70 protein-coding genes and 4 tRNA genes are annotated in these 84,143 nt (G+C 69.4%); 17 read left to right on the top strand and 57 right to left on the bottom strand.

What is annotated here, in order from left to right; all coding sequences use genetic code 11:
* The 11 genes from QFW81_RS16945 to QFW81_RS16895 form a co-directional block, all read right to left on the bottom strand.
* Positions 1-959, bottom strand: a 959-nt coding sequence (locus QFW81_RS16945) for a BatD family protein (protein WP_280580395.1), incomplete at its 3' end; no start/stop codon positions are given.
* A complete protein-coding gene (locus tag QFW81_RS16940) occupies positions 956-2,719 on the bottom strand; it encodes a VWA domain-containing protein (protein WP_280580394.1) in 1,764 nt (587 codons plus the stop codon). The genes QFW81_RS16945 and QFW81_RS16940, both read right to left, overlap by 4 nt.
* The gene (locus QFW81_RS16935; protein WP_280580393.1) at positions 2,716-3,768 is read right to left on the bottom strand and encodes a vWA domain-containing protein; all 1,053 of its coding nucleotides are present in this window, start codon (positions 3,766-3,768) and stop codon (positions 2,716-2,718) included. The genes QFW81_RS16940 and QFW81_RS16935 overlap by 4 nt, the downstream gene beginning before the upstream one ends.
* Positions 3,765-4,223, bottom strand: a complete 459-nt coding sequence (locus QFW81_RS16930) for a DUF4381 family protein (protein ID WP_280580392.1) — start codon at positions 4,221-4,223, stop codon at positions 3,765-3,767. Before QFW81_RS16930 ends, QFW81_RS16935 begins: the two co-directional genes overlap by 4 nt.
* Positions 4,220-5,143 (bottom strand): DUF58 domain-containing protein, encoded by a 924-nt coding sequence (locus tag QFW81_RS16925; protein WP_280580391.1) that lies wholly within the window; start codon positions 5,141-5,143, stop codon positions 4,220-4,222. The genes QFW81_RS16930 and QFW81_RS16925 overlap by 4 nt, the downstream gene beginning before the upstream one ends.
* 67 nt (positions 5,144-5,210) lie before the next feature.
* A complete protein-coding gene (locus QFW81_RS16920) occupies positions 5,211-6,224 on the bottom strand; it encodes an AAA family ATPase (RefSeq protein ID WP_280580390.1) in 1,014 nt (337 codons plus the stop codon).
* Positions 6,225-6,354: 130 nt separating this feature from the next.
* Complete coding sequence (locus QFW81_RS16915; RefSeq protein WP_280580389.1) at positions 6,355-8,232, bottom strand: type IV pilus secretin PilQ; 1,878 nt, start codon at positions 8,230-8,232, stop codon at positions 6,355-6,357.
* A 17-nt stretch (positions 8,233-8,249) separates the two neighbouring features.
* On the bottom strand, positions 8,250-8,780 hold the full coding sequence (locus QFW81_RS16910) for a pilus assembly protein PilP (RefSeq protein ID WP_425604061.1): 531 nt from the start codon (positions 8,778-8,780) through the stop codon (positions 8,250-8,252).
* A gap of 10 nt (positions 8,781-8,790) precedes the next feature.
* Positions 8,791-9,465 (bottom strand): type IV pilus inner membrane component PilO, encoded by a 675-nt coding sequence (locus QFW81_RS16905; RefSeq protein WP_280580388.1) that lies wholly within the window; start codon positions 9,463-9,465, stop codon positions 8,791-8,793.
* On the bottom strand, positions 9,462-10,193 hold the full coding sequence (locus QFW81_RS16900; protein ID WP_280580387.1) for a PilN domain-containing protein: 732 nt from the start codon (positions 10,191-10,193) through the stop codon (positions 9,462-9,464). The genes QFW81_RS16905 and QFW81_RS16900 overlap by 4 nt, the downstream gene beginning before the upstream one ends.
* Complete coding sequence (locus QFW81_RS16895; RefSeq protein ID WP_280580556.1) at positions 10,193-11,251, bottom strand: pilus assembly protein PilM; 1,059 nt, start codon at positions 11,249-11,251, stop codon at positions 10,193-10,195. Before QFW81_RS16895 ends, QFW81_RS16900 begins: the two co-directional genes overlap by 1 nt.
* A gap of 252 nt (positions 11,252-11,503) precedes the next feature.
* Here QFW81_RS16895 and QFW81_RS16890 point away from each other — a divergent pair, with 252 nt between their 5' ends.
* Both QFW81_RS16890 and QFW81_RS16885 read left to right on the top strand, forming a co-directional pair.
* Entirely contained in the window at positions 11,504-14,059 is a 2,556-nt protein-coding gene (locus QFW81_RS16890; protein WP_280580386.1) for a penicillin-binding protein 1A, read from the top strand.
* A 211-nt stretch (positions 14,060-14,270) separates the two neighbouring features.
* Positions 14,271-14,924 (top strand): hypothetical protein, encoded by a 654-nt coding sequence (locus QFW81_RS16885; protein ID WP_280580385.1) that lies wholly within the window; start codon positions 14,271-14,273, stop codon positions 14,922-14,924.
* Positions 14,925-15,008: 84 nt separating this feature from the next.
* Here QFW81_RS16885 and QFW81_RS16880 read toward each other — a convergent pair whose 3' ends face one another.
* Positions 15,009-16,292 carry a citrate synthase gene (locus tag QFW81_RS16880; RefSeq protein WP_280580384.1) on the bottom strand — a complete coding sequence of 428 codons (1,284 nt, stop codon included), beginning with the start codon at positions 16,290-16,292 and terminating at the stop codon, positions 15,009-15,011.
* A 250-nt stretch (positions 16,293-16,542) separates the two neighbouring features.
* A tRNA-Phe gene (locus tag QFW81_RS16875) sits at positions 16,543-16,618 on the bottom strand.
* A 206-nt stretch (positions 16,619-16,824) separates the two neighbouring features.
* Here QFW81_RS16875 and QFW81_RS16870 point away from each other — a divergent pair.
* From QFW81_RS16870 to QFW81_RS16845, 6 genes are all read left to right on the top strand, one after another.
* Complete coding sequence (locus tag QFW81_RS16870; protein ID WP_280580383.1) at positions 16,825-17,316, top strand: LEA type 2 family protein; 492 nt, start codon at positions 16,825-16,827, stop codon at positions 17,314-17,316.
* Between the two features lie 37 nt (positions 17,317-17,353).
* Complete coding sequence (locus QFW81_RS16865) at positions 17,354-19,144, top strand: acyl-CoA dehydrogenase C-terminal domain-containing protein (RefSeq protein ID WP_280580382.1); 1,791 nt, start codon at positions 17,354-17,356, stop codon at positions 19,142-19,144.
* Between the two features lie 217 nt (positions 19,145-19,361).
* Positions 19,362-19,991, top strand: coding sequence for an HNH endonuclease (locus tag QFW81_RS16860; protein ID WP_280580381.1), 630 nt, complete (start codon positions 19,362-19,364; stop codon positions 19,989-19,991).
* A gap of 76 nt (positions 19,992-20,067) precedes the next feature.
* A complete protein-coding gene (locus QFW81_RS16855; RefSeq protein ID WP_280580380.1) occupies positions 20,068-21,186 on the top strand; it encodes a hypothetical protein in 1,119 nt (372 codons plus the stop codon).
* Between the two features lie 50 nt (positions 21,187-21,236).
* Entirely contained in the window at positions 21,237-23,147 is a 1,911-nt protein-coding gene (gene dxs, locus QFW81_RS16850; RefSeq protein ID WP_280580379.1) for a 1-deoxy-D-xylulose-5-phosphate synthase, read from the top strand.
* Between the two features lie 107 nt (positions 23,148-23,254).
* Entirely contained in the window at positions 23,255-23,557 is a 303-nt protein-coding gene (locus QFW81_RS16845) for a GGDEF domain-containing protein (RefSeq protein ID WP_280580378.1), read from the top strand.
* A 7-nt stretch (positions 23,558-23,564) separates the two neighbouring features.
* Here QFW81_RS16845 and QFW81_RS16840 read toward each other — a convergent pair whose 3' ends face one another.
* The 22 genes from QFW81_RS16840 to thrS form a co-directional block, all read right to left on the bottom strand.
* Complete coding sequence (locus QFW81_RS16840) at positions 23,565-24,452, bottom strand: TraB/GumN family protein (protein WP_280580377.1); 888 nt, start codon at positions 24,450-24,452, stop codon at positions 23,565-23,567.
* A 290-nt stretch (positions 24,453-24,742) separates the two neighbouring features.
* Positions 24,743-25,228, bottom strand: coding sequence for a cupin domain-containing protein (locus QFW81_RS16835; protein ID WP_280580376.1), 486 nt, complete (start codon positions 25,226-25,228; stop codon positions 24,743-24,745).
* Positions 25,229-25,302: 74 nt separating this feature from the next.
* Positions 25,303-26,076, bottom strand: a complete 774-nt coding sequence (locus QFW81_RS16830; RefSeq protein WP_280580555.1) for a WecB/TagA/CpsF family glycosyltransferase — start codon at positions 26,074-26,076, stop codon at positions 25,303-25,305.
* Complete coding sequence (locus QFW81_RS16825; RefSeq protein ID WP_280580375.1) at positions 26,069-26,905, bottom strand: polysaccharide pyruvyl transferase family protein; 837 nt, start codon at positions 26,903-26,905, stop codon at positions 26,069-26,071. Before QFW81_RS16825 ends, QFW81_RS16830 begins: the two co-directional genes overlap by 8 nt.
* 29 nt (positions 26,906-26,934) lie before the next feature.
* Complete coding sequence (locus QFW81_RS16820) at positions 26,935-28,146, bottom strand: GumK N-terminal domain-containing glycosyltransferase (RefSeq protein ID WP_280580374.1); 1,212 nt, start codon at positions 28,144-28,146, stop codon at positions 26,935-26,937.
* Entirely contained in the window at positions 28,143-29,633 is a 1,491-nt protein-coding gene (locus tag QFW81_RS16815) for a lipopolysaccharide biosynthesis protein (protein WP_280580373.1), read from the bottom strand. The genes QFW81_RS16820 and QFW81_RS16815 overlap by 4 nt, the downstream gene beginning before the upstream one ends.
* Positions 29,630-30,655, bottom strand: coding sequence for a glycosyltransferase (locus QFW81_RS16810; protein ID WP_280580372.1), 1,026 nt, complete (start codon positions 30,653-30,655; stop codon positions 29,630-29,632). The genes QFW81_RS16815 and QFW81_RS16810 overlap by 4 nt, the downstream gene beginning before the upstream one ends.
* Entirely contained in the window at positions 30,652-31,791 is a 1,140-nt protein-coding gene (locus QFW81_RS16805; RefSeq protein WP_280580371.1) for a glycosyltransferase family 4 protein, read from the bottom strand. The genes QFW81_RS16810 and QFW81_RS16805 overlap by 4 nt, the downstream gene beginning before the upstream one ends.
* A complete protein-coding gene (locus tag QFW81_RS16800) occupies positions 31,788-32,846 on the bottom strand; it encodes an acyltransferase family protein (RefSeq protein ID WP_280580370.1) in 1,059 nt (352 codons plus the stop codon). The genes QFW81_RS16805 and QFW81_RS16800 overlap by 4 nt, the downstream gene beginning before the upstream one ends.
* Positions 32,843-34,135, bottom strand: coding sequence for a polysaccharide biosynthesis protein GumE (locus tag QFW81_RS16795; protein ID WP_280580369.1), 1,293 nt, complete (start codon positions 34,133-34,135; stop codon positions 32,843-32,845). Before QFW81_RS16795 ends, QFW81_RS16800 begins: the two co-directional genes overlap by 4 nt.
* A complete protein-coding gene (locus QFW81_RS16790; protein ID WP_280580368.1) occupies positions 34,135-35,592 on the bottom strand; it encodes an undecaprenyl-phosphate glucose phosphotransferase in 1,458 nt (485 codons plus the stop codon). Before QFW81_RS16790 ends, QFW81_RS16795 begins: the two co-directional genes overlap by 1 nt.
* 244 nt (positions 35,593-35,836) lie before the next feature.
* Entirely contained in the window at positions 35,837-37,219 is a 1,383-nt protein-coding gene (locus tag QFW81_RS16785; protein WP_280580367.1) for a GumC family protein, read from the bottom strand.
* Positions 37,216-37,824: a polysaccharide biosynthesis/export family protein gene (locus tag QFW81_RS16780; protein WP_280580554.1), complete on the bottom strand. Its 609-nt coding sequence runs from the start codon at positions 37,822-37,824 to the stop codon at positions 37,216-37,218. Before QFW81_RS16780 ends, QFW81_RS16785 begins: the two co-directional genes overlap by 4 nt.
* A 442-nt stretch (positions 37,825-38,266) precedes the next feature.
* Positions 38,267-38,343: transfer RNA gene (locus tag QFW81_RS16775), tRNA-Pro, on the bottom strand.
* A 78-nt stretch (positions 38,344-38,421) separates the two neighbouring features.
* Positions 38,422-38,778: a MerR family transcriptional regulator gene (locus QFW81_RS16770; RefSeq protein ID WP_146388068.1), complete on the bottom strand. Its 357-nt coding sequence runs from the start codon at positions 38,776-38,778 to the stop codon at positions 38,422-38,424.
* On the bottom strand, positions 38,771-39,073 hold the full coding sequence (locus QFW81_RS16765) for an integration host factor subunit alpha (RefSeq protein ID WP_280580366.1): 303 nt from the start codon (positions 39,071-39,073) through the stop codon (positions 38,771-38,773). Before QFW81_RS16765 ends, QFW81_RS16770 begins: the two co-directional genes overlap by 8 nt.
* Positions 39,074-39,092: 19 nt before the next feature.
* Positions 39,093-41,480, bottom strand: a complete 2,388-nt coding sequence (gene pheT / locus QFW81_RS16760) for a phenylalanine--tRNA ligase subunit beta (RefSeq protein WP_280580365.1) — start codon at positions 41,478-41,480, stop codon at positions 39,093-39,095.
* 120 nt (positions 41,481-41,600) lie between these two features.
* A complete protein-coding gene (gene pheS, locus QFW81_RS16755; RefSeq protein ID WP_280580364.1) occupies positions 41,601-42,626 on the bottom strand; it encodes a phenylalanine--tRNA ligase subunit alpha in 1,026 nt (341 codons plus the stop codon).
* A 255-nt stretch (positions 42,627-42,881) separates the two neighbouring features.
* Entirely contained in the window at positions 42,882-43,241 is a 360-nt protein-coding gene (gene rplT / locus QFW81_RS16750) for a 50S ribosomal protein L20 (protein ID WP_280580363.1), read from the bottom strand.
* A 13-nt stretch (positions 43,242-43,254) separates the two neighbouring features.
* Positions 43,255-43,458 carry a 50S ribosomal protein L35 gene (gene rpmI, locus QFW81_RS16745; protein WP_100322122.1) on the bottom strand — a complete coding sequence of 68 codons (204 nt, stop codon included), beginning with the start codon at positions 43,456-43,458 and terminating at the stop codon, positions 43,255-43,257.
* A gap of 741 nt (positions 43,459-44,199) precedes the next feature.
* Positions 44,200-44,721 (bottom strand): translation initiation factor IF-3, encoded by a 522-nt coding sequence (gene infC / locus QFW81_RS16740; protein ID WP_280580553.1) that lies wholly within the window; start codon positions 44,719-44,721, stop codon positions 44,200-44,202.
* Between the two features lie 94 nt (positions 44,722-44,815).
* Positions 44,816-46,720, bottom strand: coding sequence for a threonine--tRNA ligase (gene thrS / locus QFW81_RS16735; protein ID WP_280580362.1), 1,905 nt, complete (start codon positions 46,718-46,720; stop codon positions 44,816-44,818).
* A gap of 355 nt (positions 46,721-47,075) precedes the next feature.
* On the opposite strand from thrS, the gene QFW81_RS16730 reads away from it, so the two are divergent.
* Entirely contained in the window at positions 47,076-48,113 is a 1,038-nt protein-coding gene (locus QFW81_RS16730; RefSeq protein WP_280580361.1) for a LacI family DNA-binding transcriptional regulator, read from the top strand.
* A 103-nt stretch (positions 48,114-48,216) separates the two neighbouring features.
* Here the strand turns inward: QFW81_RS16730 and QFW81_RS16725 are convergent, their stop codons facing one another.
* Both QFW81_RS16725 and QFW81_RS16720 read right to left on the bottom strand, forming a co-directional pair.
* Complete coding sequence (locus tag QFW81_RS16725; RefSeq protein WP_280580552.1) at positions 48,217-49,923, bottom strand: alpha-amylase family glycosyl hydrolase; 1,707 nt, start codon at positions 49,921-49,923, stop codon at positions 48,217-48,219.
* A gap of 5 nt (positions 49,924-49,928) precedes the next feature.
* Positions 49,929-51,437 (bottom strand): MFS transporter, encoded by a 1,509-nt coding sequence (locus QFW81_RS16720; RefSeq protein WP_280580360.1) that lies wholly within the window; start codon positions 51,435-51,437, stop codon positions 49,929-49,931.
* A gap of 275 nt (positions 51,438-51,712) precedes the next feature.
* Here QFW81_RS16720 and QFW81_RS16715 point away from each other — a divergent pair, with 275 nt between their 5' ends.
* Positions 51,713-53,371 carry an alpha-glucosidase family protein gene (locus tag QFW81_RS16715; protein ID WP_280580359.1) on the top strand — a complete coding sequence of 553 codons (1,659 nt, stop codon included), beginning with the start codon at positions 51,713-51,715 and terminating at the stop codon, positions 53,369-53,371.
* A 133-nt stretch (positions 53,372-53,504) separates the two neighbouring features.
* Positions 53,505-56,267: a TonB-dependent receptor gene (locus QFW81_RS16710; RefSeq protein WP_280580358.1), complete on the top strand. Its 2,763-nt coding sequence runs from the start codon at positions 53,505-53,507 to the stop codon at positions 56,265-56,267.
* 432 nt (positions 56,268-56,699) lie between these two features.
* Here QFW81_RS16710 and QFW81_RS16705 read toward each other — a convergent pair.
* A tRNA-Val gene (locus QFW81_RS16705) sits at positions 56,700-56,774 on the bottom strand.
* Positions 56,775-56,918: 144 nt separating this feature from the next.
* The gene (gene uvrB / locus QFW81_RS16700) at positions 56,919-58,952 is read right to left on the bottom strand and encodes an excinuclease ABC subunit UvrB (protein WP_280580357.1); all 2,034 of its coding nucleotides are present in this window, start codon (positions 58,950-58,952) and stop codon (positions 56,919-56,921) included.
* 151 nt (positions 58,953-59,103) lie between these two features.
* On the opposite strand from uvrB, the gene QFW81_RS16695 reads away from it, so the two are divergent.
* Together QFW81_RS16695 and QFW81_RS16690 are read left to right on the top strand one after the other, a co-directional pair.
* Positions 59,104-59,634, top strand: coding sequence for a GspH/FimT family pseudopilin (locus tag QFW81_RS16695; protein WP_280580356.1), 531 nt, complete (start codon positions 59,104-59,106; stop codon positions 59,632-59,634).
* A 97-nt stretch (positions 59,635-59,731) separates the two neighbouring features.
* Positions 59,732-59,808, top strand: a tRNA-Asn gene (locus QFW81_RS16690).
* A gap of 66 nt (positions 59,809-59,874) precedes the next feature.
* On the opposite strand, the gene QFW81_RS16685 is transcribed toward QFW81_RS16690, so the two are convergent.
* From QFW81_RS16685 to QFW81_RS16660, 6 genes are read right to left on the bottom strand one after another with little or no spacing between them, the layout of a single operon-like run.
* Positions 59,875-60,285: a type IV pilin protein gene (locus QFW81_RS16685; protein ID WP_280580355.1), complete on the bottom strand. Its 411-nt coding sequence runs from the start codon at positions 60,283-60,285 to the stop codon at positions 59,875-59,877.
* A 5-nt stretch (positions 60,286-60,290) separates the two neighbouring features.
* Complete coding sequence (locus QFW81_RS16680) at positions 60,291-63,608, bottom strand: pilus assembly protein (RefSeq protein WP_280580354.1); 3,318 nt, start codon at positions 63,606-63,608, stop codon at positions 60,291-60,293.
* Positions 63,609-63,611: 3 nt separating this feature from the next.
* A complete protein-coding gene (locus QFW81_RS16675) occupies positions 63,612-64,154 on the bottom strand; it encodes a pilus assembly PilX family protein (protein ID WP_280580353.1) in 543 nt (180 codons plus the stop codon).
* Complete coding sequence (locus tag QFW81_RS16670; protein WP_280580352.1) at positions 64,151-65,023, bottom strand: PilW family protein; 873 nt, start codon at positions 65,021-65,023, stop codon at positions 64,151-64,153. The genes QFW81_RS16675 and QFW81_RS16670 overlap by 4 nt, the downstream gene beginning before the upstream one ends.
* Positions 65,020-65,514, bottom strand: coding sequence for a type IV pilus modification PilV family protein (locus QFW81_RS16665; protein WP_280580351.1), 495 nt, complete (start codon positions 65,512-65,514; stop codon positions 65,020-65,022). The genes QFW81_RS16670 and QFW81_RS16665 overlap by 4 nt, the downstream gene beginning before the upstream one ends.
* Positions 65,511-66,068, bottom strand: a complete 558-nt coding sequence (locus QFW81_RS16660) for a GspH/FimT family pseudopilin (protein ID WP_280580350.1) — start codon at positions 66,066-66,068, stop codon at positions 65,511-65,513. The genes QFW81_RS16665 and QFW81_RS16660 overlap by 4 nt, the downstream gene beginning before the upstream one ends.
* Before the next feature lie 159 nt (positions 66,069-66,227).
* Between QFW81_RS16660 and QFW81_RS16655 the strand changes: the two genes are divergently transcribed.
* On the top strand, positions 66,228-67,256 hold the full coding sequence (locus tag QFW81_RS16655) for a sensor histidine kinase (protein ID WP_280580349.1): 1,029 nt from the start codon (positions 66,228-66,230) through the stop codon (positions 67,254-67,256).
* Positions 67,257-67,271: 15 nt separating this feature from the next.
* Here the strand turns inward: QFW81_RS16655 and ppnN are convergent, their stop codons facing one another.
* The 5 genes from ppnN to grxD all read right to left on the bottom strand — a co-directional run bounded on the left by ppnN (position 67,272) and on the right by grxD (position 73,822).
* Positions 67,272-68,663 (bottom strand): nucleotide 5'-monophosphate nucleosidase PpnN, encoded by a 1,392-nt coding sequence (gene ppnN / locus QFW81_RS16650; RefSeq protein WP_280580348.1) that lies wholly within the window; start codon positions 68,661-68,663, stop codon positions 67,272-67,274.
* Positions 68,664-68,763: 100 nt separating this feature from the next.
* Positions 68,764-71,937, bottom strand: a complete 3,174-nt coding sequence (locus QFW81_RS16645) for a TonB-dependent receptor (protein WP_280580347.1) — start codon at positions 71,935-71,937, stop codon at positions 68,764-68,766.
* A gap of 246 nt (positions 71,938-72,183) precedes the next feature.
* Positions 72,184-72,780 (bottom strand): YhgN family NAAT transporter, encoded by a 597-nt coding sequence (locus QFW81_RS16640; RefSeq protein WP_280580346.1) that lies wholly within the window; start codon positions 72,778-72,780, stop codon positions 72,184-72,186.
* Positions 72,777-73,505, bottom strand: a complete 729-nt coding sequence (locus tag QFW81_RS16635; RefSeq protein WP_280580345.1) for an SDR family NAD(P)-dependent oxidoreductase — start codon at positions 73,503-73,505, stop codon at positions 72,777-72,779. Before QFW81_RS16635 ends, QFW81_RS16640 begins: the two co-directional genes overlap by 4 nt.
* Positions 73,502-73,822, bottom strand: coding sequence for a Grx4 family monothiol glutaredoxin (grxD, locus tag QFW81_RS16630; RefSeq protein WP_280580344.1), 321 nt, complete (start codon positions 73,820-73,822; stop codon positions 73,502-73,504). The genes QFW81_RS16635 and grxD overlap by 4 nt, the downstream gene beginning before the upstream one ends.
* Positions 73,823-73,917: 95 nt before the next feature.
* On the opposite strand from grxD, the gene QFW81_RS16625 reads away from it, so the two are divergent.
* A complete protein-coding gene (locus QFW81_RS16625; RefSeq protein ID WP_280580343.1) occupies positions 73,918-74,526 on the top strand; it encodes a Fe-Mn family superoxide dismutase in 609 nt (202 codons plus the stop codon).
* A 43-nt stretch (positions 74,527-74,569) separates the two neighbouring features.
* On the opposite strand, the gene QFW81_RS16620 is transcribed toward QFW81_RS16625, so the two are convergent.
* Together QFW81_RS16620 and purE are read right to left on the bottom strand one after the other, a co-directional pair.
* Positions 74,570-75,712: a 5-(carboxyamino)imidazole ribonucleotide synthase gene (locus tag QFW81_RS16620; RefSeq protein WP_280580551.1), complete on the bottom strand. Its 1,143-nt coding sequence runs from the start codon at positions 75,710-75,712 to the stop codon at positions 74,570-74,572.
* Positions 75,713-75,720: 8 nt separating this feature from the next.
* Positions 75,721-76,224 (bottom strand): 5-(carboxyamino)imidazole ribonucleotide mutase, encoded by a 504-nt coding sequence (purE, locus tag QFW81_RS16615; protein ID WP_280580342.1) that lies wholly within the window; start codon positions 76,222-76,224, stop codon positions 75,721-75,723.
* Between the two features lie 56 nt (positions 76,225-76,280).
* Between purE and QFW81_RS16610 the strand changes: the two genes are divergently transcribed.
* Complete coding sequence (locus tag QFW81_RS16610) at positions 76,281-76,565, top strand: Trm112 family protein (protein WP_280580341.1); 285 nt, start codon at positions 76,281-76,283, stop codon at positions 76,563-76,565.
* A 76-nt stretch (positions 76,566-76,641) separates the two neighbouring features.
* Positions 76,642-77,526 (top strand): carboxylating nicotinate-nucleotide diphosphorylase, encoded by an 885-nt coding sequence (gene nadC, locus QFW81_RS16605; protein ID WP_280580340.1) that lies wholly within the window; start codon positions 76,642-76,644, stop codon positions 77,524-77,526.
* A 149-nt stretch (positions 77,527-77,675) separates the two neighbouring features.
* On the opposite strand, the gene QFW81_RS16600 is transcribed toward nadC, so the two are convergent.
* The 5 genes from QFW81_RS16600 to QFW81_RS16580 form a co-directional block, all read right to left on the bottom strand.
* Positions 77,676-77,924 (bottom strand): type B 50S ribosomal protein L31, encoded by a 249-nt coding sequence (locus QFW81_RS16600; RefSeq protein WP_280580339.1) that lies wholly within the window; start codon positions 77,922-77,924, stop codon positions 77,676-77,678.
* 73 nt (positions 77,925-77,997) lie between these two features.
* Complete coding sequence (locus tag QFW81_RS16595; protein ID WP_280580338.1) at positions 77,998-78,936, bottom strand: nucleoside hydrolase; 939 nt, start codon at positions 78,934-78,936, stop codon at positions 77,998-78,000.
* Positions 78,937-79,089: 153 nt separating this feature from the next.
* On the bottom strand, positions 79,090-81,189 hold the full coding sequence (gene recG / locus QFW81_RS16590; RefSeq protein WP_280580337.1) for an ATP-dependent DNA helicase RecG: 2,100 nt from the start codon (positions 81,187-81,189) through the stop codon (positions 79,090-79,092).
* A gap of 40 nt (positions 81,190-81,229) precedes the next feature.
* On the bottom strand, positions 81,230-81,613 hold the full coding sequence (locus QFW81_RS16585; RefSeq protein WP_280580336.1) for a RidA family protein: 384 nt from the start codon (positions 81,611-81,613) through the stop codon (positions 81,230-81,232).
* Between the two features lie 221 nt (positions 81,614-81,834).
* The gene (locus QFW81_RS16580; protein ID WP_280580335.1) at positions 81,835-84,006 is read right to left on the bottom strand and encodes a RelA/SpoT family protein; all 2,172 of its coding nucleotides are present in this window, start codon (positions 84,004-84,006) and stop codon (positions 81,835-81,837) included.
* Positions 84,007-84,143 lie beyond the last annotated feature (137 nt).

Here is an 84,143-nt window from a genome sequence, read left to right as displayed (position 1 = left end):
TCCACCTGCGGCGGTTCGGGGAACACCTGCGCGCCGTCGATCGCCGGCAGCACCATGTCGGGCAGCTGGCTGGCCGACGCGCCGTCGGCGACGAGTTCGACGTCGATGGTCGCCGCCTCGCCGACGCGCAACGATTGCGGCGTGGCCAGGTAGCGCAGCTCCAGCCCGTGCAGCGGCAGCCATGGCTGCGGCGCGGCATCGGGCGCGGCGCGCACCTGCAGGATCTGCGGCGGGCCGTTGGCCTGCAGGGCGCGGCGGCCGTCGCCGAACATGTCGTCGAAAAAGCCGCCCACTCCCGTGCCCTCGAAACGCGCACCGGGGATGGTCAGCGTGCCGCTGCGCTCGGGCACGACGACGAAGCGCCGCTCGACCACGGTGTAGCGGCGGCCGGCGAGTTCACGGCTGTACTGCAGGTCGCTGCCGACGCGCTGCAGCGCCGCGCCCTCGGGCGCCGGCTGGTCGAGCTGGCCCGAGACCAGCGGCGTGGCGTAGTACAGGCGCAAGGTGTAGCCCACCGACTGCTGGACCCAGGGCGAGCGGGTGTCGGCCTCGCTCTCGATGAAGACCGGCCGGCCGGCGCGCGCGGGCGCGGTGGACGCCGGCACCACGGTGAGCGCGAGCGGCGCGGTCGACTCGTTGCCCACGCGCAACTCCGGGACGGTCACCACGCCTTCGCGTCGCGGCTGCAGCGCGACCGCGAACAGCACCCGCGGGCGCGAACGGCCGTTGACCCGTTCGGTGCCGCGGCTGCTGCTGTGGCCGCTGAGCACGAAGTCGGGCACCAGTTCCGCGAATCCCGGCATCCGCGCGCCGGCCTGGTCGGTCTCGATGTTGAGCGTGGTGGTCTCGCCCACCCCGATCCGGTCGCGGTCCAGCCACGCGCGCGTGGCGGCCTGCGCCGGCGCGATCGCGCTGCATGCGAGCAGCCCGGCGAAGAGCATCCGTGCGATGCGGGTCATGGCGCACTCCTGTTGCCGGTGCGGCGTTCGTGTTCGAGGCGGAAGCGCGCGCGCAGCAGGCCGCCGGGATCGTCGGGCACGCGCCGCAGCCAGGCTTCGCCGGCCTGGCGGCGTTCGCGCTCGGCTTCGGTTTCGGCGCGCTCCGGGTCGCCGGGAGTCGCGTCCCCGTTTTCGGCCGCGTCCTGCCCGGCGTCCAGCGCCTGTTGCATGCGCTGGCGTTGCGCCGCGTCGGCCTGGTCCTGCGCCTGCGCATCGACCGGAGCGTCCGGTGCGCGCGGGGTTTCGCGCCGCGGCGCGCCGGCATCGTCCTGCGGCCGGGATGCCGGCGGAGGGGTTCCCGACTCGCCCGGCTCGCCTTCGGACTGCGCCGGTTGTGCGTTCTCGCCGCCCGACGCATCGTCGCCGGACTGCTCGTCGCCCGCCTCCGGGTCCTGCCGCGCCGCCCCCGGGCCGGACGGCGGATCGCGCTCCAGCGCGGCCTGCACCACGGCACGGTTGGCGATCGCGTCTTCCATTCCCGGCTGCTGCCGCAGCGCCTCGTCGTATGCGGCGATCGCCTGCTCCAGGCGCCCGGCACGCGCGAGCGCATTGCCGCGGTTGTACGCGGCCTCGGCACCGGGAAGCGCACGCCACGTGCGCTCGGCTTCGTCGAGCCGACCGGCGCGGTAGGCCTCCAGCCCAGCGCGCATGCGCGCATGTTCGACCTGGTCGGCGCGGCTCCAGGCGGTGCCGTCGACCGGTTCGGCGGCGTGGAGGCCGGGGATGGGCAGCAGCATGCACAGGGCGAGCACGGCCAGACCCGAACCCCGGCGGAAGGCGAACAGTCCGAGCAGCAGCAGCGGCACCAGCAGCCAGTAGCCGTCGTCGCGCCACGTGCGCGTGGCGGCGGTCGCACGCGATTGCGTTGTCGTCGACGAAGTCGTGGACGCGCCGGACAGCTCGAGTCCGGCCGCTCCGGCCGAGAGCGTGGCGTATGCGCCTCCACCGGCCTCGGCGACGCGCTGCAGCGAGGCGGCATCCAGGCGCGAGGGCCGCAGGCTGCCGTCGCGCGCGCGGTAGCTGGCACCGGCGGGCCGGCCCAGCCCGAGCACCGAGACCCGAATTCCCGCCGCGCTCGCACGCGCGGCCGCCGCCTCCGCGGACGCGTCTGCAGCATGCGTCATCAGCAGGATGTCGCCGCTGCGGTGGCCGGCCTGGACGAGCAGCGCCATCGCGGCATGGATCGCGCGCTCCGGCCGATGCCCGTCCACCGGCATGACGTCCGGGGCCAGCGCATCGATGAAGATCGCCACGTTCGCCGCGTCGTCGGTGAGCGGCGTCACCGTGTAGGCATCGTCCGAGAATGCGACCAGGCCGACGTCGCCGTCGCGCGACTGCAGGAACGTGTCCAGCCATGCGCGCGCCTGCAGCAGGCGCGAAGGCGGCAGATCGGGCGCCAGCATGGCGTCGGACAGGTCGAACGCGACCACCAGCGCGCGCGCGCCCTGCCGCAGCGGTGCCTCGCCCTGTCGCCAGCTGGGCCCGGACAGGGCCAGCACCGCGAGCGTGACCGCCAGCAGGCGCAGCGCGATGCCGCCGACACCACGCCGCGCGACCCCGGCTTCGACCAGATGGGGCAACAGGTGCGGATCCACATGCGCGCGCCAGATCCCGGCCCGCCGCCGCTGCGCCAGCCACCACGCGGCCAGCAGCGGCAGCGCGAGCAGCGCCCACAGCCACTGCGGACGCAGGAAATGCAGGGAGGCGAAGACGTCAGTCATGCCGCGGGCTCCGCCGCATCGTCCATCCCGCGGCTGCGCCCACCAAGGCGTCGCGGTCGCGAGGTCGCCAGCAGGCCGAGCAGGAGCGCGGCCGCCAGCGGCCACGGGTAGCGCTCGATCGCCGGGCGCACCGCCTCGCCCGGGCGCATCACCGGCTCCAGCCGGTCGATCTCGGCGTAGATGCCCGCGAGCTGATCCGCATCGCGGGCGCGGAATGCGCGCCCGCCCGTCGCGGCGGCGATGCGCTGCAGCGCGGCCTCGTCGATCTCGGCGGCATTGGGCGGCAGCTGCAGCCCGAACATGCCCAGCGCGTCGCCATCACCGCCGAACGCGACCGTGTGGATGCGCACGCCATGTTCGCGGGCGAGTTCGGCCGCCTTGTCCGGATCCAGCTGGCCCGAGGTGTTGACGCCGTCGGTCAGCAGCACCAGCACGCGCTGGCCACCGTCCTGTGCGCGCAGGCGCTTGACCGCCAGCCCGATCGCATCGCCGATCGCGGTCTCGCGCCCGGCGAGCCCGACCACGCTGTCGAGCAGTTGCGCACGCACGCTGTCCCGGTCCAGGGTCAGCGGGGCCAGCGCATAGGCCCGCTGGCCGAACACGATCAGGCCCACCCGGTCGCCCTCGCGCCGGTCCAGGAAATCGGCCAGCACCGCCTTGGCGGCGGTCAGTCGATCGACCACGCGGCCGCCCACGCGCATGTCCTCCTCGCCCATGCTGCCCGACAGGTCGACCGCCAGCATCAGATCGCGACCGGAGGCCGGCGGCTGCACGACTTCGCCTGGCGACTGCGGGCGCGCCGCGGCCACGCACAGCAGCGTCCACGCCAGCCAGGCCAGCCACGGCATGCCGCGCACGCCGCGTGTCGGCCCGGCGTGCGTGAATCCCTGCAGGCGCGAGCCCCAGGGCGCACGGAGGGCGGGCTGGGTGTCGCGCACGGGCGGCAGCCACCGGCGCGCGAGCCAGGGCAGCGGAATCGCCAGCAGCCACCATGGCCAGGCGAACAGGTCACCCAGCGCGGCCAGCCCACTGGCGGACGGCAGGTTCACGGGCGACGCGTCGTCCACTCGACGAAGCGTGCGCGGGCGAGCACGCGCAGGGCGTCGACAGCCGACGCGTCCACCTCGGCGCGATAGGGTCCCTCCCGCAGCAGCGCACCGGGACCGTCGGCGAAGCCGCCGCCGGGCAGGCCGCGGTCGAGCAGACGCAGCCAGTCGTCGCCGGACAGTGTCCCGGCTCCCGGCTCGATCCGCTTCGCCGCGCGACGCAGCAGGACCGAGATCGCGGCCACCTGCTGCGCCGGCGTGCCTGCCTGTGCGAGCGTCTCGTCGAACATGCGCGCGGCCAGGCGCCGCTGCCGCGCCCGCCACTCGCGCCAGGCGAACCAGCCGCCCAGAAGCAGCAGCACCACCGCCGCCAGACACCACCAGCCCGGCGCCGGCGGCCACCATGGCGGGGCCAACGGCTCGTGCACGTCACGCAGCGGCAGTTCGACCGGACTCACGCGCGCCACGCCCCCGCACCGGCGGAGGACGGCAGCCAGGCGTGGCTGGGCGCGTCCGCGGCCAGCACGTCCGCACGCACGCCGCGGGCACGCAGTGCCGCGACGGCGGCCGCGACCGCACCGGGAAACGCCGCTTGCCAGCGCTGGCGCTGGCGCGGGTCCCCGAGGTCCGGCTCCACCCGCTGGCCATCCACCAGGAACGGAAGCCGCGCCGTGGGCGGATCGCGTTCGAGCCGATCCTCGACCAGCAGCACCGTCACCTCGTGGTGCTGGGACAGGGCCGCCCAGGCCGCAGGCGGCACCTCCGCGATGCTGCCGGCATCGGCCAGCACGTACAGCCGCGAGCCCGGTCGCAGCAGCCGCCGCGCATGCTCCAGCGCCACCGCGAGTCCGGCATCGTCCGCAGGCGGCGCCGCGTACCAGCGCACCAGCGCATCGAGCACCCGCAGGACGCCACGCATGCCGCCGGCCGGCGGCACCAGCGGCTCGCGAGTGCTGCCGCGCAGCGCCGCGACCCGGTCGCCATCGCGCAGCGCGGCCCAGGCGGCCACCGCGCCCGCGCGCGCGGCCTGCACCGACTTGAAGCGCACCCGGGTGCCGAAGTACAGCGACGGTGCGGTGTCGGCGACCAGCAGGGTCAGGCGCTGGCGCTCGGCCTGGAACAGCTTGGTGTGCATGCGTCCGCTGCGCGCGGTCAGCCGCCAGTCGATGTGGCGCGCATCGTCGCCTTGGGTGTAGCCGCGCGACTCGGCGTATTCCATGCCGCGTCCACGCAGCGGCGATGGCGCCGGCCCGCTGGTACCGTGCCGGGCGCGGCGCGGCGGCCGGCGACCGAACGCCACGCCGCGCAGCGCGATCAGTTCGGCGAGCGTCGGCACGACCCCGTGGTCGACGCCTGCAGGCGCCGATCCCGCGATCACGGGCGGTCCGGAGTGCGGGGCGTTCAACGCCACTTCGACACGTGCCCGTGCGCGCCCATCGCCGCGCTCACGGCAGCGGCACCTTCGCCAGCAGTTCAGCGACCAGGCGCTCGCCATCCCAGCCTTCGGCCGTGGCCTCGTAGCCGGGCAGCACGCGGTGGCGCAGAACGTCGGGCGCCACCGCGCGCACGTCGTCGGGAGTGACGAAGTCGCGGCCGGCCAGCCAGGCATGGGCGCGCGCGCAGCGCTCGAGCGCGATCGATCCGCGCGGGCTGGCGCCCCAGGCGATCCGCCTTGCCAAGGCCGCGTCGTAGCGCGACGCATCGCGCGAGGCCAGCACAATCTCCACCAGGTAGCGCTCCACCGCCGGCGCCAGGTGCAGATCGAGTACCGCGGCGCGGGCGGCGAACACATCGGCCTGCGGCATCCGGTGGACGGCGCGCGGGGTCGGCTGCAGGCCGTCGCGCGCCCGCTCGCGCGCTAGGCGCAGGATCTCGGTCTCGGTGTCGGCCTGCGGGTAGCCGATGCGCAGGTGCATCAGGAAGCGATCCAGTTGCGCCTCGGGCAGCGGGAAGGTGCCTTCCTGCTCGATCGGGTTCTGGGTCGCCATCACCAGGAACAGCGGCGGCAGTGGATAGGTCCGGCGGCCGACCGTGACCTGGCGCTCGCCCATGGCCTCCAGCAGGGCCGACTGCACCTTGGCCGGCGCGCGGTTGATCTCGTCGGCCAGCAGCAGCGGATGGAAGATCGGGCCGGGCACGAACTCGAAGCGCGCGTCCTGCGGCCGCCAGATCTCTGTGCCGGTGAGATCGGCGGGCAGCAGGTCCGGCGTGAACTGCACGCGGGAGAAGTCGGCATCGATCCGCGCCGCCAGCGCGCGGATGGCGCTGGTCTTCGCCAGCCCCGGCGCGCCCTCGACCAGCAGGTGGCCATCGGCCAGCAGCGCCACCAGCAGGCGTTCGACCAGGGCGGCCTGGCCCACGATCTCGGCCGCGAGGTCGTCGCGGAGCGCGGCAAAAGCCGCATGCAGGCGGGGAATCTCGTCGCGAAAAGTGTCCATGGCGCCCAGGTTGCGGAACATCAGCCCGCATTGGACCAGACTCGCGCCCGCGGGTTCAGTGCCGGAGGGCACCCGGCCGGGTTCGGCTCCACGGGCTCCCGAACGCGAACGGGGCCCGAAGGCCCCGTTTGCGCACCATGGATGCCGTCGCTCAGCGCTGGGCGACGCGCAAGACCTTCGGAGTCACGAAGATCAGCAGTTCGCCCTTTTCGTTGCTGCGCCCGCGACTCTTGAAAAGGTTGCCGAGGAAGGGCAGATCGCCGAGGAAGGGCACCTTCCTCAGATCACTGCGATCGCGGAACTCGTAGACGCCACCGATCGACACCGTCTGCCCATCTTCCACGAGCACCGCGGTGGTGATTTCCCGCTTGTTGATCTGGGGGACCTCACCAACACCCGTGTCGATGAAGTCGTTGATCTCGTCCTTCTTCAGTTCCATCGCAAGGAAGACGCGGCCATCGTTGGTGATGGTGGGCGTCACCTTGAGCTCAAGCAACACATCCTTGAATTCGACGGTGGGGATGTTGCCCGACTGACCACCCGTGACCGTGAGGTAACCCACCTCCTGACCCTGCCGGATGATGGCTTCACGCTGGTTGCTGGTCACGATCCGGGGGTTGGACACGATCTCGCCACGTCCCTCCTCCTGCAGCGCCGACAATTCGACTGCCCAGTCGATCGAATTGCCGAGAATCGTGAACGCAAGGGAGCCGGCGCCGGTACCAACGGGATTGCTGAAGTTCAGTCCAGGCGCGACCTGGCCAGCCCCATTGAGTTCTCCACCCCAGGAAGCGCGGTCCTTCGAGCCCGAGACGCCGAACTTGGCGCCAAGGTCGCGCGCGAAGCTCTCGGTCGCAATCACGATCCGCGCCTCGATCACCACCTGATCGACCGGCTTGTCGAGCATGGTCACCAGGCGCTTGATCTCGGACACGCGCTGGGGAATGTCGATGACCAGCAGGGTGTTGGTGCGGCGATCGAAACTCAGGCTGCCGCGCCGGGACAGAAAGCCGCGGCTCTCCTGGCCCTGGCCACCGCCGCCCTGGCTGCCACCACCCATGCTGTTCTTGCTTTCCTCGGTCAGCAGCTTGGCGATGTCCTCGGCGTTGCCGTAGCTGATCGGCACGTACTCGGTGACCATCTCGGCACGTTCCTCGAGTTCGAGGCGCGCGTCTTCCTTGGCCTTCTCGAAGCTCGCGATTTCGACCTGCGGCGCCACCCACACCACGTTGCCGCTGCGGCGCTTGTCGAGCTGCCGGGCCTGCAGCACGATGTCCAGCGCCTGGTCCCAGGGCACGTTGATCAGGCGCAGCGTCACGTTGCCCTGCACGGTGTCGCTGGCGACGATGTTGAGGTTGGATTCCTCGGCGATCAGCTGCAGGACGGTGCGCACCGGCACGTCCTGGAAGTTGAACGTCACCGGACGACCGCTGTAGGCGCGGGTCGCCGACGCCTGTGCCGACGAGGTGACCGCCGACGGGCTGCTGGCACCGATGGCGCGATCGGCCGACGCACCGGCACGCGGCACGATCTCGACCACGTAGTCGCGACCGCTCTGGTACGCCATCGATTCGAAGTTGCCTTCCGCGCTCAGCACCAGCTGCGCGCCCTCGCCGCCCTGCCTCGCGTCGATACGCTGGACGGGGGTGGCGAAATCGGTGACGTTGAGCGGCCGCTGCAGCGCGACCGGCAGCGAGGCATTGCCGATGTTGACGATGACGCTGGAGCCCTGCGTGCGCAGGTCGGGATTGGCGCCGTCGCCATCGAAGCGCACGATCAGCTTGCCGGCGCCGCCATCCCCGCGCTTGAAGTCGACCGCCGAGACCGCGACGACGCCTGGCGTCTGCTTGGCCGGATCGGCGGAGGCGACCTGCGCGACCGCGACCAGCGCGGGCACGTGTCCCTGCAGGTTCGGGGCACCCGCAGCGGCGGAGGCCGAGAGCAGGCCCGCGACGAGTCCGATCGCAAGCGCCTGGACCGGGAAGGCCCGCCGGGTCGGCTGCGGATTACGCACTTTGGTGACGGTCATCTTTGACTTCCCCTGGATCAATTGTCTTCGAGCGCAACCGAAGCCGGCCGTTCCAGCCAGCCGCCAGCGCCATCGGGCACGAGTTCGACGAGATCGATTCTATCTTCCTGCACATTGGTCACCCGGCCATCGTTCTGGCCCAGGTAGGCGCCGGGTGCCACGCGGTAGGTCACCTTGTCGGGCGCCATCACCAGCGCCACCATCCCCGGCCCGGTGTGCAGCGTGCCCACCATGTCCAGGCTGTCGAGCGGGAACTGTTCGAGCGTCTGCTTGCGGCGGTTTGAATCCGGACGCGGACCGGTGCCGGATCCGTCGTCGCTGAAGACCGCGCTGAAGGGATCGCGCAGATCCTGCGCGGCGTACTCGAAGGTCTCGAACTGCTGCATCACCGGCAGCGGGTCGAGCGGCGGCGCCGGACGCGCCTTCACGTTGGCGACCCATTCCTCGAGGTTGGGCGCATCACCCGGCGTGCTGGTGATCCCGCGCACGCAGCCCGCGAGCATCAGCGCCAGCGCACAGACGGCGATCGTCCCGGTCTTGTTCGACATCATGCGCATGTCAGCGAGCCCCCCCGGCAGCCGCAGCCGCGGCCTGTTCCTGAGCGGCGGCCTCGTCCTCGTCCAGGTAGCGGTAGGTCTTGACCGTACCGGCGAGCTCGAGGCTCGAATTCGGTCCGATTGCCGCAGGCGCGTCCCCACCGGAGCCGCGCGGGCGCAGTGAGATGTCGTGCATGGTCATGATGACCACCCGCGGCAGCGACGCCACGCCGCTGACGAAGGCGCCGAACTGGTGGTAGGTCCCCACCATCCTCAGCTCGATCGGCTTCTCGGCGTAGAACTCCTTGGGTGCTTCCGGGCCGGGCTTGAACAGCTCGTTGTTGATGCCCGTCGCCAGCGCGGTCTGCGAGATGTCGTTGATCAGCGCGGGCATCTCGGTCCGGCTCGGCAGCTGGCGCAGCATCTGCTGCAGCTGCTGCTCCATCTGCGCGAGCTGCTGCTTGAGCGGCTCGAGGTTGGCGGCACGGCCCTGCTTCTTCTCGAAGTCCTCGCGCAGTTCGGTCTCGCGGCGCTCGAGTCCTTCGAGCTCGGTGCCCTTCGGACGCGTGACCAGATACCACAGCAGGCCGAAAATGAGCAGGGCGAGCAGCACGCAGAAGCCGATCTTGTACTCGCGCGGCCAGCTGCCCATGTTGTTGACGTCGAGCTCGCGCAGCGACACTTTCTTCTTGCTCACTGTGCACCTCCTTCGACAGGCGCGGACGTCGCCGCAGGCTCGGCTGCGGGTTCGGCCGCGGGCTCTGCGGCGGGCGCATCGGCAGGTGCTGCGGCCGGCGTGGCCGGATCGACAGGCGCGGCGGGTTCGGCGTTGACCGGCGGCACCGGATCGGGAATGCCGTCGCCGTCCTCGTCCTTCGGCGCGTTGGGGTTGGCCAGCTGGACCGACAGGATGAAGGCGTACGGCAGACCGGCCACCCCGTCGCGCGCCTCGATGATCGACAGATCCGGCTTGGTCATCCAGCCCGAACCCTCGAGGTTGCGCATGTAGGTGCTGACCCGCGAATTCGACTGCGAGCGCCCCTCGAGCGTCAGCTTCTCGCCCTCCTGCTTGATCGCGGTCAGGATCACGCCGTCGGGGATGGTGCGCACCAGCGAGTCGAACAGGTGCACCATCTGCGACCGGTTGGCCTGCAGCTGCTCGATCACTTCCTTGCGCGCCAGCAGCCTGGCCCGCTGCCGGTCGAGCTCGTCGATCTCCACGATCTTGGTGTCGACCTCGGCGATCTGCTGCTCCAGGTAGGCATTGCGCTCCTGCTGCCCGGAGATCTGCGCGTTGTAGTACATGTTGAAGGCGAACCACAGCACCAGGCCGGCCAGCGCGGCCAGGCCGAGCATGACGCCGAACTCCTTCTGGCGCTGCTTGCGGCGCTCCGCGCGCCACGGAAGTAGGTTGATCCGGGCCATCAGTCGAAGCTCCTCAGGGCCAGGCCGCAGGCGATCATCAGGGCCGGCGCGTCCTGGGCGAGCGCATGCGCCTGCACCCGCGAACCGAGCGTCATCTGCGCCAGCGGATTGGCGATGACCGTCTGCACGCCGAGCTGCTCCTCGACCATTTCGGCAATGCCCGGGATCGACGCACAGCCGCCGGCCAGCACGATCTGGTCGACCCGGTTGAACTCGCTGCCGGCGTAGAAGAACTGCAGCAGGCGGCTGATCTGCTGGACCAACGCCTCCTTGAACGGCTCCAGCACCTCGATCTCGTAACTTTCGGGCAGGCCGCCCTGGCGCTTGGCCAGGCCCGCCTCCTCGTAGCTCAGGCCGTAGCGGCGCATCACCTCGTCGGTGAGCTGCTTGCCTCCGAACACCTGCTCGCGCGCATACAGGCTGCGGCCGTTGCGCAGGATGTTGAGCGTGGTCATGGTCGCGCCGACGTCGACCATCGCCACGATGCCGTCGCGCGGGATGTTGAGCGTGCCCGCCAGCAGGCCGAACGCGTTCTCGATCGCGAACGCCTCCACGTCCACCACCTTCGCCGTCAGCCCGCCGAGTTCGAGCGCCGAGGCGCGCATCTCGACGTTCTCCGAACGCGAGGCCGCCAGCAGCACCTGGACCATCTCGGTGTTGCCGGGCATGGCGCCCAGCACCTCGAAGTCGAGGTTCACTTCCTCGATCGGATAGGGGATGTAGTTGACCGCCTCCAGCTCGACCTGCGACTCCATGTCGTCGTCGTCCAGATCGGCCGGCATCGGGATGATCTTGGTGATCACCGCCGAACCCGAGACCGCGGCGGCCGCGAACTTGGCCTTGGTGCCGGACCGTGACACCGCGCGCCGGATCGCCTCGCCCACCGCCTCGACCTCGACGATGTTCTTCTCGACCACCGCATTGGGCGGCAGCGGCTCGACGGCGTAGTGCTCGACCCGATAGCGGTCCCCGGAGCGCGACAGCTGCAGCAGCTTGACCGCGGTCGAGCTTATGTCGACGCCGACGAGCGGCGCTTGACTTTTTGTGATCAGCCCCACGTTTTTCCCCTTTGTCACGGGCGCTTACGTGCGCAACGTGCCCCGGAGCATTAAATAACGGACTTTTCATCCGGTGGCAACTATCGATTTGCGAGAGCGTGCCGGATTGCCCGGCTCGCGGCAGTTCCTGCCCCTGCGCGACACCCCCACGCAAGGTCCGTGCCGCCGCGCCACAACTGTCCCTGACCCATGCGCCGCGGACCCGGCCCGGCCGGTCGTCGGCCGCGGCGGTCCCTCTATACTTGCGCGCCTATGTCCAGCCCCGACCCCCGGCCGCCCCGGAAGAAGTCCCGCCCGTTCCTCCGCTTCCTGCGTTGGGTCCTGCTGATCTGCGTGGTGCTCGGCCTCGCCGGTGCCGCGGTGGGCGGCTTCATCTACTACACGGTCTCGTCCCGCCTTCCCGATGTGCAGAGCCTGCGCAACGTCGAGATGCAGGAACCGATGTACGTGTACTCGCGCGACGGCAAGCTGATCGCCCTGTTCGGCGAGATGCGGCGCTATCCGGTGGAGATCGACGAGGTGCCGGAGCGGCTCAAGCAGGCGTTCCTGGCGACCGAGGACGCGCGCTTCTACGAGCATGGCGGCGTCGACTATCGCGGCGTGGCGCGCGCGGTGTGGCTGCTGGCCAAGACCCGCGGCCAGGAACGCGTGCCCGGCGGATCGACCATCACCCAGCAGGTGGCGCGCCAGTTCTACCTCAGCACCGAATACAGCTTCACCCGCAAGTTCGCCGAGATGCTGCTGGCCCGGAAGATGGAGCGGCAGCTGAGCAAGGACGAGATCTTCGAGCTCTATCTCAACAAGAGCTTCTTCGGCAACCGCGCCTACGGCATCGCCGCGGCCGCGGAGTTCTATTACGGCAAGACGCTCGACCAGCTGGACCTGGACGAAATGGCGTCGCTGGCGGCGATCCCGAAGTTCCCGTCCAGCGGCAACCCGCTCAGCAACCCCGAGCGTGCGCGCGAGCGACGCGACGACTACGTGCTGGCGCGCATGCGCGAGCTCGGCTTCATCGGCGAGGACGAATACCGCCAGGCGCGCGCGGTGCCGATGCATGCCAAGCCGCACGAGCGGCCAGTGGAGGCGTATGCGCCCTACGTGGCGGAAATGGTGCGCCTGGAGATGGAGGCGCGCTTCGGCGGCGACGTGTTGACCAAGGGCTACCACGTCACCACCACGATCGACCCGGTGATGCAGGCCGCGGCCGACCAGGCGGTGCGCGATGGCCTGGCCGTCTACGACCATCGCCACGGCTGGACCGGCAAGCCCGAACAGACCTTCGAACTGGCCGCGGACGAGGATCCCGCTGCGATCGCCGCCCGGCTGCGCGGCATCCCGGCGCAGGGCGGACTGCTGCCGGCGATCGTACGCTCGACCGCCGACCGCAGCGCCGAGGTCGTGCTCGCCGACGCCACCCTCGTGACCCTTGACGCGGCCAGCAGCCGCTGGACCGGCAAGTCCCCGGCCGCGCTGCTCGAACGCGGGCAGCTGGTGCGGGTCAAGCGGATCGAGACGCCGGCCAAGGCGCCCGCCGGTGCGGCCGAAGGTGAGCCGCTCCCGCCGCCCACCGTCAGCTGGCAGCTCGACCAGCTGCCGCGCGGCCAGGCCACGCTGGTGTCGCTGGAACCGGACACCGGCGCGCTGCGCGCACTGGTCGGCGGCTTCAGCTACGCCGGCAACAAGTTCAACCGCACCACCCAGGCGAGGCGCCAACCCGGCTCCAGCTTCAAGCCCTTCATCTATGCCGCCGCGTTCGAGCGCGGGTTCAACCCGGCCTCGATCGTGCTCGATGCACCGGTCGTGTTCCGAATGCGCCGCGGCCAGGACTGGCGGCCGCAGAACGACGACGGCCGCTTCGCCGGCCCGATGCGCCTGCGCGAGGCGCTGGTGCGTTCGCGCAACCTGGTCTCGGTGCGGCTGCTCGATGCGATCGGCGTGGACTACGCGCGCCGCTACATCAGCCACTTCGGGTTCGAGGAGTCGGAACTGCCGCCGAACCTGTCGATCTCGCTCGGCACGCCGTCGCTCACGCCGCTGTCGGTGGCGCGCGGCTACGCGGTGTTCGCGAACGGCGGCTTCCGCATCACGCCCTGGTTCATCGACGAGGTGCGCGACCGCAACGGCGAACTGGTGTTCAAGGAGAACCCGCCGACCGCATGCCGCGGCTGTGCCGCCGGCAGCCGCGCGGTGCAGGTGGCGCGCGCCAACGTCGTGGACGGCTTCGACCTGGGACCGGCGCGACCGGTCACCGCCAGGCCCACGCCGGAGGACGGCGAGGCGTCGGAAGCGCCCGCCGCCGAACTCCCCGAAGACGCGATCCTCGCGCCGCGCGCGATCGACGAACGCGTCGCCTACCAGCTGGTGTCGATGATGCGCGACGTGGTCCAGCGCGGCACCGGGACGGCGGCTCGGGTTCTCGAGCGCGAGGATGTCGGCGGCAAGACCGGCTCCACCAACGACCACCGCGACGCCTGGTTCTCCGGTTTCGGCGGCAACCTGGTGACCTCCGTCTGGGTGGGGCGCGACGACAACCGCTCTCTCGGCTACCGCGAATACGGTGGACGCGCGGCGCTGCCGATCTGGATCGACTTCATGCGCGTCGCGCTGAAGGACGTACCGATCGCCGCGAACGAGCCGCCCGAAGGCATGGTGCAGGTCGCGGTCACGGCGGGCGGCCAGCTCATGCCCACGACCTCCGGCGGCGGAATCGTGGAGTACGTGAAGGCCGAGGATCTCGAACGAATGGAAGCGGTCAACGAGTTCCAGTTCGACGACATGCCGGCCGAGGAAGCGTTCGACATCTTCTGAGCCAGACCTGCGAGCGCCGGAGTCGACCACAGCCCCGGCTTCATCCCGGCGCACCGGAGTTCGCGTGACCCGGGATCGCGCGGACTCTGCGTTGGGCGCTGCGCAGGTGGTGGCCGGGGTCCTGATCCTGCGCTGACCGCCGACAGGCGCCACGTTGACCTGCCCGACCCATCGGGTACAGTCGCAGCGACGCCGTTCCGGGGGGATCGTGATGCACCGCGCCCGACAGCACGCGCAAACGCGCACCCGCGAACGTCGCCACCGGCTGGCCCACGAGGCCGCGAGGCTGATGGCCGAAGGCGGCATCCGCGATTTCCAGCAGGCCAAGCGCAAGGCGGCCGAGCGGCTGGGCATCCACGACGATGCCTCGCTGCCCCGCAATCGCGAGATCGAGGACGCGCTGCGCGAATACCAGCGCCTGTTCGTCGGCGATCGCCACGCACGCGAGCTCCGCACCCGTCGCGAGGCGGCGCTGCGCGCCCTCGAGTTCTTCTCCCGCTTCGACCCGCGCCTGGTCGGCCCGGTGCTGGACGGCACCGCGGATGCGCGCACTCCGGTGTCGCTCCAGCTCTATAGCGACGACGCCGACGCGGTGGCGCGGTTCCTCGAAGAGTCCGGCATTCCTGCGGAGCCGCGCAGCCGCCGGCTGCGGCTCGACCGCCTGCGCGAAGCCGAATTCCCGGTCTGGCTGTTCGCCGCCGAGGACCTGGCCTTCGAACTCACCGTCCTGCCGGACGTCGCACTGCGCCAGGCGCCGCTGTCGGGCGTGGACGAAAAGCCGATGCGGCGCGCATCCGCCACGCAGCTGCGTCAGCTGCTCGTGGACGAGGACATCGCAGGCTACGTGGCGGACGCCGCGCGCTGAGCGCAGCGCCACCCGTCCTGCGACGCCCCGGATACGCGAACGCCCCGCAGGGCGGGGCGTTCTGCGGCCAGCGGCGGAGTGCGCTCAGCGCTTGCCGAGGGGCACGTAGTCGCGCACGTCGCTGCCGGTGTAGATCTGGCGCGGGCGGCCGATCTTGGCTTCGGGGTCGACCTGCTGCTCCAGCCAGTGCGCCACCCAGCCCGCGGTGCGGCCGATGGCGAACATCACCGTGAACATCTCGGTCGGAATCTTCAGCGCCTTGTAGATGATGCCGCTGTAGAAGTCGACGTTCGGATACAGCTTGCGCTGGATGAAGTAGTCGTCCTTCAGCGCGGCCTCTTCCAGGCGCATCGCCACTTCCAGCAGCGGGTCGTCCACGCCCAGCTCGCCCAGCACCTTGTGGGTCATCTCGCGGATGATCTTGGCGCGCGGGTCGAAATTCTTGTAGACGCGGTGGCCGAAGCCCATCAGGCGGAAGCCCGACTCCTTGTCCTTGGCCTTGGCGATCGCCGAGTCGACGTTCTTCGGATCGCCGATCTCCTCGAGCATCTTCAGCACCGCCTCGTTGGCGCCGCCGTGCGCGGGACCCCAGAGCGCGGTGATACCGGCGGCGATGCAGGCATACGGATTGGCGCCGGTCGAGCCCACCAGTCGCACGGTCGAGGTCGAGGCGTTCTGCTCGTGGTCGGCGTGCAGGATGAACAGCAGGTCCAGCGCCTTGGCCACCACCGGGTTGAGTTCCAGCGGCTCGCTGGGGACCTCGAACATCATGTGCAAGAAGCGGTCGACGTATTCCAGGTTGTTGCGTGGGTAGCGGATCGGCCAGCCGATCGAATAGCGATAGGCGGCCGCGGCCAGCGTCGGCACCTTGGCCAGCAGGCGGATCGCGGCCTGGCGCCGCTGCGCCGGGTCCTCGAGATCGAGCGTGTCGTGGTAGAACGCCGACAGCGAGGCCACCGTCCCGGCGAGCATCGCCATCGGATGCGCGTCGTAATGGAAGCCGTGCAGGAAGTTCTTCAGCGACTCGTGCATCATCGTGTGATGCGTCACCTCGTGCTCGAACTTCGCGAACTCGGCCTTGTCCGGGAGTTCGCCGTTCATCAGCAGGTACGCCACTTCCAGGAAGCTGGAATGCTCGGCGAGCTGCTCGATCGGGTAGCCGCGGTAGAGCAGCACGCCCTGCTCGCCGTCGATGTAGGTGATCGCGGACTTGCAGCTGGCGGTGGCGGTGAATCCCGAGTCGTAGGTGAAGAGCCCGGTCTCCCTGGTGAGCCGCGACACGTCGACGCAGTCGTTGCCGAGCGTGGGCTTCAGGACGGGCAGATCGACGGACTTGCCGCCGGCGTTCAACACGACATGGTCTGACACGGATGACTCCTCGTTTCGGGCGTACGGACGGGCCCGCAGGCCCGGCGCAGGCGGCGTGGACGCTGCCGCAACGCAGCAATTATCGCATAGGCGGTTCGGGCGCCGGCTGGGACTTTGGTCTGGCCGCAACGGCGCAACGCGGACCCGGAACACCGCCAGGCAGGCACCGGACGGGCATCTTCGGCATGAGGTGATGGCGGGCAGCAGGCGCAGGATCGCGTCTGGCCCCACGTGCGCAGGAACTGCGACGTGGTGGCCGGGGAGGGAATCGAACCCCCGACACGGGGATTTTCAATCCCCTGCTCTACCAACTGAGCTACCCGGCCGGTGCGCAGCGGCGCTGGGCCGTGCGAGCCCGCCATGATACGGACGCGCACGATGCGCGGCAAGCAAGGGGCTGCAGCCCGGGAGCAGCGGATGCGGCGTCGTTCCGGCGAGGCTCCGTCACCCGCCGGATCGTGGCGCTGCGCTCGGCCGGCACCACCGTACGTCGTAGTATCCTGCGGCGATGCTGACGATGCGTGGAGTCGAGATGAAGCGTGGATGGCGGATTCCGGCAGTGCTGCCGGCGATCGTGCTGCTGGCCTTCCTGGCCGGCTGCTCCACCGGCGGGATTCCACGGCGGGTGTCCGAACCCGCCGCGAGCCTGCAGCAGCTCACCGTGCAGGCCGACGGCCGCTGGTCGATCGAACTGCGCCTGCAGAACTACAGCAGCATTCCGATGCGGTTCGAGCGCGTGTCGCTTGCGCTTCGGGTCGGCGAGGAAGCCGCCGGCACGCTGGTCGCGCAGCCGGACCTGACCATCGGCCCGGAATCGGCGGACGTGGTGACCGTCGCCTTCGACCCGTCGGCGAACGCGCGCCTGCTGCTCGCCGGCCGGCTGGCGGATGGCGGCGGCATCGCCTACCGCCTCGAGGGCACGATCGACGCCGCACCTGCCGACCGCGGCAAGGTGCGCGACTACGAGATCGAGCGCGACAGCCGGCTGAGTCCGGTGCCGGGCCTGCCCGGCGTCCTGCGCTGAGCCCACCCCACCCGACGTTTCCCGCCGGCGAGCGCCCATGAGCCGATATTCCGCACCGCTGCGCGACATCCGCTTCGCGCTCTTCGACCTGCTCGACGTCGCGTCCGCCTTCCGCCGGCTCGGCTTCGACGATGCCAGCCGCGATACGGTCGACGCCGTCCTCGACGAATCCGCCCGCTTCTGCGGCACGATCCTCGCTCCGCTGAACCGTATCGGCGACGAACACGGCGTGCGCTTCGATCCGTCCGACGGCAGCGTGACCACCGCTCCCGGTTTCCGCGACGCCTACACCCAGTTCGCGCAGGGCGGCTGGGGCGGGCTGGCCGCTCCGGCGGAATACGGCGGCATGGGCCTGCCGCACGTGCTGGGCATGCCGCTGGAAGAGATGATCGACGCGGCCAACCTGGCCTGGGGCAACTTCCCGCTGCTCTCGCACGGCGCGGCGAGCGCGCTGCTGCATCACGGCGAGGAGTGGCAGCGCGAGGTGTTCCTCACCCGGCTGGTGTCGGGCGAATGGACCGGCACCATGTGCCTGACCGAACCGCATTGCGGCACCGACCTCGGACTGCTGAAGACCCGCGCCGAGCCGAACGACGACGGTACCCATTCGATCACCGGCACCAAGATCTTCATCACCGCCGGCGAGCACGACCTCACCCCCAACATCGTGCACCTGGTGCTTGCACGGTTGCCGGATGCGCCCGCGGGCAGCAAGGGCATCTCGCTGTTCATCGTGCCGAAGTTCCAGGTGGCGCGCGACGGCACCCAGGGCGCGCGCAACGCGCTGCGCTGCGGCGCGGTGGAGCACAAGATGGGCATCCATGCCTCGGCGACCTGCGTGATGAACTTCGATGGCGCCCAGGGCTGGCTGATCGGCCAGCCGCACAAGGGCCTGGCGGCGATGTTCACCATGATGAATACCGCGCGCATCGGCGTCGGCATGCAGGGGCTGGGACTGTCCGAGCGTGCGTACCAGAATGCGCTGCGCTATTCGCGCGAGCGGCTGCAGTCGCGCGCGCTGTCGGGCGCGAAGTTCCCGGGCAAGCCGGCCGACCCGATCATCGTGCAGCCCGACGTGCGTCGCATGCTGCTCACCTGCAAGGCGCTGATCGAAGGCGGGCGCGCGTTGTCGTACCACGCCGGGCTACAGGTCGACATCGCCACCCGCGGCGCCGACGACGCCGAGCGCAAGCAGGCCGACGACCTGCTCGGCTTCCTCACTCCGATCGTCAAGGCCTGCCTCACCGAATGGGGCGTGGAGTGCACCTACCACGCGCTGCAGTGCTTCGGCGGCCATGGCTATATCGCCGAGCACGGCATGGAGCAGTTGGCGCGCGACGCCCGAATCACCACGCTGTACGAGGGCACCACCGGCATCCAGGCGCTGGACCTGATGGGGCGCAAGACCATGCAGCTGCAGGGCGCGGGCCTGAAGGTGTTCCTGGGCCTGATCCAGGCATTCTGCGGCGCCCATGCCGACGACGCGGCGCTGGCGGAATTCGTGTCGCCGCTGCGCGAGAAGGCGGACGAATGGCAGGCGCTGACGATGTCGATCGGCAGGCGCGCGACGGGCGACCCCGAGGAGATCGGCGCGGCCGCCTACGACTATTTGTTCTACTCCGGCTACGTCGCGCTGGCGTACTGGTGGGCGCGCAGCGTGGCCGCTGCCGAGACGTCATCGCAGCCGCAGGCGTTCAAGGACGCCAAGCGCGAGACCGCCCGTTTCTACTTCGCCCGCATCCTGCCGCGCACGCTCGCGCACAAGGCCGCCATCGACAGCGGTCCGGCACCCCTGCTGGCGCTGGACGAGGCCGCGTTCGACGCCTGAGGGATCCTCCCACCGACGCGGCGATGGCGGGCACGACCTTCGAAAAGCGGCGCGGAGGGCGGTCGTCGGCGAGGCCGTTACCGCATCGACCGCGACGCCCACCGATGAGCGCCAGGTGCGGCACGCCGGGGTCGCGCAAGCGTCATCGAATCGGCGTATGCTCGCGACGATGGGGCCTGACAGAGTGCAGCGTCGCGTGATCCCCGCCGGAATCCGGATGATTCCGGACGGTCCCTGCTCCGCCGACGTTTCCCTGCCCGGATCGCTGCCGCCGCGCCTGGACGCGGTACGCCTGCTCTCGCTCGACGCCCACGGACGTGCCCTGAACTGGATCAGCTGGCAGGATGCGGCCTGCCTCTATGCGCGCGAAGCGGTCGCGTGGACGCTCGGCGATCCCTGCCTGCACATTCGCGGCGGCACCTGTCGCGACACCGGCGAGCGCAGCCTGCTCGACCTGCATCCGATCATCGCCGCCCGTGGCCACGTGCGCCCGCAGGCGCTGGACCCCACGCCCGCGCTGACCAATGCCGCGCTGTTCGCGCGCGACCAGTCGCTGTGCATGTACTGCGGCAAGCACTTCAGCCGCCAGCTCCTCACCCGCGACCACGTGGTGCCACTGTCGCGCGGCGGCCGCGACACCTGGGAGAACGTGGTCTGCGCCTGCTTCCACTGCAATTCGCGCAAGGGCGGCCGCACGCCGCAGCAGGCGTCGATGCCGCTGCTCGCCATTCCCTACCGGCCGAGCTGGATCGAGCACCTGATCCTGAGCAACCGCAACATCCTCGCCGACCAGATGGCATTCCTGCGTTCGCACCTGCCCAAGCGCAATCCCCGCTCGCACGCTTGAATCCGGCCGAGGACGACCGCGCCAGGGTGCGGTCGCTGGTTTACACTCGCCCCACCTTTCCCAGCGAACCCGCGCAATGTCCCTGACCATCGGCCTGGCCGGGATGGATCCGGCCACCGAAGCCGCGCTCAAGGCGGCCTTCCTGGAAGCCAACCAGCGCCTTGCGGGAACCTGGCAACTGCTCCCCGAAACCCAGGCCGACCACATCGTGGTCGACATGGACAGCATGTACGGTCCGATGAGCTGGCTGCGCCTGCACGCCTCGGGCAAGCGCGTGGTGGGGCTGACCTCCGCCATGCGGACCCAGACCGACTTCCGGCTCGGCCGCCCGTTCAGCGTGGACTCGCTCGCCGAGCTGCTGCGCGAGATCGGTGGCGCAACTGGCGCCCCCGCAACCATCGCGCCCGAAGCCGACCACGCGCCCGCGGTCGACGCGCCAGCCCCCGAGGTCAGGCTCGCGGAGGCCGCACCTGCCGTGCCGATGCCCGCAGCGCATGCCGCGCCGCCGCCTGCGTCCGTGGCTCCGGCGCCCCTTCCCGCCGAACCCACGCCGGCGACGGCAGCGCCCCCCGCGCCTGCGCCCGACATGGCTCCGGCTGCTCCGGTACCGCCCGCGGCGTCGCCGTCCGCGCCGGCCACCCTGCTCGGCTGGCTCACCAGCGGACAGCTGCGCGGCCGCCTGCGCTACCGGCGTCCCAGCGGACCGACCCTGCTGGTCGACGCCGACATCCCGGCCTATCACGGCCCCTCGGCGCTCAAGCCGCTGGCCCAGTATTTCGAGGGCGAGGTGGCACGCGAGGACCTGGAACCGGTCGACGACGCCACCTGGGACCAGGAAACGACCGTCGCCGGCGCACCGCAGCCGCTCGCGCGGTTGATCTGGCTGGGCGCACTGGTCAGCGGCAAGGGCGCGCTGCTGCCCGGCCACGATCCCGACGCCCGCTACCAGCTCAACCGCTGGCCCCAGACCGAACGCGAGTTCCCGCGCCATTTCCGCATCGCCACCGCGATGATGAAGGGCCCGGCGAAACTGCAGGATGTCGCGGCCGCCAGCGGGATCGCGCTCGAGGACATCGTCGACTTCGTGAACGCCAACCTGGCCACGGGCGTCGCCGAACCGGTGCCCGAGCAGCCGTCCGAGCCCGCCACCGCGCCGCGCAGCGGGGGCCTGCTGGGGCGGCTGCGCGGGCGCTGACGGGCGGTCCCTGCACGGCGGCGTCCGGGGACAGGATCTACAATGCGCGGATGATCGATTCCACCCGCTACCCGCGCCTCGCGCGCATCGGCAGCCCGGCCGAACTGCGCCAGTTCGACGAGACCGAACTGCCCGCCATCGCCGAAGAGCTGCGCGGCTACCTGATCGAATCCGTCGGCCGCTCCGGCGGTCATTTCGGTGCCGGGCTTGGCGTGGTCGAGCTGACCACGGTGCTGCACTGGATCTACGACACGCCCGAAGACCGCATCGTCTGGGACGTCGGCCACCAGACCTATCCGCACAAGATCCTCACCGGCCGCCGCGACGCGATCCACACAGTCAAGCAGGAAGGCGGCGTCGCGCCGTTCCCCAAGCGCGAGGAGAGCGAGTACGACACCTTCGGGGTCGGCCATTCCTCGACCTCGATCTCGGCCGCGCTGGGCATGGCGATCGCCAACGCGCGCGCGGACAACGGCCGCCGCGTGGTCGCCGTGATCGGCGACGGGGCGATGACCGCGGGCATGGCGTACGAGGCGCTGAACCATGCCGGCGGCATGGATCCGGAGCCCGACCTGCTGGTGATCCTCAACGACAACCGCATGTCGATCAGCGAGGCGGTCGGCGGACTGACCCGCATGCTCGGCCGCATGACCAGCAGCCAGACGCTCAACGCGCTGCGCGAAGGCGGCAAGAAGATCCTCGGCGACAAGCGCAACAGCGGTACCGCGCGCTTCGTGCGCCGCTGGGAAGAACACTGGAAGGGCATGTTCGTGCCGTCCACGCTGTTCGAGGAAATGGGCTTCCACTACACCGGCCCCATCGATGGCCACGACGTCAAGGCACTCGCCGGCGCGCTGAAGACGCTCAAGGGGCTGAAGGGGCCGCAGTTGCTGCACGTGATCACCACCAAGGGCAAGGGTTACGAACTGGCCGAGGGCGACCAGATCGGCTACCACGCTGTCTCCCCGTTCGATCCGACCAAAGGCCTGGAAGCCAAGGCCGGCGCGAAGAAGCCGACCTACACCGACGTGTTCGGCGACTGGCTGTGCGACATGGCCGCCAGCGATCCCGCACTTCTCGGGATCACGCCGGCGATGCGCGAGGGCTCGGGCCTGGTGCGCTTTTCGAAGGAATATCCGGAGCGCTATTTCGATGTCGCCATCGCCGAACAGCACGCGGTCACGCTCGCCGCCGGCATGGCCTGCGAAGGCGCCAAGCCGGTGGTCGCGATCTACTCGACCTTCCTGCAGCGCGGCTACGACCAGCTCGTGCACGACGTGGCGATCCAGAAGCTCGACGTGCTGTTCGCGGTCGACCGCGGCGGCGTGGTCGGGCCGGACGGCGCGACCCATGCCGGCAACCTGGACCTGAGCTACCTGCGCTGCGTACCGAACCTGGTGGTGATGGCACCCGCCGACGAGCGCGAGTGCCGGCAGATGCTGAGCACCGGCTACCGCCACGAGGGCCCGGCCGCGGTGCGCTATCCGCGTGGCAGCGGCCCGGGGGTCGCGCCGGGACAGACGCTCGACACGCTGCCGATCGGCAAGGCCGAGGTGCGCCGGCGCGGGACGCGCCTGGCCCTGCTCGCGTTCGGCGCCCTGGTGCCGGCGGCCGAACAGGTCGGCGAGGCGCTCGGGCTGACCGTGGTCAACATGCGTTTCGTCAAGCCGCTCGACCGCGCACTGCTGCTGGAACTGGCCCAGGACCACGAGGGCTTTGTCACCCTCGAGGACAACGTGGTGATGGGGGGCGCCGGCTCGGGTGTGCTCGAACTGCTGCAGGCCGAGGGCATCCAGCGTCCGGTGCTGCAGCTGGGCCTGCCGGACGCGTTCCAGCACCACGCCAGCCGCGAGGTGCTGCTGGCCGAAGCCGGACTCGATGCGGCGGGCATCCGCGCAGCGATCCTGCAGCGCTGGCCGCAGCACGCCGATCAGCCCGCGCGGCGCAGCGCGTCGGGCTGACGCGTTCGGACCTTCCGCCACGCCGCCATCGGCCGCACGCCGGCCGCGCGATGCCGCCCCGGTGATCGATGTCCCGCCGCAAGGGACTGGATGCGAAGCGAACGCCGGTGGCCACGGTTCCCGCCCGCGCCGGCCTGCGCGAGAGCGACGATGCCGGGCGTTACGGCGGCGACGAGTTCGGCATCGTCCTGCACGCGACCCCGGCGGGCGACGCGCGGCTGGTAGCCGAGGCGATCTGCCGCGAGATCCGCCGCATCGACGTCGCCGCACTGGGGGAGGCGCGCGTGACAGCGAGCGTCGGCATGGCGCCTGCGCACGGCGGCCATGATTCCCTCGAACAGTGGATCGAGGAGGCCGATGCCGCGCTGTACCGCGCCAAGCGCGGCGGACGCGACCGGATCGAGGCCTGAGCGCCGCTCAGGGCGCTTCGACCGCGTAGCCCTTCTGTTCCAGGCGCGCGAGGTAACCATCGGGCGCGGTGACCAGCGACAGCGGCAGCATCGCCAGGCTCGACGCATTGGCCGCAAGCGTTTCCTCGGCAGCCGCGAGCCACATCGCATCCAGGCGCGCGCGCAGGTCGTCGATGCCGAGCCTGCGCGCCAGTCCGTTCTCGGTCATCGCGCGGATGCAGGTGCTGTACTGGTTCTCGATCGACAGCGAGCGCAGCGCGCCGACCTCGCCGGTGGCCCAGGCGTTGGCCCGCTGCCGCATCAGTTCGAGATCCCCCTCGATCCGCGACAGCGTCTTCTCGAAGCACTCGGTGTCTGCGAGCGTGGTGGCCTGGAATTCGCGGATCACGGCCTTGGGGTCGTCGATCTCAAGCTCGAAGTTCACCGCGCGCAGTTCCACATCATGGCGCCGGGCCATGCGCCGGACCGCCTTGTCGACCACGCCCTCGCGGCTGAGCCCGGAGTCGTCCATCGCCGCTTCGTAGAGGTGTTGCGCGGCGAAGATCGGGCGCCACTGCTCGACGCCGCGATCGTTGCCGAGGTAGCGTCGCTTGAGCGGCACCCAGCGCGCGTACAGGTCGGGCGACACCATCTGCTGAAGGGTCGCGCCGTCCGGATTGCGGCGGGCCTTCAACAGCGACGGCACCAGCAGCATGCCGCGGAACATGCCCACGCCGGCATCCAGGGTGAACGACGGCGGCAGCAGGACCTGCTGCGAGCGCGCGACCACCGATTCGAGCCCGGTCGAATCCCATTCCATCCGCTTCGGCAGGGGAGACACCGTGGCCATTACGTACAGCACGTGTCCGTCCTTGCGCACCTTCCACAGGCCGGGACCTGGAAGCGCGCCGGACACGACGATGGTTTCGTGATCGACGATGGACGCGGCCGACCCTGGTGGTGCGGCCGTCGCATCGGCAGGCTCGCGCGCAGCGGAGGCCGGTGGGACATCGCGTGCATCCGTGGCCCGGGACGCGGTGTCTGCATCGTCCGCGCTTGCTGCGACGGTCTCGACGACGGGTGCAGGCCCGGGCGGGGGCGCCGCCTTCGCTCCCAGGAGCGCAGGCACCAGCATCGACAGGAGCACTGCATTCGCGGCCAGGGTCATGGAGGAGAGCGTAAGCGATGACGGGCGGCCACCGGCGCTCATCGCTGGACCGCGCCGCGCCGCCACAGTTCCCGCCCGATCTTCGAGGCAGGATCCAGCAGTTCGAATCCTTCCCAGACGAAACCGGGCGCCACCGTGCACACGACCAGCACGGCTGCCCCGCCGGCATGCGCGGATTGCCACTGGCCGGCCGGGACGATGCAGGACGTGCCATCGCCCGCAGGCGTCGGAGCGAGGCGGTGGCGCGACAGGGCGCCGTTCGCGGCGTCGTAGCGCTCGAGCTCGAGCGTTCCCCCCTGCTGCCAGTGCCAGGTTTCATCGGCGTCCACGCGGTGCCACCGGCTGCGCTCGCCTGGTGCGAGCAGGTAGTGGATGGCGGTCAGCGCCGGGCGCGGCGCGCCGTCCACGTGCACCTGCTGCCGCGACTCATGGAAGCGCCGGAAGTATCCGCCTTCCGGATGCGGTTCGAGGCCGAGCGTCGCGATCAGCTGCGCGATTTCCAGCTGTGGATCGAGCGTCTCCATGCCCACACCTTATCGCGTGCGGATGCCGCCGCGGCAACGGGCGATCCGCGCCGCCACGCTGCGCGCTCGCATGATCAGCCGTTGCGTCGCTGCCAGCACAGGCGGAAGAAGACGAGCAGGTCCCAACTGTAGCGCCGCAGCAGGCGGCGGGGTTCGTGCACCAGCCGATAGAGCCATTCCAGGCGCCAGCGCCGGACCCAGCCGGGCGCGCGTTGCGCCTGCCCCGACAGAAAGTCCAGCAGCGCGCCCACGCCGAGGACCAGTGGCACGCGCAGGGTGCCGGCATGCTCGACGATCCATTGCTCCTGCAGCGGATTTCCGAACGCGACCAGCAGGATATCGGGCGCGGCCGCCTCGATCCGGGCCGGCAGTGCCGCGCCGGCGCGCGCCCTGCCCTGGTAGCCGTCGCAGACGCCGACGACCACCTGTCCATGCTCACGGCGCAGGACATCGGCCGCGGCTTCGGCCACCCCCGGTCGCCCGCCCAGCAGGTAGAAGCGCAGCGGCGTCGTCGCCCGCTCGCACAGGCGCGGAACCAGGTCCGTGCCATTCGGATTGCCGGCGAAGCGGCGTCCGTGCAGCCACAGCGCCGCGAGGTCCATGCCGATGCCATCGTTGACGATCCGGATCGACGGGTCGTGCAACTGCCCGCGCAGGTGCTGGCACTGGACGACGAAGTTGGTGTTGGCGAACAGCACCCGCCGTGGCCGGCCGGCGCCCAGTACGTCGGCCAGCTCGCCGGCGAACGCGTCCAGCGTGGTCGACAGCACCCGGAAACCGCCGATGGCCACGAGGTCCCCGATCGCGAAACGGCGCGCCCCCCCATCGCCTGCGCCGCCGTCACCCATGCCGGGGCGGCCCATCGACCGCCGCCTCCGGACGGCCCTGCCACAGGTCATACGGAAAGGCCGCCAGCAGCTTCGCCTGGATTGCGGCGAGGTCGAATCCGTCGTTGCCGCCCAGCGCCACGCATTCCTCGATGCTGCCACCGCTGTGCCAGCGCGTCCGTCCGGTTCCCGCGTAGTAGTCGTCGTACTTGAACCGGTCTTCGCCATTGCCCCAGTCCAGGTACACCGCCGGGATGCCATAGGCTTCGGCCAGCACCAGGCCATGCAACGAGCTGCTGACCACCAGCCCGGCGCCGAGCAGGCGACGCACGAAGGTCACCGGCGGGCAGTCGGGCCACACCAGGTCGGCGTGGCCGCGGTACTTCGCGGGCGGCTCGTTGAAGTGGGGGACCACCACCACCGGGCGCCGCTGCCCGCCATCGAGCAGGGACGCCGGAAAGAACAGGGGCATGAGCAGGCCGGGATCGCCGTACACCTCCGGCACCGCGACCCCGCGCTCGTGCAGGAAGCGGCGGGTGCCCGGCCCGCGCACCGCACGCACGTCCAGCGTCTCGAAGCGATGCAGGTTCTGGTCGACCTTGCCGTTGACGCCGCTGCCCCACACCGCGTCTCCGCTGCGGGCGAAATGCAGGATCGAACCGATCGCCAGCAGCCGCCGCCTGGTCGCGCGCGCATCGAGCAGCGAGTGGCCACGCAACGCCAGCACGCAGGAGACGATGTCCCGCGACAACTGGTCGCCGGTGTTGATGCGCCCGTCCTTCGGACGCCACCAGTACAGGGCCTGGCGTTCGGTGCGTTCGATCCAGCGTTGCAGCAGCCGTTGTCGCATGTCGTGATGTCTCCAGGTGGCCGTTGGCGTCAGGCCAGGCCGGCGGCAAGGCCTGCGTGGTCGATGCGCGTATCCGGGTAGCGCGCCGGGTCGAGCACGCGATCGGTGACCTCGGCCCAGTCCAGCAGCCTGCGAGGCCGCGCCCGCGGCTGCGCCAGCGCGCTGCGGATCGCGGCGATGAGCGACGCCTCGTCGCCGGGCACGTAGCCGTGGCGACCGTCGCGCCCGCCGACCACCACGTGCGGGCACACCGCCGGCAGGCCGAAGTAGTCGTACTGCAGCAGCTTCATCGAGCTGTCTGCCAGGTAGGCCGGCACCTCCTGCGACGCGTACGGCGCGAACCCGATGCGGGCATGCTTGATGTAGGGGATCGTGCGCGCGTGCGGCATCTCGCCGTAGACGACGACGTTGTCTCCGTAGCCGGGGTGGCGTCCCTGCCCGGATCCGATCACGTGGAACGTGATCTCCGGAAACACGCGACTAGCGGCGACGAACACCCGCGGATCGAACAGCATCGAGCCCACCGCCACGGCATGGATGCCCGGGTCGTAGGGCGCAGGATCGCCCAGCGCGTCCAGACCCGGATCGAGCCCGTGGCCCACGTGGAAGACGTTGTCGCGACTCGCGATGGCCGGTGCCATCGCCGGAGACACGAGGGCGATCACGTCCAGCATCGGCGCGACCCGGTCGAACCTGCGTTCCACCCAATGGGCAGCGTTGATCGCCGCCAGCGAATCGGACGCCCGGTACACCAGGCGCGCCGCCGGATTGAGCCTGCGTGCGGCCTCGATGAACGCCACCGCGGTGCCGCTCTCGAACACGATCACGTCGGCCTCGGCGATCCAGCGCTCGAGCACGGCCGGCGGATGGTCCGCGTACCACGCGAACATCGCGTCCTCCAGCGGCCTTGCCCAGCGCCGCCGGCTGTTGAACGGATGGACCAGCGCCCGCCACAGATAGCACTCCACGCCATCGTGCATTTCGATCCGGTTGGCCCGGTCATCCAGCGCCAGCCTCGCATCGCCTTTCCATCGCGACAGCAGGCTGTAGCGCAGCGAAAAGAAGCGCGTGGGCCCGCGCCTGGCCAGTTCGGCGGCGATGAAATGGATGTTGGCGCGGCGCGGCGTCCGGTAATCGTGGGCGGAGAGCACCAGGTGGTTCGGCGCACGAGGGCCCGGACCGCCCGGGTCCGCTCGCGGATCGCGCGCCTCGTGGGTGGGCGGACAGGGGGCAAGGCTCATCGATGCCTCCGGGATTCGGCGAGGAGATGGCGGATCTGCACGATCGAGGCGACGTCGCGGCGGAACGCCGGCCATGCCAGCACGAGCACGGCGAACCCGCCCGCCATGGCGGCCGTCCCGACCAGCAACTGCGTCCACAGCGAACCCGCCACCCACGTGGACGCGGCCGTGGACAGCGCCGCGCACGCGCCATACGCGGCCAGCGCGCGCAGTCCGTTGCCCAGCATCGCCAGCGCAGGCGCGTCGCTGACGCGCGAGATCCAGAACAGCGACAACGGCCACAACAGCAGCAGGCCCAGGGCGTAGCCGGCGGCCACGCCCTCCACGCCCCATGCCGCCCCGGCGACGACGCACGCGACCAGAACGGAGCGCCCGACCAGTGCGCAGCGCAGTTGCGCACCGGCCAGGCCCTTGGCCATGAATACCCAGTAGCAGGCATAGCCAGCCACCTGGAACATGCCGCCCAGCGCGAGCCAGCGGAACGGCCGCACCGCGGCCAGCCACTGGTCGCCGAGCAGCAGCACGATCAACGGCAGCGCCTGCGCGCAGGCCCATGCGAGCAGCGCCGCCACCAGATGCACCAGCACCGTCTGCCCGCGAAGCAGGAACGCGCCGAAGCGCGCCGGATCGTCCTGCAGGCGCGACAGCACCGGCAGCGCCACCGTGGTGGCGGGCGCGCTGATCTGGTTGAGCGGCATCATCAACAACTGGAAGGCGCGGTTGAACGGGCCCAGCGCATCGGCGCCCATGCGCAAGCCGATCATCACCTGCCCGGTATTGCGGCTGGCGTATCCGAGCAGTTGCGTCATCGCCAGGCTGCCGCCGAAGCCGATGAAGCGGCCGACCGGCGCGTCCCGCCGGTAGCCGCGCGGCAACCAGCGCCCGCACAGCAGTGCCAGCAGCAGCGTCGCCGCCGCCTGCACCACCTGCTGCACCACCAGCGCCCAGAAGCCCGCGCCCGCCAACGCGGCGGCCACCGCCGCCGCCAGGCCGGCCACCTGGCCGCCGACGTCGCCCGCCGCCAGCCGGCCGAACTGCAACTCGCGACCCAGTTGCGCGCGGTGCTGGGTCGCCAGGCCATTGAGCAGGAAGGTCGCCGCCAACGCCTGCGCGATCCCCACCAGTGCCGGCTCGCCGTAGAACCGCGCGACCGCGTTCGCACCGCAGAAGACCGCGACCGCCAGCGCCAGCCCGATCGCGGCATTGATCCAGAACAGGTTGTCGCGCTGCTCGCGGCTGACCGTCCGCGCCTGCATGGTGGCGGAGGAGAGCCCGAAGTCGCGCAGGATCTCGGCCACGCCGATGATCGCGGTGACCATCGCCACCAGGCCGTAGTCGTGCGGGGTCAGCAGCCGCGCCAGCAGGATGATGCCGCCGAACTGCACCAGCGCGCGCACGCCCTGCCCGCCCATGGTCACCAGCGCGCCGCCCGCGGCGCGCACGCCCAGTCGTGGCGGCGTCGGCATGGCGCCGGCCCGGTCGCTCATGGACGCGCACCCGTGGCGGCAAGCGCGTCGCGATACGCGGCGAGGTGCGCAAGGCCGATGGCCGGCCATTCGCGCCGCGACAGATCGGGCAGGCTCGTGCGTCCACCGGCACGCGTCCGCGCCAGCGCATCGGCAAGCACGGACGGCGCCAGCTCGCCTTCGTACAGGTGCACCCAGCCGTGGCCGACTTCGTCGGCGATCGCCGCATTGGCCGGGCTCCTCGGCGCAAGCACCGGGCGTCCCAGCGACAGCGCCAGCAGCAGGGTGCCGGAGTTGTGCATCTGCCGGTAGGGCAGCACCACCAGTTCCGACAGGCCCACCTCGGCCGCGAGCGTGGCATCGTCGAGGTAGTCCAGCCGCGCGCTGATGCGCGGATCGCGCAGGCAGGCCTGCTCGACATCGCGACGGATCCGCGCATCGGACGGCCGGCCGCAGATGCGCAGCCGCACCTGCGGATCCTGGAGTCGCTCCATCGCCGAGATCAGCGATTCAACGCCCTTGTACGGCCGGATCAGCCCGAAATGCAGCAGTCGTCCGGGCTCCGGGGACGGACGTGGCATGGCTGCGAACCAGTCGCGGTAGTGGCCGTGCAGGATGGTATCGGTGGCCGGCACGCGCGGCGGGGTCGCGGCGTTGATGCGGATCCATCGGCGCGTGGCGCGATCGAGTCCGCGCAGCAGCCAGCGTTCGACCCTCCCGCCGTCCTCGTGCGGCTGCACGTTGTGCAGGGTGCGCACCACCGCGGTGCGCCTTGCGCGCAGTCGCACCAACAGCAGCAACACGCAGGCGTGCTTCGCCCAGGTGCCGATGCGGCGGGGATGCCTGAGCAGGTATTCGGGCCAGTGCAGGTGCAGCACGTCGTAGTCGCCCCACAGGGCCTCGCGCATGGAGAAGTAACGCTGCTCCAGCGGCGCCGGCAGGGCACCGTAGAGCTGGCTCAGGTAGGGATTGGTCGTCGGCCCCGGCCGTTCGGTCGAGAACAGCACCACGATCCGGTCCGCGTCGACGCCAGGACGGCTCATGCGGCCGCTCCGCGCCGCGAACGCGGCGACAGCGCCTGCCGGTACTCGTCGAAGTATCGTGCGGCCACGCTGTCCCACGCGTAGCGATCGCTGAAGCGACGACAGGCGAGCTGCCATCGTGCGAGTTCGGGATCGCCGCGCAGCGCGAAGTCCTGCACCCGGTCGGCCGCCTGCTCCGCCTGCGCGGGCGACACCAGCACGCCGGTGCCAGATTCCCGGTGCAGGCGGCGGAACGGCGGGATGTCGCTCAGCACCGGCAGCAGGCCTGCGCTCATGGCTTCCACCGCCGCCAACCCGAAGCCCTCGTGCCGCGACAGGCAGACGAAGAACTGCGACCGCGCGATCAACGCACGCAGCTGCGCGAGGTCCGGCGCCACCACCAGCTCCACCGCAGCATCCAGCCCCAGCGACCGACTCTGGTGCAACAGCCGCGGGCGATCCAGATCGTACTCGCGGCCTGCCACGATCAGTCGCCAGCGCGGATCGCGTTCGCGCAACGCGCGCAGCAGTTCCAGCGTTTCCGGCAGACCCTTGTTCGCCGACCAGCGACCGAAGAACAGCAGCGTGCGTCCTGGCGACGGGCACGCCATGCCCGCGAACTTGTCGACATCGACGCCGTTCTCGATCACCCGCAGCCTGCGCGCAGCCACGACGCGGGAGAACAGCAGCCCGTCATTCTCGCTGGTGGCCACGATGCGCGCGTAGGCCGATGCCGAGGCGCGGGTCATGGTCCGGAACCACGCCTGCTTGATCGACGACGCGAAACCGGTATGGAAGAAGCCACCATGGGTGGACGCGATCAGGGGTCGCCGATGCAGCATCCGCGTCATCGCCAGGTAGTCGTAGAAGAAGTCGATGCCGTGCACGTGCACCAGGTCCGCGTCCGCCAGGCCGGAGAGCACCGAAGGCGCCAGCGGGTAGCGCGACGACCCGGCGTAGCCGATCCGCCGGACCGGGATGCCTTCGACCTCGTCGCGCGCGGGCAGCCTTTGGCCCGGCGCGGTGAACAGGCGATCCAGGCTCAGGATCTCCGCCACGCCCCCGGTCTTCACATGCTGGCGGGCGATGTTGAGCACCACCTCCTCCATGCCGCCCACGGAAGGATGGAACTGGCGGACCACGTGCAGCACCCTCATCGCGTCTGCGCCTCCGATGCGCGGCCGATATTCGCCGTTTCCCTGCCCGGCTGTCCGAGCACCCACGGCGCCAGCCGCAGCAACAGCCAGCGCAGCGGCACCGCCGCCAGCAGCGCGACCGCGGTGACGAACAGCGCCCAGCCCGGGCCCGGTGGCGACTCGACACCGGCCACGGCTCGGATCCCCGAGAGCACGAAGAACACCGGGAAATGGATGCCCAGCAGCAACAGCGTGTTGCGCCCGATCCATGCCACCGCGGGCCAGCGGTGCAGGCGCGTCGCCAGCTGGCTCGCCACCAGGCTGCCGAGCAGTGCAGCGGCCAGGAAGGCGAACGCGGAGGCTCCGAAGCGCATCAGGTTGATGTCGACCCGGCCGTTGAACCACGCCAACGGCAACCAGGCCGCGACCACCAGCCACACGATTCCAGCCGGCAACGGGGTCGCGGGCGAACGGCCGTGCACGGCCAGCGCGGCGCCGAAGGCGTAGAAGCAAAAACACACCGGCAGCAGGTCAAGCGACCACGGCAGGCGCACCGGCAGCGGCAGCACCGCTTCGATCCACGCGCAGCACACCACGGCCGCCACCGGCGCGAGCCAGCGCGCGTGCGGTCGACGCACCAGCAAGCGGTACGCCACTGCGGTCACGAACAACGCCGGCAGGAACCACAACGCCGGCTGCACGTAGAGCCCCGGCCCGCTGCCGGCCAGCGCGCCCTGCAGGGGATCCCACCACGGCACCTCGCCCCAGCGCTGCGCCTTGCTGCCGATGTTCCGGGTCGCGAGCCAGTACCCGTAGGCGGGCAGGAAGAACCCCAGGTAGGGCAGCAACAAGCCGCGCGCCTGGCGGGCAACGAAGGTACCGTCGCCGCGCGCCCTGCCATGCGCCGTCGCCAGCCACCCGGACAGCAGGAAGAACAGGGGCACGTGGAAGCTGAAAACCAAGGACTGGAAGGTTTCCGGAATCCCGCGCGCGTGACCGAGCATCACCAGCACGATGGCCAACGCACGGATCGCGTCGATCCGCGGATCCCGCTGGCTGCCTGCGGGCCGGCTCACCGCTGCGGCTCCGTGCCGGCGGAGGCGGCATCACCCGGCGCCGCGAGTCGTGGCCTCGCCTGCCACGCCCAGCCGCAGACGAACCACCACAGCGCCGCGGTCTTGATCGAGAAATAGCCGTTGGACACGAGCAGGCTCAGCGCGAAGGCGAAGATCGCCAGGTGCTTGAACAGCCGCCCCTCGACGCCCGGCAGGATCAGCAGGAACGAGTATCCCAGGGCGAATGCGATCACGCCCGGCAAGGACTGCGACGCGATGAAGTAGGCGATCCCGCTGTCGAAATAGCGGTATGCCGCTCCCGGCTCCAGCCCCAGCCATTGCCGCAGCGACAGGCCCTCGATCGACTGGACGGAGAAGAAGATCCGCCCCAGCATCGTGTCGTCGAACGCCTCCACCCCGGCCACGTGGACCAGGCCGGCTCCAGCCAGGAGGACCGCCGCGAACACCGCGAACGCCATGCGCTGGTCGAGCCGGGCGAACACCGGCGCGACCAGCAGCATCAGCACGCAGGTGCCGGCCGCCAGGCGCCCGTCGGAGGCGACGACCAGGAACAGCACGAGCGCGAATGCGGCGAGCCGCGCGAGCGGCGCGAGCCGGCGGCCGAACGCGAGCACCACCGCAGCCAGGAAGATGATGAAGTTGCCCATCGTCACCGGCTCGACGAAGATCGACGACGCGCGCGGCAGCTCGCTCGATGCCAGGAAGTTGCGCGCGTTGGGGCGGGTGGCGCTGACGTAGAGGTTGCTGTCCTCGTTCCAGAAGCCCGCCGCGCTGGCGCCACGCGCGTTGACGAAGTAGCTCTTCGGATTGACCAGGTCGCCGTACAGCTGCGGCGCCGCCAGCTCGAACGCGGCCACCACCGCCACCAGCAGCGCCAGCCACAGGCACAGCCGCGGTACCTGTCCGCGATACGCCGCGCCCAGCACCAGGAAGGCGAACGCGATCAGCGCATCGCGCATGAACTTGGGATCGAACTGCCAGCTGGCGACGTAGCGCAGCAGCACCAGCGCCACCAGCACGCCCAGACCGCCCACGACGAGCGCCGCGCGGTCGCGGTCCAGGCGCCAGAGCCCCAGTGCGAAACAGGCCATGTAGATCGCGAGTTCCAGCGCGTATGTCATCGCCGGCCTGACCACCGACACGTTGGCATTCACCAGCGCCAGCACGAAGCCGGACCCGATGCCCAGCAGCAGCACCGCCTCGATCGCCCGGTCGCGCCAGCGGCCGGGGCGGCGGGCCGCGGCCGCCGCCCCCCATTCCCGGGCGTGTACCGATGCGGGCGTGCCCATCAGTACGCGTTCTTCTGCCCGACGACGCAGAAGGCGGTCAGCACGATGATCTTGAAGTCCAGCCACAGCGACCAGCGCCGGATGTAGTCCAGGTCGTACTGGACCCGCTTCTTCATCGTCCGCAGTTCGGGCGTCTCGCCGCGGTAGCCGTTCACCTGCGCCCAGCCGGTGATGCCGGGCTTCACGTAGTGCCGCTGCATGTAGTGCTGGATCAGGCGCTCGTAGTAGGTGTTGTGCTGGGCCGCGTGCGGCCTCGGGCCCACCAGCGACATGCTGCCCCCGAGCACGTTGAACAGCTGCGGCAGCTCGTCCAGGCTGCTGCGGCGCAGGAACGCACCGAACGGCGTGATCCGGCTGTCGCCGCGCGTCGCCTGCGCGACGGCGCCGTCGCGCTGTTCGTGGACGCGCATGGACCGGAACTTCAGCATCCAGAATTCGCGCCCGCCGCGCCCGTGCCGACGCTGGCGGAAGATCACCGGGCCGGGCGAACCGGCCTTGACCCCGATCGCGATCGCCAGCATCAGCGGCCCCAGCAGGAGCAGGGCCACCAGCGCGAGGATCCGGTCGATCAACGACTTGGCGACGATGAAGTAGATGTTCCGGTCGACGCCGCCCTGGCGCAGGTTGATGACGGGGACGTTGCCGATCTGCTCGCCGGCCTGGTTGAGCATCCCCAGGTCGAACAGGTCCGGCACCAGCTTGACGTTGATCGGATAGCGCTCCAGCCCGCGCAGCAGGTCCTTCAGCCGCTCGCGTTCTCCCATGGGCAGGGAAATCCAGACCTGGTCGACGCGATGGTGTTCGAGGTAGTCCAGCAGCCGGTCCGCATCTCCCAGACAGGGCAGGTCCTCGCGCCGCTGGTGGGCGATGCTGAGGTCGTAGGGGCTGCGGAAGTATCCGACCACCTGCATCCCGACCCAGGGATTGCGTTCGAGGTAGTGGTCGATCTTCATCACCGGCTGCCGCAGCCCGACGACGACCACGCGCTGGATGTCCACGCCGTGCAGGCGCAGGCCTTCCAGCAGGTTCCTCAATGCGGTGCGGGCGACGACCAGGGTGGCCAGCCCACCGGCGAACCAGAGCGCGATCCATGTCCCCGACACGCCCCGGCCGGGCTGGACGATCAGGGTGTGCAGCGCGAACAGCGCGAACACGCCACTGAACGCGCAGCCAAGGACCAGGAGTTCACGGCCCAGGTCGCGCCCGCGCCAGCTGCGGTACAGCGGGAACGCGGTGAAACAGATGGCGGCGTACAGCAAGGTGGTGCCGATCGCGGCACGGTAGGGTGCGGCCGGCACCACGCTCCCGTAGAGGAGGCGGTAGGCGACCAGGGCGCTGGCCACGACCACGGCCAGGTCGAACACACGCAGGACCAGGTCGGCCGCGGCCGAATACTTGGTGAGCGAGCGCGGCGTCGCGGCGACGCCCGTCGTTCGTGCAACGTCTGCGAGAAGCATGGGATGTTCCTCCAACCCTCGGGTACGCCGCGTGCGGGGGAACACGCCGGACCGTCGGTATTCGATTACCTGCCCGATGCCATCGCGACGTCCTCCTACGCCGGCCCCTGGTCATCTGGCAGCACTGCACTCCGGGGGCGGAAGCCCGACGGACCGAACTCGAACTCTGGGATTACCTCCTTTTCCAATGGCCGGCCCTGGTGCCGGCCGGTTCGAACATGGACTTCCGGAAACTGCGGTCGCGCTAGCGCCTGCCGGCCTGGTCTTGCGGCGCCCGCAACAGGAACCGCAGCAGTGCGAAGCAGATCGCGATCGCCAGCCCGAACATCCCTGCGAGCACGAGGTTCAAGGGCAGGTTCGGCGAGCTGGGCCGGCCCGGCGCCTCGGCGCGGTCGACGATGCTGACGTTGTTGCTGGCCACGTTCGCCGCCACGCCGATCTCCTTGTAACGCTGCAACATCGCGTCGTAGAGCTGGCGATTGGTATCGACTTCGCGCTTGAGCAGGTTGTAGCGGATGCTGCGGGACTGCAGGTCGAGTTCGTCGTCCATCAGCGCATCGATGCGCTGCTCCGTCAGATCTTCCTGGCGAACCGCCGCCTCGTACTGGGCACGCAGCGACTCGCGTATGCGCCGGACCTGCCCGTCGATCTGCAGGCGCAGTTCGTCGATCTGCGCCCGCAGGCGCTGCATCTCCGGGTAACCCGGTTCGAACGTGGCCAGCTTCTGGGTGTACTCGGCGCGCAGCCGCACCTGCTCGGCATGGAGTTGCTGGACGAGTGGATTGCCTACCACCTGCGGCAGGTCCATGCCGTCTTCGTTTCCGACCTGGCGCCACGCGGCTTCGGCCCGGATGCGGTCGCCCTGGGCGGCGGCGAGTTGCCTGTTGAGTTCCGCCAGGTTCTGCGCCGGCAACGACGGCGCGTCGATACCGAGGGGGACGATCCGCTCCTCGTCCGAATACGCCACCAGCCTGCCCTCGGAATCCTCGACCCTGGCCTGCAACTGCTGCAGGCGTTCGGACAGGTACTTGCTCGCCACCGACGACGCCTCCGAACGCCGCCGCTGGCCTTCGGTGATGAACATCCTGGCGTACGCATTGGCGATGCGCGCGGCCAGCGCCGGGTCGGTGGCGTCGTAGTGGATGCGGACCAGGCGGGAGTTCCTGACCGGCTCGATCTCCAGGCCGTCGAGCAGGGTGCCGACCAGTGCGCGCTCCCTGGCCTCGGACGCGGGCTTCCCGCCATCGGCCGGGGCCGGAGCGCGCGGCATGAATGCCTCGTCGTCGACGAGCCGGGCCTCGGCGATCACCGCACGCGCCAGCGACCGGCTGCGCAGGAGTTCGTACTGGGTTTCGTAGAAGTCGCGGTCCTGCGGCGATTCCACCGGCAGCAGGGCCTCGACGTTGACCACGTTCATCGGCTCGCGCTCGATCTGCAGCGTGCTGGTGGCCCGGTACCGGGTCGGCATCAGCAGGCTGCCCAGCAGCACGAGCGCCAGGACGGCCAGGGTGATGCCCGCCACGAGCCAGCGTTGCACGACCAGCGCGACCCAGTAGTCGCGCAACGAGAGTTCGCCCCCGTCGCGATGGACCTCGAAGGCCCCTGGCCGGGCATGGTCGACGTTCACTGGTAGGCCCGCCAGACCATGACGAAGGGGGTCAGCTCGAGCATCGTGCGCAGCAGCAGGCGAGCATCCGAGCGGTACACCACGACGATATCGCCGCCGTAGATCTGCGGATCGGGCGCCAGCCCCTGTTCGATGTCGGACAGGTCGAAACGCGCCACCATCTTCGTCGCCTCCACGGTGCGGAACACCACGACGTTGCGACGGCTGGCGACGCTGGTGACGCCTCCGGCCTGCGCCAGCGCCTGCTGCAGGGTGAGGTTGGCGCCCACCAGCGGATAGATGTCGGGCTCGTTGACCGCGCCCGACACCGTGACGCGCCGCGCGTTGGCCTCGCGCACGAAGATCGAGACCTGCGGATCCTTGAGGAAACCGTCGCGGTAGCGCGCCGCCACTTCCCGTTCGAGGTCCGCGACCTCGCGGCCGGCTGCCGCCACGTCTCCGATCAGCGGGAGCGACACGCGGCCGTTGTTGTCGATGCGCACTTCGCGCTCAAGGTCGTCCACCTGGAACACCTGCACCAGCATCACGTCCCCCGGCGCCAGCAGGTAGGCGGGCTGGACCGTGGAGAGCGCGAGCGGATCGGGTCGCGGCAGCGCCGACGCCATGTGCGCGGTGCTGCGGCAACCTCCGCACAGGCCCACGAGGAGCAGCAGCACGGCGGCGTAACCCGGGGAAGCCAGGGGTCTCATGTGTCGCGATCAGCGCCTCGGTCGGGGGAGTCCGGGGGACGTCGGGGTCCGGCCTGTCGCGACCGGAACCGTCCGTCGTAGTCGCGGCGAGCCGTCGCCGGCAACGCCATGCTGCAGTGCAGTATTAGCACGGGAACGGATGAGATCGCGAGTCTTCCGACGCTGGATTCATGTCCGAAGCCCAGGTGCCGTTAACGTTTCCCCCGCATCGCGCGTACGCCCACATTTATTGCGTGATGGGAGTCACCTCGCCATTCAACATCCCTGGCAAAGGCAAGCCGGGCGGGCGTGCGCATCCGACGCCGGACAGCAAAACGGCCCGCTTCCTGGGATGCGGGCCGCTTGCTTCACACCGAATTGGTCGGGGTAGCCGGATTTGAACCGACGACCACTTGTCCCCCAGACAAGTGCGCTACCAGGCTGCGCTATACCCCGGAACGGGCGGCGATTATAGCGCGCCGCGGCGATCGCGCACGGGCCCGCGGGCTGAACGAGACGGACCGCCTGCGCCTCTCAGCGCTTGAGCAGCTGCAGGATCTCTTCCAGCTCCATGCGAACCTGGCGCACGATCTGGCTGCTCATCGCCGACTCCTGCTTCGCGCCCTCGCCTTCCAGGCGCAGGCGGGCGCCGCCGATGGTGTAGCCCTGCTCGTACAGCAGGCCGCGGATCTGGCGCACCATCAGCACGTCGTGGCGCTGGTAATAGCGACGGTTGCCGCGGCGCTTGACCGGACTCAGGCTGGGAAACTCGGTCTCCCAGTAGCGCAGCACGTGCGGCTTGACGTCGCAAAGTTCGCTGACCTCGCCGATGGTGAAGTAGCGCTTGGCCGGGATCGGCGGGAGTTCGCGGTTGCTGCCGGGATCAAGCATCGCGCGATCCTGTGTAGGTTTCGACGCGTTCCTTGAGCTTCTGGCCCGGGCGGAAGGTGACCACGGTGCGCGCGGAGATCGGGATCTCCTCGCCGGTCTTCGGGTTGCGGCCGGGACGTTCGTTCTTGCGGCGCAGGTCGAAGTTGCCGAAGCCCGAGAGCTTGACCTGGCGACCCTGCTCCAACGCCTCGCGCAGCACGTTGAAGAACGCGTCGACGAATTCCTTCGCCTCGCGTTTGTTGAGCCCCACTTCCTCGTAGAGCTTCTCGGCCATCTCCGCTTTGGTCAACGCCACGCTGTCCCCCGAGGCAACATCAGCTTCTGATCCTGGCGCCGTGTTCGTCGTGCAGGGCGGTCATCACCCCGGCCACCGCCACCTCCACGTCACTGTCGGTGAGAGTGCGCGATTTATCCAGCAGAATCAAGCCGGTTGCGAGACTTCTGTAGCCCGGATCGACCCCCTTCCCGAGATAACGGTCGAACAGCCGCACGTCGGCCAGCAGCGCGCCCGCGGCGCGGCGGATGGTGGCTTCCAGTGCCGCCCAGGACACGTGCTCCGGGGCGACGAACGCGATGTCGCGGCGGACGGACGGATAGCGCGGCACCGCCTGCGCACGCGCGATCGCGCGCTCCGCCAGCGGGGCCAGGTCGAGCTCGAACGCGAGCACCGGGCCGTCCAGGTCCAGCGCGCGCAGCAGCCGCGGGTGCAGCTCGCCGATCCAGCCCAGGCGCCGTTCGGTGCCGCCGTCGATCCGCCACACCTCGGCGCTGCGTCCCGGGTGGCCGTGCGCAGCCTGCGACGGGCGGTAGGACAGGCGCGCTCCGCCGCAGGCGGCGAGACTCTCGAGGTCGCCCTTGATGTCGTGGAAATCGGCCGCGCGCGCAGGCACGCCCCACTGTTCGGCGTGGGCCTGGCCATGGATCGCCGCGGCGATGCGCAGGGTCTCGACCGGCGCCCCGCCGTCGATCGCCGCGCCGAACACCTTGCCGATCTCGAACAGGCGCACCCTCGACTGCTGACGCGCGAGATTGCGGCCGAGCGCCGCTACCAGGCCCGGCAGCAGCGCGGTGCGCATCACGCCCAGTTCCGCGCTCAGGGGGTTGGCCAACGGCACGCTGCCGTCGGTGGCCTGCCAGTGCTGCAGCAGCCCCCCGTCGACGAAGGCGAAGTTCACCGCCTCGTAGCAGTCGCGCGCCACCATCTGCGCGCGCAGCGCATCTTCGCCGACGCGCGTCTCGCTCGGCGCGGCGATGCGCGAGGCGCCGGCGGGCAGCGTGGCGGGGATCGCGTCGTAGCCGTGGATGCGCGCGACCTCCTCGATCAGGTCTTCCTCGATCGCGATGTCGAAGCGGCGGCTCGGCGGCACCACCTGCCAGCCGTCGGCGGTCGCCACCACCGTCATGCCCAGCGCGCGCAGGATGCGTTCGACCTCGGCGTCGGGCACGACCAGGCCCAGCACCCGCGCGAGCCGGGCACAGCGCAGGACGATGGCCCGTGGCGTCGGCAGCGCATCGTCGAGCGCAGCCTCGACCACCGGTCCCGGGATGCCGCCGGCGATGTCGAGGATCAGGCGCGTGGCGGCCTCGACCGCGATGCGCGGCAGTTGCGGATCCACGCCGCGCTCGAAGCGGTGCGCGGCATCGGTGTGCAGCCCGAGCCGCCGGCTGCGACCGATGATCGCGGCCGGGGCGAAATGGGCGGCCTCCAGGAACACGTTGCGGGTGGCATCGGTGACGCGGGTATCGAATCCGCCCATCACGCCGGCCAGCGCCACCGGGCGGTCAGCGTCGGTGATCGCGAGGAAGTCCTCGTCCAGCACCACGTCGCGCCCGTCGAGCAGGGTCAGCGTTTCGTGAGCGCGTGCGCGGCGCACGCCCACCGGCCCGTTCAGCAGGTCGCGGTCGAAGGCGTGCATCGGCTGGCCCAGGTCGAGCATCACGTACTGGGTCACGTCGACCAGGAAGCTCACCGGGCGGATGCCGCTGCGGCGCAGGCGTTCGGCCATCCACACCGGTGTCGCCACCCCCGCATCCAGCCCTTCGATCACACGGCCGACGTAGCGCGGGGCGTCCGCACCGGCCTGCAGGTCCACCGCCAGGCGCGCGTCGCTCGCGGCCGGCACCGGCGCCGCGTCGGCATCGACCACGCGGCTGTCCAGCGCGGCCGCGACGTCGAACGCGATTCCGCGCAGGCTGAAGCAGTCGGCGCGGTTGGGGGTGAGCTTGATCTCGATGCTGGCGTCGGGCAGGCCGAGGTATCCGGCCAGCGGCGCGCCGACAGGCGCGTCGGCGGGCAGTTCGAGCAGGCCCGAGGCGTCGGCGTCGATGCCGAGTTCCTTCGCCGAGCACAGCATGCCGTTGGACGCGACGCCGCGCAGCTTCGCCGCCTTGATGGTGAGTGCGCCCACCTGCGTGCCGATGGTGGCCAACGGCGCGAGCAGACCCGGCCGCGCGTTGGGCGCGCCGCACACGATCTGCAGCAGGCCGGTCTGGCCGGCATCGACCTGGCACACCTGCAGGCGGTCGGCTTCGGGATGCTTCTCCGCCGAGACGATGCGCGCCACCACCACGCCGTCCAGTGCGTCGCCCAGCACCGAGACCTCCTCGACCTCGAGCCCGATCGCGGTCAGTACCTCGACCAGGCGCTCGTGAGGCGCGTCGGTGGGTACGTGCTGGCGCAGCCAGTTTTCCGAGAACTTCATGTGGTCACTCTCATCTGTCGCTGCAGGCGGACGAACCGTCGCCGCAACGCTGGAATCCGGGTCCGTTGCCAGGCGCGGGATGCGTATCGCCGGTGGCGTGCCATGCGCTCGACCGGCCGCTCACGCGAACTGCTTCAGGAACCGCAGGTCGTTGTCGAAGAACGCGCGCAGGTCGTCCACGCCGTAGCGCAGCATCGCCAGCCGCTCCACGCCCATGCCGAAGGCGAAGCCGGTGTAGCGTTCCGGATCGATGCCGACCGCGCGCAGCACGTTCGGGTGCACCATGCCGCAGCCCAGCACCTCCAGCCAGCGGGTGCTGCCGTCAGGGCGCTGCCAGGCGATGTCGACCTCGGCGCCGGGTTCGACGAAGGGGAAGTAGCTCGGCCGGAAACGCATCTCGAAATCGCGCTCGAAGAACGCGCGCACGAACTCGGCCAGCGTGCCCTTGAGGTCGGCGAAGGTGGAATGCTCGTCCACCAGCAGGCCCTCGCACTGGTGGAACATCGGCGAGTGGGTCTGGTCGGAATCGGAGCGGTACACCTTGCCCAGCGCGATCATGCGCAGGGGCAGGCCGTTGCCGCCGGCGAGCGCATCGCGCATGTAGCGCACCTGCACGCCCGAGGTGTGGGTGCGCAACAGGCGCGCGATGCCGCGGCCGTCGGGCGGGAAGTAGAACGTGTCGTGCATCGCGCGCGCCGGGTGGTGCGGCGGGAAGTTGAGCGCTTCGAAGTTGTGCCAGTCGTCCTCGATCTCCGGGCCGTCGGCCAGGTCGTAGCCGAGGCGGCCGAAGATGTCGGCCATGCGCTGCAGGGTGCGGCTGACCGGATGGATGCCACCGCGGCCGGGATCGCGCCCGGGCAGGGTGACGTCGATCGATTCGCCGGCCAGGCGGGCGTCGAGCTCGGCGTCCTCGAGCGCCGCCCGGCGCGCGGACAGCGCCGCGCCGACCGCATCGCGCACGCGGTTGATGGCTTCTCCGGCGGTCTTGCGCTGGTCGGCCGGCAATGCGCCGAGCGATTTGAGCTGCGCGGTGATGCTGCCGCTCTTGCCCAGCAGGGCCACGCGCAATGATTCGAGCGCCTCGGCGCTGGGCGCCGCGTCGATGTCGGCCAACGCCTGTTCCGACAGTGATTCGATCCCGCTCATCGCGCTTCCTCTGTTGCGGACCCTGCCCGTCTTCCCGGAGACCGGACCCGTACGCCGCCCTTCATGTCCGTCGCGGCAGCAGATGCCGCATGTGACCGGCAGAACCCCGCGCCACGCCGCATGCGGACGCCCACTGGTTCGCCCCCCCTGAAAAAACGAATGGGGAAGGACTTGCGCCCTTCCCCATGCGTGTACCAGCTTGTCTCCCGGCCACCGCGGGCGCGCTGCGCCAGCGGTGGCGACGGGACACGTGCATTACGCCGCGAGCGCGCCCTTCGCCTTTTCGGTCAGGGCGGTAAACCCTGCCGCGTCGTGCACGGCGATGTCCGCCAGCACCTTGCGGTCCAGGGTGATGCCGGCCTTGAGCAGGCCGTTCATGAACCGGCTGTAGCTCATGCCGTTGATGCGGGCCGCCGCGTTGATGCGGGTGATCCACAGCGAACGGAAGTTGCGCTTCTTCTGCTTGCGGCCGATGTAGGCGTACTGACCCGCCTTGATGACCGCCTGCTTGGCGACGCGGAAGACCTTGCGGCGGGCGTTGTAATAGCCCTTCGCGCGGCCGAGAACCTTCTTGTGACGACGGCGCGCCTGCACGCCACGCTTGACTCGTGCCATTGTTCAGCCCTCCTCAGAGATACGGAAGCATGCGGTCCAGACGGCCCGCGTCCTCGGCACGAACATGGTTCGTCTGCCGGAGGTTGCGCTTCCGCTTGGTCGCCTTCTTGGTGAGGATGTGGCTGCGGTTGGCGTGGCCTGCCTTGTACTTGCCGGAAGCGGTCTTCCGGAAGCGCTTGGCCGCGCCCCGATGCGTCTTGATCTTGATCTTCGACATTGGGTGGGTCCTTGGGGTCGTTTCGAGTACTGGCCCGGGCGGCGTTCTTCTGCAGGCGATTTTGCGGCTACGCCGCGCGTCGCTTGCTGGAACGCACTTTCCTTCCTGCCTGGCCGGTTTGTAAGCCGCTGATTCGAAAGGACATCAGGGCGGGTCCAAAGGGATTGCGTGATGCACCCGGAGAACCGGGCCGGCCATTATGCCCGCCGCGGGTTTCGCTTGCAAATCAGGGGCTTCGGCGGGCCACCACGATGTCCATCTACCGCCGGCCCTCTCATTCCGGCGGCACTCGCCCGCCCCTTCCCGACGGTCGCGGCGGGAACCGGCCAAGGCCCAGTACAACTTTCTCGCGCGTCTATGCGCACAGGACTCGAAGCGACGCAGGCTCGTCCGCAGCGAGCCGCGCCCCGCCGGCCGGGGATTGCGGCAAGCAGGACATGGATGTCCTGCGCCCGAGTCAGGACAGGATGTCCTGACCGAGGGAGGAGCGATCCCCGGGCGGCGGGACGCGGCGTCGGTCCCCAAGGCGCCGAAGGATCCGTCGACCGGACCCTCCCCTCAGCCAAGCAACAGAAAAAACGAAACGCGCCATTCGGCGCGCTCCCCACCTTCTACCCGTCGGGCCCGGCGCAGCGCGCCGGTTGTTCATGCGATCGCGCGGCAGTGCCGCGCACCCGGATCGCATTCATCCCCCGAAAGCGGGCGGAGGGGAACGGGACGAATCGCGGGCTGCGCCCGCGATCATTTCTTCTTCGGGGCGATCATCATGACCATCTGCCGGCCTTCCAGGCGCGGGCGCGATTCGATCACGATGTCCTCGCCGAGGTCGGCCTCGATCCGCGCGGCCATCTCGCGGCCCAGTTCCTGATGGCTCATCTCGCGGCCACGGAATCGGATGTTGACCTTGATCTTGTCGCCCTCTTCCAGGAAACCACGCATCTTGCGCAGCTTGATCTGGTAGTCGCCTTCGTCGGTGACCGGGCGGAACTTCACTTCCTTGATCTCGACCTGCTTGGACTTCTTCTTGGCCTCGTTGGCCTTCTTCTGCAGGTCGAACTTGAACTTGCCGAAGTCCATGATCTTGCAGACCGGCGGATCCGCGTTGGGCTGGATCTCGACCAGGTCGAGGCCTTCGTCCTCGGCCATCTTCAAGGCTTCGTCGCGCGACAACACGCCGACCATCTCGCCGTCGGAACCGATCACGCGCACGCGCGGCACGCGGATCTCGTTGTTGCGTCGATTCTGCTTGTCTGGGGTGCTAATACTGCGTCTCCGGAAATGGAAAAGCCGGGGCGCCTGGGGGCGCCCACGGGACGTTAGTACGGATTTTTAACGGAATCCGCCCACGATACAACCGTCACGCGTGCGATTCTGCCGCCAGCCGGGTCGCGAAGGCGTCGACAGGCATGCTGCCCAGGTCCTCGCCACCCCGGGTGCGGACCGCCACCGCACCCGCCTCCCGCTCGCGGTCGCCGACCACCAGCAGGTAGGGCACCCGCTGCAGGCTGTGCTCGCGGATCTTGTAGCCGACCTTCTCGTTGCGCACGTCCGCCCGGGTCCGGAATCCCTTCGAATTCAGGAACTTGACCACGTCCTGCACGGCCTCGGCCTGGGCGTCGGTGATGTTCATCACCACCGCCTGCACCGGTGCCAGCCAGGCCGGGAATGCCCCCGCGTGGTGCTCGATCAGGATGCCGATGAAGCGCTCCATGGAGCCCACGATGGCCCGGTGCAGCATCACCGGCACCTGCTTGTGGCTCTGCTCGTCGACATAGTGGGCGCCCAGGCGACCGGGCATCATGAAGTCGACCTGCATGGTCCCCAGCTGCCAGGTGCGCCCGATCGCGTCCTTGAGGTGGTATTCGATCTTGGGGCCGTAGAAGGCGCCCTCGCCGGGCAGCTCCTGCCAGTCCACGCCCGACGCGCGCAACGCGTCGCGCAGCGCGGCCTCGGCCCGGTCCCACGTGGCATCGTCGCCCAACCGCGATTCCGGGCGCAGCGCGATCTTGATCTGGATGTCGTCGAAGCCGAAGTCCTCGTAGACCTTGAGCGCCTGCGCGTGGAATGCACGCACCTCTTCCTCCACCTGGTCCGGCGTGCAGAACACGTGGCCGTCGTCCTGGGTGAAGCCGCGCACGCGCAGGATGCCGTGCAGCGCGCCCGAGGGCTCGTTGCGATGGCAGCTGCCGAACTCGCCGTAGCGGATCGGCAGGTCGCGATAGCTGTGCAGCCCCTGATTGAACACCTGCACGTGGCCGGGGCAGTTCATCGGCTTCACCGCGTAGGTCCGCTTCTCGGACTCGGTGAAGAACATGTTGTCCTTGTAGTTGTCCCAGTGGCCGGACTTCTTCCACAGCTCGACGTCGAGGATCTGCGGGCAGCGCACTTCGCCGTAGCCGGTCTCGCGGTACACGCGGCGCATGTACTGCTCCACCACCTGCCACACCGCCCAGCCCTTCGGATGCCAGAACACCAGGCCCGGCGCTTCTTCCTGCAGGTGGAACAGCTCCTGGGCCTTGCCGATGCGGCGATGGTCGCGCTTCTCGGCTTCCTCGATCCGCTGGATGTAGGCCTTGAGCTGCTTGTCGTCGGCCCAGGCGGTGCCGTAGATGCGCTGCAGCTGCTCGTTCTTCGAGTCGCCGCGCCAGTAGGCGCCGGAGATCCGCAGCAGCCTGAAGGACTTGAGGAAGCGCGTGTTCGGCACGTGCGGACCGCGGCACATGTCGACGTACTCCTGGTGGTGGTACAGGCCCATGGCAGTGACCTCCGGCCCCATGTCCTCGATCAGGCGCAGTTTGTAGGTCTCGCCGCGCTGCATGAAGGTGTCGATCACCTGGGCACGCGGCGTGACCTGCTTCACCACGTCGTAGTCCTGCGCGATCAGCTCGCGCATCCGCGCCTCGATCGCGGCCATGTCGTCCGGCGTGAACGGGCGCTCGTACCAGATGTCGTAGTAGAACCCGTCCTCGATCACCGGCCCGATCACCATCTTCGCGTCCGGGTACAGCTGCTTGACCGCGTGCCCGACCAGATGCGCGGTGGAGTGGCGGATGATCTCGACGCCTTCCGGGTCCTTCGCGGTGAGGATCTGCAGGCTGGCGTCGTGCTCGATCGGGTCGGAGGCGTCGACCTGGCGGCCGTCGACCTTGCCGGCGACGGTGGCCTTGGCCAGACCGGGACCGATGGATTGCGCCACCTCCATCACGGTGACGGGGTGGTCGAATTCGCGGCGGCTGCCGTCAGGGAGCGTGATCGTGATCATGGTCGAAACCGGGTTCGGAAAACGGGTAGGAATGGCCGGCCTGTGGCCTTGTGGCGTCGGCGCCGCAGGCGCGGACCCGGCGGATCCGGTGTGTCGATTCCCGGATCCCGGGCGCCCGAGGCAATGCCGCAGCCAACAAAAAAGCGCCACGAGGGCGCCCTGCGGATGGCCTCGTGTACGTCTCAGCGATGGGCGGTGGAAGTGCTCATGTCGCACGCTCGGCCGGCGTTTCCGCGGGCCACCTCGTGGTCGGGTCCGTGGCGGCGATTCTACCCCGGATCGGGCGATGCTGCGGCGCGTCGCGGCGCCCGCGGGGGCCGGTGGCATCATGCCGCCCTGCCCCAGGCGCCTGTGCATGACCATCCGCGGCAAGCCCACCTCGCTCGACATCGCCCACCTGGCCGGGGTATCCCAGCCGACGGTGTCGCGTGCGCTGCGCGGCAGCCCGATGGTGAACGAGGAGACCCGCAAGCGGATCCTGGCGATCGCCGAGCAGCTCAACTACAAGGTCGACAAGAACGCCTCCGGGCTGCGGCGCCAGCACGCCGGCACCCTGGCGCTGCTGCTGTTCGAGGATCCGACCCCGGACGAGTCGCACATCAACCCCTTCTTCTTCCCGATGCTGGGCTCGATCACCCGCGCCTGCGCCCGCCACGGCCAGGACCTGCTGATCTCGTTCCAGCAGTTCTCCGACGACTGGCATGCCGAGTACGGCGACAGCCACAAGGCCGACGGCCTGATCCTGCTCGGCTACGGCGACTATCTCGCCCACCAGGGCAAGCTGACCAAGCTGGTCGAACAGGGCACGCCGTTCGTGCGCTGGGGCGCGGTGATGCCGGACCAGCCGGGGCTGTCGATCGGCTGCGACAACGTCGGCGGCGGGCGGCAGGCCGGCGAACACCTGGGCGCGCTCGGCCGTCGGCAGGTCGCCTTTCTCGGCGATGCGTCGAATCACTACCCGGAGTTTCTCGACCGCTTCGCCGGATGCGACGCCGGGCTGCGTTCCGCCGGCGGCACCGGGCTCGACCGCGCGCTGCAGGTCGATGCCGAAAGCGCGGAGGATTCGGGCTTCGCGGCGGCGACCGCGCTGCTCGAGCGCGGACTGCCGTTCGACGCGGTGTTCGCGGCCAGCGACCTGATCGCGATCGGCGCCATGCATGCGCTGCAGGCGCGCGGACTGCGCATCCCCGAGGACGTGGCGATCGTCGGTTTCGACGACATCCCGGCCGCGCGCATCGCGACCCCTGCGCTGACCACGGTGGTGCAGGACACGATCCGGGCCGGCGAACTGCTGGTGGAGGCGCTGGTGCGCCTGGTCAACTGCGAGCCGGCCGAGAGCACGCGCCTGGAGACGACCCTGGTGGTGCGACGCTCGAGCGGCGCGCTGCCCTAGGCCGCGACCCACATACCCGCGCGCGTCACGGGTCCGGTCGGGCGTCGCCGCTTTCCACCCGATCGTCCCGACATCGCACCGGCCCCGATGGGCGGCATCGCCTTCATTCCGGGCGCGGACGCGCCATCGCCTTCGCCAGCGCGGCCTTCAGTGCCGGTGCATCCACCGGCGCGTCGCGCAGCAGCACCCGCACGCCGTGCGCGGGCGCCTCGATGTCGATGCGCGCGTCGATCCGGACCGGCGTTCCGTCGAAGGCATCGCGCCATTCGCCCGGCTGGACCATCTCTTCGATCACGATGCGCTGCGCCCGGTCGCCCTTGTTCAGCAGGACGAGCGCGGTCTGCGCGGTGCCATCGTGCTGGTGGATGCGGTAGAACGCGGCGGTGTCTCCTTGCAGGCGCAGCGGCACCTGCAGGCCCCGCTGCAGGGCCGGGGTGTCGCGACGCACGCTGGCGATGCGGCGCAGCGCGCGGTGGATCGCGCTCTGCGGTGCGGCATCGATCCGGGCCTGGCCGAAGTAGTTGCGGTTGCCGGCGTGCTCGCCGCGTCCGCGCATGAACCCGGTTTCGGAGCCGTAGTAGACGACCGGAATGCCGCGCGCGGTGAACAGCCAGTTGTGGGCGTCGATGAAGCCTTCGTCGCTGGCATCCATGCGCGGCATGTCGTGGTTGTCGTAGAACGTGGCCAGGTCGTAGACGTTCGCGTACGGCGCCTGGTCCAGGAACAGGGCCTGCGCCAGTCGCTCGAAGCCGGCCTGCTTCGTCCCGAACGCCTCGTCCATCGCCTGCTTCATCGGGAAGTCGAGCACGCTCACGCCGCCGTTGCGGGGCCGGGTGTGGACGGCGATGTTGGCCGCGTCGTAATCGAAGGCCTCGCCGAACATGAAGAAGCCAGGTCGCTTCGCGCGGATGCGGTCGGAGAACCGCTTCCAGAACGAGGACGGCATCCAGCCGATGGTGTCGATGCGGAACGCCTCGGCGCCCTGTTCTATCCAGTGCGCGTACGCCTCGACCAGGTAGTCCAGCACTGCGGGGTTGGCGGCATCGAAATCGGACAGCTGCGCGAGGTTGCCGTCGTAGATCGAGCCCTGCGCCGCATCCACCGGACCGACGTCGCTGTAGAACGCGTGCAGTGGATTGCCGGCCGGGTCGAGCCGGCCAGGCGGCAGGTTCTGGTGGTCGGCGAGCAACTGCCCGTCGCGTCCGTGGATCTTGCCGAACTTCGGCTGGTCGGTCGTCATGCCCCAGGCGGGCGAGCCGTGGTTGCCGACGATATCCAGCACCAGCCGGATCTCGCGTTCACGCATCGCCGCGGCCAGGTCGGAAAACCCCATGCCGGGGCTGGGCAGGTGCTCGTCGAGCTCGAAGAAGTTCACGCCCCAGTAGCCGTGGTAGCCGGTCTTGCCGCGATCGGCGAGGCTGCTGCCGCAGCCCGGCGGTTCGCCGCCGGTGAACGACTCGTCGGGATTGTCGACCACCGGTGTGATCCAGACCGCGGAGAAACCGAGGTCGCGGATGTAGTCGAGGTTGTCCGCGAGGCCGCGGAAATCGCCGCCCAGGTAGCCGATGTTGCCGGCCACGCCGTCGCACGGCGGCAGCGGGATGTCGAAGGTACGGCGCGCGCCGCCCTGGTCGCGGTGGTCGTTGCCCGGATCGCCGTTGACGAAGCGATCGGTGACGACGAAGTACACCGCCTCGGACGCGAACGGTTCGAGTGTGCCGTACGCCTCGTCGACCTCGACGCGCGGCGCGGGAGCGCTTGCGCAGGCGGACAGCAGTACAGTCAGGCAGAGGCAGGACAGCAGGCGCATGGAGATCACGAAGTCGCTCCGGAAGCTACGGATACGGCCGGCGCGCGGCTGCGGTCGTCGCGCACCAGCAGCACGCACAGGCCCGCCACCAGCAGGCTGATGCCGCCGAGTACCAGCACGCGCACCGGCTCGCCGCCGAGCACGCGTGAGAGCACCACGCCGAGTGTGCTGACCGCGACCAGTTGCGGTATCACGATGAAGAAATTGAAGATGCCCATGTACACGCCCATCTTCTCCGCCGGCAGGCTGTCGGAGAGCATCGCGTAGGGCAGCGAGAGGATCGACGCCCAGGCGAAGCCGACGCCCACCATCGACAGCAGCAGCCACTGCGGATCGCCGATCACGGCGATCGACAGCAGCCCCAGCCCGCCGAGCCACAGGTTGCACAGGTGGCTGCCGCGCAGGCCGAACCGCCGTGCCATCCACGGGATCGCGATCGCCGCCAGCGCGGCAAACCCGTTGTAGGCCGCGAACAGCACGCCGACCCAGTTCGCGCCGTCGTTCCAGGCCGCCGACGCGGTATCGGTGGTGCCGTAATGCACACGGGTGACGGCGGCGGTGGTGTAGATCCACATGCAGAACAGGCCGAACCAGGAGAAGAACTGCACCACCGCGAGCTGGCGCATGGTCGCCGGCATCGCGTGCAGGTCGGCGGTCAGCGAGGCCAGCATGGCGTCGCGGCGCAAGCGCGGGGCGATCACGCGCAGCGATCCGTAGGCCAGCGGCAGCGCGGCGAGCACGTACAGCAGGCGATCCCAGCCCAGGCGCCAGACGAGTCCCGCGCCCACCAGGCCGGCCAGCAGCCAGGGCCAGCCACCGGCGGCGCGCGGAACCGGCGCGACACCGCGCGGGCGTCCCTCGGGTTCGGCATCGTCGAACGCGCGCAGCACCTCCGGCGGATATTCGCGCGTGCGCAGCACCGTCCACACGATGGCGAGCAACAGCACCGTGCCGCCGGCATAGAAAGCGTAGCGCACGGTGTCGGGCACCTCGCCCGGGGCGGCGGTATTGGCGACGCCGGCCTTGGCCAGCAACCAGGGCAACAGGCTCGCCACCACGGATCCCACGCCGATGAAGAAGCTCTGCATCGCATAGCCGGTGGGGCGCTGGCGCGGCGACAGCTGGTCGCCGACGAAGGCGCGGAACGGTTCCATCGACACGTTCAGCGACGCGTCGAGGATCCACAGCATGCCAGCCGCGATCCACAGCTCGGGAGAGTTCGGCATCACCAGCAGCGCGAGGGTGGAGAAGATCGCGCCCCACAGGAAGTACGGGCGGCGACGTCCCAGACGGGTCCAGGTGCGGTCGGAGAAGTAGCCGATCACCGGCTGCACCAGCAGGCCGGTCAGCGGCGCGGCGATCCACAGTCCCGGCACCTGGTCAATGTCCGCGCCGAGCGTCTGGAAGATGCGGCTGACGTTCGCGTTCTGCAGCGCGAAGCCGAACTGGATGCCCAAGAATCCGAAGCACATGTTCCAGATCTGCCAGAACGTCAGTTGCGGCTTGCTCGCCATCCGACCCGCGCTCCCCGTTGCGATGGGGCGCATTGTGACCACAAAGGGCGGCGATGTGGCGCGCGTCCGCCGGCCGCACGCGGCGCACCTCCAGCCACGCAGATGCGCGGAAACCGCTTGTTTCATGCTTTTTTTCGCCACTCCAGTCATGCGGCAGGCATGTCGTGCATCGTTGCGATGCATACGTATTCATCGCTTCCGACGCATCCGCGGCGGTCGCGGGGCGGATGGCTGTGGAATAGTGCGCGCCACCAAACGATGTCGCGGAGGACACGGTGTCGGGAAGCAGCACGCAGGCATGGTGGCGCGGCGCGGTGATCTACCAGATCTACCCGCGCAGCTTCCAGGACACCAACGGCGATGGCGTGGGCGACCTGCCCGGCATCATCGACCGGCTCGACCATGTCGCCAGCCTCGGCGTCGACGCGGTGTGGATCTCGCCGTTCTTCCGTTCGCCGATGGCCGACTTCGGCTACGACATCGCCGACTACCGCGATGTCGACCCGCTGTTCGGCACGCTCGACGACGTCGACCGCCTGCTGCACAAGGCGCATGGCCTGGGCATCCGGGTCATGATCGACCAGGTGCTGAGCCACACCTCCGACCAGCACGCGTGGTTCCGCGAGAGCCGGATGAGCCGCGACAACGCGAAGGCGGACTGGTACGTCTGGGCCGATCCCAGGCCCGACGGCACGCCGCCGAACAACTGGATGTCGCTGTTCGGCGGCGTCGCCTGGCGCTGGGAACCCAGGCGCGAGCAGTACTACCTGCACAACTTCCTGGCCTCGCAGCCCGACCTCAATTTCCACAATCCCGAAGTGCAGCAGGCGACGCTGGACAACGTGCGGTTCTGGCTCGACCGCGGGATCGACGGCCTGCGCCTGGACGCGATCAACTTCTGCTTCCACGATCGCCAGCTGCGCGACAACCCGCCCAAGCCGGCGCAGCTGCGCACCGGACGCGGCTTCAGCACGGACAATCCCTACGCCTACCAGTACCACCACTACAACAACACCCAGCCGGAAAACCTGCCGTTCCTCGAGGCGCTGCGCGGGCTGCTCGACCGCTACCCGGGCGCCACCGCGCTGGGCGAGATTTCCTCGGAGGACTCGCTGGCGACCACCGCCGAGTACGTGACGCCCTCGCGCCTGCACATGGGCTACAGCTTCGAGCTGCTCACCGATGATTTCAGCGCGCGCCACATCCGCGACACGGTCGAACGGCTGGAATCGGCCATGACCGAGGGCTGGCCGTGCTGGGCCGTCTCCAACCATGACGTCCGCCGCGCGGTGACCCGCTGGGGCGGCGCCCAGGCTTCGCCGGAGCTGGCGAAACTGCTGGTGGCGCTGGTGTGCTCGCTGCGCGGCTCGGTCTGCCTGTACCAGGGTGAGGAACTGGGCCTGCCCGAGGCCGACGTGCCGTTCGACGCGCTGCGCGACCCCTATGGCATCGCGTTCTGGCCCAACTTCAAGGGCCGCGACGGCTGCCGCACGCCGATGCCGTGGACCGCGGATGCGAACGGCGGCTTCAGCGCAGGCGAGCCCTGGCTGCCGGTGCCGCCCGAACACCTGGCGATCAGCGTGCAGGCGCAGGAGGCCGATCCGGCATCGGTGCTCAACGGCGTGCGCGCGTTCCTGCGCTGGCGCTGTGCCCAGCCCGCGCTGCGACATGGCGCCATCCGCTTCATCGATGCGCCGGAGCCGATCCTCGCCTTCGTGCGCGAAACCGCGGCGCAGCGGGTGCTGGTGGTCCTGAATCTCGGCGGCACGCCGGCATCGATGACGCTGCCGCCATGGGCGCGCACGTACTCGCCGCTCGCCGGCCACGGTCTGGCGCAGGCGCATTGCGATGCCGCCGGACTCGTGCTGCCCGCGCACGGCGCCTGGTACGCGCAGCTGTCCGGCGACACGGAACCGCCGCCCGCAACGCCATGAATACGTATGCAGCGCGGCGCGGTGCGCCCGCTGCACGCCTACCATCGAATCCAGCCATGGAGACGGCGCATGCGAACGCGTCCGCACGCGCCGGAACACATCACAGACGTCGACTGATCCTTCGGGAGGGGACATGTTGAATCCACAGCGCAACCTGCTGAGCCTGGCGCTCGCATCCGCCATCACGCTGGCCGCCGCACAGGCCCATGCGCAGGACGCGCAGGCCGACGACCCGGCCGAAACGCCGCAGGCCGAGGCCTCCGAACTCGACACGATCGTCGTGCGCGGCATCCGCCGCGGCATCGAGAGCGCGATCTCGGTCAAGCGCGAGTCCACCTCGATCGTCGAGGCGATCTCGTCGGAGGACATCGGCAAGCTGCCCGATGTCAGCATCGCCGAATCGCTGGCGCGCCTGCCGGGCCTGTCCGCGCAGCGCGTCGCCGGACGTGCGCAGGTGATCAGCGTGCGCGGCCTGTCGCCCGACTTCTCGACCACCCTGCTCAACGGGCGCGAGATGGTCAGCACCGGCGACAACCGCAGCGTCGAGTTCGACCAGTATCCGTCCGAGCTGATCAGCGGCGTCACCGTGTACAAGACCCCCGACGCGCGCCTGGTGGGCCAGGGCCTCACCGGCACCCTGGACATGCAGACCGTGCGCCCGCTGAGCTTCGACGAGCCGACCGGCGTGATCAGCGTACGCGGCCAGCACAACTCGCTCGGCAACGCGGCCGACGCGTCGGGCTACGGCGAGCGCATCAACGCCAGCTACATCACCCGCTCGGACGACCGCCGCTTCGGCTTCTCGATCGGCTACTCGCACTCGAACACGCCAATCCAGGAGAACCAGGTCGGCCTGTACGAGCCGTGGCAGCCCATCGGCGAGGGCTGGCGCCCCGGCGTTCCGGCCGGCACGTACTACTCCGACGGCATCAAGGCGCTGCGCCGTACCGGCAACACCGAGCGCGACGGCGTGATGATGACCCTGCAGTTCCGGCCGTCGAACGCCTGGACCAGCACGCTCGACCTGTTCCATTCGCAGGCCGACCAGGTGAGCACGGCGAACCAGTTCGAGATCCCCCTGGGCGACTACAACGGGACCAACGGCGCCATCCGCCTGGACGTGACCAATCCGGCCATCAACGCCGACGGCACCTTCACCGGCGGCGTCGCCAACAACGTCTACCCGCTCGTGCGCGGCATGTACAACCAGCGCGAGGACGAGATCAACGCCTTCGGCTGGAACAACGCCTTCACCCTGGGCGCGGTCGAACTCAACGCGGACGTCAGCTACTCGAAGACCGAACGCGACGAGATCGTGCTCGAGAACAATACCCAGCTGCTGCCGGCGCCGCAGCTGGATTCGGTCACGCTCGATTACCGCAGCGACGGATTCTCGCAGCTGTCGCCCACGCTCGACTATTCCGACCCCGGCTCGCTCTACCTCACCAACACCATCTACGGCTCCGGCTACGGCAAGACCCCGCGGGTGGAGGACGAGCTGCGCGCGTTCCGGATCGATGCCTCGATTCCGGCGCCTGAAGCCGCGGCGTGGCTGGTCGACTTCGACCTGGGCCTGAACTATGCCGACCGCCAGAAGAGCAAGTGGCAACCCGAAGGCAACATCAACCTCGGCCCGCAGGGCGACACGCCGATCGCCGACGACCTGCAGTACGGCCTGGTCGACCTCGGCTTCGCCGGCGTGGGCATGATCCCGTCCTGGAACGTGCCCGAGGCGGTCGCGCGCTACATGAGTTTCATCCCGGTCGACGACCTGTCGTACCTGATTCCCAAGGCCTGGCGGGTCGACGAGGAGATCACCACCGGCTACGCGCGCGCCAACCTCGACACCCAGTGGGGCAGCGTGCCGGTGCGCGGCAACTTCGGCGTGCAGGTGCAACGCGTGGACCAGTCGTCCACCTCGCGCTACTGGGACGCCACCCTGCCCGAGGGCCAGAACGTGCAGCCGATCACCCGCGGCAAGTCGTACACCGACGTGCTGCCGAGTATGAACCTGGCCTTCTCGCTGCCCGCCGACCAGACCCTGCGCGTGGCGTTGGCCGAGCAGATCGCACGCCCGCGGGTGGACGAGCTGCGCGCCTCGCTCGAGTTCGGCGTCAACACCGCCACCGGCGAGCCGGGCGGGTCGGGCGGCAATCCGGAGCTCGATCCCTGGCGCGCGTACGCATTCGATCTGTCGTACGAGAAGTACTTCGGCCAGCGCGCCTACGTGTCGGCCGCGTTCTACTACAAGGACCTGCGCACCTACATCTACACCGAGGCGCGCGACGGCTACGACTTCAGCGACCTGCTGGTCGACTACGTGCCGGGTCCCAACGAGCCGCCTACCCAGACCACGGGACGCTTCACCGCTCCCTACAACGGCGAAGGCGGATCGCTGCGCGGCCTTGAGCTGACCGCGTCGCTGCCGCTGGACCTGTTCGCGCCGGCACTCACCGGCTTCGGCATCGTGGCCAGCGCCAGCTTCAACGACAGCGACATCACCATCCCGCCGCCGCCCAACGCCCAGAGCAGCGTCGGCAGCGAGAACGTCATGCTGCCCGGCCTGTCCAAGCGCGTGTACAACCTCACCGCCTACTACGAGCGCGGCGGCTTCGAGGCGCGCGTCAGCCAGCGGCGGCGCTCGGACTTCATCGGCGAGATCGGCAACTTCGACGGCGATCGCACCCTGCGCTACGTGGTCGGCGAAAACATCACCGATGCGCAGGTCAGCTATGCCTTCGGCGACGAGACCGGGCTGGGCGGCCTGAGCGTGCTGCTGCAGGCGAGCAACATCACCGACGAGTCCTACCGCACCTACGCCGGCACCCGCGACCGTCCGCTCGAGCACATCGAGTGGGGCCGCACCTGGCTGCTGGGCGTGAACTACCGCTTCTGATCCGGCGTTCCCCGCGCCGCTGCAGCCCCGGCCGGCCCTCCCCCGGCCGGGGCATTTTTTTGGCCTTCTTCCCGTTCGAGGAGACGCCGAAGCGCTTGGCTTCCTCCGCTCCCGTCTTCGGGTCGACGCCGCGCCCCGTCGGCCGGGAATCGCTATCCGCTCGGTCAGGGCATCCAGCCCTGACTCGCGCGCAAGACATCCCTGTCCTGCTTGCCGCGATCCCCGGCCGACGGGACACGGCCCAGCGTTATCGATGACCGTTCTTCGACAAGAGCGATTCGGAGCCATGTCGATGAACCAGAGACCCCGGGCCGGTCGCGAGGTCAGCTCAGCATCAGGCGTAGAGGCCTGGTGGCGCAGTGTGGCCGGCCGCAAATGACAAACCCGCCAGGCGGCGGGTTCGGGTCCAAAGAACAACTCCAGGTTGTCGTTTGGTGGGCGGTACAGGGTTCGAACCTGTGACCCCTACCATGTCAAGGTAGTGCTCTACCGCTGAGCTAACCGCCCGAAATGCGCAGACCTCCGGGCGTCGCCCGATGACTGCTTCCCTGACCGCCGGCCGGACTGGCCGAGGGCAAGGGTCCCACCAACGCGGCGGGAGGCGAATTCTAGCCGAACCCGACCGGGCTTGCCATCCTCCGCCCCGCCCGTTCAGCCCGCGAGCGTGGCTTCCTTGAGCTTGCGGATCTCGTCGCGGACCCGCGCCGCGTCCTCGAACTCCAGGTCGCGGGCGTGCTGGTACATCTGCTGCTCCAGGGCCTTGAGCCTGGCCGCCAGCTTCGAGGGGTCGAGGGCGGCGTAGTCCTCGGCCGTGTCCGCCACCCGCTTGCCGCGCCCGGCGGCCGCGCGCGCCGCCGCCGGTTCGTCGCGGGCGCCTTCCATGATGTCCATCACCGCACGCACCACCGACTGCGGGGTGATTCCGTGCTCGGTGTTGTACTCGACCTGCTTCTGGCGGCGGCGGTCGGTCTCGTCCAGCGCGCGCTTCATCGAATCGGTGATCCGGTCCGCGTACAGGATCGCCTTGCCGCGCAGGTTGCGGGCGGCACGGCCGATGGTCTGGATCAGCGAGCCGGTGGAGCGCAGGAAGCCTTCCTTGTCCGCGTCCAGGATCGCCACCAGCGACACCTCGGGCATGTCCAGCCCCTCGCGCAGCAGGTTGATGCCCACCAGCACGTCGAACTTGCCCAGGCGCAGGTCGCGGATGATCTCGACGCGCTCGACCGTGTCCACGTCCGAGTGCAGGTAGCGCACGCGCACGTCGTGCTCGCCCAGGTACTCGGTCAGGTTCTCGGCCATGCGCTTGGTGAGCGTGGTGATCAGCACGCGGTCGCCCATGGCGACGCGCTGGTGGATCTCGCCCAGCACGTCGTCCACCTGGGTCGCGACCGGGCGGATCTCCACCTCCGGATCGATCAGGCCGGTCGGACGCACCACCAGTTCGACCACCTGCCCTTCCGACTTCTCGATCTCGTACTTGCCCGGCGTGGCGGACACGAAGATCGTGCGCGGCGAACGCAGCTCCCATTCCTCGAACCGCAGCGGGCGGTTGTCCAGCGCCGAGGGTAGGCGGAATCCGAACTCCACCAGCGTCTCCTTGCGCGAGCGGTCGCCCTTGTACATCGCGCCCACCTGCGGCACGGTCACGTGCGATTCGTCCACCACCAGCAGCGCATCGGGCGGCAGATAGTCGAACAGGCAGGGCGGCGCCTCGCCCGGCATGCGCCCGGTGAGGTGGCGCGAGTAGTTCTCGATGCCGTTGCAGTACCCCACCTCGGCCATCATCTCCAGGTCGAACTGGGTGCGCTGCTGCAGGCGCTGCGCCTCGACCAGCTTGTTCTGGGCGTAGAACTGCTCGAGACGCTGCGGCAGTTCCAGCTTGATCGCCTCGATCGCCTCGAGCGTGGTGCGCCGCGTGGTGACGTAGTGCGACTTGGGATAGATGGTGTAACGCGCCAGCGAACGGCGCGTCTCGCCGGTGAGCGGGTCGAACTGGGTCAGCTTCTCGATCTCGCCGTCGAACAGCTCGATGCGCAGCGCCTCGTCGTCGGATTCGGCCGGGTGCACGTCCACCACCTCGCCGCGCACGCGATAGGTGCCGCGCCGCAGCTCGGTATCGTTGCGGGCGTACTGCATCTCGGTCAGGCGGCGGATCAGCTCGCGCTGGTCGATGCGCTCGCCGCGCACCATGTGCAGCACCATCCGGAAATACTCGTTCGGATCGCCCAGGCCGTAGATCGCGGACACGGTGCAGACGATGATCGCGTCGCGCCGCTCCAGCAGCGCCTTGGTCGCCGACAGGCGCATCTGTTCGATGTGTTCGTTCACCGAACTGTCCTTGTCGATGAACGTATCGGTGGACGGGACGTAGGCCTCGGGCTGGTAGTAGTCGTAGTAGCTGACGAAATACTCGACCGCGTTGTGCGGGAAGAACGACTTGAACTCGCCGTACAGCTGCGCGGCGAGGGTCTTGTTCGGCGCCATCACCAGGGTCGGCTTCTGCACCGCCTGGATCACGTTGGCGATGGTGTAGGTCTTGCCCGAGCCGGTCACGCCGAGCAGGGTCTGCCGCGCCAGCCCGCTCTCGAAGCCCTCGATCAGCTTCTCGATGGCCTGCGGCTGGTCGCCGGCCGGCTGGTACGGCGAGACGAGCTGGAACGTGGCGGGATGCAGGGGATTCGTCATGTGGGAGCGGGGGACGGGCACGCCAGTTTAGCGACCCCTCGTGATGGGGGCGGATAGGGCGTTTTCCTACCCCGCCGGCCGGCCATGGCTGATGGCCGCGCCCTGCTCGCAGGCGCGATGCTGAGCGCCCAACGCCATGGAGGGCATTGTGATGCGGAAGCAGCTGCGCGGGTTCACCCTGGTCGAGATGACGCTGACGGTCGCCATCCTGGCGGTCTGTGCCGCGGTCGCGGCACCGGTGATGGGAGATTTGCTGGAGCGCCAGCGCGCGGGGGCCGCCATGGGCGCGCTGGCGACCCAGATGCAGCTGGCCCGGATGGCGGCGATCACGTACCGCCAGTCTGCCGTCCTGTGCCCTTCGCGCAGTGGCACAGCCTGCGACGGATCCACGGACTGGAGCGGCGGCTGGATGATGTTCCTGGACCGCGACGGCAACCGCGAGCCCGATGCCGGCGAGGACATCCTGCGTGCCGAGTCAGGGCCCATGAGCCGCTCCCTCAGGCTGCTCGGCACGACCGGGCGGCCGCAGCTGCGATACATGCCCGATGGCCGCAGCGCAGGCACCAACCTCACCATCTCCGTCTGCAACGGCGACGGCATTCTGCTGGGGGCCGTGATCGTGAACAACGCTGGGCGCCCGCGCACGTTCCGGCCCACCACGCCCGCCGCGTGCCCGGGCTGAACGGGTTCCGACGGGCCATGACGCCAAGGCCGCGACGGGGTGCATCCAGGGCCAGCGGCTTGCCCGGCTCCCGGGCGCCGTCTACAATCTCCTGCCCGCCCGAATAGCTCAGCCGGTTAGAGCACTTGACTGTTAATCAGGGGGTCGTTGGTTCGAGTCCAACTTCGGGCGCCAGATTCCGGTACGACAAGGCCCGCAGCGATGCGGGCCTTGTGCGTTTTGGTTGGGGCGATACCGACATTACCAGCAGCCGACCGTATCCGGTGACTTCGTGCCGGCCGCGTCGAGACTGAGGGTTTCGCACGAGTCGCTCGCCTGCCGCCCGGTGGGCTCGGCGGTGACGGTATAGGCCTTGGGCCCCACGTCCACCACATCCATGTCGTAGAAGCGCAGCGCATCCGGATCACAACGGTTGTCCAGTTCGTCCACGTCCGGATGATCTTCGTACGTCAGCGCGGTGGTGTAGTGGCGTTCCATTGCCTGGGCCACTGCCGCTGCGCACGCCGCCCCCCCGACGCGTCGCCCCTTCATGACGTGTTCGTTGTAGCTCGGCAATGCGATCGAGGCCAGGATGCCAATGATCGCCACCGTAACCATCAACTCGACCAGACTGAAGCCCGAGACATTGCGGCGCGCGGCGTTCCTCTGCATGACCATCACTCTCCCCTGATCTCACGCCAGGACGCGCGGTCCCAGCGAGGTGTGAGCGTCCTCAGTCCCCGCAGGTTGCCGCTGCCGGTGCCGCCGACCACGATCAGGCCGCGCAACAGGTTCGGAAGCGTCGGCATGCCCGTGCGCACATCGACCGAGCCGACCGGCAGGTCGTCATCGCCAATGACCGAGTCGTCCGTCCCGGCTTCACCACCGAGATCAAAATAGCTCGCCCCCGCGCTTGTACCGGTGAAGGCGTCGAGCGCATTGATGTATCCGCCGCCGTCGGGATTACATGCATTTCCTGAGGGAATCATGCTGGCAGTCACCAGGAAGGTGGAGACGACCTGCGCATCCTGGATGATTCGCTCGCCACTTTCCGGAAGGTCAATGTACCAGCCCTTGGAGTCGACAGGCAGGCCGGATCGTTCCTCGAACGCCCGCACCGGATAACCGTTAAGCGACTCATCCGTCACCGCGATCGTACGCTCGGTCAGATCGGAGCGCTCGATCGCCGCGCCCTCGTCGATGAATCCGTACATGCTCTGGACGTCGGCACCCGAAGTGCTGATGTCGTCGGCGGTCAGGTAACGCCCGGTTCCGAAGAACAGCCAGCGCTGGCTTCTGATTGGATGACTGGCGATCGTGATCGCTCCGCTGATCGGCTGCGCGGCACCGTCGTCATTGGTCGCCGTGAAGAGCCGGGTCGCCGTCCACGCGGCCGGCGACGCATCCGTGAGGTCGAACTTCCACACATTACCGAGCATGTCGCCGGCGTATGCGTAAGCGAGGGTCCGACCGTCGGCGCCAACGATGCCGGTCACAGCCGACAGCCCGTTCGGGGCTGCCGCGGACCCCGCCCCAGTGTCGATTTCGGCAATGACCGCACCCGTCTCGGCATTCAGCACCATCAGTGCTGCCCGATCGTTGGTGCTGTTGATCCCATTGCCAAAAACCGCGGCAACCACGCCCGTACCCACCCTGGACAATAGCGGCTTGTTCAGCACGAGCCCCATGTGCCCGCCAGGGGTATTCGAACGCTCCCACTTGAAAAGGCCAGCGGCGTTCACTGTTCCCGGAGCGGTGACATCGAGAGCGAAAAGTCCTTTGCCGCCCCTCCCGAGCGATCCGATCAGTATGTTCTTGGCAGGCGTCAGCGAACGACTGGACACGACCACCGGCCCATCCACAAAGAACTTGTGGCTGTAGTCGCCACGACTCAGCGTCGAAAGGTGGCCGAAGTTGATGATGTTCGGCACGTACGCGAACAGTTCCCGACCGTTGCTGGCGTCGAAGGCATGCAGCATGCCGTCGTTCGCCCCGACATAGAGCGTGTTGGTGTCTTTCACATAGGCCGGCGACGAGCCGATAATATCGCCGAGCTTCGTCGAGCGATTTCGCAGGAGGCCGCCTTCACTGGCCTCGTTACTCTCGTCACCCTTGATGTAATCCGCATTGTCGGCAGCCGTCACCGGAAAGTTCAAACTGCCGCCGGTGCGTCCGAGCAATGCGCGCTGCGCGGTGGTGGGAAACTGGGCCCCGGCCGTCCCGGTGGAGGTGAAGATCTTGCGGTCATCCCAATCGGGCAACGACGCCGTCCAGTCGGGGTCGGCTTCGACGCCGGAGGCGGTCACCTCACGCGCGGCCAGCGTGCCAGTCCAAGTTCCGGTCACGTAGCTGGCGTTGAACACCTGAGATCCGGTATCCAGCGACACAGAGTTACTTGCAACGTTCGAGAAGGAGCTATCTCGCGTGGCGATCTCACTCAGCGCGCCCCTCAATGCCTGCGAGAATTCGTCGGCGTCGCTGGCGACGACGAACTTGCCCCGCCCGTTGACCGACGCATGCCAGAAGTCGTCGATGCTTCTCGGGTTCAAATTGGTGTGATACGGCCACGACTTAGTTCCCGCCGTCAGGGCCGGGAGGTCCGATTCTGGATCCAATGTCCCCGCGGCCCCGAGGGAAATCCCGAACGTCACCATGTGCTGCCAGAACGCGGGATTCGCGGGAGTCTTCGCGACCACGTTATCCAGGTCTGGTCGCAGGTCGCGCTTCCAGAACCGCATCGCAATATCGGCGAGGTTGCTCGAATGCTCGCTTGCGTATGGCGCTGTGGGGACGTACTGATAGCTGTCGCCGAAAGGACTGGTGATGACTTCGCCCTCGCTATTGTCTTCCTCACCTACCTTGCTCCAGCCGTCGGAATCGTTGCGGTACCCATCGGTGGTCAGGATCGTGTAGTTCTGGCGGCAGGCGAAATGATCGACAGCGGCCCCGCCGATACCCTCACCCCAAGGACCTGTCGACGAACTGTCATCTTCAAAATACTTGCCCGCGTTGTAGAGCGCCTCGCGCAGAGGCGTAGAGTCAGCCGCGTCTTCTGCATACAGTCGCTGATACCATGCGGTCTTGTTGTTGTCGGCGCCTCCGGGACCGTTGGGATCCTCGAACAAGCCCTTGTTCCAAGCAACCGGAATCGGCTTGGACTGGGAGATTGGATGACTGCCCCAGTTCACCCCGCCACTCGACCCGCTCGTCCGCATGTCGTTCCAGATATTTCTGTAACCAACCCGATACTCACCGCCGATCTCGGCGAATGCACGACCGACGGCGGCCTTGGCAACCTTCGACCGGGAGCGATGGTACGAATACCAAGTCGCGAAGTTTCGGCGCTCCTGAGCTGCGGTGCGTGTCGTGGGCAACGCCTCCGTGCAGTTACGCCAGTTGGTTCCACCACCCGTAGAACAGTTCCTGTTGGAAAGGCCTTGATTGTAAGAAGGCCAGCCACCAGACCGCGTAGTCCACTCACTTCTGACGATGACCTCGTCTTCGTGAATCTGGTAGCGCCAGTAGTTCGCCAGATCGGTTAGATCTCCGGCCGAATTCTTGGGAACATAGAACGTCTGCTCGGAGTCGCGCAGGTCGGTGGTGCCGTTGTTGAAGGGCGGGACTAGAACGATGTGGGAATAGGCATTCCGATAGTCTTGGCCCCCGGTCATGACCGCCCCGGTGGAATCCACCCAAGGCTGGTAGACGACGTTCGGATTGTAATAGATCCTGTTTCGGGTATAGGCCTGTCTGGCCCATCCGGTCGGTATCCCATCCGGCAAGAACGTGTCCGCCATCGATCCCGAGTTGTCGAGCAGAAACAGGATGTTCGGGGGGATGCGAGAGCCGATGATCAGCGGCTGATCCGGTATCGCGATCCCCGCGCTCGCGGGTAATGCGAGCAGGGTCGACAGCAACGCGAATGGCGCCGCCCACCAGGAACGACCCGACCCACGAACTGAGCGGCGGCGAGAATTGATCGAACGTGTCTTCATGACTCAGGTCCCCGGTTCCGGGATGCGGCTGATGATGTTGGCTTGCATGGTGACGTCGGCGCGCCCTTCGCTGCGGGTACGTGCCGTCACGCGATACATCGGACTGAAGCAGTCGAGCGGTTGCGGGATCTGGTCACAGCTGCCCCTGCGGGCCGGCCCTTGCCCCAGGTACTCGATCCAGTACTGGGGCGGCTCCGGGATCAGATCACTGTCGTACTGGGTATCGGGCAGGTCCTGCCAGGAGGGAGCAGAACCAGTCGGACAGATGCCGTCCTCCGAGCAACTGTCACCGTCAGGCACGTTGGTGTCCCATGCGGCGCCCGCGAGGACCTGATCCTGGGCAAAGCGAAGCGCGGCTTCGGTCGACTGCACGGCGAGATTGCGGTCCCGCAAGTTGGCGCTCATGCGTTCCTGCATGGCCGAGCTGCGCAACACGGCGATGCCGAGCACCGAGACTGCCACAAGCAGGATAAGGACGATGACCAGCGAAATGCCGCGCTCAGCACGAGCGCCTTTGAGCGGGGGGCGGATGTTTTGCGATTTCACAGCGTACGCCCTCTCATGCTGACCACGTTGGACGCAGTACGACGCAGCTGGTTGCCGTCGACGTCTGCCCCGACCAAGGTCATCGTGACGCGCACCGCAACCACTTGACGCCAATCCGCCGGGGTGTCCACATAATCGTCCTCACCGGTTTCAAGGTAGGAGAACGCAATCCCCTCCACGCCTTCCGCAACCTCTTCCGGATCGCCACCATTGCGCGAAACGAAGAGAGAACTTCCCCCTCCCGGACGTCCGTGCCCGGCGACGAACCAGTTCACGTCGCGATATCGCGCAAGCACGACGGCGGCGGGCGGCGCATAGATGTCTGCTGTCGGGACATAGCCACCCGGCAAGGCGGCGAACGTGACGGTGTGACCCGTCACGCCCGTAGCCCGAACCACATGGGTCTTCCGGGCATTGCACAGGATCAGGAAATCGTTGACTGCGAATACGTCGCTGGCTGCATCCACGTCATCGGCATGCAGCGTGACCGAACCGGCAGTCGAGCCCACGACACGATAGGCGGTGTCATCGCCAGACACCACCCGAAGTGAGTCGGTGGTCCCGCTGACGGCGTTATCCCTGAACTGGATGGTTCGCGCATCCGCACCTTCCACCGCCGAGAAGTTCGAGCACGCCGAGCCGCCGGCCGCGCGAACATCGCGCGAGATCAGTTCGAAGGCCGCCCGGGCGGTTTCCTGGATCCGGCTCAGCCCTTCGTTGGAGCGGAAAGTGGTCTGGCTGGTCTGGAAGATGGCGAATGCGGCACCGATCACGATCAGTCCGAGCACCATCGCGATCATCAGTTCCGTCAGACCGAAGCCGGCCATCGTGGTGGCGGCGGCGCCCCTGCGGAGTCTGGACCTGCTCATATGCGCGTCCTCGTGGCGAATTCGCGCTCGTCGTCACCGCCGGCGCGCGAATCATCCCACCGAATGGTGACCTCGCAGGCGTCGGGGCAGCCCGTGATCTGGCCGCATGTGGTCACGTCGTCACCGGCGGCCGGCCCACTGACGTTCGCCTTCAAGGACGTGATCCAGTTCGCCAGATCGTTCTGGGCCAGTGTGCCGCCAGCGCCAGCGGCGCAGACCATGCCCGCAGTGTTGTAAGCGGCGGCATCCGCACGATTGGCACGCATGGCCTCGATGATGGCGTTGCTCTGCATGACCACCTGGCTGGCCTCGAGCGAACTCTGGCCGCCGCGCAGCGCCAGCGACTGCATCGCCGCGACGCCAAGCAGCCCGATGCCGAGAATGACGACCGAGACCAGGATCTCGATCAGGCTCAGGCCGTCCATGCCGCGGCGCGCCCGCAGGCGGCCTCCAGCCGATGGACGTGCCTGTCTGGATGAATATGCGATCACGAACAACTTCCTCCACCGCTCGCCTTGTCTGAACGCACCCCGCCACCGAGCATGACGGTCACGACGCGCTGGTTCTGGGACGGGTAATTTGTCGGCAGGCAGACAGTCAAGGTCTGCTCCGCATCCAGCAGGCCGGACGGGCGGAAAACGACCCCCTCTTCCGGCCCCACCAACTCCATGTTTCCGGGAAGCGCCTCGTAGCGGATAACGTCGATGACTTCGCTTCCGGTCTCATCGGACGCGGCGTTGTCGCGCCCGATCACGACCCACTCCTTCCAGTCTGCCTGGTCGGCGCAGGTCTCCCCGTCCGTCGTCGCGCACACCTCGACGCTGGCGCCGCGCCGGATCGCCTCCGCACGCGCCAGCTGCAGCGCCGCGGTCAGGTTCTCGTTGGCCGCGGTGATGCGGTTGGCGTTGACCAGGCCGGCCATCGCCGGCACGCCGACCACGGCCAGGATGCCGATCACGGCCACGGTGACCATCAGCTCGATCAGGGTGAAGCCGCCCGGACGGGAGGCCCTGGCGGGCGCGCACGGGCGCGTTGGACGGATCATCGGCATACCACTCCCCAGTTGCCCGGACACCCTAGCGGTCGCACCCGGCCGGTTCCAGCGCTGGTGGACGAACGGCGCAAGCGGGGCCATGGATGGCTACACTCGGGGCCGATCCCGTTCCGCAGCCGGAACGCCGTCACGCCCCGAGGCCCGCGCCGCATGCCCAACCGTCCCGGCGATCCGCGCCCGCTCGACCTGTTGTGGCAGCCGCGGACCCTGCTCTGGATCGTGCTCGCCGGAGAGGCGCTGGCCGCCCTGCTGGCGCTCGCTCCGGGGGTCCAGGGCGCCAGGCTGACCTATTTCGGCATGGCGTCGTTCGCCATCCAGTGGGTGTTCGTGATGTCGCTGAGCCTGCTCTATCTGGCCAGGTCCTGGCTCCAGCGCGCCTCGCCACCGCTCATCGCACAGAGCGGCCTGGCGTCGCTGCTGCTCAGTACCTGGCTGGTCGCCGGCATGGCGCGCCTGTTCCTGCCGCAGCTTGGCCTGGTGCCAGCGTCCGGCTGGAACGTGTTCACGCTGCAGATGACCCTCATGGCGCTGACGGTGGGCATGCTGGCCTTCGCGGCCTTCCAGGCCCAGTGGCGCGCCCGCCAGCTCGCGGTCCGCGCCAAGCAGGCGGAACTGGACGCACTGCAGGCGCGGATCCGGCCGCACTTCCTGTTCAACGCGCTCAATACCGGGATCGCGCTGGTGCACGGGCGTCCGGAGGCGACCGAGCGGCTGCTGCTGGACCTGTCCGACCTGTTCCGCGCCGCGATTTCCGGCCGCGAGCGGGTGTCGCTGGCCGAGGAGCTGTCGCTGACCCGGCGTTACCTCGAGATCGAACGCCTGCGCTTCGGCGATCGCCTGCAGGTGCGGTGGGACGTGCCCGAGGACGATCCCGGCCTGGGCGATATCGACATTCCCCCGCTGTCGATCCAGCCGCTGGTGGAGAACGCCATCAAGCACGGGATCGAGCCCGCACGCGCGGGCGGCGTGGTCACCATCGCGCTGCACCGTTCGCCGGACCTGGTCACGATCGAGGTCCGCAACCCGGTGGCGATCGAAGGCGTGCTGTCGACGGGGCACGGCATCGGGCTCAACGCGGTGCGCTCGCGACTGCAGGTCTTCACCCACGGAGAGGGCGGCGTGGCGACCGCCATCGAAGATGGCGAGCACGTGGCGACGCTGCGCCTGCCGCTGCGCTGACGGCGCGATCGGCCTTCAGGCAATCACCCGGTAACAGGGCCGGTATTCCCCCGAGATCTTCATCCGGCGCTGCTCCACGAACGCGCGCAGCAGGGCGTCCAGGGCCTGCATGATGTCCTGGTCGCCGCGGATCTGGAACGGGCCGAACTGCTCGACCCGGCGCATGCCCTCTTCCTTGACGTTGCCGGCGACGATGCCGGAGAACGCCCGGCGCAGGTCGGCGGCGAGGTCCTGCGGCCGGCGGCCGTGACGCAGGTCGAGCGCGGCCATGGCCTCGTGGGTGGGCACGAACGGCTGCTGGTAGGGCAGCGGGATGTCCACGCCCCAGTTGAAGTAGAACGAGTCCTTCTGCGCGATGCGGTGCTCGCGCACCTTGCGGATGCCCGCGGTCATGCGCTTGGCCACCTTCTCCGGGTCGGCGACGATGATCTCGTAGCGCGCCGCCGCGGCCTCGCCCAGGGTCAGGCGGATGAACTGGTCGATGCGTTCGAAGTACGGCGCGGCCGCGGTCGGGCCGGTGAGGATGAAGGGGAACGGCAGCTGGGCGTTTTCCTCGCGCAGCAGGATGCCGAGCAGGTACAGGATCTCCTCCGCCGTGCCGACGCCGCCGGGGAAGACGATGATGCCGTGGCCGAGCCGGACGAACGCCTCCAGGCGCTTCTCGATGTCCGGCATGATCACCAGGTGGTTGACGATCGGGTTCGGCGATTCGGCCGCGATGATCCCCGGTTCGGTGATACCGATGTAGCGCGTGCGGCGCCGGCGCTGCTTGGCGTGGGCGATCGTGGCGCCCTTCATCGGACCCTTCATCGCGCCCGGGCCGCAGCCGGTGCAGATGTCGTGGCCGCGCAGGCCGAGTTCGTAGCCCACGTCCTTGGTGTACTGGTACTCCTCGCGCCCGATCGAGTGGCCGCCCCAGCACACCACGAGGTTGGGTTCGATCGGATGCAGGATGCGCGCATTGCGCAGCAGGCCGAAGACGGCGTCCGTCAGGCCTGCGGACGACTCGAAGTCCGCGGCGTACTCGGGTCCCAGCTCGATCGCCGTGTACGCAAGGTCGCGCACCACCGCGAACAGCAGTTCGGCCACGCCGCGGATGAGCTCGCCGTCGACGAACGCCATCGCCGGCGCGTTGACCAGTTCGATGCGTACCCCGCGATCCTGCTGCAGCACCTGGATGTCGAACGAGGGATACAGCTCCTGCGCCGCGCGCGGGTCGTCCGACGCGCTGCCGCTGGTCAGCACCGCCAGGGCGCAGCGGCGCAGCAGGTCGTGCATGCCGCCGGCGGACGCGTCCTTGAGCCGCGCCACCTCGTCGCGCGACAGGATGTCCAGGGCGCCGCGCGGATAGATCCGGGTACTCACCACCGGCAGCGCCGTCGCCGCCTCGCTCACGTGCTGTGACATTCGTCCTCCCTCGTCAGGCGGCGACTGTAGCGCAGCCGGCCGCCGCAACGGAAACGGCCGGGTCGCCCCGGCCGTTCCTGTACCGCATGGATCGCCTGGATCAGAACTGGTAACGCAACGTCAGCATCGCCGACCAGCGCGACACCACGCGCGACGGGTAGGAGCCGCTGGCGTCGTACGGGGTCAGGGTTTCCCACGTCGGGCGATCTTCCGTGCCCAGGTCGTAGGTGTAGCTGCCGTCGGCGTTGACCGCCTCCAGGCGCGCCAGATAGCGCGTGTTGTCGGAGAAGGTCTCGCCCATCGTCTCGCCCCAGTCGCTGTCGATCAGGTTGAGGAAGTTGTAGATGTCGAGCCGGATGATCGACTTGTGGTCCTGGAAGAAGCCCGGCAGCTCCTGCTGCAGGCTGACGTCGAGCTGGTTCACCCACGAGTAGCGGTCGCCGTTGCGGTTGGCGATGCTGCCGCGGCGCGAGGCCAGGTACGGATTGCTGGCGATGTACTCGTGGAACGCCGCGATCTGCGCCGGCGTGGCATCGCCGTAGCTGACGATCGGATCGTTGACGAACGGGATGTACGCCGGATCCTGGAAGATGCCGTCGCCGTTGGTGTCGCCGTTGACCGTCCAGGTGTACGGCAGGCCGGAACGGCCGTTGTAGAACGCCGACACGCTGGTCTTGTAGTTGCCGAACAGCTCCTTCTCCCAGCCGACGCTGAGCTTGATCGAGTCGCGCACCATGCGCCCGGCGCGGGTGGCGAACTCCTGGTTCGGGTTCACGCGCGAGACGTACTGGTAGCTCGACCACGCCTGCGAGCTGCCGTCCGAGGCGACTTCGTCGGCATCGGTGAAGGTGTAGCTCAGGCTGCCGAACCAGTTCTCGGACAGCGGCTTGTTGAGCGCGAACGTGACCGAGGTGGCCGCACCCTTGTTGGTGTTACCCATCACCGTGGAGTTGGTGGTGAAGTCGGGGTTGGCGCCACAGGTGCGGTTGCTGCTGCTGGTGCTGCCCAGCTCGCACCAGAAGTACTGGCGACCATCGGCGAGCAGGCCCTGCGCCGGGCCCAGGTTCAGCGCCTGGTAGAACACCGCGTCCTTGGCCTGGATCTGCTGCAGTTCTACGGTACCGATCAGGCCCATCCACGGCAGTTCGGTGTCGTAGCCGAGGCTGAACTTGTAGACGGTCGGCAGCTTGAAGTCCGGATCGATCGAGTCGATCTGATAGGTCGGCGTGCCGCCTTCCGGGACGTTCTGGTTGTACGGATCCGGGCTGAACGGCGCGTCGGCCGCGTCGAACGAGCGGTACGAGAGCGACGTCACACCATTGTTCTGGTACGGGTTGGCCAGCCACACGAACGGCGGGATGCTCTGGAACACGCCGGCGCCGCCGCGCAGCTGCGAGTAGCGCTCGGTGTCGAAGCTGTAGTTGAACGACAGACGCGGCATGATCACCTTGTTGTCCGAGCCGAGCTTGTAGTCGTTCGGGAAGCCGAAGGCTTCCTCGAAGCCGGGCGTGCGCACCGGCGCCTTGTCGGCGCGCGGGATGTTCACGCGCAGTCCGTAGGTCAGCGACAGCTGGTCGGTGACCGCCCAGGTGTCCTGCAGGAACGGGCTGAACTGGCTGTAGACCAGCGCGGCCGCAGTATCGGCCTCGGTGTAGCCGGCCGACGGACGGCGCAGGTTGTAGACGTCGTAGTCGCCGGCGGCGAAGTCGTCGACGCTGGCGAACACGTACGAGCCGTGCAGGTCGCGGCCATACAGGTTGTACACGTCGTGGCGCAGGTACTCGAAGCCACCCTTGATGGTGTGGTTCTCGGTGTAGTACGTACCGAACGCGGAGAGCGTGTAGCGCTCGGTGTTGATCTGGTTCTCGTGGCGGTTGTTGTCCTCGCCGATGAAGATCGAGCCGCCGTTCGCGGTTTCGATCTCGACTTCCGGCTGGTCGATCGGGTTGCCGTTGACCTGGTCGAACTTCTGGTGACTGAGCTTGACCTCGGTCGAGAAGTTCTCGGTCCAGTCGCTGAACAGCTGCAGCGAGGTGTTCTTGGTGACGTTGTCGATGTTGTACCAGTGGCTGGACAGCACCACCGTGTCGGAGAACGCGTCATACGGCGACGGTCGGAACTCCTCGGTCTGCTGGTAGGTCAGGCTGGCGCGATGGTAGTCGCTGATGTTCCAGTCCAGCTTGACCAGCGCGCGCTTGTTGTCGAGGTTGACGCCGCCCGAGTCGCGGGTGCCGGGCTGCAGGCCCAGGGCGGTCGCGGCCGCGATCGCGTCGTCGAACTCTTCCTGCGACACGAACCCGTTGGTCAGGCCGTCGGCCGTGGAGGCGCCGCCGAAATCGGTGATCTCCTGCTCCTCGTAAGAGGCGAAGAAGAACAGCTTGTCCTTCACGATCGGGCCGCCGATGGTGAAGCCCATCGTGCGGTCGGTGTCGAACAGGTTGTAGTCTTCGCCGTCGCGGCTGCCGACCATGTCTTCGGCGTTCTTGTACACGTAGTACACGGAGCCGTGGAACTCGTTGGTGCCCGACTTGGTGACCGCGTTGACGGTGGCGCCGACGGTGTCGGCCGTGACGTCGTAGTCGGCGACCTTGATGTCGTAGGCCTCGATCGTGTCGATCGAGATCGGGCTGCCGGTGTAGGGCATGCCGTTGCTGTTGAGGCCGAAGGGGTCGCCCTGCGACAGGCCGTCGACGGAGATGGTGTTGTAGCGGTTGTTGACGCCGGCCACGGAGATCGCGCCGCTGGCCTGGTCGGTCACCGACACGCGCGGGTCGAGGCGCGCCACGTCGTCGAGCGAGCGGCTGCTCTGCGGCAGGATTTCCAGCTGGCGGCCGCTGACCGAGGTGCCGACGCCCTTGTTGTCCGGGTTGAACGTGTCGAGCAGGCGCGAGCCGGTGACGGCGACGGTGGCGAGCGTGGTCGTGTCACCCGACAGCTGGGTGTTCACGGCCGTGACCTGGTTGAGGTTGAGGTAGACGTTGTCCTCGGTGCGGGTGCCCGAGCCCGACTTGGTCACCGTGATTTCGTACGGACCACCCACGCGCAGGCCGCGCGCGTTGTAGCGGCCGCTCTCGTCGGTGCTGGCGCGGCTGACCGTGCCCGACTCGACGTGGGTGATGACGACTTCGGCGCCGGCGACCGGCTGCCCGCTGCTGTCGGTGACGAGACCGCCCACGCCGGCGGACGTGCTCTGGGCGAAGACGGGTGCCGCGGCAAGCGCGGCGATCAGACCGATCGACAGTTTGGACAGTCGGACGCGGTTGCGGTGGGTCATGGTGAGTGGCCTCGAGGCAGTGGTCGTGTGTGGCGGAACCGGTGCGCCGCGCCATCCGGGGCGGTCCCCCTCCCGGCGCGACGGCGGGCACGGGGGCACAACGGTTAACTTAAGGTTAACACGTTAACGGTTGCACATGACAGCAAAAAGACAGCCGTCAAATTCACGGAAGTGCTTGACGGGACTGGATTTGATGGCGGATCGAGATAGTGTCGCCAAGTCGTTGTTGCTGCAGCGCAACAGGCCTCAGGCGGGCCCGCGTCCGAAGTAGCTGGCCAGCCCGTCGAGCAGCATCTGGACCGAAATCGCGACCAGCAGCATGCCCATCAGGCGCTCGATCGCGGTCAGGGCGCGCGCGCCCAGCAGACGGTACAGCCAGGTGGCCGAGAACAGGATGGCGGCGGTCGCCGCCCAGGCCAGGAACAGCGCCAGGCTCCAGTCCGGCAGGCGGTCGGGTTCGCGGCTGCCCATCAGCATCACCGCGGCCATGCCCGACGGACCGGCCACCAGCGGGATCGCCATCGGCACGATGAAGGGTTCGCCGCCCGGGATCTCGCCCATCAGGCCTTCGGGGGGCGGGAAGATCATGCGGATGCCGATCAGGAACAGCACGATGCCGCCGGCGATCGACACCGACTCCTGGCGCAGGTGCATCACCTCGAGCGCGTACTTGCCGGCCCACAGGAACAGCATCAGCACCGCGAGTGCGATGAGCAGCTCACGCGCCAGCACGATCCGCTGCCGCGCCGGCTCCAGCCGCCGCAGCATGCTCAGGAACACCGGGATGTTGCCGAGCGGGTCGAGGATCAGGAACAGCAGCAGGGCCGCCGAGAGAATGGTCATGGCGCCGCTTGCATCGCCGTGGGTTCGGCCGCGAGAAGCGCGACGCAGGCGGCCGCAGCCGTGGCGGCGTCACGCGCCAGGCGGTCGTCGTCGGCGGCGTAGGCGCGCGCGCGCAGCGGCGTGCGCAGCGGACCCGGTCGCAGCACCTGCACCCGCAGCGGCGAGGACGCGGTCTCGGCCTCGAGCGTGGCCGCCAATGCATCCAGTGCCGGCTGCACGATGCCGTAGCCACCCCAGTACGCCGGCGCGGCGGCGGGCGCGGGATCGACCAGAAACACCAGCCGGCCCGCGTCGGACTTGTGCAGCAGCGGCAGGCAGGCCTGGCTGAGCCACCAGCGCGCCGTCAGGCCCACGTGCACGGTGCGCGCGAACACGGCCGGATCCACGTGCTCGAGCGGCGTCAGACCGGGGAAATCGGCGGCGCAGTGCACCACGCCGTCCAGGCGCCCGAAGCGCCCGGCGATCCGGGTCGCGAGTTCCGCGTAGTCGTCAGGGGTCGCGCCTTCGAGATCGAGCGGATACAGCAGCGCCTCGCCACCGGCCTGTTCGACTGCGTCGGCCACACGCTCGAGCTTGCGTGCGCTGCGCCCGAGCAGCACTTGGGTCGCGCCCGCCCGCGCGCACGCCAGCGCCAGCGCGCGCCCGAGGCCGCCATGGGCCCCGACCACCAGCACCACCCGGCCCGCCAGTGGACGGGCGTCGGGCACGGACGCCACAGCGCTCACGCCTTCTGCACTTCCGCGATCATCCGCGCCAGCTCGCCGCTCTCGTGCAGCTCCAGCGTGATGTCGCAGCCGCCGATCAGTTCGCCGTGGATGAACAGCTGCGGGAACGTGGGCCAGTTGGAGAAGCGCGGCAGGTTGGCGCGGATCTCGGGATCCTCGAGCACGTTGACGGTGCGGATGCCCGAGGCGCCCGCGGCCTTCAGCACCTCGACCGTGCGGCTGGAGAAACCGCACATCGGGAACTGCGGCGTGCCCTTCATGAACAGCACCACGGGGTGGTTTTCGACTTCGGCCCTGATGCGGTCGAGCACGGCCATGACGGGTCTCCTGTGCCGGCACGCCCGGCGGCGCGCCCGGCAAAACGACGGGATTGCGTATTGTATTCCGCCCCGACTCGCTTTCCGGACCCGCGATGCCGTTCCAGCCCAGCCCCCTGCCCTGCGACGCGGCAGCGTTCGCACCCCATCTGTCCGCTGCGGCGGTGGACCAGCATCGGCGCGCGCAGCGGGCCGGAATCGACGCACTCAACGCGATGCTGGATCCGGCCACGGGCGACGACGAAGCGCCCACGCTCGCCGCGCTGGCCGTGCAGGCGCGTGGCGCGCTGGCCGCACGCGCGGCGCAGGCCTGGAGCGAGGACTTCCACTGGGCCGCGCTGCGGCCGCCGCCGCCCGGCGACGCGATCGGCCCGACGGGCGCGCTGGCCGATACCGTCGCGCGCGATTTCGGCGACCCCGGGCGCATGCGGGAACGCTTCGCGGAAGCGGCAGGCCGCCTGACCGGGCCAGGATGGGTGTGGCTGGTCCTGCGCCGCGACGGCCGGCTGGCGATCCTCGCCACCCCGCAGTCCGTGACGCCGCTGACCGGGGCCGACACGCCGCTGCTCGCCGCCTGCCTGTGGCCACACGCCTGGACGCAGGACGGGGCCGAGGCTCGCGACCGCTACCTGGCGGGCATGTGGAAGCTGGTGGACTGGAAGGTCGTCGCATCGCGGATGCCGCAGGCACGCGCCTCGCAGTGAAGCCGGGCGGGCTGCGGCCGGCGCACGCGTGGCCGGCACGCGCCTAGTCGCCCAGGCGTTCGACCACCGGCACGACCTGGGACGCGCGCCCGAGCGCGGCGCCCACCCGCGCCAGCGCCTTCGCGAGCGACTCGCGACTGTCGGCCCGCAGCGTGGCGTGACCGACCTTGCGCCCGTCGCGCGGCTGCTTGCCGTAGTCGTGCCAGTGCCCGCCCGGCTCGCGCAGCACCGCCGCGGCCTCGGGCATCGCCCCGATCCAGTTGAGCATGCAGGCGTGGCCGAGCATGCGCGTGTCGCCCAGCGGCAAGCCCAGCACCGCACGCAGGTGGTTCTCGAACTGCGAGGTCTCCGCGCCTTCGATGGTCCAGTGCCCGGAGTTGTGCACGCGCGGCGCAAGCTCGTTGGCCAGCAGCATGCCGTCGCGGCAGAACAGTTCCAGCGCGAACACGCCCACGTACTCGAGACGCTCGGCCAGCGACCGCGCATGCGCGGTCGCCTGCGCTTCGAGCGCGCCGCTGCACGCGGCCGGCGCCAGGCTCGCGGACAAGACCCCGTCGACGTGCCAGTTCTCGGTCAGCGGCCAGGTGCGGAACTCGCCGTCGCGGCCGCGCACGGCGACCACGCTGAGCTCGCGTTCGAACGCCACGAACCCCTCGAGGATCAGCCCGACGCTGCCGGCCTGCGCGCCCAGCGCGGCCCAGGCCGCATCGATGTCGCCCGTGGACCGGATCCGGAACTGGCCCTTGCCGTCGTAACCGAGCCGGCGGGTCTTGAGGATGCACGGCGTGCCGACCTGCGCGACCGCCGCCTCCAGCGCCGCGCGCGTGGGCACGTCCACGAAGTCCGGCACCGGGATGCCGAGTTCGCGGAACAGCGTCTTCTCCGCCAGCCGGTCCTGTGCGACCGCCAGCGCATGCGGCCCGGGAAACACCGGGATCCGGCGCGAGAGCCATTCGGCGCTTTCGGCCGGCACGTTCTCGAAGTCGAAGGTGGCGACATCCGCCCTGGACGCGAACTCCGCCAGCGCCGCCTCGTCGCGATAGTCGCCCACCAGCAGCGGGGCGCACTGGCCGGCGCAGGCGTCGGCCACGGTGTCCATCACCAGCATGCGCAGGCCCAGCGGCGCACCGGCCAGCGCAAGCATGCGCGCAAGCTGCCCGCCCCCGAGGATGCCGACCGTGCCCATCGCCGCGCTCACCGGCGGGGATCGTCGTTGCCGGCCACCTCGTCGGTCTGCCGCTGGCGGAATTCCGCAAGTGCCTGCCCGATCTCCGCATGGCCGTCGGCGAGCATGGCCGCGGCGAACAGCGCCGCGTTGGTCGCGCCCGCCTGGCCGATCGCGAACGTGGCCACCGGCACGCCGCCGGGCATCTGCACGATCGAGAGCAGTGAATCCAGGCCGTTGAGCGCGCGGCTCTGCACCGGCACGCCCAGCACCGGCACTGCGGTCTTGGCCGCCAGCATTCCCGGCAGGTGCGCCGCGCCACCGGCACCGGCGATGATCGCCCGCAGCCCGCGCTGCTGCGCGCTGGCCGCATAGTCGAACAACACGTCGGGCGTGCGGTGCGCGGACACCACGCGCACCTCGTGCGCGATGCCGAGCGCTTCGAGCTTCTGCACCGCGTGCTGCATGGTCTCCCAGTCGGAACGCGATCCCATCACGACGCCGACCAGCGGGCTCTGCGGATTGGCGGACATGCCTGCTCCCCTGCCTAAAGACGTATTCTAACGGTTCGCCCTCCCTGCTTCCCGCCATGGACCGCAAGCTGCTCGACATCCTCGTCTGCCCCGCGACCCGGCAACCGCTGGCCGTGCTCGGCGCGCCCGGGCTGGCCGCGCTCAATGCCGCGGTCGCCGCAGGCACGCTGAGCCGGGTCGACGGCACGCCGCAGTCGGCGCCGCTGCGCGAGGCGCTCGTCACCCACGACCAGCGGCTGGTCTACCGGATCGACGACGGGATTCCCGTGCTGCTGGTCGAGGAAGGCATCCCCGTCGGGCAGATCGCGGATTTCCCGAGAGGCGACGCCGTCCGAGGCTGAGGCGCGCACCAGACGGTGTGGCAGGGGGCCACCGCCCCTCCACCGGCCACACACGACCAGCAGACCCGAGCAAGTCATGTCCGCACCCGTCGCCGCCACCGCGATCGCGCCACCCGATGCCGCCGTCGTCGCGGACGACGTCGCCCGCGCACTGGCCGAGGACCTGGGCAGCGGCGACGTCACCGCCGCGCTGCTGCCCGATGCGCCCGACCGCGCCTACCTGCTGTGCAAGGAGGTGGCCGTGGTCTGCGGCCGCCCCTGGTTCGATGCCTGCCATCGCGCGCTCGACCCGCAGGTGCGCATCGACTGGCGGGTGGCCGAAGGCGATCGCGTGGATGCCGGCACGGTGCTCGCGACGCTCGAAGGGCGCGCACGCGCGCTGGTCAGCGCGGAGCGCGCGTCGCTGAATTTCCTGCAGACCCTGAGCGGCACCGCGACCACGACGGCAGCGCACGTCGCCGCCGTCGCAGGCACCGGCACGCGCATCCTCGACACCCGCAAGACGTTGCCGGGACTGCGCGCGGCGCAGAAGTACGCGGTGCGCGTCGGCGGCGGGCACAACCATCGCCTCGGCCTGTTCGACGCGGTGATGCTCAAGGAAAACCACGTCCGCGCGTTCGGCTCGCCGACCCTCGCCATCCGCGCCGCGCGCGCGGCGCAGCCGGATCTGCCGCTGATCGTGGAGGTGGAGACGCTCGACCAGCTGCGCGAGGCGCTCGCGGAAGGCTGCGACCGGATCCTGGTCGACGATTTCGATGCCGCGACGCGACGCACGGCCGTGGCGATCGCCCACGGCGCTCCGTTCGAGGGCCGGATCCCGCTGGAGGTGTCGGGAGGCGTGGATCTCGAGGGCTTGCGCGCCATCGCCCGGGACGGTGTGGACTGCATCTCGATCGGCGGCCTGACCAAGCACGTGCGCGCGATCGACCTGTCGCTCAAGCTGGGCCCGCCGCCGGGCTGAGCCCCGTACCGCGGCCGGGCATCACACGCGACATCGCACGGCGATCCGCCTGCGCAGCACCGGCATGACGTCCCCCAACCGCAGAAAACAGAACGGCCGCCCGAAGGCGGCCGTGCCTGCAATCGATCGCGGACGCGAACTACTTCGCGTTACTTCGCGTAGCGGCGCTTGAACTTGTCGATGCGACCGCTGGTGTCGACGATCTTGTTCTGGCCTGTGTAGAACGGATGCGTCGCCGAGGACACTTCGATCTTCACCAGGGGATATTCCTTGCCGTCGTCCCACTTCACCGTTTCCTTGGTGGAAGCGGCCAGCGTGGAGCGGGTCAGGAACCTGAAATCGGAGGTCACGTCCTGGAAGACGACTTCACGATAGTCGGGATGGATGTCGGCCTTCATGGGCGGGCACCGGATTCGCGCGAGGAAAGAGCGGCATTTTAGCTCGCCCTGCCCGGACGCGCAAGCCGGCCCCCTACCCGGCCGCAAGGGCCGAGCGCACCCTGGCCTGGAACCGGTCCTGGTCGTAGCGCAGCAGGATCCGGGCACGGTCCGGCTGTCCGCTCTGGCGGTTCCAGTCCACCACCGTCGCGCCGCGGGCCGGGCCGTGCTCCAGGCACACTGCGAGCGGTCGTTCCGCCGCCTCCAGTGCGCCCTGCGGCTCCAGGGCCCAGGCCATCGCCAGCGCATCGGCGGCGAACCAGCGATCGCCGCGGCGATCCGCGGACCAGCGCCTGGTCTGGCGCGAGATCGCCTCGTAGAAGCGCGCCCGCCCGCCGCGTCCGCCCAGCCACGTCTCCACCTCCTGGTGCGGCAGGCCATGGGCCACCGTGGCCTCCCAGTCGGCCAGATCGAAGCGCGGGAAGGCCTCGAACACGATCCGCGCCGCCTCCGGGTCGAAGTGGATGTTGAACTCCGCGGCAGGAGTGATGTTGCCGTGCGCGGTGACCGCGCCGCCCATCACCACCAGCCGCCCCACCCGCTGCGGCAGCGTGGGGTCGAGCGCAAGTGCCAGCGCGAGATTGGTCAGCGGCCCCAGCGCCACCAGCAGCAGCCGGCCGGCGTGCACGTGCGACAGCCGCAGGATCGCCAGCGCGGCGTGTTCCTCGGCCACCTTCGTGGTGGCCGGTTGATAGCCGGTGTCGCCGAACCCGTCCCGGCCGTGCACGTAGGCGGCATCGGGCGCCGGGTGCAGCAACGGTGCGGCGCTGCCCGCGAACACCGGCACCTCGCCGCGCCCGGCCACCTCGCACAGCTTCAACGCATTGGCCACCGTGTGCGTCAGCCCGACGTTGCCCGCCGCGACCGTGAGGCCGACCACCTCGTGCGCGGAATCGTCGAACGCCATGAGCAGCGCCAGGGCGTCGTCGACGCCCGGATCGGTGTCGATCAACAGCGGGATCGGATCGGCCATGCGCGATGCGCTCCTTCGAACCTGGGTGGATCGCGAGCGTATCCCATCGCCTCGGCCGTCCCGCCATCGCCGGGGCCGGCGGCAGTCGGGGACGCACGTTGCGACGGGGCGTCCATCGTCCCGGTCAGCGACTCCGGCCCCGGAGCGGGTCGCTCACGCCGCCGCATACCGCGCCGCCCCGCCGATCCACCGTTCCACCAGCCGGTCGGCGATGTCGGGCGACTCGCGCATCAGCGCCTCGCCGATGCGATGCACCTCGGGGAGCAGGTCGGCGTCGCGGGCGAGGTCGGCGATGCGGAAATCGGCCAGGCCCGTCTGCCGGGTGCCGAGCAGTTCGCCGGGGCCGCGCAGTTCCAGGTCCTTCTCGGCGATCACGAAACCGTCGCTGGTGGCGCGCATGGTTTCCAGGCGCTGTTTCGCCATCTGCGACAGCGGCGGCTGGTACAGCAGCACGCAACTGGAGGCCAGGCTGCCGCGGCCCACGCGCCCGCGCAACTGGTGCAGCTGCGACAGGCCGAGCCGTTCGGCGTTCTCCACGATCATCAGCGAGGCATTGGGCACGTCCACGCCCACCTCGATCACGGTGGTGGCCACCAGCACGTCGAGTTCGCCGCGCTTGAACGCGAGCATGGTGGCCTGTTTGGCGGCGGCCTTCATGCGCCCATGCACGAAGCCCACCCGCAGGCCGGGCAGCGCGACGGTCAGCTGCTCCCAGGTGGTCTGCGCGGCCTGCGCCACGACCTCGTCGCTCTCGTCGATGATGGTGCACACCCAGTAGGCCTGGCGGCCTTCGGCGCAGGCGGTGCGGATGCGCTCGATCAGCTCCGGCCGCCTGGCTGCGCCCAGCACCACGGTCTGCACCGGGGTGCGGCCGGGCGGCAGTTCGTCGATGGCGGACACGTCCAGGTCCGCATACGCGGCCATCGCCAGGGTGCGCGGGATGGGCGTGGCGGTCATCACCAGCTGGTGCGGCACGCTGCCGGCGGCCGCGCCCTTGTCGCGCAGCGCCAGGCGCTGGTGCACGCCGAAGCGGTGCTGCTCGTCGACGATGGCCAGGGCCAGGTCGCGGAACACCACGCCTTCCTGCATCAGCGCGTGGGTGCCCACCACCAGCTGCGCGGCGCCGCTGGCGGCTTCGGCCAGCACCGCGGTGCGCGCGCGCCCGGACACCTTGCCGGCCAGCCAGGCCACGCGCACGCCCAGCGGCTCCAGCCAGGTACGCAGATTGGCAAGGTGCTGCTCGGCCAGCAGTTCGGTGGGCGCCATCAGCGCAGCCTGGCGGCCGCTGCCGATCGCGATCAGCGCCGCCATCGCCGCGACCACGGTCTTGCCGCTGCCCACGTCGCCCTGCACCAGACGCAGCATGGGCGAAGGGCGCGCGAGATCGGCGCGGATCTGGTCGAACACGCGCTGCTGCGCGCCGGTGAGCGCGAACGGCAGCGCGGCCAGCAGCGCCTGCACGCGGCCGCCGTCGTCCGCCAGCGCGGGCGCGGCATGCGCCTGCAGCGCGATGCGCTGGCGCCGCAGGCTGAGGTGGTGGGCCAGCAGTTCTTCCAGCGCCAGTCGCCGCTGCGCGGGATGGGTGCCGGCCAGCAGCGCGGCCACGTCGGCCTCGCGTGGAGGCCGGTGCAGCGTGACCAGCGCGTCGCGCAGCGAGGGCAGGCCGTCACCCAGGCGCGCTGCCGGCACCAGCTCCAGTTCCTCGGCCGGCGGCAGCCGCTCCAGCGCCTGCGCCACCAGCCGCCGCAGCGTGGCCGGACCGATGCCTTCGATCGCGGGGTAGACGGGATCGAGCGCGTCGCCGAGTTCGCCGTCGGCGTCGTCGTCGAGCACGCGATAGCTGGGGTGCACGATTTCCAGCCCCTGCTGCCCCGGTCGCGGGGTGCCGTAGGCGCGCACGCGCGCGCCGACGCGGAACTGGTTCACCTGCTGCGAACGGAAGTGGAAGAAGCGCAGCACCAGGGTGGCGCGCGAGTCGTCGCCGATCGCCACCCGCAGCAGCGGACGGTAGCGGAAGCCGCGCTCCACCGCTTCCACCCGCCCTTCCACCTGGGCCGCGACGCCGGGCTGCAGCAGCCGCACCGGAGTGATGCGGGTGCGGTCCTCGTACTGCCGCGGCAGGTGCAGCCACAGGTCCTGCAGCCGCAGCAGGCCGCGCGCGGCGAACTTCTCCGCCACCGCCTTGCCCACGCCCGGCAGCGCGGTCAGGCCGACGTCACCGGCGGCGGCGAGCGCTGGGACGGGCTTACCCATGCCTGGCGCGGATCAGCCCGGCACCATCACTGCGGCACCATCACTGCGTCACCATCACCGCGTCGACCTCGAACAGCACGCCCTTGGGCAGCGCGGACACCTCGATGGTCGAGCGCGCGGGATACGGCGCGTCGAAGTACTCGGCCATCACCGCGTTGACCGCGGTGAACTGCGACAGGTCGGTCAGGTACAGGCCGACGCGGGCGATGTCGGCGAGCGATCCGCCGGCGGCCTCGGCCACGGCCTTGAGGTTGTCGAACGCGCGCCGCGCCTGCGCGTCGATGCCGCCCTCCACCACTTCGCCGGTGGCGGGGTCGAGCGGGATCTGGCCGGAGAAGAACACCGTATTGCCGGCGCGCGTGGCCTGGGAGTACGGGCCGATCGCGGCGGGGGCGGCATCGGTCTGGATCGGGGTGCGGGGCATCGGACGGCTCCGGAAGAATGTCGGACGATTGTAGCGGCGGGCGTCGGCGGGGAGGCGACGGTGGCGCGCGCTCGGCGGGCGGCGGATGTGGCGCGCCAGCGGGTGGGGTGGATTTCGCCCGGGCCGAATCGACGCGTCGGCGTGAGCGGCCGCGCAGGGGTCGTCCGCGCATGCACGCGGACGATGTGCGCCCCCGGATGCGGCCTTCGGCCTTGTCCGGGCTACAGGCGCTGGACGCCGTGCACCACCGCCAGTCGGCGGGTGCGGCGGATGACGTCGGCCAGGTGCTCGCGGTTGCGCACCTCGATCGCGAACCGGATCACGGCGATGTTGGCGTCGCGCTCGAGGTATTCGACGCCCTCGATGTTCGAATCGGCCTTGGCGATCGCCGCGGCCACTTCCGCCAGCGAGCCGGGCTTGTTCTCGGTCTCGATGATCAGCGCCACGGCGTAGTCGCCGGTCACCTCGCGGTCCCAGCCGATCGCCACCCAGCGGTCGGGGGACTTGCGGTATTCGGCCACGTTCGGACAGTCCAGGCGATGCACCACGATGCCCTTGCCCGCAGTGTGGTAGCCCATGATCTCGTCGCCGGGGATCGGCATGCAGCAGTTGGCGAAACTGATCACGCCGCGCTCGTGTCCGCTGATCAGGATCCGCTCGCCGCGTCGCTGCAGCTGGCCCGGCTCCGCCCCGTCCTCCGCCGAATCCTTCTGCGCCAGCGCCATCGCCACCTGCGAAGGCATGCGGTTGCCGAGCGCGATGTCGGCCAGCAGCTCTTCCAGCCGCGGGTAGCGCAGTTCGGCGAGATACCCGTCCAGGCGCGCCTGCGGCAGGCGGTCGAGCGAGGTGCCCAGGTCCTCCAGGGCGCGATCGATCATGCGGTGGCCCAGGCTCACTGCGTCCTCGTGCTCGAGCTGCTTGAGCTGGGCACGGATGGCGGTGCGCGCCTTGCCGGTGACCACCACCTCCAGCCACTGCGGCTTGGGCAGCGACGACTTCGCGGTCACCACCTCGACCGACTGGCCGCTCACCAGCTTGGTGCGCAGCGGCACCAGCTTCTTGTCCACGCGCGCGGCCACGGCGGTGTTGCCGACGTCGGTGTGGACCGCATAGGCGAAATCCAGCGCGGTGGAGTTGCGCGGCAGCGACAGGATGTCGCCCTTGGGTGTGAACAGGTAGACCTCGTCGGGGAACAGGTCGACCTTCACGTTCTCCAGGAATTCCAGCGACGAACCCGTGGCGCGCTGCGATTCGAGCAGGTTGGCGATCCAAGAATGCGCGCGCGCCTGCGCGCCGCTGGGCGCCATGCCGTGCTTGTACGCCCAGTGCGCGGCGATGCCGCGTTCGGCGATCAGGTCCATCTCCTCGGTGCGGATCTGGACCTCGATCGGCGAACCGTACGGCCCGAACAGCACCGTGTGCAGCGACTGGTAGCCGTTGGCCTTGGGGATCGCGATGAAATCGCGGAAGCGGCCGTCCAGCGGCTTGAATACCGAGTGCGCCACGCCGAGCGCGCGGTAACAGTCGCTGACCGAATGCAGCACGATGCGGAAGCCGAACACGTCCATCACCTGGGCGAAGGTCTTTCCCTCGCTGCGCATCTTGTTGTAGATGCTCCACGGCGACTTGATCCGGCTCACCAGCCGGTACTGCAGGCCCTCGTTGGTCAGCCGCTGCGCCAGCTGCGCCTCGATCTTGGCCATCGCCTCGCGCCGCAGCATGGGCTGGCCGCGGATGTGCTTTTCCAGGATCAGGTGGCGCAGCGGATGCAGGGCGTGGAAGCCGCGGTCCTGGAGTTCGGCCTTGATCAGGTTCATGCCCAGGCGCTGGGCGATCGGCGCATAGACCTCCAGCGTCTCGCGCGCGATGCGCTCGCGCGTGGGTCCGGGCTGGGCGCCGAGCGTACGCATGTTGTGCAGGCGGTCGCCAAGCTTGATCAGGATCACGCGCAGGTCGCGCGCCATCGCCAGCATCATCTTGCGGAAGCTCTCGGCGGCCGCTTCCTGGCGGCTGCTGAAATGCAGCTTGTCGAGCTTGGTCACGCCCTCGACCAGGTCGGCCACGGTCTCGCCGAACTCCTGCGCCAGCTGTTCGCGGGTGAGCGGCGTGTCCTCGATGGTGTCGTGCAGGATCGCCGCGACCAGGGTCTCGACATCGACCTTCTGCTCGGCTAGGACCTGGGCGACCGCGACCGGGTGGGTGATGTACGGCTCGCCCGAGCGCCGGGTCTGCCCCGCGTGCGCGGCCGCGCCCACCGCCCACGCCCGCCGCAGCTGCCCGCGCTGGTCCTCGGGCAGGTACGCGGCGCTGCGTTCGAGCTGGCGCATGTAGTCCGGCACGTCCGCTTCGGACGAGGGCACGGGCTGGATCAGGACGGGGGCGCCGGCGGTCATCCCGGGAGCCTAAAGGGAAGGCGTGGAATGCGAAATAGGGACCGCCGCGCGGGTGGCCCACGGCGTGCGCCCATTCAGTGGTCCGCGGTCGTCCACGCGGCGCGCGCGATCGTCCGGCGCGCGCCGGAAACGACGAA

The organism is Luteimonas kalidii, assembly GCF_029887935.1.
Classification (GTDB): Bacteria; Pseudomonadota; Gammaproteobacteria; order Xanthomonadales; family Xanthomonadaceae; genus Luteimonas; species Luteimonas kalidii.
Note: the sequence above shows the minus strand (reverse complement) of the source record. Positions and strands in the feature narration are given on the sequence as shown.

Coding starts and splice junctions, on each gene's coding strand:
- QFW81_RS16885 (WP_280580385.1), top strand. CDS start 14,271: ATGCACCGCGCCCGACAGCACGCGCAAACGCGCACCCGCGAACGTCGC.
- recG (WP_280580337.1), bottom strand. CDS start 81,189: ATGGGTAAGCCCGTCCCAGCGCTCGCCGCCGCCGGTGACGTCGGCCTG.
- QFW81_RS16685 (WP_280580355.1), bottom strand. CDS start 60,285: ATGCAGAGGAACGCCGCGCGCCGCAATGTCTCGGGCTTCAGTCTGGTC.
- rplT (WP_280580363.1), bottom strand. CDS start 43,241: ATGGCACGAGTCAAGCGTGGCGTGCAGGCGCGCCGTCGTCACAAGAAG.
- QFW81_RS16625 (WP_280580343.1), top strand. CDS start 73,918: ATGCCGTTCCAGCCCAGCCCCCTGCCCTGCGACGCGGCAGCGTTCGCA.
- QFW81_RS16805 (WP_280580371.1), bottom strand. CDS start 31,791: ATGAGGGTGCTGCACGTGGTCCGCCAGTTCCATCCTTCCGTGGGCGGC.
- QFW81_RS16655 (WP_280580349.1), top strand. CDS start 66,228: ATGCCCAACCGTCCCGGCGATCCGCGCCCGCTCGACCTGTTGTGGCAG.
- QFW81_RS16595 (WP_280580338.1), bottom strand. CDS start 78,936: ATGGCCGATCCGATCCCGCTGTTGATCGACACCGATCCGGGCGTCGAC.
- QFW81_RS16910 (WP_425604061.1), bottom strand. CDS start 8,780: ATGTCGAACAAGACCGGGACGATCGCCGTCTGTGCGCTGGCGCTGATG.
- QFW81_RS16620 (WP_280580551.1), bottom strand. CDS start 75,712: ATGGGCACGGTCGGCATCCTCGGGGGCGGGCAGCTTGCGCGCATGCTT.
- QFW81_RS16680 (WP_280580354.1), bottom strand. CDS start 63,608: ATGAAGACACGTTCGATCAATTCTCGCCGCCGCTCAGTTCGTGGGTCG.
- QFW81_RS16820 (WP_280580374.1), bottom strand. CDS start 28,146: ATGAGCCTTGCCCCCTGTCCGCCCACCCACGAGGCGCGCGATCCGCGA.
- QFW81_RS16835 (WP_280580376.1), bottom strand. CDS start 25,228: ATGGAGACGCTCGATCCACAGCTGGAAATCGCGCAGCTGATCGCGACG.
- QFW81_RS16915 (WP_280580389.1), bottom strand. CDS start 8,232: ATGACCGTCACCAAAGTGCGTAATCCGCAGCCGACCCGGCGGGCCTTC.
- QFW81_RS16795 (WP_280580369.1), bottom strand. CDS start 34,135: ATGGGCACGCCCGCATCGGTACACGCCCGGGAATGGGGGGCGGCGGCC.
- QFW81_RS16780 (WP_280580554.1), bottom strand. CDS start 37,824: ATGGCGTCGGCGCTGCCGCGACCCGATCCGCTCGCGCTCTCCACGGTC.
- QFW81_RS16695 (WP_280580356.1), top strand. CDS start 59,104: ATGCGGAAGCAGCTGCGCGGGTTCACCCTGGTCGAGATGACGCTGACG.
- QFW81_RS16865 (WP_280580382.1), top strand. CDS start 17,354: ATGAGCCGATATTCCGCACCGCTGCGCGACATCCGCTTCGCGCTCTTC.
- grxD (WP_280580344.1), bottom strand. CDS start 73,822: ATGGCCGTGCTCGACCGCATCAGGGCCGAAGTCGAAAACCACCCCGTG.
- QFW81_RS16870 (WP_280580383.1), top strand. CDS start 16,825: ATGAAGCGTGGATGGCGGATTCCGGCAGTGCTGCCGGCGATCGTGCTG.
- QFW81_RS16830 (WP_280580555.1), bottom strand. CDS start 26,076: ATGGGTGACGGCGGCGCAGGCGATGGGGGGGCGCGCCGTTTCGCGATC.
- QFW81_RS16770 (WP_146388068.1), bottom strand. CDS start 38,778: ATGCTTGATCCCGGCAGCAACCGCGAACTCCCGCCGATCCCGGCCAAG.
- thrS (WP_280580362.1), bottom strand. CDS start 46,720: ATGATCACGATCACGCTCCCTGACGGCAGCCGCCGCGAATTCGACCAC.
- QFW81_RS16670 (WP_280580352.1), bottom strand. CDS start 65,023: ATGAGCAGGTCCAGACTCCGCAGGGGCGCCGCCGCCACCACGATGGCC.
- QFW81_RS16720 (WP_280580360.1), bottom strand. CDS start 51,437: ATGGCGAGCAAGCCGCAACTGACGTTCTGGCAGATCTGGAACATGTGC.
- QFW81_RS16585 (WP_280580336.1), bottom strand. CDS start 81,613: ATGCCCCGCACCCCGATCCAGACCGATGCCGCCCCCGCCGCGATCGGC.
- QFW81_RS16725 (WP_280580552.1), bottom strand. CDS start 49,923: ATGCGCCTGCTGTCCTGCCTCTGCCTGACTGTACTGCTGTCCGCCTGC.
- QFW81_RS16900 (WP_280580387.1), bottom strand. CDS start 10,193: ATGGCCCGGATCAACCTACTTCCGTGGCGCGCGGAGCGCCGCAAGCAG.
- QFW81_RS16710 (WP_280580358.1), top strand. CDS start 53,505: ATGTTGAATCCACAGCGCAACCTGCTGAGCCTGGCGCTCGCATCCGCC.
- QFW81_RS16600 (WP_280580339.1), bottom strand. CDS start 77,924: ATGAAGGCCGACATCCATCCCGACTATCGTGAAGTCGTCTTCCAGGAC.
- QFW81_RS16790 (WP_280580368.1), bottom strand. CDS start 35,592: ATGCTTCTCGCAGACGTTGCACGAACGACGGGCGTCGCCGCGACGCCG.
- purE (WP_280580342.1), bottom strand. CDS start 76,224: ATGTCCGCCAATCCGCAGAGCCCGCTGGTCGGCGTCGTGATGGGATCG.
- dxs (WP_280580379.1), top strand. CDS start 21,237: ATGATCGATTCCACCCGCTACCCGCGCCTCGCGCGCATCGGCAGCCCG.
- QFW81_RS16815 (WP_280580373.1), bottom strand. CDS start 29,633: ATGAGCGACCGGGCCGGCGCCATGCCGACGCCGCCACGACTGGGCGTG.
- QFW81_RS16580 (WP_280580335.1), bottom strand. CDS start 84,006: ATGACCGCCGGCGCCCCCGTCCTGATCCAGCCCGTGCCCTCGTCCGAA.
- pheS (WP_280580364.1), bottom strand. CDS start 42,626: ATGAGCGGGATCGAATCACTGTCGGAACAGGCGTTGGCCGACATCGAC.
- QFW81_RS16920 (WP_280580390.1), bottom strand. CDS start 6,224: ATGTTCCGCAACCTGGGCGCCATGGACACTTTTCGCGACGAGATTCCC.
- rpmI (WP_100322122.1), bottom strand. CDS start 43,458: ATGTCGAAGATCAAGATCAAGACGCATCGGGGCGCGGCCAAGCGCTTC.
- uvrB (WP_280580357.1), bottom strand. CDS start 58,952: ATGACGAATCCCCTGCATCCCGCCACGTTCCAGCTCGTCTCGCCGTAC.
- ppnN (WP_280580348.1), bottom strand. CDS start 68,663: ATGTCACAGCACGTGAGCGAGGCGGCGACGGCGCTGCCGGTGGTGAGT.
- QFW81_RS16860 (WP_280580381.1), top strand. CDS start 19,362: ATGATTCCGGACGGTCCCTGCTCCGCCGACGTTTCCCTGCCCGGATCG.
- QFW81_RS16825 (WP_280580375.1), bottom strand. CDS start 26,905: ATGCGACAACGGCTGCTGCAACGCTGGATCGAACGCACCGAACGCCAG.
- QFW81_RS16810 (WP_280580372.1), bottom strand. CDS start 30,655: ATGAGCCGTCCTGGCGTCGACGCGGACCGGATCGTGGTGCTGTTCTCG.
- QFW81_RS16890 (WP_280580386.1), top strand. CDS start 11,504: ATGTCCAGCCCCGACCCCCGGCCGCCCCGGAAGAAGTCCCGCCCGTTC.
- QFW81_RS16660 (WP_280580350.1), bottom strand. CDS start 66,068: ATGATCCGTCCAACGCGCCCGTGCGCGCCCGCCAGGGCCTCCCGTCCG.
- QFW81_RS16940 (WP_280580394.1), bottom strand. CDS start 2,719: ATGACTGACGTCTTCGCCTCCCTGCATTTCCTGCGTCCGCAGTGGCTG.
- pheT (WP_280580365.1), bottom strand. CDS start 41,480: ATGAAGTTCTCGGAAAACTGGCTGCGCCAGCACGTACCCACCGACGCG.
- QFW81_RS16610 (WP_280580341.1), top strand. CDS start 76,281: ATGGACCGCAAGCTGCTCGACATCCTCGTCTGCCCCGCGACCCGGCAA.
- QFW81_RS16645 (WP_280580347.1), bottom strand. CDS start 71,937: ATGACCCACCGCAACCGCGTCCGACTGTCCAAACTGTCGATCGGTCTG.
- QFW81_RS16730 (WP_280580361.1), top strand. CDS start 47,076: ATGACCATCCGCGGCAAGCCCACCTCGCTCGACATCGCCCACCTGGCC.
- QFW81_RS16855 (WP_280580380.1), top strand. CDS start 20,068: ATGTCCCTGACCATCGGCCTGGCCGGGATGGATCCGGCCACCGAAGCC.
- nadC (WP_280580340.1), top strand. CDS start 76,642: ATGTCCGCACCCGTCGCCGCCACCGCGATCGCGCCACCCGATGCCGCC.
- QFW81_RS16640 (WP_280580346.1), bottom strand. CDS start 72,780: ATGACCATTCTCTCGGCGGCCCTGCTGCTGTTCCTGATCCTCGACCCG.